Source organism: Paenibacillus sp. J2L1-98, from assembly GCF_056269405.1.
The window spans coordinates 1-115,343 of the sequence record NZ_JBWDNW010000016.1 but is presented as its reverse complement, the minus strand read 5'-3'; the positions used below and the strand labels follow the sequence as shown (position 1 = coordinate 115,343).

The following is a 115,343-nucleotide window of genomic DNA, read 5'->3' as shown; positions in this document are numbered from 1 at the left end:
AGAACCTACACAATATCCTGCGTCAAATACCATAAGAAAGTCCCGGTTGCCGTCCCCCTTCGTATACTTGGCGAGGATTGAACCGCAATTGCTAGAAAGCTTGGAAAGAGAGCGCCAAACCCCAAACCAATCACGCAGCCTGCCCCTAGAAATAGAGCTGGTGTATGAGCCAGTCTTAATCCAATCGTTCCAGCTGTAAAAAGAAATAAACCCGGGTAAACGAGGATGTGTTCGCCTAATTTATCAAATATCCTGCCTGTCATTGGCCGGGATAAAATAATCATCGCTGCAAATCAATTGCAATTGCTCCTGTTGCCGTTGCCGCAATGCCGTATCCGATCCCATGCACAAACCGCAGCGCAAGTAAAAGATATAAATTAGTAACGCCCATGTATAAAGAGGTGCACACCAAAAATAAAACGAGAGAAAGAATTAAAACCTTTTTCCTATTGAATTCATCCAACCACTTACCGGCTATAGGACGAAAGATAACTGCTGAAATAACTAAAATAGTCATCACCAGCCCGACATCTTGATTTCCGCCGTGTAATTCACCTTTAACAAATAAAGGAAGAGTAACGGCCAAAATGTAAAAAGTCATAAATATAAAAAAATTGCTTAAACAAACGGCAACAAAATCTCGTGTCCATAATTTTTGATCGGTTTCCAACACGGCTCCCCCTCAAACTTTTGTAATCGATTACATTTTTCCGGAAAAATGTACGCCACATGACTCCCTAATGACAAGCTGATCATTAAGAATGATATGATCACTTTCGAGCGGTTCGCCTTTAAGTATGCTTAGCAGCGTTCCTTTATTGTGATTACAAAAAACTATGCACCCTAGCGCATAGCCCGTCCAAATGATTTTCACAGAAAAAAACGTCAGCAATCAATCTGACTTGCTAACGTTTTGTCTCTTCTTTTTCAATTTGCTCTCTGCTTTCTCTATATTCTCAGCAACTCTAAATTTAACGATTTCGCTTATTAATTCGTAAGGCAGCGGCTTTTCTAAAGGAAATTGTATAGACCCTTTTGCCCCTTTATACGTTGATAATTCATGTTTAAATGCTTGTATTCCGCTTGGTGCCGGATAGAAGCCTATATGATTTTTGTAAGCTGCAAAATGAACCAAATTTCCAAACAGCGCAAAAGTCGGCATTTGATAGCTTATCTTTTCCGCTGCCTCTGGTGCCGCTTCTTGTATAACTTTTCTTACATTTTCAAGTATTTCCTGAACTTCGGGAGGAAAATTTGAAATATACTCATCAATCGTCTCATACGTGATTTTGTTTCCGTCCATGATTTCTCCTTTCATATGTTCTAAAGAGTCATAGCATGCCCATGCCTTGCCAAAAACTCTTCCTTGTCTTTATAATCCGGCATAATGCTTCCTACACGTCTCCAAAAAGAACGATCATGGTTCATATGAGTGAGATGACATAGTTCATGAATGATGACATAATCAATAATTTCAATCGGCGCCATGGCTAAACGATAATTAAAGGTTAGTTTTTTATCCGAGCTGCAGCTTCCCCACTTGGTTTTAGACTCTACGATCTCAATCGTTTTGGGTTTTACTTTCAGCTGAGTTTGATAGATTTTGATTCGTTCCCCTACAATCTTCTTGCAGCTTGAGAAATAGAACTTTTTAAGACTATTTTTCAGTTCTTCTTCATTTAAGTCTTTCGTCTCGATTAACTCATGGAGAAAATAATATTTTCCAAGATGAAGGAACTTTCCTTCATCTTGATACTCTCTTATCTTAGGGGTTTCTCGCGCTTCCGCAATCGTCTGTAATTTTTCCAAAATCATTTTCCCATGATGTTTCACGGCGTTCATAACCATCTCATTACTTGTATCATTAGGAGCTTTAACGGTTATAAGCCCCATAGAGTCGATCTGAATCGAAATCTTTTTTCTAATGCCATATAGAACATTAACTTCTATCGTATTATTTTCAAATTCAATTTTCATAATCATCATCGTTCCTATAAGGTTATTTCTATATCCTTTAAAAGCAGGGGATCGAGCCGCAGTTAAAGATTACTCCATGCTTCTCTCCTCTCTTTCCCCTATTGTATCAAATCATTATTCCGTTAAAAAGCAATAGGAAATGAAACAGAAATGAGTTTATTCTAATCTGCCTTAATTTTTCTAATTGGTATTACATGTGCTAATTGTGTACCATACGTACATAACCTTTTTTTCTGCTCCTCTAAAGCGGCTTGGATAACCGCTCTAGAGGAGCCTTTCTCCTAGGTATGAGGACAAACGACTGATATATTGCGGTCCCTTTACCTGAGCGTTTGTATTGATCGATTTGTTAAATCATATTAAAAATAAAGGCGCACGGGAAAAGTTTCCCTCCGCCTTCTTTGTTATTATTCATGTCGAATTATGTTTTTAGGCAGGCGGCACAGATAGCGCAATCATTGTGACAGAGAACATTCATCTATATTCACGCTTCTTTCCTACCACCATAATTCCTTCAGTAAAGATTTAACTACTGAAGTCGATATCTCAGGATTCAAGCTGGTGGAAGCCGGGGCGATGCTCGATCTGACGGACTTGATCGAGAACTTAGGAGAATATCAAATGTGAACTATTAAATGATGGTTCATAAGCAATGCTTGGCTATCCGACAATCCGTACGGTAAAAGACTTTGAGAATGCAATGCAATTAAGGCATACCTTGAGAAGCATCCTACAGACGAGAATGGCAACCCAAACATCGGCCTGACTCGTCGGAGAAATCAAGTACAATATGACCGAATATAGATCAATGGGTGATTATCCGCAATTGTTCACCTTTGTTGATGTATTATTTAATACCACCTATATAACTGACTTCCCAAATAAGTGCCGACCATCGCATCAAGCTGACTCGTATATTTACCAATTTGGTCCGCATATCCTAATATCTTGAGATCTGTCGCTGTGGACATTTCTGTATCGCCGTTTTCATACCGGTGTATATTGAAAAAATCCGGAATTACCCCTGCTTGCTTTACTGAGACAAGCATCTCCTTCATCCACCCGTTATACTGGGTATCATCCTCCAGACCGACAGCGCCGATTGAAATCGTCGGATCCACAGCCTTCATAGCCCTGTAAAAGTCTGCGAACTTTAATCCATAATCGGCTCCGGTAGTATGGCCGTGTTCCCAGAAGCCAAATATTTCGTTGCCGATTTCCCAATTTTTGATGTTCATCTTTTTGGTAATATTCATATACTTGACTCAGTCAACAGCCTTCTGAACAGCCTCTTCATGGGTATGCTGCTTACCATCCCAATAGCCGCCGAAGTTTACAATCGGCTGAAGAGTCGCACCAACAGCATTAGCAAATTTTATAGCTCCCTCATTGCTTACCGTCCACGATAAATCTGATGAACTGGGCGTACCCATGGTATCCCAGGCCGCTGCATCGGCATAGGATCCACCAGGATAACGAATCACACTATGCCCTGAGGCGGCCACCAGACTGTTTACGGTTGAATCCTCTCCATTAAGACTTCCTTCCCACACCGCCATATTCGTACCGTAAATATCTTCCGGTATGGTATGGATATTAGACGATGCATTAACTTTTATCACATTGTCTGCTTCCTTGGCATGTACACTAGGCAATACTGAAATAAAAAGTAAAGATACTGCCAAAAATGACTTTAACAGCATATTTTTCTTAGTGAATACAGATTCCAAATTTGTTCACCCCATAAATAGATAATGTAATCAAGATCCTCTTACGAACAAAGTGGCTCAGATGTCAACTCCGAGGTGCCTTACAATAATTGCTGACTTGCCGTGACTTATTCATCCCCTTTCATCTTGTTAACTAAGATTCTCTACAGGTGTTGAAACACTTTCATTTATGATTGAACGCGCTCCCTGTACTTATATATTAGTTTTTTTGATTTTAAAAGCACTAACATAATCCACCTTTAATTGTTTACATTTTATGTTCAACAATTAATATGTAAATAAACGGACGAAAGCTTTAACGGCTAGTTAAACCAAATAATCAATCAATGAAGGAACAATTGGGTAACTGAATTTACTGATAATATTGAATCATTACATAAGCTCAAAAACACTCTCCCAATCCTGTCCCCATGATTTCTGAAGCAAAGGAAGCTCTCAAGAACATCCGATTCTTCTCCTAATAGTAAACACCCCATCGCTTGGAGAAACTTCTCCTCTACTCCTTATGCTCTTTACCCGTTTCAAGTCTAGCATTGATCACAACAAGCCTTGCTTTTGTATTAATGCAGTGTCATAACTGGAAAAAGATTCGAAACAAGAAAAAAAGCAGTCCATCCTCAACCGAGGGCGGGCTGCTTTTGCTCTTTTAGCTTCACCATCCGTTTTACATTTACAACGAATGCGGAACCACTTGTAGGCTAAGTTTACTAGCGTTTCTTGTACCACCCGTTCGTCTGAGAGGTTGTAGGGGATTAGCAAAAACAGCAGCCGAAAGAGCAGTTCGGGCTCATTCGCAGATCTGCCATAATATTTACAGTAAGATTGCTCTACCAACTCATTAATAAATCCGAAATCTACGGCCACATGAATCTTGCGCAGCAGATGGTCTTCCGGCATATAACTCCGCATGAAATGATGCGGTTAATGTCTGGCTGGATTCAACAACAATACTCAACTCACTTTTCCTTTTTCCCAAAGTATACAACAAACCCAGTACCGACGCGGTACTGGGACGTTTTTTCACAGATAATGTATTCGTTTTGCAGGGCTCTCCAAAAGGGGCCATCCTCTTTAGGTGCTGGCTATAATCAGTTGTTCTACCGCTTATCTCAACACTCCTTGATGCTTTTCATGGAGAACGCTGGTCTGGTCCCCCGTTATGGAAAGCTTGATGGAAGGCGCAAGTTTACCCCCGAAATGTTCGATCTGGTACTCCGGCGATTGTTCACCGATCTCTTGAATGCTCTTTCCTGCCACCTTCGTGTAATCGATGTAGCTAAGGACGGTGCCATTGGGCATTACCATCCAGGAGTAAGCCTGATAAGGCTCTTCTTTCGGGTTCCCGATCACCAGCCCGCTTCCGTTGAGCGGTTTGTACGATTTGGACAAGGTTTTTGATACAAATCCATAAAGCCCTTCCGGAGCGCTCAGCCCCGGAGCGAATTTGTTGCTGTGGGTTTTAACGAACAGATAATATTGATTTCCTTTGACCATCACGCCGGGACGTTCCAATTCATCATTGACGCAATTCGCTTCCAGCACGGGAGGCAGTGCTTTAAACTCGGTCAAGCTACCGCTGATCGCTTTAGCGATGCCGATGCTTGCGTTATACGATTTCGACTCCGCCGGCGCAGCATGCTCCTGCTGGGATTGGCCCGACCCGATGAACTCGGGAAGGCAGCTCCGTTCGGCCAGCGCCCCAGCGGTGTTTGCGCTGAATAAAATATACTCCTCATTTGTTTTTGGATCCTGGAAATAGTAAGGATCACGGAATGCGTAAGAGGTTTCTCCTTGCTCAGCCTGTTCTTCATTTTGATAATATTTTCCGTCTGCTTCGAGTATAACTTTGTGTTCGGACCAGTTGTCGAACGTAACGGAATTGTTTGTTGTTTTAATATCGGCGATAGCCGTAACCAAACGTTGACTATACGAGAGAACCTGCTCGTTTTTAGTCCCTGTGGCCGTATAAAAAATATGAAGCTTGCCGTCCTTGTCGACGATGGAAGAACCTGCCCATTGTCTGGAACCAAGGGCTTTGCTATCTGTAAATAATAATCCGCCGAGCTCCCAACTCTTTCCGTCCTTGGAGTAGAAGTAACGTATTTGCGCCGAGTCATGGCGTTTTCCGGGAATCGTATCTTTGGAAACCGTGAGTGCAAAAATAATTTTATACCCGTTTACCGATGCCGGGATTCCGTTTTTATTCTGAAGCGGCCATGTGTCCCAGAGAATATAGTCGGAAGAGATTTCCTGAAGTTCATCCGGGTTAATGACAGGAGCTGTGCTGCTCTCCGTCAATTGAATTTGGCTGGCCTGCTCACGTGTCCAATCAGTCGTTGACCACTGGGGCGCCGCGCCGGAAACGATTGCCGGCATTAATAAAATGGACAATCCAAGGACAGTTGCTGAGAGTTTGTTTAAAACTTTTTTCTTCTGCATATTCTTCATGAATACACGCCCTTTTCTATTAATTGAATAATGATCGGTATGTAGAATGTTGATTTATTCCTGTATCTTTTTCCCTTATATTAGGAGCCTCCCTTCTTTTGACAGGAATAAAAAAAGACCTAAAATGCTGAAGAGGTAGTACCAAAGGGGCACTCACTCTTCATGCATTTTAGGTCTTGCCTGCAAACCAGTAACAATCCCAACTTATTCGATTTTCAAATCTATCTTAATTATTCAGACTCGATATAGCAATAGGAATATTTACCTAAAATCAAAAAAAGAGGCATCTTCAATGGCTACAAATTGTCTGAGGTTATCCTTAAGCAACTCTTGACGTCGATATGAAGATACACGACGATTAGCCTTTAGAAACAACTCCATCTGATTTTTTGCCGCAAGCTCTAACTCACTAGTCTTTCCTCTGTGATACTCGCACAAAAAATATAGGCCGACAACGATATAAACCACTGGAATCTTAAAATTTTATGTTTACCAAAGGAACGAATTATATAGCTTGAATCCGTCTACCGGGAAGCAACAGTGGAAATATAATCAACCGTTGGAACGGAAAGGAGCGGCGCTTTTCAGTAAAAGCATCCTAATCCTCCCGCTCTAACCATACCACGCTCTCCACATGAACCGTCCAAGGGAACATATCCACAGGCACGACCTCAACCGTCCGATACCCGCCGTCCTCCAGCACTCTTAAATCCCGGGCCAGTGTAGACGGGTTGCAGCTCACATAAACGACTCGTTCCGGCTGCATAGCCAGAATCGTCTCAAGCAGCGCAGGATCGCAGCCTTTGCGGGGCGGATCGACGACGATGACATCCGCCGTTATCCCTTCCTCGCGCCAGCGCGGGATCACAACCTCCGCAGGTCCCGCCTCGAATGACGCGTTCGTGATGCCATTCAGCTCGGCATTGCGGGCCGCATCCTCAATGGCTTCCGGTACGATCTCCACGCCATAGACGCGGCCGGCTTGTCTTGCGAGGAACAGCGATATCGTCCCGATACCGCAATAAGCGTCAATAACGGTCTCCGATCCCGTCAATCCCGCATACTCCACTGCTTTGCGGTAAAGCTCCACCGTTTGCATCGGGTTCACCTGATAGAATGATCTCGCCGAAATCGCGAAGCGGATGCCGTCAAGCTCATCATAAATGACCTCGCTGCCCCAGAGAACACGAGTCTCATCGCCAAAAATGACGTTTGTATTGCGCTCGTTCACGTTCTGAACGATGCTCTTCACGCCAGGCAGCTCCTCACGGATACGCGCTACCCAGCGATCCGCCTCCGGCAGCTTCTTGCCGTTCGTTACGAGCACGACCATGATCTCGCCGGTCACCACGCCAGTCCGCGCCATCACATGGCGCAGCACGCCGCGGCCCGTTTCTTCCTCATAAGGCGAAGCGCCGAGCTCGCGTCCGATTCGCTTCACGACGCGAATCACTTCGTCATTATGCTCATGCTCAATCAGACAATCATCCATATCGATGATCCGATGGCTGCCGCGCGCGTAGAAGCCTGCGATCAATTGTCCATCACTAGAATCGCTGCCAATCGGTACCGAAGCTTTATTGCGGTAACGCCAAGGCTTGTCCATGCCAACCGTCTTGTGGACAACAATCCCCGCAGACGCATTCTCTCCATCTTCACGGCTGCCTTCCCCCGCAACCTGCAGCTTCCCAATCCGCGTCAGGTTATCCACAACATGCTGCCGCTTCCACTCCAGCTGCGCGGCATAATCGAAGTGCTGCAGTTGGCAGCCTCCGCACTCCTTATAGATATCGCAAGGAGGCTCGAGGCGGGACGGGCTCTGAAGCACCAGCTCTTCAAGCCGGGCATATCCATACTGCTTCTTCACTTTCATGACCTTCGCCCGCACACGTTCACCCGGAAGAGCTCCCTGAATAAAAAGGGTAAAACCGTCAGCGCGGCCTACCCCTTCTCCGTCATGCGTCAAGCCGATAATATCGACGGTGACTTCTTCATTTTTCTGAAAAGGCGCATCCACTGGAACCGCCGCTGCACCCGTACGGGCTGTACCGCGCGATCTTCCCTTGCCGCCTCTGCTTTTCCCTTTATGCATAAATTCTCTCCGCTCTATCTTCAATGCGATTCCTTATACGCTGCTAACTATTATTCCCATAAACCTGCAATCATCCGCGTTTAGCGGTACGTCGATTCGCCCGTTTCATCCGCAAAAATACGCAGATGCGACGGCAGCACTGAAAAGGTGCATGGCAGCACGCCGCCATATTCGCCGTCGAGGTTAATTTGCACGTAATCCGGCGTTGTCACCTTTAATTCGTTCGTCCGGAAGTGAATGACATGCGGATCGTTCAAATGTTCGCCGCGCAGTGCGAGCGTCACCAGCTTAATAAACTCCGGCAGGTTGCATTTGCGAATGAGCAGAACATCAAGCAAACCGTCATCCAGCTTGGAGTCTGGCGCCAAACGCTCGAAGCCCCCGACCGAGTTGCTGTTGCAGATGAGGAACATCATGAACTCGTCATGAAACTCGCCTACGCCGGCCGCTTGAAAAGTCAGCTCGGTCGGGCGAAGCCGGGTCATTTTCTCCATGCCCTTCATATAATAAGCGAGCTGCCCGATCATCGTCTTCAGCTTGCTTGGCACATCATAGGTCAGCTCCGTCAAGGAACCTCCACCGGCTATGTTAATAAAATAACGTTCATTCGCCTTCCCGACGTCAATCGGCCGGGTATATTGTTGAACAATAAGATCGACCGCATACTCCCAATGCTTCGGAATACCCATCGCCCTTGCAAAATCATTGGTTGTTCCCACCGGCAAAATGCCCAGCGGAGGCCGATTAGGCTTGCTCGTCAAGCCATTAATGACCTCGTAAAGCGTCCCGTCGCCGCCCGCCGCAATGATCAGATCATACCCTCGGTCCGCCGCTTCCGCTGCAGCAAGAGTAGCGTCTCCTTCACCGATCGTCGCGTGACAGCTTGTTTCAATGCCGCCCTGTTCCAGCCGCTGGAGAATATCAGGCAGACGTTTCTTCATTTCTTCTCTTCCCGATGTCGGATTATAAATTAGTCTCGCCCGTTTGATTGCCATCTTGGTTCACCCCTAACAATCCACTCAACCTGTCTTATAGGTACTAAACGATAACTTCTATTTCTCGTTCAAACGCTGCAGGCCATCATGCATCTGACGCTCCAGCCAGCGTTCAATCGCCAAATGCGGCAGCATCGCCCTGCCGTTATACCGGTACTCAAGTCCGGTAAGGCGCGTCGGAATAACATAATTCGTGAAATAACCCTGGCTCAGGAACAGCGGTACGACGATTACCGCTTCCTCCGGATTCGCCGCCTGCATCGCTGCAAGCTTCGACGCCGCTTGATCGGGCAGCAGCATCGCGTACTCTGCTCGCTTGAAGCCGCCAAGCGCGCGAAGCCGCTCGCCAAGTTTCAGCAGCCCTTCCTGCCAGCGTTCATGGAATACCTTTTCCTTGCTTCCGTGACCGATCAGCAGCAAGGCTTCCTTGCCTGGCTCTGAGGACAATTCCGCGATGTTAAGAGCGAGCAGTTCTGCGATTTCCGGATCATCGTCAATCGGCTGTCCATAATGAACCTTTGCGGCAACGCGAAACGTTCCAAGATCGCCTTCCAGATCCGTAACCCACGGAAGGCCGAACGCTTGCCCGATTTCATCCACATGCGTGCTGCCTGAGGATATGAACAGCGGCACCACGTACATGTCCGTTACTCCCTGCCGCTCAAGCTCATCGATTCCATCCTGAATAAGCCGTCCCTCGATAATTTCAAGAAAGGACGACACAATGGGAACGCCAGACAAGCGCGGCGAACCCGCTGCGGCCGATATGGCGTCGTCAACAAGCTTTACCCACGCGTCTTCTCTGGAGCCGTGACTAATGACGAGAATGCCTCGCTTCATCGAAGGAACCCTACCTTCCGAGACGTTCTAATGCCATTTTATAACCGTCATTGCCGTAATTCAAACAGCGCTTCACCCTCGATATAGTTGCCGTGCTGGCGCCAGTCTCAGCCTCGATTGCATTGTATGTGCTGCCCTTGCCGAGCATACGCGCTACCTCAAGCCTTTGCGATAACGATTGAATTTCATTTACCGTGCACAAATCATCAAAGAACACATAACATTCCTCAACCGATTTTAATGTAAGAACCGCTTCGAATAATTGATCTATTGCTTTATCGTTAAGCTTTTTGAGTTGCATACGCATTCACTCCTATTAAAACTAATGTAGCTATTGTATCTTTTTTACCCGTTTTTTTCAAACATTACCGTGTTCACGCTTTACAGAACAGAAGAGGCGGGAAGCCGAATTTTGAAGCAAGGATACATACAAGCACAGGGCATTTATCTAGAAAAAATTCCGCACACGGGGCATTCGTCCAATCCGTATGTTCGCCTACACCATAAACTGTTATAAAAGAAGGGTTGTGATCCGTGTGAATTACCGCAATAACCCCGGTACCGGCAACCAGCATAACGATTGGCACGGCGGCCACCGCGAAGCGCAAGGCCAGCCAAGCAAATCGTTTGGTGCGAAATCAGGCGGCTTCAGCTTCGGTGGAGACCTGCCAACGATGCCGCCGGAAACATCGACGCCGCTAACGCAGGATATCCTGCCCGCAGTCGTCTTACCGGAGTCAACAGCTCAGTTAGTCGAAACGACCGCCCCAGCAAAAGCAGGCGGCTTCTCTCTTGCCAACCTAGGCGATATCAAAGGCTTTGTCGACCGTATTGGCGGCATCGACGGCATCCTTACAACGGTTCAGAAGGTGCAGAAGGTGGTATCAAGCGTCTCCCAAATGGCGCCTCTTGTTAAAGTGCTTATGGGCTCTTTCAAAAAGTCATCCTCCGATTCGGATGATGATGATGACGACGGCGAATGGAAACCAAAGCGCCGCAAGCGCCGCAAGCCCAGCGCCGGTTCAGGAAGCGGCGCTGGCCGCCGCCGCAGGCCAAAGCGCCGCAAATAGCTTCCTCTTAGCCGAGGGGCTGTCTCAAAGGGTCTAAAAAACCTGAGAGACAGCCATTTTTTGTTTTTTTAGATTTGTGCAAGCGGGTGTTTGCAGCCGATTCGATGTTGTAAAAAGTGACTTAGTTTCATCTCACAAATCTAAATAGCGCCCGGGGCAGGAGTACGGCGGATTAGCTCTATTTTGCGAACGTAATCAGTCATTTTTAAGAGGCTGCTCTCCCAATACGCTGTATAATTAGTCAAAATCAAACTAATTGGCCGCTATCGGATAACTTACTTCGATTAGTTTCAGAAAACCGAATTAAACTGCCGAACGATGAACGATGCTTTGGCCCCAAAGTGAAAAGAGCCCCTGCAGCCATTTGGCTTCCGAGACCTCTCTGTTTTCGTATGCACAGCTATGAACGGTTTGTGCATAAATCGATTTGTTATGGTGTTAATTATATTTATGCACAATTTCACACAAGAGATAATAGTTTTATCCTGCTGTGGATAAAGCCATTATCCGATATATCCACAAAAGTCCTCTCAACTGTGCAAGGAAAATCAAAATTCCTGTGCACAAGCGCAACCTTCGACATGCTTCGTCAACATCTTCAAAGCGCCCCGTGCACAGTTGTTAATCCAATGTGTATATCCCGCTCTATTGATAAACAAAATACGGTTTCGTTTATCTTCAAATTCATACACAGCTGTTACTAATTATGTGTATATGCGCAAATTTCGACGGCATTCGATAATAGTTATCCACAGCACTAATGCTTGAGGACCGCGGGCAGCTTCGTAAACAGCACAAAAAATAGTGAGAAAAATCTCATTCCCCATGAACTTGGGTTCATGGCGAGTGAGGTTTTCCTCACTATCTCATTGAAAAGCTGCACGATCTCATTTGCCTGATAACGTCACTATTCCTTATAGGAAAAAGAAGTGAATAACCCAGTAGAAGAACATGGCCATAAGTATGGTGATCGGAATCGTGATGATCCAAGAAATTACGATACGTCCTGCGACGCCCCATTTGACGGCGGAGAAGCGCTTTGCGCTGCCGACACCGAGGATCGACGAAGTAATGACATGCGTCGTGCTTACTGGCAAGTGGATCATTGTAGCTGTCAAAATAACGGCAGCGGAACCGATATCCGCAGCGAAACCGTTGATCGGCTCGATTTTGAAAATCTTCGTACCCATCGTCTTAATAATTTTCCATCCGCCGACCGAAGTGCCGAGCGCCATTGCTGTCGCTGCGGAAAGCTTAACCCAGAGCGGAACGTCCATCGTATCTTGAAGATCTGCAGCAACGAGCGCAAATACAATAATGCCCATTGCCTTCTGCGCATCATTCGTACCGTGCGAGAACGATTGGAATGCAGCTGTCAGTATTTGACCGAAACGAAACCCTTTGTTCACCTGATGCGGACTTGACTTCGCAAAAATCAATTTTAATATCCACATGATAATAAAACCGACAGAGAAAGCGAGCAGCGGTGATATGACCAGCGCCTTAACGATTTTAATTAATCCATCGTTGTTAATCGCAGACAGGCCTGCTCCGCCGATGACCGCGCCGGCCAGCGAGCCGATCAAAGCATGAGATGATGAGGACGGAATACCGAACCACCATGTAATCAGGTTCCAAGCGATAGCCGACAGCAAAGCAGCAATTACGATCGGTACGCCGTGCTCTAATTCAGCCGGATTCGCGACGCCTTTACCGATTGTCGCCGCAACGCCGGTAAACGTAATCGCGCCGATGAAGTTCATTAACGCCGCCATAACGATAGCAACCCGGGGCTTTAATGCACGCGTTGATACGGCAGTTGCAATCGCATTAGCCGTATCGTGAAATCCATTTATAAAATCAAACGAAAGCGCCAGAAACACAACAATCCACAGAACGATTAATTCCATTAGTAAGGCTCCTACTCTCCAGGTTAGCTGTTACGCATAATGATCGATTCCAGCGTATTGGCAACATCCTCGCAGAAGTCGGTCGTTTGCTCCAGCATCTCATAAATCTCCTTGCGTTTCATCAGCTCAATCGGATCGGTAACGTTAGTGAACAAGCTCTTGATGCATACCCGAAGCAGATCATCCGCTTGGTTCTCTAATTCGTTAAGTGCAATGTTCGGCTCACGAATCGCAAGCAATTTACGTTCTGTCAATAAGTAGATAGCCTTCTTGATCTGATGCGATGAACGAACAAGAATATCGCCGAACAGCGTTATGTACTCGTCCTTTTCACGAATGTTGTACATTTCAAAACGGGACGCGCATGCTTCAATGCCGTCAAGCACATCATCAAGCGAAGTCGTCAGGGCCATAATATCTTCGCGCTCGATCGGAGTTATGAACGTTTTGTTCAATTCCTTCAGAATCGTATGCACATGTTTGTCGCATTTGCTTTCGTATTCCTTCATGGTTTTGGCGAAAGCTGATACATCCGATAGATCTGATAAGCCTTTGGCAAAATACTCGACAGCCACGACAATGCCGTCAGCCATTTCCTCGAACGTCTTAAAGAAAATATCCTTTTTCTTGAACATCGTAATCCCCTTTACCTGACTTGATGTTTAGGCGAACAGCTATAAGCCCACAATATCTTAACATAGTTTACATGTGAATTGTTAAGAGAATGTAAAGGTTTTATGAAAACTTTAAATTTTTCAAAATAAATATAGAAAAGGGCGCAATCCCGTAACAGGATTGCGCCCTTTTCTATCCTTGGAAGCTCATCCGTTAACGCCTGTTAACAGTGTTTCCAATGTTCTATGATTGTACCCACGTAACATGCTCTTCAAATGTCGGCTTGTTCGGCACGATGTGAAAGAAGGTTTTGCCAGGTACAAATGGAAGCTCCGCCCCGTTCTTTACGATCCGAATCATGCCATCGGGAGCCCGTACCCATTCCGCTTCAATCGCTATGCCCTTCTGGAACAGGATCGCCCTGCCTCCTTTGTTCAAATCGACGGAAAGACGCCCTTCCTTATCCATCGTCGTGTGATCCGCTCCGAGCACTACCAGGTTCGTCCCCGACAGCTGCTCATTGTTGTTCAGGTCGATATGCGGCTTATCGCCGATCGAACGCTTGTACAAGCCGGTCGCTGCATCGTATACGTAACCCACACTATAATTTTTGAGCAAAAATGATATCGTAATGTCGGTAGCCGGCACGCCTGACTCCGTAGAGCCCGCTTCCGCGAACGTATATGGAGGAACCTGCTTATCCAAGCTGTACTTCTTCTTCTCGGCACCCGTCCGCAGCTTCTCCAAACTCGAATACAGGTTATGCGGCGCCTTCCGCTCCTTGCTCCTCCAGAAATAGCTGCCCGCATTTGAGATTTCATCCAAATAAGGCTTGCCTTGATGCTGCAAAATATCATAGCCGTCGTTGCTGGCGCCCGCGTGAGCGAGCACCGCCCCGTAGCTGTCTCCAATATCAATAAGATAAGGCCTGATGCTGCGTATCGGTCCGATTGATTCTTCTAATGCATCCGTGCTCTGAAATACCGCAACTAAACGTGTAATGCCTCCTTCGGCGAGCACTTCCCATATGACGTCGGCGTTCGTCAGCCCAGACTGTGGACGAGCCGCTGCAAAGTTATTGATCATGACGACGACCGGACGTGCCGTTGCCGCCTTTTCCAGCTTCAAGCCGGTTAGCGGCGCAGTGTAAGGAAGCGGCGTCGGCTCGGCTGTCGGTTCCGCCTGACTGGTCGGTTCAATCGTTTCCCCCGTTTCCAGAGGCGCTTCATTGCCCCCGTTCCCCCCGCTGCATGCCGTTACCATGAGGATGAGTGACAATAGCAGCGCAGCTGCCGAAATTTGCATTCGTTTAATCATGAGCAACCCTGCCTTTCCCCGATATGTATAGATGTATTCGTTTTCACTTAACTTCCATTTAAACACAATTCCTGACGGTTGTCTCGATTAAAAGTTGTTTCTAATATAAGCGGCCCATCAATAAACGGATTATCTCAGATGCCAAATGGCTGTTGGGCTCTTTTCACTACCAGACCTAAGTTTGACCTAAGCAGCGTTAACCGCCCGACAGTTTAATTCGATTTTCTGAAACTAATTGAAGTAAGTTATCCGAGAGAGGAGGTTTAGTTTGATTTTGCCTAATTAAACAGCGTATTGGGAGAGCGGCTTCTAAACATGACCGATTACGTTTGCAAAATAGAGCTATTCCGTCGTTCTCGCATCACCAGCGTGGTTTAATGCTGTGAAATCGAACTAATAAACAAAGCAGCAATCGATCGAAATCAAAAAAAGGCGGTTCAGGACTAACCCCCTGCACCGCCATTTCGCTTAAATACTCCAGTGATGCCATTCCTCATTCTGCTTATCCAGGCCACTGAGCCAATCCGAGGTTACGCGAATGGCTTCTTCCTGATGACTGCGTGATGAATACGTATGATTCGCTTGAAAAATAATTTCCTTATCGCACAAGCCCTCGCTGCGGGTCCAGAACACCTTCTGGTACAGGAAGCTGTAGTCAACGGGGATAAGCTCATCGCTCGTGCCGTGAACAATAAGCACCTCTCCGCCAAATTTCGTTGCCGCTTGAAACGGCTGATGCTGGAGCAGAGATTCGAAGAACACGGGCTGCAGCGAATAGCCCTGGTAATCGGAGCTGCCTGCCGTCACGGCGTTGTCATAGCTGCTGCGTCCTACGATGCGCACAATGTCGTTAAACGGATAGGCAACCGGCGACCATAACACGAGCCGCTTCGCCCGCTTGTCCTTAACGGCTGTCATAATCGCAACCGCTCCGCCGAGGCTGTGGCCAAGCAATACGATCCGGCGGGGATCAACGCATTCCATGCCCGCCAAATAATCGATCGCGCTTCTAGTCTGATTCACCATCGAATCGAAGCCAAGCGCGCCATAGTCGCCGCCGCTCTCGCCGCAGCCGCCGTAATCAAACCGCAGAACGTAGGAGCCTTGCGCTGCAAGCGCGCGGGCCGTCTTCACGAACAACCGGTCAACCCCAATACGGGAGCCAATAAACCCATGGCATATAATAATCGCTTGCCTTTTCTCTGAATCGGTCTTACTTCCGTCTGTGGGGTAATGCAGCGTTGCCGCAAGCTCAAGCCCGTCGTGTCGCAGCGTCAAGTGCTTTTCCATCCCGATAACCTCCTGATTGCTTATATATAATAATTCCTACCTGTATACTTTGAATTAATATTAAAATCATAATAGCATCACTGCTATTCGCCTGTCAATCACCTAAAACGAAAGGTTATTGCTATCTGCCGGCTTATGATCAATATTTTGGCGATCAAACGGGACATACTATGCACGGGATAGATTATTTTTGTTATGCCTCACAAAACTTTAAAGCCCATGCTTCTCAATACTTATTAGGAGGTGCTTACCCTGCCTTTATGGATTGAATGGTTGAAGGAGCACTGGCTATCCTTCCTGATCGTTGCCGGTGCCGTTATTGCGGTTATTTACGTCATAGCCGACCGTAAATTGCTTTTCTATAAAGAATGACGACCGAGCGCCGCAGAGGCTTATTCCTCATGCATAAGCGGAACCCGAATCGTCACGATCGTACCGGCTCCACGCTCGCTGTCAATGGCAAGCTGACCGCCGTGGAGCTCTATGATTTCCTTGCAAATGGCTAAACCGAGCCCAGAACCGCCTTGGCCTGTACTCGCTTTATAAAACTTCTCCGTCACATGCGGCAAATCCTCGGCTTCGATCCCGCAGCCGGTATCCGCTACAGTGAGCTTCGCGCTGTCCTGCTCGGTTGCAGTTGCGACCCGGATCGTTCCGCCAGCCGGGGTAAACTTAAGCGCATTATCGATTAAATTGATGATCACCTGCTTCAGCCGGTTCGCATCCCCCCGCACGACAATCGGGCCATCACTATAAGAAGCCAGTATGCGCACGCGCATATGCTCCTCACGCACCGCCAGCTGATTCACCGTCTCCTTTACCGGCCCGTTGAAATCAAGCACCTCGCTGTGCAGCTCCATCGTTCGCGCGGACAGCTTCGAGAAGTCGAGCAAATCCTCGACAAGCCCCGATAACCGCTCCGTCTCTTTGCTAATAATCGATAGGCCCAGCTTAACCTCTTCGTCATCCTCGGTAGGCTTGCTTTCCTTCAGCGTCTCGCTCCAGCCCTTTATTGACGTTAAAGGGGTACGCAGCTCATGCGAAATAGAAGAGATGAAATCATCCTTCAGCTTCTCCCGCTTGCTCAGCTCCATAACCATCGCATTAAACGTATCCGCCAGTTGGCCGATTTCATCATCATTCCGGTGAATCGCGCGGCGCGTCCAATCGCCGTCAGCCATGTACCGCGCAGCCCGGGTAAGCTCACGGATCGGCTTCACGATACGCTGCGCGAGAAATAAGCTTAAGCCAAGAAACAGCAGCACCACTCCGACACCGACCGCAGCAGCCATACGGATAAGCAAACTGACCATCGCATCCACCTGTTGCAGGGAAGCCGAATAGCGGAGCATAGATACTACGCGCGTTTCATTCCAGAGCGGAATCGTTACCGACATGACGCGCTCGCCATAATACGGGTCGACGCCTCTCCAGCTTCCGGTCGTACCTGCGATTGCCTCCTTCACGTCAGCTGTCGTGTAACGGATGTCCGGCGCAAAGCCGTCCGAGTCGATCCGAATTTGGCCGGTGCTGTCAAGCAGCTGCAGCCTTATTCCGCTCTCCACCATATATTGCAGCATATAATCGCCTTGATCCTGCACCGTTAGCGAGGAAAGAGAACGGCTGTGCAGTGAAAGCGCCGACTCCGCTCTTTGCTTAACCGAGCTTTGGGCGCTTCCGTAATAATAGTTCCACATCAAAGCGGCAAACACGCCTCCGAGCACGCTGACGACAAGCACTATGAGCAGCAAATAGCTCCACACCATTCTCGTTTGCACGCTTTTCATTCGCCGCCGCCCCGCTTCCAGCGGTAGCCATAGCCCCATACCGTTTCAATAAAGGCGGGATCCGACGGGTTTATCTCGATTTTTTGGCGGATTCTCCGAATGTTCACATCAACCACTTTAAGATCGCCGACGTAGTACCGTCCCCAAACCTCTGTCAGAATATGATCGCGGCTGACGCTCTCGCCTACGCGTTCCATGAGCAAACGGACGAGCGTCCATTCCGTAGGCGTCAAAATAATTTCCTTATCCTGCTTCCACAGCTTGCGCTCGGAAACAGAAATTCGAAACGGCTTTACGAACAGCTCCTGATAAAAGCCTAAATAAGGTCCCGGCGCCTGCCCGGCTTGTATGGACTTCTGCGCTGCAAAAGGCGCTGCTTCGGGTCCGGCCGCCGGCCTCTCTTCACGGGCTGCCGCTCCTTCATTTGCCGCAATCCCTTCAGCAATCGCGCTAATCTTCTGCTCCTGTGAAGCAGGCTCCGGATTCATACGCCGATAAAGCGATTTAATGCGTGCGATGAGTTCGCCCGGGCTGAACGGTTTTTGCACATAATCGTCAGCTCCAAGCTCCAATCCGTGTATTTTATCCTCCTCCTGCGACTTCGCCGTGAGCATAATAATGCCCATGCGCGGATAGCGGGCGCGCAGCTGCTCGCATACCTCGAACCCGCTGATCGTAGGAAGCATCACGTCCAAGAGCGCGATATCGATCGGCCCTTCCGTCTCGGCGAGAGCTAGAGCCGCTTCACCCGCTTCTGCTTCAAAGACTTCCATACCGTTACGCTTCAGGTTAATGCGGACGAAGCCGCGGATGGACTCCTCATCCTCCAACAATAATATTCGCATAGTTTAGAGCACCCGCTTTTCTCTCTTAATCGTTACGAATCGTTAGCGAAGAAGCGAACTCTGCTTCCGCCTCCTGCATCTTACTGAATGCGCGCCGGTCCGCCCCGGTCCATCCGGAAGGCGCTTCTGTAACGAACGAAACCGCAAATACATTGCCGCTGTCCATCAGCAGCTCCCGGTATGGCTTCGATTGCTCCTTCCAAGCAGCTTCGACGCTTTCCCACTGCTTCAGCGGCACTGCGTATAATGTGGCCAGCTTGGCTTTGACATTCGTATGCTCATTCCAATAATCGACCGCTACGAAGGCATATTGCTCCTCTGGGCTGTGAAGCGTATAACGGCCCATCCATTGCTTGGGAATCCGAAGCTGCGTGCCGTACCGGTAATCGGTGAATTCCTCCGTTATTTTCACAAAATCCTCATTGCCGTCCCACTGCATCCATTCGTTCAGCCATTTGGAATTCGCATAAGCGATGTCCGCATAGCCCGGCGCCTCTTTCGTCCATTGCAGCTCCAAAATGCCGTCCCCATTAATATCCCTGCTCATCGTAGGCGTACCGCTCAAGCCTTCCTGCCCGTTGGAGGAGTCCGGGTAAACGAGCCGCAGCTTGTTTCTCTCCCATACGTACATGGCGGAATAGGTGCTATGAGCTCCGGTCGACGCCTCCAAAATAATGCCTCTATGACGCGGCGAAATTCGCCCTATTAATAAGCGGTCATAATTATTAACCTCATTATACAGTTTCTCCGTAATAAGCTTGTGCAAGCGACCGTTTTCCCAATTGTAAATCGTTAAATGAAATTCCGGCAATGCCATTTCCTGATTGGTCCCAAGCTCCGAGATGATCGCAAGCTCAAGCCGCCCATCCTCGTTAATATCTCCCGTATCCCCATACGAATAGGGCAAGGACTCCTTTGGCTTCAGTGTAAGCTTGCCCGTCTCACTGCGCACCGGCTTGGAATTAAACGAGTAAATCTCCAGCATATTAGGACTGTCGAAAGCGCCGATCCACCCGATTATAATTTCCATCAGGCCATCCTTATCGAGATCCTTTACTTTCAGCCAATCGATCATTCTTGCCAGCGGCTGCTGTACAAGCACCCATGGCTTCCATGAGGCTGACGTATATTTAAACACCATAAGTTCTGGTGAACTATATTCATTGTAATAAGAAACGACAGCCTCTTCCGTGCCGTCTCCGTCCACATCGATAAGGCGGATCGCCTCCATATGCTCCTCTCTATGCGGGAGCGTCAGCTTGCTGTAAACAGGCAGGGTGCTTTCGATCGCTTGCACAATGGCCTGCTTTTCCGGCGCAATGGCCGGTTTCTGCAGCAGATCCGCAGGCGCAGCTGTATAACGGCAGCCTGTTGCCAAGAATAGGAGCGAGAAAACGCTGCTGAGCAGCATTCCCCATCGCATGTTTTTCCCGCGCCTGCGCTTGGCATCTGTATAACTTGCGTCATCCAACTTTCCAGCCTCCTCGTGCATGAACCCTTGTTAAGCTACTTGATCGGCAGTGACTAATGTATAGCCCATTTGCTCCAGTTCATCAATAACCTCCGGTAAAGCCTTTACCGTGTTCTTGATATGCTTGCCGCCAAAAGAATGCATTAATATTATACCACCGGGCTTCGCCTCGTTTTTTATCATTTTGCAGATGTTGTCTGCCGAGGTTCCTGCCCAGTCCCGCGTGTCGATGGTCCAACCGATTAATTCGCGATTATTATCTTTCAACAAGGTCTTGAGTATGTCCGATACTGCGCCATAAGGAGCGCGGAACATAACCGGCGTAAAACCGACCGCTTTCTTGATCGCAGCATCCGCTGTGTTCACTTCCTCGATCATTTGTTTCTTATTCAGCTCAGATAAGTCTTTATGGTTGTATGTATGATTGCCGATCGCATGCCCTTCGTCCACGATGCGCTGGAGCACCTCGGGGTTTTTACTTACTTGCTGTCCAACTACAAAAAAGGTAGCTTTTACTTCTTTTTCCTTCAGGATATCCAAAATCGCGGTCGTGTAACGGTTATCCGGGCCGTCGTCGAACGTGAGCGCGATCAGCTTATCCCCTTTCCCTTTAACCGGCTTCGCTTCTGTAACGGACTGATCAGGCTTGTTCAAGCGATCATTGTCCGGCTCATTCGGCTTATCCGGCTTGCCCGGTTTGCCGCTGCTTGTATCTGGTGTACCGGCTGATGCTGCGCCCGGCGTCTGCTCCAAGCCCCCATTCGAATCCCCCTCCAAATGGCCGTTGATAACTCCGCTTCCAGCCCCCGCAGCATTGCCGGCGATAACAACATCGCCTTCGTTCTCCATCCCGCCTGCTGTCTGCGGTCCCTTCTCGCCATTTCCCCCGTTCATTACCGGCTTGCTGCTGCCGGCTGTCATAAGCGATGACAAGCCTAACGGTTTACTAACCGCACAACCGCCAAGCCATACCATTACTGCTGCCAGCATGAACAGCGCAATCACCCTGCGTCGACGCTTTTTTCCTCTCTCCATCCCGCTCACCTTCTATTCCTCCCTGATAGCTTCATCTTAATGGAATAGTCGTTTTAGAGAGTTACAAATTAGTAACACCGTTCGAGCGCAGTTGACACCCTTGTCGAAACCGCAGCAGCATCATCTGGCACTGTACTCATTTGGAACCGATAAGAAACAAAAACCCCCTCTGATCCGTTATAATCGGTTCAGGGGGGCGTATTTTTTACAAACCAAATTCCCATTCAAAAAAGTCCCGGCGTCATAACCTGACAGACTGCGATGCTCGTTCATTTGGGCGTTGGCTTATTAAGCCGGCATAACATAACAGTCCTCCTGCTCCGCACACTGCGATGACGATGCCGAGCGGCACCGCCGATCCTGTGCCTCCAATACCGGCAAGCGGTGAAACGATGGAGCCAAGGAGCATGGAGCCAAGCCCAAGCCAAGCCGCCGCGCTCCCGGCTGCTTCCGGGTGGCTTTGCAGAGCAAGGGATGAACTGGTCGTCCCGACAAATCCCATGCTGGCAACGATCAGAAATAGCGGAAGCAGCACCCATCCGAGTGAACCATTCAGTAAAAGAACGCCAAGCAGGTACATCCCGTTGACCGAGTTAAGAATAAGACCGAAAATAGTATCCTCTTTGCTCCGAACCGCCTCACAAGCCGTGAAGCAATCTGAGTAGAGATCAAAAAGCCCGATCCGTTAAGTGCAAACAGCAGGCTGAACTGCTGAGGCGTCGCTCCGTATATATCCTGAATTAAAAACGGGGAACCGGCTATATAAGCGAACAATCCAGCCGATGTGAAGGATTGTGCACCAACGTAGCCAAGGAATAAGCGATCTTTCAAAATATGGAGCATTGCCGAAACGGAATCTCTTAAGCCGCCGGTGATCCGCTTATCAGCCTGCAAGCTCTCCGGAATACCGATGTAGATAGCGGACACCATCACCGTTCCGATGATCGCCAATACGATAAATAAGCCGTGCCAGGACATGGTTTGCAGCAAAATGCCTCCGAGCACCGGCGCAACGATTGGCCCGAGGCCTCCGACCATTGTCAACAAGCCAAAGAACGTGGTAAGCTCGACGCCGGAGAAATGATCCCTGGCGATGGCTCTGGAAATGACCATTCCGGAGGCCGCAGCAACCCCCTGCAGTAACCGGCTGGTCAATAGCAGCCAGACGGAGTCGCTTGCCGCTACCAGCAGCGAGGCGGCGACGAATGCTGACATCCCGATCAGCATCGGCAGCCGGCGCCCTTTCGCGTCGCTGATCGGACCCGCGACAAGCTGTCCGAACGCGAGGCCTAAAAGGAAAAAAGTCAAACTCAGCTGCGTCATCGAAGCGCTCGTTTGCAGCTCGCCTGCCATTGCAGGAAGGGCAGATAAATACATGTCGATCGCAAAAGGCGCTAATGTAGACAAAGATCCTAAAATAATAATCATGGACAATCGTTGATTACGGCTCAATTTCTACCTCTTCTGAGACTTTATTTTCTGTGGACATTTATCACTTGCCGTAAGTCAGCGCAAGCTTCGCGAACATATCCTCAAGCGTAAACCGGGCATCTACGTAATGATAGACGCGGATCATTCTTTCCTTCTGATCATGTACATAATACATATCCTCTGTAATGCGCGGAGCAGGTACTATATCATAGCCGTATTCATGCTCATCCAGCAGCAAGCTGATTGCCGGTGAATCGCCAAGCGACCACATTTCTCCTTTTGGCCAAGGGGAATTTTGAAAAGCTTCGGCAGCCCAGTTATTGAAATCAATCAGCTGCTGATACAGATAGTTTCCGATTTCGCCGTACGGCTTCACTTTGTACGCCAATTCCGCAATGCTCACCCGCATCGTCGTATACACGGTGTGCGGAACTTGCCAGAGCTCGACTTTTGAATCAAAAACCACATTAGCGGCATCGATGTCATTAAGCAGGTTATACTCCCAACCGCCTTCAGGATAGTGTCCTCCCCCGATCCAAATAACGGTCAGCTTATCCGCAATGCTTGGCTCCATCAGAAGGGCGGAAGCCATATCGGTCAGCGGTCCTAAGAACACGACATAAAGCGGTAAAGGATCTTCCTTAAGCGCCTCGAGCACGATAGCTTCAGCCCCCTCCGAAATCTGAGGTTCTGTCTCGTTCTCCAACGCTTTGGCTGCCCCTTTATAAACCGGTACTTGTCCTTGAAGGTCCATGATCGATAAAACCTTCTGGATTTCATCGTAGCTCTGCTGCATCGTATCCTTCCGATTCATCATGGAAGCTGTTTTTTCGAATTGGGCCGCAATAATCCCTTTTATTTTGAAACGCGGCGTAAGCAGCGCATGCACGATGGCAAATTGGTCATCGGCCTCGTTTTTGGCATCGGTATTGATGATTAGCCTAATTTTTTTGGATTCCGGAATATCAAATGGCAACTTCATCGATTCGTTCCTCTTTTCTTATTGTTGTGGCTTCATGTGTATATTCATACTCAAACCGGTAATCGCCTGATCCCGCCTCGAGCCTTACTCCCTCAACGCATTGCCCGGCGTGCGAAATACCGCCCGCATATTCCAGTAGCACCCCATTCTCTTTCACCGTTTCGAGCGTTGCTCCCGGCAGTACGATTTCAGCCGTCGTATTGGCCGGAATTGTCACGCGGATAGCCATTCGCCCGTTCTCCACCTTCTCCCAACGGGAGCGGACTGTGCCGTACATCGTCATTAAGCTGCCTTCCGCCCAGGAAAGCCCTTCGCCAGGCTGCGGCCGAATGATGATTCTTTTGTAGCCCGCACCCGTCTCGTCCGTGTCGATGCCAGCGACGCTGCGGTAAAGCCAATCGCCGATCGCGCCGTACGCATAATGGTTGAAGGAGTTCATGTCGTCGCTCCAGAAGGAGCCGTCTTCTTTAATGCCGTCCCAATGCTCCCATATCGTCGTCGCCCCTTTGGACACCTGATACAGCCAGGACGGGTAATCCTGCTGGAATAACAGCTTGTAAGCCACCTCGCTGCTGCCGAAGCCGCTGAGCACATGGTTCAAATACGGCGTGCCGACGAAGCCGGTCGTAAGGTGATACTTGTTTTCCTTCAGCAGATCCAGCAGCTTTTGAACGGCTCGCTCCTGCGCTCTTCCATCAAGCAGTCCGAACATCAGTCCTAACAGCTGCCCGGTTTGGGTCGGAACGGTTAATCTGCCGGAAGGCGTGACAAACTCCTCGTTGAACGCTTTGCGAATGCCCGCATACAGTTCGGCATAATGGGCTGCATCCTCATTCCGCTGAAGGACGGCAGCCGTTTTTTGCATAATGGAAACGGAATACGCATAAAAAGCGGTGGCGACATAATCGGTATCCGTCGCTCCCAAATAGCTGTTCTCTTTGGCGTCGAGTGCAAGCCAGTCGCCGAAATGGAAGCCCGTATTCCAAAGGTATTCATTATCGCCCTGCCTGCGGATATAAGCAACCCATGCCTTCATGCTTTCATACTGCGATTCAAGTATGCGGGTATCTCCATAGCACACATAGATCGTCCAAGGACAGATGACGGCAGCGTCGCCCCATGCGGCAGATGAGAAAGGAGGCGGGAAATTCGGATCCGGCTTCCCTTTACTGAGCATATCCGGAACGACAAACGGAACGCCGCCCTCGGCATTCTGGTCAACCTTCAAATCGCCGAGCCACTTCGTAAAGAATGGCGCCACATTCGCCAAATACGCGGCCGTCCGTACGAAAACCTGCGCGTCCCCCGTCCAGCCCAGCCGTTCGTCACGCTGCGGACAGTCTGTCGGCACATCCAGGAAATTGCCCTTCATCCCCCACAAAATATTGTGCTGCAGTTGGTTGACCATCGGATCGGAGCAGGAAAAATCGCCGGTCATCTCCATGTCGGAATGGAGGACGACGCCCGTGAAATCCTCAAGTTTGACCGGTTCCTCAAACCCTGTTAACCGAATATACCGGAAGCCCTGAAATGTGAAATGCGGCTCGAAGGTTTCCGCTCCGCCGCCCTTCAGCACGTAACGGATCGTTTGCTTCGCCTTCCGAATATTGCCCGGGTAAAAGTTCCCTTCCCGGTCCAAAATCTCGGCATGATGGATTTCAACCTCCCTGCCGGCTTCCCCGCGCACCGTGAAACGAACCCAGCCCACCATGTTCTGCCCCATGTCGATGACCGTATCGCCGCCCGGCGTACGAATCAGCTCTATCGGCTTCAGTTCCTCCATCTTGCGAACGGGCACATTTTCCTGTGCTATTATGATTTCTTTGGTGTGCGTGATCGTCTCGACAGGCTGCCAATAGCGATCGTTATAGCCTGCAAGGCTCCAACCCTTTTGTTCCAAGCGGGCGTCGTAGCTCTCGCCATGATAAATCTCGGACATGAGGATCGGGCCGCCTGCCGCTTTCCAGCTGTCATCCGATTTCACGACTAATTCCCGTCCGTCCTCCATCACGATATGAAGCTGCAAGAGCAGCGCTGTGCGGTCGCCATAAAGCGCCTTATCGCCGGTCCACCCCAAATACCCCTTATACCAGCCGTTTCCGAGCAGCGCCCCAAGCGCATTTTCTCCCTGATGCAGCATCACTGTGACATCGTAAGCTTGGTACTGCAGGCGATGATCATAGCTGGTCCAGCCTGGAGCAAAGTAATCGCTGCCTACCCGGCTGCCGTTCAACTCCAGCTCGTACACGCCTAGAGCAGTTGCAAAAATACTTGCAGAGCGGACAGCGCCGTCAACGCGGAACGGCCTGCGCAGCATCGGAACCTGCTCCGAATCCTCTGCGAACAGGGCCGCAGGCGCGCTGATCCATTCGGCCTGCCACTCCGAGGCAGCAAGAAGCCCCATTTCCCAATAAGCGGGAGCAGACCATCCGGTGTCTTCTCCATGTATATTCCACGCCCGAACGCGGTAGTAGTAGCGCCTTTTCGAAGCCATTTCCAGCCCCGCCAGCTCTACATGAGTCGAGCGGTCCGATTCCAGGCGTCCCGAATCCCATAAGAGCTCGTCAAACCGGTCATCCGCCGCTACCACCAGCCGGTAAGCGGCTTGCTGAGATCCTCTTGCATCCGATTGCAGCTTCCAGCTTATGCGCGGCTGACGCGTGTTCAGCCCAATCGGGTTTTGCTTGTATTCGCAGCGCAGATCAGTGATCGTAAACATATTCGTTCCTGCCCCCTTAACGATGAAATAAAATTGCAAATCCCTCCTCCCATGGATGGAAGGAGGGATTGTGTTATCCGTTTGCTTTATTTGCTGTTAGCCGCTTTCCACGCATCCAGCTGTTTTTGCTTCTCAGCAATAATTTTATCCAATCCAGCCGCTTTCAGTTTCTCATTGAATTCGCCGATCAAAGCTGGATCAAGCGATCCGGACTCAAGACCGATCTTATATTGATTCACCACGTTTGTTGCCGCAGCCACTTCCGTTTTGACCGGAGTAGCGTCAAAGGAGAAACCAAGTGCCGGAGAAACTTTAGCCGATTCGTTGAAGGCTTTCATTTGCTCCCAAATGTCCGTTTCCGTGCCTTGCCAAACATGCGTCAGGAAGTTGTTGCCGACTTCCCACTGATTGTTCACATAGCCCGATTCAGTGACTCCGTCTGGAAGCTTGATCGTGCCGTCGTCATTTTTAACGTAATGCTTTCCTTCAATGCCGATGGCGAACAAGTTCATAACATCCGCATCCGTGTAGAGGAGGTTCATAAGCTGCATCGCACGCTCAGGATTTTGGCTGTTCAAAGGAATCGACATCATAAAGCCGTTAGCGCCGTTCGATTGGATTACCGGCTCGGTTAGACGTACGCCGACCATTTCGTATCCTGTGGCTTTAGATTCCTGCTTCTCGTAGCTCGGCTTCATGTTGTTCATATAGCCCAGCGCTTTGCCTGCTTTCACCAAGCTTGTACCCATCTCTTGGGTCGTCGCGACGTCTTGCATGATATAGCCTGCTTCGTACCATTTTCTTGCCAGCCCAACCGTATTTTTATAAAGCTCGGTTTCATAGATGTTCTTTACTTTCATATCGTTGTCGTCCAGTATCAATACCCCAAGCGCATCGCCGAGCGGATCGATTTGCGGCGTGTACATCTCATAAGAAACGGTTCCCGTCTGGGTGCTTTGTACCAAAGGAGAGATACCCGGTTCTTTGTCTTTGATTGTTTTGAACACCGATTCCAGGTCCGCAAACGTTTTGACCTTGGACAGATCGATTCCGTGCTTATCCACTAGATCTTTGCGGAGTACCATACCGTAGTCCGCTCCGACATCCCGGATGCTCGGTACGCCGTAATTTTTGCCGTCGATTTTTGTGCCGTTATATATTTCAGGAGCCATCGTATTTTTAATTTCAGGACCGTATTTCTCAAGCAGCTCATCCAGAGGCAATAATTGTCCTTTCGCTACTTGTGAGCTGTAATTGAAGAAAGAGGACGTTACCAGAAGATCAAGCGGCTCGTTGCCGGCAAGCAGCAAATTCACCTGTTGGTTCCACGCCGCGATGTCGATCGGCATCAGCTTCACGGTCGCATTGATTTTTGCCTTCGTAATCTTATTGATTTCTTCCTGCACGGCAGCTACATCCGTCATGTTGCCGATATTGATAAATGCCATCGTTAGCTCGACCGCTTCGCTGTTGCCGCCTGCGTTCTTGCTGCCGGATTCGTTCTTGACATTTCCGGTATTATTCGAGTTGCCGCAAGCTGCAAGCAGCAAGGTTAAAACCAGCATGACAGACAGAACAAGCGTGTATTTCTTCTTTCTCATAAACAATTTCCCCCTGTATTCTCGAATGTTATATACCAATCGGACCCGCGGAATCCGTGTTTGGTTATCCTTTGACTGCTCCGATTGTGAGCCCTTTGACGAAATACTTCTGGAAGAAAGGATAGACGCAAAGGATAGGCAGTATGCCTACAACAGCCATGGCCATCCGTACGGAATTCATCGGCAGACTAGCAGCCGCTGTGCTGTTGTTGCCGCCAATATTCGTTTGCTGCAGGAACTGAATATTGCTCAACATGCGGTTCAGCAAATTTTGAATACTGAATAACTCGGGTTCGGTAACATAAATCAAGCCGTTGAACCAATCGTTCCAGTAGCCTATCGTCAGCATCAAGCCGATCGTTGCTAATATCGGCAAGGAGAGCGGCAGGACGATCCGGTAAAAGATTTTAAACTCCGTCGCGCCGTCCATATAAGCGGATTCAATAATCGGCACCGGAATCGAGGTGCTGAAAAACGAACGGATGAGAAGAATGAAGAAGCCGTTCGTTAGAAGCCCCGGTATTATGAGCGCCATCAGCGTATTCTTCATTTCGAACACTTCGGTAAATACGAGATACGTAGGCACCAAGCCTCCGTTAAACAGAAGCGTGAAAAATACCAGGAAGGAGAATAGGCCGCGGTAGGGCATGTCGCCGCGGGAAAGCGGATAAGCGAGCAGGGCTGAAATAAGCAAGCCTGCGAAAGTGCCGACAATCGTGATCAGCACCGTTATACCGTAAGCTCTAGCCAAGGAAGAAGACTGGTTCCACAAGTAAGTGTAGGCTTTAAAGCTCCATTCCTTCGGAAACAAGCTGTACCCGTCCCTTACGATCGACTGCTCTTGCGTTAGCGATGAAATAATGAGCAGCAGGAACGGAAACAAGCATGCTGCCGCGAGCAGAATTAAGATCAGATGGACGAAAAACTGGTTCATATGATTCGTTTTCATGGTGTTATCAATCTCCTTCCGCCCTAAAATAGCGCTTGATCACGATTTTTACGACTTACGATGTAGTTCGCCACTAATACAAGGACAAAACCGACGATAGATTGGTACAAGCCGGCTGCCGATGACATTCCGATATCACCCAAGGTCATCAGCCCGCGATACACGTAAGTATCGATAACATCCGTCGTTGGCTGCAGCGGCCCGGAATTTAGCGGAACTTGATAAAATAAGCCGAAGTCGGAATAGAAGATGCGGCCGATCGCAAGCAGCGTCATAATGACGATAGTCGGCATAATTAGCGGAACGGTAATACTCCGGATTTGCTGCCATTTGTTCGCGCCGTCAATCGTAGCAGCCTCGTAATATTCATTATCGATGCCAATGATCGAAGCCAGATAAATGATACACAGATAACCGACATTTTTCCAAATGTTAACGAGCGTTAAAATGTACGGCCAGAACTTGGATTCCGCATACCAGGATATCGGATCGATGCCGAGGAGCGGCAGAATCTGCTTGTTTATGAATCCGCTCTCAACATTCATCATCGACAGTCCGAGATAGCCGACGACGACCATTGAAATTAAGTATGGAAGCAAAATGACGCTTTGATAAAACCGGGATGCCAGTTTCTTCTTCACTTCGTTCAGCAGGATCGCTACCCCGATAGCCATCACGGTGTTAATGATAATAAAGGATCCGTTGTACAATATCGTATTTCTTGTAATAATCCATGCGTCTGCCGTTTTGAATAAGTATTCAAAGTTTTTAAAGCCGATCCAGTCGCTTCCCAGTATGCCTTTAGCGTAGTTAATATCCTTAAACGCTATAATCACACCGAACATTGGCAAATAATTATTGATGATCAGATAGATCATGCCCGGAATAATCATCAGAAAAAGCGCCCGGTAACGTTTTAAGTTTTTCCATAAAAGGCTTTGTTTTTTCACATGATTAGCTTGTCCAGCAATTGCAGCTTGTGTTGCCCGCGCAGCTTCCATGGCCTTCCCTCATTTCCTTGTTGTGATCGCTCTTCTTATTTACATTGTAGAAGATGGGGGGCGTACGGAATAACCTCAAAACGGACTTTACACTTTCGTTTTTTCGACTTTATATGCGCAGACGGCTGTCGCCGTCCTCTGGAGGCAAAAGCTCGTTTCGCGGTTAAGCCAGATATAAGGGTGAAACATATAATTCTTATATTTTAAAAGGAAAACCGGTCCGCTTTACGCGGATCCGGCCTCAGGTTTGCTATTTGGATTGAGCAAGCTTTCGATAATCGCCCGGGTTCATCCCCGTCATTTTTTTGAAGAGGGTCGAGAAATAGGACAGGTTGGAATAGCCGGATTGCACCGCAATATCGCTGACCGAGTACTCGGAGCGGGTCAATAATTGTTTAGCAAATTCGATGCGCTGAAGCTGCACATAGTCGGAGATTGACATCCCTGCCTCTTTCTTAAATACGCGGTTTAAGTAATCGGGATTTAAGTAAACAAAGTTTGCCACTTCCTCGCGCGTCAAGCTTTGCTCTCCGATATGCTCATTAATAAACCGTTTGACCTTTTCGACAAGCGACAAATTTTCCTGAAGGGCGTGAATGCGATTCATAGCCACCTCAACTAAATAAAGAATCCATTCCTTCATAGACGATAGAGAACGAAGCACAGCTTCCGGCTTGTCCGTCAGCAAGTTGCTTGCGAATACCTCATTCGCCTGAAGTCCCTTCACCTGTAGGACAAAAAACATCATTTGCAAAAAGTTTTGGTAAAAAAGCTGAAGCGACTGAGCGTCGACGCCGTTCTTCGCTTCCTTTAATTCGTCTAAATAACGCGCCACATCGCTGGCCAGCTTTTCCTTGGCGCCTTGCTTCATCCACTCTGCCCATTCGTTCATCGACGGAGGTTTTACCGTCTGCTCATTCTTCCGGTAATCGCGGAGCAGCAGCGTTTGATTAGCATGTGTCACATTGTCCTGGTCCATCCGCGTCAACTGGTGATACTGATCCACCATTTTATACGCATGAACCGGTTGGCCGATATAGGCACTGAGCTCGCAGTTGAAGTATTGGCTGCAGCTGCGCACATAAGCCTCGCAATCGGCAAGCATGGCGATATCCTGTGATTCTGACTCTGCGGGAAGCAGCACGAGCAAGCCGCCGCTCTGAATGGATATGACCGCCGAATCGGAATGAAATTTCAGTACCTGCTCCTCCGCGGCATTGCGCAGCGCATACTCCATAATTTGCTCATCCCGTTGATTCAACGATTTATACCATTTTTGAACGCGGAACAAGATCGGCAGAAACTTGGTGGAGCCGAGATAAGGGAGCTTATACTTCGCCGCATACTCCGAGGTACTCTCCGGAGAGGACACGATGCTTTGACGGAGGAGCTCCTGCCAGAAGCGTTCTTTCAACATCGGTTTTTGCGATTCCCATAATTGAACGTAATGCTTATAGTTGGATTCAAACGCCGATAGCTCCAAATCCTTATTGATTTTGACCAGCACTTTATCGATTACCTGCTCCAATTCCTCATAATCCGCCGGCTTCAGCAAATACTCAAAGCTGCCCAGCTGGATCGCTTTCTTGGCATATGAAAAGTCGGAGTGCGAGGTCAAAAAAATCGTTTCCGTCTTCGGATAATATTCTCGTACCCAGGCTAGTAAATCGAGGCCCGAGCCTTTGGGCATTTCAATATCGCAAAGCATCAGCTGCACCGGCTCCGTTTGAAAGATATGTTGTGCCTGCTTTAACCCGCGGGCAGTGTGGACGGCATGAATATTCAGCTTGTCCCACCTGACGCCTGCCTCCAGCCCGCGAATCGCATGCACTTCGTCATCAACGATTAGTACGGTATACATAGGGAAACACTCCTTTCTAACGAATCGATAACGGCAGAGTGATCCTCACCACCGCTCCCTTTCCTGCTTCGTTTGCGAAAGTAATTTTCGCTTCCGACTGGTAAAGCAATCGAAGCCGCCGCTTTATATTCCAAATGCCGACATGCTCCCCTTCTTCGCTGATCCGCTCTTCTCCGGCATGCAGGCTTCTAAGAACTTCTTCCGGAAATCCCGATCCGCTGTCTCTAATCGTAATGCCTATCGCGCGGCCTTTGTCTGCCTCTACAAGCTCGGCTAAAATGCAAATCTCAATTTCACGATCGACATCGACGGCATGCTTGATCGTATTTTCAACGATTGTCTGGATGACGAGAGGCGGAACCTCAACCTCCTTAACCTCGTCTTTCATATCGATCCGGTAGGTCAATATATCGGGGAAACGAAGCTGCTGAATACGCAAATAATTAGCGGTATGAAGCAGTTCATCCTTTAGCGGCACCAGATAGTTGTTCGTCCGGAACATATACCGGAAGTAAACAACCAGACATTTGGACATTTCCTGAATCAGCTTAAAGTCCTTTACGGTTGCTAAATTATAAATGATGTTAAGCGAATTCAAAAAGAAATGCGGGTTGATCTGCAGCTGAAGCAGCTGCAGCTCCGATTTCTGATGGTTCAGCTTTTCTTCGTACACATTGATTTTTAAATGATGAATTTCAGATATCATCCGGTTAAACGTCTCATTCACGATCTCAAACTCGGTTGACGTGTTCGGCTGATTAAGCCTGGTGTTCCAATTCCCATCCCTTGTTTTCCGCATCGCAACGACTAGCCGCTTCATCGGCAGGAGGAAAACTCTCCGCATTAAAAATAAAAATAGAAACAGAAAAACAATAGCCCCAGCCGAAATGAAAGATGACACCCGCTGTATAAAAGGCAGCTTTTGTTGAATAGCATCATCGGGAATGAGCGCAATCAGCTTGAAATCTCCTTTATCCGAAGACTCGCCCATCATGAGGTAATTGCGTTTAATGCCAGTTATAATATAAGGCTCGGAAGAGACCTCAAGCTTAATGCCTTCCCGCTCGATCATCTCGCGCTGGCTTATCGGCTTCAGCTCATCGGTCGTTAGCAGTGCTGCGCCAGACTGTCCGAGATCGATCAAATTAAGTGGAACCATCAGCTTCTCGCTGTTAACCCAGGCCCCTGCATAGACCTCGCCGCTTCGAATCAAGCGCAGTAAACCATAATTGTCATTGCCCTGCAGAACATGCCAATCCGGACCGGCGAACGCTTCGGGCTGCCCATGCAGCATGCGCAGCAGCTCCTGCCTTATCGTATCCCGCTCCTCAAAGGAGGAGCCGAACTGCTGGGTCATAATTAATTCGTCGTTCGTGATGGAATAGGCGAAAAACAGATCGACCGATCTATACCCGCTAATATCCGCTGCTATCGTATTGAACAACCGCAATTTGCTCAGCGTATAGGCCGACCTATTGTCTTCGGCCGGCTTCTGGAAGCCGATCAGATCCGTATCTTTTTCCGTAAAGTCGAATAAATGCTTATCCACTTCGTTCAAATTGCGGTCGATTTCGTTCATGTAAAGACTCAATAAGTTTTTGTTGGACTGCGCAACCTGGTTCCTTACAACTTCAACCGAATATATATTATTGACAATTAAGACCGTAACGAGCGGCACAATAATAAAGAGGACGCCGGCAAACATTTTAAACCGCAGGGAGTTGAAATAAGCTTGCATGTTTCGCTCGTCTCCTTCATGCTAATTCACACATTATCCTTACTATTGCCATTACCTTCATTATACTTGTAAAAAGAATGGGCCGCTTTTGTTCTCACGACCTTCGTTTTCGTTATTTTGACTAATTAAGGCGCTTAAGGAATAGGGAATGACGTGCTGTGGTGAAAAAAAACGCCCGCTTCCGCTACCGCAGAAGCGGTAATGGAAGCGGGCAGCTTTCGGTTTTCAAACTGACTGACTAGCGGCTTCTGCTTAAAACGAGCTTATACGAGCGCTTTAGCCGCAATATCCGTTCGGTTTTGTTTTCCTTCAAAATCAATGACGCTTACCGCTTCGTATGCGCGTGCGCGAGCTTCTGCGATGTCGCGGCCGCGGCCGACGATACCAAGCACACGTCCGCCGTTCGTTACGAATTGTCCGTCCTTCTCAGCTGTGCCTGCATGGAACACAAGCGCGCCTTGCGCTTCTGCTTCAGCAAGTCCAGTAATGACGCGGCCCTTCGGATATGACGCCGGATAGCCTTCCGATGCGACAACGACGCATACCGCAGCTTCTTCGCTCCACTGAATGTCCAGCTGATCCAGGTTGCCGCTCAGCGATGCGAGTACGATGTCGACCAGATCTGTTTGCAAACGCGGCAATACGACCTGTGTTTCCGGATCTCCCATGCGCGCATTAAACTCAATCGTCTTCGGACCGTCTTTTGTAATCATAAGGCCCGCAAACAGAACGCCGCGGAACGGGCGGCCTTCACTGACCATTGCTTTTGCGGTAGGAATAATGATGTTCTGGATCGATTCATCAATGATAGCTTGATCGATATGCGGTAGCGGTGTGTATGTGCCCATACCGCCCGTATTAGGGCCCTTGTCGCCGTCGAAGATCGGCTTATGATCCTGTGCGGGAACCATCGCGCGAACGGTCTCGCCGTCAACAAATGCGAGAATCGACATTTCTTGTCCGACTAAGCATTCCTCGATTACGATTTGGCTGCCCGCTTGGCCGAACACTTTATCAACCATCATTTCGCGCAGTGCCTGCTCCGCTTCTTCAAGCGTCGCCGCAACCGTAACCCCTTTGCCTGCCGCCAAGCCGTCAGCCTTAATAACGATAGGCGCGGATTGCTCGCGCAGGTACGCGGAAGCCGCTTCATAATCGGTGAACGTTTCGTATTTCGCGGTCGGAATATCGTATTTCTTCAGCAAATTTTTCATGAAAATTTTGCTGCCCTCGATTTCCGCCGCGTTTTTGCGGGGACCGTACGCCTGGATGCCAGCTGCTTCGAACGCATCTACGATACCATCCGCCAGCGGATCATCCGGACCTACGAAAACGAGATCGATCGATGCTTCCTTTGCAAAACGGATCAGCTCATCGAACTCACTTACCGCAATCGGCACGCATTCAGCAAGCTGCGCAATTCCGGCATTGCCTGGCGCGCAAAAAATTTCTTTAACCTTCTCGCTTTTCTTAAGCGCCCAGACGATTGCATGCTCGCGTCCGCCGCCGCCTACTACCAAAATACGCATAACATTAACCCCCTAAATGACTATATGAAACCGGTGCAGCCGCAATCTCCGCCTTGTCCGTTAAATTGCGGCTGCCCATATTCTAGTGCTTAAAGTGACGTACGCTAGTGAACACCATAGCGATGTTGTTCGCGTTCGCAGCAGCGATCGACTCTTCGTCCTTGATCGAGCCGCCTGGTTGGATGATCGCAGTAATGCCTGCTTTTGCCGCAAGCTCTACCGTGTCGCCCATCGGGAAAAACGCGTCGGATGCAAGCGCCGCGCCTTTAGCCGCTTCGCCCGCTTGCTCAATCGCAATGCGAGCCGCGCCTACGCGGTTCATTTGACCTGCGCCAACGCCGATCGTCATATCGTCCTTCGCAAGCAGAATCGCGTTGGATTTAACGTGCTTAACAACCTTCCAGCCGAATAGAAGCTGCTTAAGCTCTTCCGCTGTCGGTTTACGATCAGTAACAAACTGCAGATCCGCTTCCGTTACACTGTGAACGTCGCTCTCCTGTACAAGCATGCCGCCGTCAACCGACGTTACAAGCCATTCCGGCTTGCGCTCGCCAGCTGCGGACAGCTCGCCCAACTTCAGCAAACGAATGTTTTTCTTCTTAGTCAGAATCTCAAGCGCCTCTGGCGTGAAGTCAGGGGCAATGATGATTTCGAGGAAAATGCCGCCAAGCAGCTCAGCTGTATCTGCGCCAATCGTACGGTTAGCCGCGACGATACCGCCGAAGATCGAAGTCGGATCTGCCGCGTATGCTTTTTGGTAAGCCTCGTGAATCGTTGTGCCGATACCTACGCCGCATGGGTTCATATGTTTAACGGCAACGACAGCCGGCTCGTCGAACTCTTTCAAAATCGCGAGCGATGCGTTAGCGTCGCTAATATTGTTGTAAGAAAGTTCCTTGCCGTGCAGCTGTTCAGCCGTAGTAACGCTGCCTGCCCCTGCAAGCGGCTTGCTGTAGAAAGCTGCTTTTTGGTGCGGGTTCTCGCCGTAACGGAGATCCTGTACTTTCTCGTAAGTGACCGTGTAAGTTTCAGGAAGCGGTTCGCCCATTTGTTTGGAGAGATAATCCGAGATCAGGGAATCGTAAGCCGCAGTATGACGGAATACTTTTGCAGCCAGACGTTTACGCGTTTCAAGCGTCGTGTCGCCCTGTGCCTTCACTTCTTCAAGAATGGTGCCATAGTCGCCGGCATCAACAACAACCGTTACGAATGCGTGGTTTTTGGCAGCCGAACGAAGCATTGTCGGACCGCCGATATCGATGTTTTCGATTGCATCTTCGTACGATACATCCGGCTTCGCGATCGTTTCTTTGAACGGATAAAGGTTAACGATAACGAGGTCAATATAGTCCAGACCAAGCTCCTTCATTGCCTTCTGATGCTCTTCATCGTCACGTACCGCTAGCAATCCGCTATGTACGGCCGGGTGAAGCGTCTTAACGCGTCCATCCAAAATTTCCGGAAAGCCCGTTACGTCGGAAATACCGATAACCGGTACGCCTTCCTTTTGCAATAGACTGAACGTACCGCCCGTCGAAATGATTTGCACACCTTGGTTTGCTAATTCTCTGGAAAACTCCACGATTCCCGATTTATCGGAAACACTAATTAACGCTCTGCGAATAGCCACGCAAATACCTCCTCATCTATTTGACCAAACTTTTACTTATTCCATCAGAGAACCTTCCATCCATCGCGCCGACTAAAGAGCCCATTTCCGCCGTTTCCGCTGACAATAGGTCTAATTTCTAGACCTATTGAACTCAAACCAGCCGATATGTTTGGAATAGAGCTACTTTCTAGCTCTATTCCCTCAACAAACACCCGAATGAGCCCATTTCCGCCGTTTCCACTGACAATAGGTCTAATTTCTAGATCTATTGAACTCAAACCAGCCGATATGTTTGGAATAGAGCTACTTTCTAGCTCTATTCACTCAACAAACACCCGAATGAGCCCATTTCCACCGTTTCCGCTGACAATAGGTCTAATTTCTAGACCTATCGAACTCAAACCAGCCGAAATGTGTGGAATAGCGCTACTTTCTAGCTCTATTCACTCAGCAAACACCTGTATGAGCCCATTTCCGCCGTTTCCGCTGACATTAAGTCTAATTTCTAGACCTATCGAACTCAAACCAGCCGAAATGTGTGGAATAGAGCTACTTTCTAGCTCTATTCACTCAGCAAACACCTGTATGAGCCCATTTCCGCCGTTTCCGCTGACATTAAGTCTAATTTCTAGACCTATCGAACTCGAACCAGCCGAAATGTGTGGAATAGAGCTACTTTCTAGCTCTATTCACTCAGCAAACACCTGAATGCGCATCCTGATGCACGGGGGACGGGGCAGCTGACTAGCGGCTTATTGTCACATGACGTTCATTCAGCGAGACGCGGCCCTGCGCGATTTGCTGGATGACGGCCGGCAGCAGCGCCTGCTCGGTTGCGTGAATACGCACTGCGAGCGAGTCTTCTGTATCCTCGTCCGCCACTTCAACGGCGCGCTGCGCGATGATCGGCCCGCTATCCATACCGCCGTCCACATAATGCACCGTGACGCCAGTCAGCTTAACGCCGTAAGCCAGCGCTTGGCCGATGCCGTTCACGCCGGGAAATGCCGGCAGCAGCGACGGATGAATATTGATCATTCTGCCGTAGAACGGCTCAACGAGCACCGACGTAATAATGCGCATATAGCCTGCAAGCACGATCAGCTCTACGCCCCGGCGCTGCAGCTCGTCAATAATTTCCGTCTCGTAAGCTTCACGGGACGGATACTCCTTCGGCGTGAACAGGAACGTATCCACGCCAGCCTTCCGGGCGCGCTCCACAACCGGAGCGGCAGGCTTGTCACAAACAAGAAGCTCGATGGTTACATCGAGCTTCCCCTCCTGCACCGCATCCACAATCGCTTGGAAGTTCGTACCTTGTCCCGAAGCGAAAACAGCGATGCGAAGTGCTCCCATTATACGTCCGCTCCCGTAAATGTCACGATGCGGCTTCCTTCCGTAACCGTTCCGATACGGTAAGCCTGCTCACCAAGCTCTGCTGCAACGCGAAGCGCCTCATTTGCTTGATCAGCCGGAACAACAACAACTAGTCCAATGCCCATATTGAATGTCGTGAACATGTCACGATTCGTAATGCCACCTTTATTTTGCATCAGATCGAAGATCGGCAAAATCGGCCAAGAGCCGTATTCCACGTCAACGTTCACGCCGTCAGGAAGAACCCGGGGAATGTTTTCGATAAAGCCGCCGCCCGTAATGTGCGCCATGCCTTTCACATCCACTTGTTCGATCAGCTTAAGTGCCGATTTCACATAGATGCGCGTTGGTTCGATCAATACGTCGCCAAGCTTCGCGCCGCCAAGCTCTTCAAGCTCTTGATCAAGCGAGTAGCCGGCTTCCTCCAGCAGCAAGCGGCGAACGAGCGAGAAGCCGTTGCTGTGAATACCGCTCGAAGCAAAGCCAATTACAGCGTCGCCAGCTGCGATAGTGGATCCGTCGATCATTTTCTTCTTATCCACAATACCAACCGTAAAGCCGGCGATATCATATTCTCCGCCTTGATACATGCCCGGCATTTCAGCTGTCTCACCGCCGATTAAGGAACAGCCTGCTTGCACGCAGCCTTCCGCAATGCCTTTGACGATGGCTTCGATTTTCTCAGGCACAACTTTGTCGCATGCCAAGTAATCGAGGAAGAACAGTGGCTCCGCGCCTTGCACGATGATATCGTTCACGCACATTGCAACGGCGTCAATGCCGATCGTGTCATGCTTGTCCATTGCAAAAGCAAGCTTCAGCTTTGTTCCGACGCCGTCCGTTCCAGACACGAGCACAGGCTCATCGTACTTGTCCTTGTTTAGGCTGAACAGTCCGCCAAAGCCGCCAAGCTCTGCCAGCACCTCTGGACGGTAAGTCCGCTTTACGTGCTTCTTCATCCGTTCAACCGCTTCGTTGCCTGCCGCAATATCGACGCCGGCTTTTTTGTACGCTTCTGACACTCTCGGTCAACTCCTTAACTAATTTAGAGCAGCAATCGCTCCATAAGGTTAATCATTTATGCTGTTAACAGCTGCAGCTCTTATCCGATTCTTCATTAACCGGCGTAGGGTAATCGTTATCGAAGCAAGCTAGACACATGCCGCGATTATACGCTCCGTCATTGCCGCCAACCGAATCAACAAAACCTTCGTCACTTAAAAAAGATAAAGAATCCGCATTAATTTGCTTCCGAATTTCTTCGACTGTACGGTATGAAGCGATAAGCTCCTTACGGTCCGGCGTATCTATGCCGTAGTAACAAGGATTTTTGAATGGCGGTGATGTAATCCGTACATGCACCTCTGTCGCTCCTGCTTCGCGAAGCAGGTTAACGATACGAAGCGATGTTGTACCGCGCACGATCGAATCGTCAATCATGACGACGCGTTTGCCTTCTACTACTTTACGGACAGCGGACAGCTTCATTTTGACGCCCTTCTCGCGAAGCTCTTGAGAAGGCTGGATGAACGTCCGGCCGGTGTACTTGTTCTTGATCAAGCCGAGCTCGTAAGGGATTCCCGTTTGCTCCGCATAACCAATCGCTGCCGAAATACTCGAATCGGGAACGCCCGTTACGATATCCGCATCAACGAACGATTCCGTCGCAAGCTGGCGTCCCATCCGTTTGCGCGCCGAGTGAATGTTAATGCCATTAATGTCACTGTCCGGGCGGGCAAAATAAATGTACTCCATCGCGCAGGTCGCGCGGCGGTCAACCTTCGCGTATCGATCCTCGCGCATGCCGTCAGCATCGAAAATAAGCAATTCGCCCGGCTGAACATCACGCTCATACACAGCGCCAATCGTCTCGAATGCGCAGGATTCCGACGAGAACACATACCCGTCACCAATGCGGCCCATAACTAGCGGGCGCAAGCCATGCGGATCAGACGCAACGAGCAGCTTGTCATTCGTCATAATAAGGAATGCAAAGCCGCCGATAATGCGCTGCAAAGCTTCCTTCGCAGCCGTCTCGAAATCCTTCGGCGAGCGTGCGATGAGATGCGCGATTACTTCCGTGTCGCTGGACGTCTGGAAGATCGAGCCTGACATCTCCAGCTCATGGCGAATTTCCGGAGCGTTCACGATATTGCCGTTCGTAGCAACCGCAAGGTCGCCGTCACGGTAGCGGAAAATGAGCGGCTGCGCGTTGGCGAGCTTGCTCTCCCCAGATGTCGAGTAGCGAACGTGGCCGATTGAACGGTCGCCGGCCAGCATATCGAGCTTGTCCTTATCGAATACTTCCTTCACGAGACCCATGCCGCGGTGATACGCGAACTTGTTGCCGTTCTTCGTATCAACCGTGCAGATTCCCGAGCTTTCTTCACCGCGGTGCTGAAGCGCATGAAGACCATAATAGGAAAGGTTGGACGCTTCGGGGAGATTGAATACCCCGAACACGCCGCATTCCTCACGCAATTTATCAAATATATCGTCACGGCCAATGCCTTCGTTATAGTGATCTCCCGTCCATAGCAAAGGCTCCTGTCTTATTTCATCAGACATGGAATCGCATCCTTCCAGACCTTCTCCAGTTGTTGTACCGGCGCTTGAATGCCGGCTTTTCCATTTACGCTTATGGTCAGGCTGCTGCCTTTAACATTACCGATTTGAGCATGAACAACGCCTTGCTCTGTAAGCCATGCTTGCAATGCCGCCGCTTGCTCCGGTTTAGCCGACAGCAAGATACGGGATTGCGATTCGCTGAACAAGAGATGATCAGCGCGCAGATCAGAAGTTAAAGCGACTTCTGCGCCGAGACGTCCGCTGATGCAGGATTCTGCAACAGCAACCGCGATACCGCCCTCGGACAAGTCATGCGCCGATGCTACGAGACCTTTTTGAATAGCGCCAAGCACTGCATCAAGAACCTTCTTCTCTGTAGCCAGATCAATCTCAGGAGGACGGCCCGCAGCAGCACCCTGCAATACGTATTGCAGCTCGCTTCCGCCAAGCTCCGCTTTCGTCTCCCCAACGAGAATAATAACATCGCCTTCTGCTTTGAAGCCTTGTGTTGTAATGTGATCGATGTCGTGTACGAGACCAACCATACCGATTACCGGCGTCGGGTAAATAGCGCCCTTCGCATTCTCGTTGTACAAGCTCACGTTACCGCCGATAACCGGGGTATTCAAAATCACGCAAGCCTCGGACATGCCGTCCGCCGACTTCTCAAGCTGCCAGAATACTTCCGGTTTCTCCGGATTACCAAAGTTCAGATTATCCGTTACGGCAAGCGGCTCTGCGCCCGAGCAAACGATGTTACGCGCTGCTTCCGCAACCGCAATTCGTCCGCCTACTTCAGGATCAAGATATACGTAACGGCCGTTGCAGTCCGTCGTCATCGCAAGCGCCTTGCGCGTGCCGCGAATCGTTACGACTGCCGCATCGGAGCCAGGTTGAACGGCTGTCGATGTACGGACCATGTAGTCATACTGATTGTAAACCCACTCTTTGCTGGCAACCGTCGGGGAGGCCAAAACCTTCTCCAGCGCGCCAGTCAGATCGGTCACTTCGTCGTAAGCCGCTGTGTCTACTGCAGCATTTTCGCTGAAGTAAGCCGGCTCTTGCGAAGGCTTGTCGTAAACAGGACACTCGTCAACGAGCGCTTTAACCGGCATATCGGCAACCTCTTGCCCTTGGTGGAACAAGCGAAGACGTCCGTCATCCGTTACTTTACCTACTTTGGCGCAAATAATGCCCCAACGGTCGAAAATTTCTTTCGCCTGCGCTTCATGCTGCGGCTCTACGACGAAGAGCATACGCTCTTGCGACTCGGAAAGCATCATTTCATAAGGCGTCATACCTGTTTCGCGCTGCGGCACCTCGTCGAGGTAAAGCTCCAGGCCGTTACCCGCTTTGGAAGCCATCTCTGCGCTGGAGCAAGTAAGACCCGCCGCCCCCATATCTTGAATACCAAGCACGATGCCGGAATCGATAAGCTCAAGTGTCGCTTCCATAACAAGCTTCTCCATGAACGGATCGCCGACCTGTACCGCCGTACGCTTCTCTTCGGATTCCTCGGAAAGCTCAACGGAAGCGAATGTAGCGCCGTGAATACCGTCGCGGCCGGTTGCAGGACCTACGTAAAATACCGGGTTGCCTACACCCTTCGCAACACCGCGCTGAATTTTATCATGATCGATTAGACCGACACACATCGCGTTAACGAGCGGGTTGCCCTCGTAGCTCTCGTCGAACATAACTTCACCCGCTACCGTCGGAATTCCGATACAGTTACCGTAGCCGGCAATACCGCTTACGACATGCTCGAATAAATATTTAACGCGTTCATTCTCAAGACGGCCGAAGCGCAAGCTGTTCAGCAAAGCGATAGGACGGGCGCCCATGGAGAAAATGTCACGAATGATGCCGCCCACGCCGGTTGCAGCGCCTTGGAAAGGCTCAACCGCAGATGGATGGTTATGCGATTCGATTTTGAATACAACCGCTTGGTTGTCGCCGATATCGACGATACCCGCGCCTTCGCCCGGTCCCATCAGAACGCGAGGTCCTGTAATCGGGAATTTCTTGAGGATAGGCTTGGAGTTCTTGTAAGAGCAATGCTCTGACCACATGACGCTAAATACGCCGATCTCCGTGTAGTTAGGCTGACGGCCCAGGAAGCCGCAAATCAGCTCATACTCATAATCGGATACGCCAAACTGGCTGTAAATCTTTTGCTCGGCAATTTGCTCTGCCGTCGGTTCCTTAGCCGTTAACTGCTGCGCCATGTTGTTCCCTCCATGCATTCAAAATCGATGTAAACATACGTTTGCCGTCTTCCGAGCCGAGCAATTGGTCGATCGCACGCTCCGGATGCGGCATCATTCCTACTACGTTGCCTGCTTTGTTGCTAATGCCCGCGATGTTCTCTACGGAACCGTTCGGATTCGTGTCGCCCGCATAGCGGAAAACGATTTGATTGTTTGCTTTTAGCTCAGCAAGCGTTGCGTCGTCGCAATAATAGTTGCCTTCGCCGTGAGCGATTGGTATATTGATCATTTCGCCTTGCGAATATTGGTTTGTAAATGCTGTGCTGCTGTTCACAACTTCAAGCTGCTCTTGCTGGCACACGAACTTCAGTCCGTTGTTGCGGATCAATGCGCCAGGCAGAAGGCCCGCTTCCGTCAAAATTTGGAACCCGTTGCAAATGCCCAAAATATACTTGCCTGCTTCAGCCGCTTTTTGCACTTCGCTCATAACGGCTGCGAATTGCGCGATCGCGCCGCAGCGCAGGTAGTCGCCATAGGAGAAGCCTCCCGGAACTAGAATTGCGTCATATGCGGACAAGTCCGTAGCTGTATGCCATACATAGTCAACCGACTGGCCGATCGTGTCTTCGACAGCTTTGTAGCAATCGATATCACAGTTGGAGCCAGGAAATACGAGAACCGCAAACTTCATCGTCTTATCCCTCCAGCTCAAAACGGTAATCTTCTACAACCGTGTTCGCGAACAGCTTCTCGCACATTGCTTTAATGCGTACTTCCGCTTCCGCGCGGTCAGTCGTATCAAGCTCAACTTCCAAATATTTACCAATACGTACTTTTTCGACCTCGGAGAAGCCGAGTGTGTGAAGCGCGCCTTGTACAGCGGTTCCTTGTGGATCCAAAACGTTTTGCTTGATGGTGACGTAGACGGTTGCCTTCATAATAGCCTCCTGAAAATGTGAGTTTTTCTCGCAACAGATTATTTTAAATGTGGCAACCGCTCGGGCGCGGGGGTTATTGCCTTCGTCGCTTTCGAAGCCAGGAAATTTCGATTACACGCTTTGCGGTAATTTCCTGGTCTTCAAGAAGCGATCGCTGTCGCTCTGCGGCAACAACTCCCCGCTCTCCGAGCTTCACACATTTCCATATAAAACCGCTGCGAGTTTGTCGGTGAAGCAATGGGTGGCGGCCGCGTTGCTGCTTGCCACCTGGTACTTTAATGATTGGCTTGTGCTTACGCTGTCAGCCTGTTTGTTAATGCTTCCCTGCGCTTTCACGCTCAGGTCGCGATTTATGGGGTGCAGCAGCGCTCTCGCTGACTGCCTGCCTGCGAGTCATGCGCCGGGCGGCCCCTATGTCAGCGTCATCGCTTGCGCTCGACGTTGTTGTAAACATATCAGATAACTCAACCACTAAAGCCAATTTGCTGCCAATAAAGGTGAATGTGGAGTTAATAGCTTCATTTCGGCGTCCTAGCTCGATTTGGTGCCACTTAATACCCGCATTTACCGCTTTGTCGATCAGCAATAAGCTACCAGCATCCTGCTCCTAAAGCTCTGCGCCAGTCAGACGGCGGTAAATGTCGCGGTAGCGGGCCGTCGTTTCGGCTACTACCGATTCAGGCAACGGCGCCGGCTTGCTGTCGCGGTCCCAGTCGGAGCCGAGCAAGTACGTGCGCACCGGTTCTTTGTCCATACTGTCGATCTCAATATCTAGCGCGTAATTGCCTTCGGCCCAGAAACGGGAAGAGTCCGGCGTGAAGATTTCGTCAATCAGGATAACTTTGCCGTCGATGAGTCCGAATTCGAATTTACAATCGGCAAGGATAATTCCGTGCTCTGCGCAATAGCCGTGAGCGAATTCATACAGCTTGATGCTGCGGTCGCGCAGCTCTTCAGCGAGCTCGGCGCCAACCATTTCAGCCATTTTCTCGAACGGGATGTCCTCGTCGTGGCCTACATCGTTTTTCGCTGCCGGCGTGAAGATTGGCGCAGGAAAACGTTCGTTTTTGCGCAAGCCAGCCGGAAGCTCGATGCCGTTGATCGCAGACGTTTGCTGATATTGTCTCCAACCGCCGCCCGTGATATAGCCTCGAACGACACATTCGATATCGATACGTTCCGCTTTGCGCGTAACCATAATACGATTTTTCAGCAGCTCCGGTTCCGTTATGAGATCGCCAAGCTTCTCCACATCGGTATGAACGACGTGATTAACCTGAATATCGGCCGTTTGCTCGAACCAGTAAGCGGACAGTCGGTTCAAAACGTTGCCTTTGTCGGGAACGGCCGGGTCAAGCACGTAATCGAACGCGGATATGCGGTCGGTTACGACGATCAGGAAGTGCTCACCCAGATCGTAAAGCTCACGAACCTTGCCTTTGTAAATAAGCGGAGCTTTTATATAATCGACAGCCGTCGAAAGTGCTTGCGTTTGTGCAGTCATCAGGCCAGCCTCCCCTTAGATCAATCCCAAACGTGTGAAAATCGTATCGACATGCTTCAAATGCCATGCCGGATTGAAAGCATCATCGATTTCTTCGGCAGTCAGCACGCTCGTAATTTCCTCAGTCTCGCCGATGATATCGCGGAATTGGCGCTGTGTTTCCCAAGCCTGCATCGCGCGCGGCTGCACCGTGTCATATGCTTTCTCACGGCTAAAGCCCTTGTCGATCAGCTTCGTCAAAACGCGTCCCGAGAACGGCACGCCGTATGTCGCTTGCATGTTGCGCTTCATGTTTTCCGGGAACACAGTCAGGTTGTTGATGATATTGCCCAAACGGTTCAGCATGTAGTTAAGCAGCATCGTTGCATCCGGCAAAATAATACGTTCAACGGACGAGTGGCTAATATCGCGTTCATGCCAGAGCGTTACATTCTCGTAAGCTGTTACCATATGTCCGCGAATAACGCGGGCCAAGCCGGAAATGTTCTCGCAGCCGATCGGGTTGCGCTTATGCGGCATTGCGGATGAACCTTTTTGACCTTTCGCGAACGGCTCTTCGACTTCACGGAATTCACTCTTCTGCAAAGCGCGGATTTCAGTTGCGAATTTGTCGAGCGACGAAGCGACAAGCGCCAGTGTCGCCATATATTCAGCATGACGGTCGCGCTGAAGCGTTTGTGTCGAGATTGGAGCGGCGGAAATGCCGAGCTTCTTACAAACGAACTCTTCAACAAACGGATCGATGTCTGCGAAGGTGCCTACGGCGCCGGACATTTTACCGAACTGCACGCCTTGAGCCGCATGATGGAAACGCTCCAGGTTACGCTTCATTTCCTCGTACCAAAGCGCCATTTTCAGACCGAAAGTCGTTGGCTGCGCGTGTACGCCGTGCGTACGGCCCATCATTGGCGTATCTTTGTACTGCAGCGCTTTGTCTTTCAAAATTTCGATAAAACGCTCGATGTCTTTAACGAGAATTTCGTTCGCTTGAAGCAGCAGGTAGCCGATCGCTGTATCTACAACGTCAGTGGAAGTCAGGCCGTAATGCACCCATTTGCCCTCCGGGCCTGCTTTCTCCGATACAGCGCGCGTGAACGCAATTACGTCATGGCGGGTATCCAGCTCGATTTCGTAAATGCGGTCAATGTCGAAGTCAGCGGAAGCGCGAAGCGCCACTACGTCTTCCTTCGGAATAACACCCAGCTCGGACCAAGCCTCGCATGCGCAAAGCTCAACCTCCAGCCATGCTCTAAATTTATTTTCCTCTGTCCAAATCTCTCTCATTTCCGGTCTGCTGTAACGCTCTAACATTAATCATTCACACCTTCCAAATAGTTGTTTCATCAATCCAGCTAAGCGCAGCGTCCGTATTCTCTGCCAGAACGTTGACATGTCCCATCTTCCGCTTCACGACCGCTTCCTTCTTCCCGTACAAATGCACCTTCGGCGACACCTTCAGACGCTCAGCCGATTCATCAAGGCGCCCCATCAGCGCAAGGAGCGGTTCGACATGCTCGCCGAGCACATTGACCATTACGACCGGACTCATCAGCGTCGTATCGCCAAGCGGCAGATTGCATACAGCTCGTACATGCTGCTCGAACTGCGACGTCCGGCAAGCCTCCATCGTGTAGTGTCCGCTGTTGTGCGGACGCGGCGCAAGCTCATTCACGAACAGCTCGCCGTCCGCGGTAACAAACAGCTCCACTGCGATCAGGCCGACTACGCCAAGTCCCTCAGCAATCCGCATCGCCAGCCGTTCCGCTTCACGCTGCAGGTCCGTGCTGATTCTTGCGGGAACGATAGACAAATGCAATATATTATCGACGTGTATATTTTCCGCAACAGGGAAGGCTTTTATTTCACCCTGCGGATTTCTCGCCGCTATAACCGATAATTCCTTGTCGAAGCGGATAAACTGCTCGAGCACAAGCTGGACTTTCGCGCGCGAAAGCGTTTCGTACGCTTCCTCGATCTCATCTGCGCTGCGAATGACCCACTGCCCCTTGCCGTCATAGCCGCCCATAGCCGTCTTCAGCACGCACGGCATTCCGAAGGCTGCGGCTGCCTCACGAAGCTCGTCCACACTGCAAATCTCGCGATATGGAGCAACCCGCACCCCGGCCGCTTCGATCGCGCGCTTCTCGCGAAGGCGATGCTGCGTCGTATACAGCAGCTCGCTGCCTTGCGGCACATACGATTCAGCCATTAGCATCGCTGCTACGTCTGCGTCTACGTTCTCGAATTCGTAAGTAATGACATCCGAACGCTTAGCAAGCTCACGGGCCGCCTCACGATTGTCGTAGGCCGCAACGATTTGCTCCGCAACCTGTCCTGCCGGCGAATCCGGCGTAGGGTCAAGCGCGATGAAGCGGTAGCCCATCGCACTGCCCGCATTCGCCATCATACGGCCAAGCTGACCGCCGCCAAGGATGCCGATCGTGCTGCCCGGGAGCAGCGACTTCGCCTGCTGCTTGTCCGAATCAATGCTCATAGCGTTTCACTGCTTTCCAGCACTTCCTGTTTGATGCGCTCGCGGCGCGCTTCCACGCGTGCTTGCACCTCCGGATCGAATGCTCCGAGCATTTGCGCTGCAAGCAGTCCCGCATTCGTTCCGCCCGCACTGCCGATCGCAACCGTAGCTACCGGAATACCGCCCGGCATTTGAACGATGGAGAGCAGCGAATCGAGCCCGCTCAAATTCGATGATTTCACGGGAACGCCAATAACCGGCAGAATCGTCTTCGCAGCGACCATGCCGGGCAAATGTGCAGCTCCGCCAGCCCCGGCGATAATCACCTTAAGCCCGCGCTCTACTGCAGTTTCCGCGTATTCAAACATTAAATCCGGCGTCCGATGCGCCGAAACGACTTTTTTCTCATAAGGAATTTGCAATTCCTCCAGAACGTCGCAGGCTAGTTTCATTGTGTCCCAATCCGATTTGCTGCCCATGATGACGCCCACCTTCGCAGACATGCGATCAAACCCACTTTCATATATAAGATGATAAACCATTTAAACCAGCTAAATGACTTAAAGCAACAAAATAGAAAAAGCCCGCCAGCAACCTTAGTAAGGAGGATGCCGCAGGACCGGAGCGGAAGCGTAAGGAACTGACCTGCATTGTTGCGAATCCGAGGTCAATTAAGCTTCACTTCGATGAAACCTGCAAGCCGCTTTGCAATGCCGGAGAGACGAGCAGTAGGCTGCCCCGTAAGAGAGGCAACCTATGTCCAAATGAAAGGGCATCTATATGCTGCAAACTTGCTGTATGGCGATCCGAACCTTGCAATCGTCAGCCGATTTATGAGGCTCGGTTTCGCTTGTCGTTTCATCTTGCTCGTAGTCCGAAAATTAAGGTTTCCGGGTAGAAACATTCGGGCCTTATCCCAAATATATACGAGATGACTTTATAATGAAATTAGTAAGAAAATAATCATTCCGTCTCAAACCTATTCTAGTTTATCTAATCCCCAAACTACTGTCAATGAAATACGAACATTAAAAGAGAATGTTTTATAAAGGTTCGTTTTTTTAAATAAAACAACCGGAAATTCAGTACTGTATACCCAAAATAAGGTGATTCGCCTGCTGCCATTCTGCTTTCAAACCGTATTTTTAATGCGTGCCGCTATTCATACATGCTGCGAACCCGTTATTTTCACTCCTATTCCCGTATTATTCCCATTACTCGGCATTACTTCCCCTTCCAGCTGCATTTTTTTCTGCCAAGCATGCGGACGGCTTCAACTGAAGTTTGCCGGCTTGTGAGAACGGCTCTGCATCATAAGCCGTTCCTTATCATTTTACTGACTAGGAACGGATCCTTTTGAATATGGTTATATTGGAGAGTTATTGGCATACGCGGCGAAAAGGCGGCGAAGCCGTGCAGGCAACAGGTTTGGATTCGAAAAGGAGGTTCGGCAAGGGTGCAAATTCATGTCGTGCAAAAGGGCGATTCGCTGTATAAACTTGCTCAAAAATACGGCGTCTTCATAAATGATATCGCCGATGCGAACGAAATGGACGATGAGAATGTGCTCGTCATTGGTCAAGCGATTATCATTCCGCATGAAGTGAGCAGCCATAAGGTGCGTGCAGGCGAAACGCTGTGGCTGATCGCCCAGCGATACGGCATTACACTTCAGGAGCTGATTGCGGCGAACAAGGTCGCCAATCCCGCACTCCTTCATCCCGGACAGACGATCGTAATCCCGCAGGCTGCGCGGCCAACGATCGAGGTCAATGCATACACGGAGAAATTCGGGCCCGCCGGCATTAAAATCGTCGGTGAAACCGGCCAATACTTAACGTATTTAAGCCCTTTCAGCTACCGCGTACAGGCGGACGGCACCTTTACCGACTTAGATGATTCAGCCCTTATCCATAAAGCCTACGAGAAGCACGCGGCACCGATGATGGTCATTTCGAATTTCGAAAATGGCAATTTCAACCCGGAGATCGCGCATGCCATAGTGGCTAATCCCGCAATTCAACAGCAGCTTATCGCAAACATCCTCGCGACGATGAAACAAAAAGGCTACCTGGCGCTCAATGTTGATTTCGAATACGTGCCTCCCGCCGACCGCGAGCTGTATAACGCATTCTTGCAAAATCTCGTGGACAGCCTGCATCCGCAAAACTATCTCGTATCCTCCTGCCTCGCCCCAAAGCTGAGCGCCGATCAGAAAGGTACGCTATACGAAGCGCATGATTATGCGGCACATGGCCGAATCGTTGATTTTGTCGTGTTGATGACCTACGAATGGGGCTGGGCCGGCGGATCTCCCATGGCCGTTGCCCCGCTGAATGAAGTTGTTAAGGTGGTGAGCTATGCCCTTAGCGTCATGCCGCCGCAAAAAATCATAATGGGCATGCCGTTATACGGCTATGATTGGACGCTTCCATACGTGCACGGGGCGAAGTGGGCGCCAACCGTCAGTTCGAAAGCAGCGGTGAACCTTGCGAACCAATACGGCGCAAACATCAAATACGATGCCGAAAGCCAATCGCCCTTTTTCAACTATTATGATAAGGAAGGCCGCGAGCATATCGTCTGGTTCGAGGACGTCCGGAGCGTACAGGCCAAGTTCAACATCGTAAAAACATTCAATTTGCGCGGCGTCAGCTGCTGGGTGCTCGGGGTTCCGTTCCCGCAAAACTGGTATGCGCTAAATGCAAACTTCACGATAAAAAAGCTTGTTTAAATTTCTCTATTAACGAGGCTGTAAACAAGTATAGGAATCATTCAATAAACAGGGATTCTGGTTATCACGGATAATCGGCATCCCTGTTTTTCTGTTTTTTTCTTATTGCAAACGTGTCTGTATCGCAATCCAAACGATCATCAAAAAAATGCAAACAGCATAAAAGGATTTTCGGGAAATATGTCGAAATAAATCATTATCATCGTGAGCCTGGGAAAAATGACCTACTCGGGCCGGTGTAGTGGCATCCCCCGCAAATCATTGTCTGTGGGATACGGAGGACGGAGCTATTCTAGTCGAATGAGATACTTAGCATTACCCACAGACATGCTCAGAGTACATACATGGGAATAGGGGCTGGTCATTCATGAAATACACCGGTAGAATAGGACTGCCAATACTGGCATTCATCAGTTGGATGTTCTTAATCTTCTATTCAAATCTGGCATATGGGAACATAGACAACATCTATATTGCATGTGCAATACTTTACATTACATTTGGTTGGTTTTTAGGAAAAAACTATGATATTGCGAAGTTCTATTCAGAGAAAGATTTTCTCACCCAGAGCTATACCCGGAGATATGCCTTGAATACATTACCTAAGCTTTTAGCAAAAATAGATCAGAAAAAAAAGCAATTAAGTTTATTTGTCGTGGACGTAGACCGCTTTAAGCAGATCAATGACAAATATGGGCATGATATGGGGGATACCGTTTTAAAAAGCATCGCTGCGCTGCTTAAGGGCTGTACGAAAAAACCGGTTTTTGTTACGCGATGGGGCGGAGATGAATTTCTTATTGTTGCCCCTTATACAAATAAAATCGATTCTTATATGATTCAAAGTAAAATTGAAAAACAATTACAGGAATTGTCGATGAAATTAAATTTAGAGCTTTCTCTATCGATAGGAATTTCTATTTATCCGAGCGATGCGCTGAAGATCGATGAATTGATAACGATAGCGGACCAAAATATGTATGTCATTAAACATGAAAAGTCATATCAACAAAAATCGGAATTAGTAACTACCGCTCCTAACCGATAACGGTTATAGCGAGTAAAGGGTGCCCCTGAAGTCATAACAACTTGCGGGGCACCCCTTTTTTTTGTTTACTACACCAGCCATACCGTCTTCGCAGTAGCTGGAATACGCTGCGGCTCCGGCGCTGTCATGTCTGGATACCCGATATAAATAAAGCCAACGATCTGCTGCTCTCCGCTAAGCCCGAAATTTTCTTTCATAAGCGGATGATACATCGGATCACCGGATCGCCAAATCGCGCCAAGTCCGCTCGCATGCGCCGCGAGCAGCAGATTTTGCACCGCTGCTTGAGCGGCTGCAAGTTCTTCTGCGAGCACCGCGCGCGGATCATCCGACGGCGAACAAACGGCGGCAATGACGACCGGTGCCCGGTACGCTTTCATACGCTCCTTTGCCAGACGCTCTTCAAGCGGCTGGCCGCTCAGCTCAGGAACAGCTGCTGCGGCTACGCGCGCGTAGCCTTCGCCAAGCCTTGCTCTTCCTTCACCCGTCATGACGATAAACGACCAAGGCTGCGTATTATGATGACTAGGCGCCCAAGCCGCCGCGTCCAGCAGCCTTTCAATTAGAGCGCGGTCTACCGGCTCCTTCTTCACTCTCCCTATCGTTCTCCGTGTGCGAATCGCTTCTTCAACGTTCATTTTCCGCATCTCCCCGATTAAAGAACTTTATTCCCATCTCATCATTCGAACAAATGCAGGTACTCGCCGTACCCTTCCCGCTCCAGATCAGCCTTGCCGACAAACCGCAGCGATGCGGAATTAATGCAGTACCGGAGTCCGCCCGGCTTCGGCCCGTCATCGAACACATGGCCGAGATGGGAATCGCCTTCTTTGCTGCGAACCTCGACTCTTACCATATAATGCGAAGTGTCCGTATGCTCTGAAACGGCCGATGCCTGCAGCGGCTTCGTGAAGCTCGGCCAGCCGCAGCCCGCATCGTATTTATCGCGGGAGCTGAACAACGGCTCTCCCGAAACGATGTCCACGTAAATGCCGTCCTCGGTGTGATCCCAGTATTCACCAGTGAACGGGCGCTCCGTCCCGTTGTTTTGCGTCACTTCGTACTGGACCTTGGTCAGCCGCTGCTTGAGCTCGTCCTTATCCTTCTTAACCGTCCAGTTCTGCGCTATAAACGCGTCGCGGCCCGAGCCTTTGCGGTACATTTTGTAACGATAAGGATTTGTTTTGTGGTACCCCTGATGATAGTCCTCTGCCGGATAAAAGGTTTGCGCAGGCTCAATTTCCGTCACGATCGGGCGGTCGAATCGGCCGCTCGCCTCAAGCTCCCGCTTCGAAGCCTCGGCCAGCTCACGCTGCTTCTCATCATAATAGTAGATGCCGGTCCTGTACGATTCGCCACGGTCATGAAACTGGCCGCCAGCATCGGTAGGATCGATTTGCCTCCAGAAAATATCCAGCAGCTTCTCGTAAGGGAAAATTTGCGGATCATACGTAATTTGTACAGCCTCCGCATGACCTGTTGTCTCTGAGCAAACCTCCTGATAGGTTGGGTTTACCGTGTGTCCGCCCGTGTAGCCGGATACGACCGAGATAATGCCGGGCATTTCTTCGAACGGTGAGACCATACACCAGAAGCACCCTCCTGCGAACATGGCTTTAGACTCTATTCGGCTCGCGCCGTTATTGGTGATTGGTTGATCCATACCGATCCCCTCCTAATTGGTCGATTCATAACTAACCTCTCTATTATACATGACGACGGCCGCCAACCACAAAAAAAAGGAGGACCTCCGCCCGTAAGCGGCATGTCCTCCAAACGATTGTTATTCAAAATCCGAGCCTGGAAAAAATACGAATAATATCGGTAATGAGCTTGCTCCCGGCGATGAATATTTGATCGTAACTTCCGGCGGCGGCTGTAATCCGGCAGCCCCCTCCGGTTTCTTCTGCGTATAAATCAGCGCCCCTTCGCCGAGGTTCAAATGTCCCCCTGTCGGCACTGCGACAACCTTCCCGTTAACAGAAACCGCGCCTTGGAATATGCCCGCGCGCGGGTTCAAAATAATCCGGGTTCCGTATGCGACATCCTTGAGCCGAATCGTCGTAACAGCGCCGTATTCGCCTCCGTTGTAAGTCAATCCGCCGGTCAGCGCATCCTCGCCTACCATGCTGGTTCCGCGGCTGCCGATACGGAGCTTGCCCTTCTTAAGGCCAACCTTTTCGTTTACATCTAAATACTGATCCGTATCAAAGAATAAGCCGCGATTTCCGACCTTCTCCAGCTCCTCCAGCTTAAATACGGAGCTGAGCGCATCGGTCGTCTCTCTCAGCGCCATCGTCGAGAAAGTTAACGGGCCGTCCATATCTACGTCCATCAAGCCGGAAAAGCCTTCATCCGGGTTCATGATGATTTTCTCCAGCTCGGGCAGCAGCACTGCTGATATGCCCGGTTCCAAGATCAGCTCGCGCGGTGCGCTCCCCGTTAAGTATCTTGTCACCGCAGCAGAACCGAACTGCATCGCGTTTACGCTCGGACCCGCCAAGCCCCGATTGCCAAGCGTCAGCTTTACAGCTTCGCTATTCGTGTTCGTCACGACAACAGCCAGCTTCATCCTCTCTTGCGTGCCGTTCCGGTGATGAAGGAATAACCGGCTAGGGCCGTCCAGCACATCCTCATATAGTAAGCCCTCGCCGAAGTACCGCTCCGGCGCATTGGACATGTACAAGGTTGTGTAGCCCTTTGACTCAAAAGTAGGAAGCTCTTCAAAGGTATTCATCAGCTTCGCGTCAACCGCGAATTTGTCGCCCGGATTACCGTAGCGCATGTAGTATTCATAAGGCGTATACATCACTTCGTCGGTAACGGTAATCGCCTGCTCTTTTTTCTCGCTCCATGTACCGTCATTGTCGTAAACGGACTGCGTAACCGTGTAAATGCCCGGTTCAAAATACGCGCTCTTGCGTCCTGTCCATTCCGTCTTGATGATCTTGCCGTCCGGATCGTAGCTAAGATCCTCAAATTCCACCGGCTCGCCAAGCTTCACCTGGGGCGGCGCTTTAAAATCCGCTACCGGAGCAACGTTTGGATCCGGCTGAATCGTTATGCTAATTTGCTTAAGCTGCGCATTGAACACATAGCCCGCGTTCCAGAGCTGCTTTACCGCGGATAAAGGCACATGCATCGTACCGCTAATTCGCATCGCTGCTGCAGGCATAAGAATGTAACTGCCGTTGCGCTTAGCGCCGCGCATATTGATGTTAAGCGTCACTTTATTAAAATATGTATCGATATGAGTGCCCTTATTGTCATTATATACGCTTGCACCCACTGAGCTCGCAATCGTACGAACCGGAATCATCGTGACTCCTTTTACAATCGGCAGCGGCGCCGTCATTTTCTGTACCTTGCCATTGAGCGTCATTTGCTTCGAACCGTGAACAAATGTCAGATTTACAGGCTGACGCTCCGCTGCATATACCTCTTCCTTCGACCCAAATCCTGTGCCTACAAGCGAAACCAGCAAGCTCGCTGCGATGACTTGCCTGACCGTCCGCTTGATCCATTTCTCTCTATTCATCCTGTTCTCCTTCCAATTTTGCAGCATAGTCCGCCGCATTCCGTAGGGTTAGACGCAGCTAAGGGAATAAATGTTCCGCTGAAGTTTAAAATTTACAAGAAATTCCCACATGGCACAGACATCTATTCCTCTCTTTGTTACAATAAGATGACATACGCAACTATTTAGCGTCGGTTGATGTCTAAAGTTATGAACCCTAATGCTTGCAGTTCGTTCATCCGATCTTTCATGCAAGTGACCAACAAGAGAGGTGAATGAATAGAATGAACGATTTGATTTTGGAACAACGCACTGCAAGCCAATACGACAAGAAGACACGCAAAAAGAAAGGAAACCGGACCTTCCTCCTTTTCGTCTTCGTATGGCTCATGATCATATGCTCCGGCATAATAGGGGCCAAATGGTATACGGACCGGATCCAGCAGACGCTGTCCGCTGATCTGGAGCGTCAAACCGCCGGCCAAATTTCGGCGATGCAGAAAGACTACGAGGCTCGCATGCTTGAGCTGCAGACGAGCTACACTTCCGATCTTGCCGAGCTGAAGGCCAAGGTCGATGCGTTGAATGAGCTGCTTACGTTCACGAAGGATAACGCTGATTCCAAAACCGACAACAGTAATAAGCTGTACACGCAATTGAACGAAGTGAAGAAGCAGCTGAACGAGCTGCAGAAGAACCTGGATGTGCTCAAATGAACATCACCGTCAAAGCGTTAAACCGTACAGCACTGCTTGCCATCGCGCCTTTTCTCGGCATTATGATTTGGCTGCTGATATCCGATATCGTCATTCAATTATCTGCAGAAGCGTTTCCGCTGCCTGTAACCGAGCAGGCAAGACTCCCTCAAGCCGATATTGCGCCTGCCGCAACAGGCCTTGATCACGCCCGGGAAACCGCGTCGCAAACCCGCGAATCGATTCAAAAGCAATTGAAGCTGTATAAGCAAACAAATGCCGAAATGGCGAAAATTTCATCAATCGCCGCGTCGCAAGCGGTGAGGCCTCTGATCATATATGACCGCAATATAACCAGCAAGCTAGGCAATGCCGCGGCTGCATTCGAATCGGACAAGCTGAGAGCTCAGCTGTTTTACATCAAAGCGGAAAACTTCTCGGCGTATGCGCTCAAAGTGAAGCTGAAGAGCAGTGACGCGATGACGATGTCGCTTGGCGGGGATGAGCTCGGCAAGGCGGAGACAACGCTAGCCGCCGTGAATCGTCACCACGCTGTCGCAGGCATTAATGCAGGAGGCTTTGCCGATGGCCGCGGCAAGCGTTACCCGCTGAGCACGACCATCGTTGACGGCAGCTATGCTACAAGCTTTGAGCCGCCTCATGCGGATCTGTTTTTTGTCGGCCTCAACGAACAGAATAAGCTGATCGGCGGGAAATTCGCGAGCCGGCAGCAGCTCGATGCCCAAAATCCGAAGTTTGGCGCATCCTTCGTGCCCGTCTTGATGCGCGGCGGAGCTTTGCAGCCCATTCCGGTCAAATGGCAAACCAGCCCGAAACGCGCTCCCCGCACCATTATCGCCAACTATAAGGATGACCAGCTGCTGTTTCTCGTGGCCGACGGGTACAACGAATCCGGAAGCTCCGGCGCTACGCTGGGCGAAATGCAGCTCTTGCTTCAGCGCTATGGCGCCGTTGACGGCTACAACCTGGATGGCGGCGGCTCTTCCTCGCTCATTTTTAACGGCCGCGTCATTAATAAGCCTTCTGACGGACAGCTTCGCAAGCTGCCGACGCACTTTCTGTTTTTCAAATAATTAGGCTTGCATAGCGCGATAACGATGATTTCTGAATATACTAATAATGGACTCCTTGAATCAGACTCCTACTAACGCTTTTTGGAAAGGAGCAGCTCGGATGGGCATCGGATCGAAGTGGTATCGCAAGTCATTATTGACGATTACAGGAATTCCGCTAGTAGAGAAGCTCTCAACGACCTTTGGCAAAAGACTCGCCAGCAGGTTTATTGCAGGGGAAACGCTGGAGGAGGCTTTGGCGGAAATCAAGGTGCTCGGCAAGCTCGGCATTATGGCTACGCTCGATCATCTTGGCGAGGGCATTCGGGATATAAGCGAGGCTGCCGCATACAAAGAGCAGTACTTAAAGCTTATCGAAGGCATTGCCGCCAGTAAAGCAAGCTCTAACGTATCGCTAAAGCCGACCCAAATGGGACTCGCTCTGGACCAAGAGGCGTGCTATGCCAATATTCGCGATGTGGTTAAGCATGCCAGACGCCACCGGAACTTCGTTCGGATCGACATGGAGAATACGCCTTACACGCAGGCGACGCTCGATATCGTAAAACGGCTCCATGCCGAAGGATTAACGAATGTCGGGACCGTGCTGCAGGCTTACTTATTCCGGACAGAGCAGGACGTTAAGGATTTGCTGCAAGCGCGCATAAGCCTTCGCCTCGTAAAGGGAGCTTATAAAGAATCGGACGAGGTCGCATATCAGAAGCCGGAAGAGGTCATAACCAGCTTCAAAAGCATGATCAAGCTTCATTTGGACAAAGGCGTATATACGGCGATCGCCTCGCATGACGATGCGATCATCAGCTGGGTGAAGGCTTATGCGCGTACGCATCGGATTTCTAAAAACGCTTTCGAATTTCAGATGCTTTACGGTCTTCGGATGAATGAGCAGGTCCGGCTAGCCAAGGAGGGCTACCGCATCCGCTGCTACGTCCCTTACGGCGTCATGTGGTATCCCTATTTCACCCGCCGGCTTGCAGAGAAGCCTGCAAACCTGATGCTGGTGCTCAAACACATGTCCGGTCTCAAGCGCTGAAGCCGCTCCTGCGGCGGCTCGGCGCTTTTTTTCATACATGTCATCAGCCGGGCACATGTCCTCTGCTTACATGACTAACCGGCAAGCAAATTGACAATAACCGTCGTTCCTTGATCAGTCTTGCTGTGAATTTCAATCGTTCCCTTGTGAACGTCTGCAATCCACTTGCATAAAGACAAACCCAATCCGCTTCCGCCTTGGCTCCTTGTCCGCGAATCATCTGCCCGATAGAAACGCTGAAATATAAAGGGCAAATGCTCCTCGGGAATTCCGATCCCGTAATCCGTCACTTCAATCTGGATAAATTCATCTTTACGGCATGCCTTAATTTCGACTGTTCCGCCTTCTGGCGAGTATTTAATGGCATTTTCAATTAAATTAATAAATAATCTTCGCAGCAGATCTTCATCCCCGTTTAGCGTAAATGAATCCGGGATAAGCACGTGCAGCTCGATTTGTTTTTTTACTGTCAATGACCATAAATGATTGGTTACATATTGAAATAGAAGCGTGCCGTCAATCTTTCTCAGCTTGATCTGGTTTGGATTTGACGTTTTTGATAAATATAAAAATTTCCCTACCATATCAGACAAATAGATGACCTCTTCCAGAGCGGAATGAAGCACAGCCTTATATTCCTTCACTGATCGATCCCGGTTTAAAGCGACGTCCATTTCTCCGCGGATAATCGTTAAAGAAGTGCGTAGCTCATGTGAAACATCCGAGGAGAATTGCTGGATTTGGGCGAAAGAGATTTCTAATCTGTCAATCATACCATTAAGAGTTTTAGATAAAATCTGCAATTCATCTTCCGGACCTTCAATTGGCAACCGCTCATGCAGATTTGTTGCCGTAATTTTATTGGTAGTAGTGATTATTTTCTGTATCGGCCGCAGCGTTTTTTTCGAAATCAGCCATCCCATCACGATTGAAATACCTACGAATCCGACATTGCAGATGAAAATAATGTTCCGCAGCTGATCGATAGCAAAATGCCTTATCCCGTCGTAGGTAGCAACCGTAATTTTGTATGTCAATTTATTCGTTGATAGCAGCGGGAGGGACATCGCACGAAGCGGCATTCCATTCAGCTCGGGATCCCAGCAGAAAATATTTTCGTCAATCTTCTCCAAAGTTCCTGAGACATTGATGTGTTGACCGTGCAGATTTTGTGAGGCTGCGATGACTTTTCCCTGATCGTTTTCAATATGCCAGTATATCTCTTCTTTATTAATTGCTGCTGAAACAGGCAATCCATTCATATATTCTTCGATTTCAGAAGACGAATATCCATTCTCAATATAATAGGCAATCCTGCCGCCCTCTCTGGCCAACTTCGAATCCACTTCTTTGGTCAACGAATTGGAAAATGAAAGATATAATAATACGCTAAATAGAGATAAAATCGAGATAAAGACAACGGAATGCCAGGTTGCAACCTTCCGGCTCATACTCTTGGGAAACATCATTGCTTTATTCTTCTCCTTTAATGACATAACCAACGCTATAAACCGTTTGGATCAGCTTCACATCAAACTCCTTGTCAATTTTATTTCTCAAATGATTAATATAAACATCAACCACATTCGTCCCTGTATTGTAAGCATCCATCCATACATGTTCTAGAATTAACGTTCGGGACAAAATCCTGCCTACATTTCTCATCATAAATTCCAGAATCGTATATTCCTTATTTGTCGTAAAAATATGGCGTCCGCCCCGGATCACTTCCCGCGTGGAAGGATTAAGCGTCAGGTCCGCTACTTGTAAACATGGGGATGCATTCTCTTGATTTCGCCGCAGCAGACAGCGGATACGGGCAAGCAGCTCCGAAAAAGCAAACGGCTTTGTCATAAAATCGTCCGCTCCTGTATCGAGTCCCTCCACCTTATCCTCTACGGAATCTTTCGCGCTCAAAATAAGAACAGGCGTTTTTGATCCGTTCGCCCGCAGCTCCCTAATGAGCCGAATCCCATTTTTCTTTGGAATCATAATATCCACAATCAATAGATCATAATCTTCCACGTAAGTCAGCTCCGAAGCCGTCTCTCCATCGTTCGCCACGTCCACGACATAATTATGCTCTTTCAACCCTTGCGATATAAAGCGCGCTACTTTTTCTTCATCCTCAACCAATAAAATTCGCATCTGTTTAACCCCCGCAAATAAGCCCCTGCATCTCGTTGATAATCATTATCAGTTATATTGTGTATCTTAGACTAATCCTCGCACCTCGTCAATCAGAGAATTAATTACCATGGTAAATAACATGACACAAGCCGCCTCTTAGAGGCGGCTTGTGTCGGCAGCTGCTATTATTGTTTTTTATATTCGGCCGTATATTTAAACTCTTGCTTTGGCCACCATTCATCCACATTGTGATAACCGAAATTTTCCGTATCCAGCTCCACCCAGAAGGTGAAATCATACGTTCCTTCGCTCGGCATTTTTACGTTTAAGCCGTAGTGCGGGCCGTCTGCAGCCGTCATCGGATAAAGACGTCCTTCGATTTTGTCGCCGGTTTCCTGATTCACTGCTTCATAAGTGAGCTTCAAGCCCGGAATCCAGTCCCCGGGAGCGAATCCCCATTTATTATCTTCAATCGCGTGAAAATCTCCTTCAAGATGGACATCCGCATCTTTGTTTCCAGGCATGCCATGATACATCGAAGGGTGAACATCTTTGGCCATAGGAATATATACGAAAGCAAATTCCGTTCCAAATTTGTTTTCCTTACCGATCGGCACGTCCGCAGGACCAGCCGCAGCGTCAACCGGCTGCACTTCCGCATTAGCGGTTTCCGTTGCTGCCGCTTCTTCCGCCGGATGGTCGGAATGATCCTCCGCTTTCGAACCGCAGCCGGCAAGCAGCAGCAATCCTAAAAACAATACGAGAGTTGATAACAAATATTTTTTATGAAGCATGTGTAGTTCCTCCTATAAATTTTTTACGTAAGCTGATAGTTAACCCTATAAATAGAACGATCAATAAACCCGCTTGAGCCGTCACTACTTCGATCGTCGGATAGATGCCCAGCAGACTCAAATCAGGCATTCCGACAATTTCCGTTGCGTCTAATGTTCCTGCGAATTGCAATTCGCGAATTCCATACCCCAGAAAACGGAAAGCCATAATATTCAGCAGAATGCTTGTAGCCAAAAAGTAAGGTTTCATTGGGATTTTTACCGCATAGCGGTTGATCAGATAGTACACTAACCCTAGTAAAGCCACTCCCAGCGCGAGTCCGCCTATAACGGCCGTTAGATGTGAACTGCCCATTGCAAATATCGCCTGATAAAAGAGAATGGTCTCGAAGCCTTCGCGATACACGGCAAAAAAAGCTGTCAGTCCAAGAGTGAATACACTTCCCGTTGTGATCGAGGCTTTCATTCTGCCCTCAACAAATTTTTTCCACCGCGAGCCTTTCGCTTTATTCACGAGCCAGAAGCTGATCCAAATCAGAATCGCCACGGCTACCAGCATCGTAGTCCCTTCCAGCGTTTCCCGGCTTGCTCCGCTAATCTTAAAGACGGTTTGCAGTAGAATGGCTGTAATGACGCTGGCCGCAACCGCTGCGCCCGCTCCCCAATAAATGCCCTTCAGTTTGTCCCTATGATCGGATTTGATCAGGAATGACGTTAGAGCTCCGATAACGAGAATCGCTTCAAAGCCTTCCCGCAAAATAATCGTCAAGGAATCCAAAAAGGATGCGAATGGATGAGCCGGTGCTGTGAGCATTTGTTTAACGGTCTGCAAATCGGTTTTGAGAGAATCAATCTCGCTTTGCACCGCTTCAGCACCCGGTTTTGAAGAACTGTAATCTCTTAATTTCGCAAACTTTTGTTCCATTTGAATAAGCAATTTCTGATCTTTGGCAGCGATACCGGATTCGAGCGGACCGAACAAAGCATAAGCGTTCATTGCCTCTGCCAAAGCTTCTTCCACATTGCCGCCCTGCTGCTGCTTCTGAACGTAACTGTCCAATGACTTATTGATCTCTTGAATGACCGTTTCCGTATCGTCATTGCTTTGCGATAGGCCCACCACTTTCAAAAGCTTGGTAGACAGTTCCGCAGATAAAGCAACAATTTGATCCGGTTCCTCTCGGTCATTAATTTGCCGGGTGAGAACATCAAGACCCTCCTGCACGTTCTTCACGGCTTCCTTATCGATTTCCGATAACGCGTCGCTAATCGATTTGAATTCGGCTTTCGCTCTTCCCACATATATTTTCGCTTCCTTATATTCACCCCAATTAACGACTTCCCTCTCCTTATTAACCCCTAATGTATACTCCACAGGGATCGTGTTAATAAAGCGGGCGGTCTGGACAACCTTTTCATTAAGTCCATCGTTCTCATAAGCGAATACTTCCTGTGAAAAAACGGTAATGAGCAAAGTTAAGACAAAAAGAATGCTAACGGATGTTTGTCTTACAGATAGCTTCATACTGCTGTTTCACCCCCTAACCTCTTAATTGATAATAATTATCTTTTTCATTCATTCACTTTAACAAGACAATCTAAAGTATTAATTAAAAAAAAATTAAGAAGTTTTAATGATTGATTTCAGATTGGCGGAATAAAGCGATCATTAACATTTTTTAATTTTGTTTTAAATAGTTTTTAAATATTTTCTTATAATATAGCCTTATTACCGAGTTGTTGATAATGAATATCATTATTATATATTTCCGGTTTCATCTATTTATTTTGGGGGAGATTTTTTATGATGCAAAATGCAGCTGTTAAAACGATGCTCGACTCACCAACCGGGAAAAAGCTTGGACATTGGGGAGGTCTATCCATCGTTGTTTTAATTCGCGTTCTTTTCGGAACGGGTTGGCTACTGGCGGGAATGACGAAGATTTTAGGGGAAGCCGGCTCTTCCGGACATTCATGGTTTACCCAGCCTGGCGTGTTTATTACCGATTATTTGATAAAGGCATTGGATAAACCGAATGTCGCACACTTTTATAAAGATTTTATTGAAGGCACGGCATTGCATCATATCACATTTTTTAATTATACGATTCCGCTCGTTCAGGTCACTGTCGGCGTGTTTCTCATCTTAGGCTTGTTTATACTGCCTTCCATTTGTATTTGTCTCTTTATGCATATTAACTTTCTGCTTTCAGGCAATATCAATTTAATTAGTCTCACGCTTTATACAAGCGCATTTGCCTTGTTATTAAACGGAAGACGTATGTATGCGTTAAGCTTGGATCGTCTTTTTAAATTAGAGAAATTATTTACACGCAGGAGCAGCAGTTCCAAAAACGCCAGTATCATTGATAAAAATGAAGCTTTACCGCAGGAAAGTCTCGAGAAGCTGCTGCAAGAGAGCGCAGAGCAAATCGCCAGCTCAGTTGAAAAAGCGCACGCCTCTCAAAACGAGCGCATCGAGCAATTCATTTCTTATCTTCAAGAAACCTACTTTAATGAAAATGGTTATGTTGAACAAGAACATAAAACCACGCCGGCTATACGAAAAGTTAAATAAGCTCCCTAGCACGCTATAGGAAGCTTCAGTCCAATGTCTCCCGTTAGTTAGCGGAATTAAATTTTAATGTTATTGCCGCTTCCAGCATTTTTAAGTCGCGCTCGTTGTCCAAATAAAGCTGCTCCGCTTCATGCTGCGAGATCGCTTCAAAGCGAAAGCGGTCGCCTGGCTTCAGCTGGGCAAACACCGGGATATCTACCGAAGCGACCTGGGCGATCCGGGGATATCCTCCCGTCGTCTGCCTATCGGCCAGCAGCACGATCGGATCGCCGCCCGGAGGCACTTGGACAGTTCCATTTACGACTGCCTCCGACAGCAGCTCAAGAGGCGAAGCAATTATCAGCTTCTGCGAGCCTTCGAGCCGGTAGCCCATCCGATCGGACTGTAGGGCTATTTGAAAAGTTTGGCTGAACAGCCTCTCCTGACTCTCCGCTGTAAACCGCTCATAATGAGTGCCAGGCATTGCGCGAATAATCGGGTCCGCCAAATTGCCCGCTATGGCAAAGTGACTCGCATGCCAGCCCGGAACTGCAAAGCTGCCATTCATGTCTTTACCCAGGAAATGCTTTATGCGCTCTGACAGCCGTCCGGGAGTACGTGCAGCCAGCACATCTCCCGACCTTAGCGCTCTTCCCTTGAAGCCTCCAATAGCACCCCGCAAATAAGTGCTTTTGCTTCCCATAACCTCCGGCACATCAAATCCGCCCGCTACAGCTAAATAAGATCGGCAGCCGGACTGGCAAGCTCCGAACTTGACGGAAACGCCTGCGCGAACCAGCACCGGCCTCCATAAAGGGAGGCGCTCCCCGTTTGCCGTTACGGACATATCCGCGCCGCATATGGAGAGCAGCGTATCCGTTTCGATAAGCAGCTCTGTTCCGGTAAGCGTCATTTCCAGCACTGCTTCATGATCTCCGTTGCCGACTAACAGGTTGGCTGCGCGTGCCGCTCCTGTGTCCATTGCACCGCTTGCCACAACTCCGTATTTTTGAAACCGATACCTGCCGAGGTCTTGAATGGTAGCCATCAAGCCTGGACGAACGACGTATATACTCATAGCACACCCTCTACATAAAGCTCATATTGCTTGCTCGATATCGGCTTAAACCGCACCGAATCGCCCGGTTGCAGTAAGCTTGGAACATCATCTTGAGGCCGGAACAGCGCAACCGGAGTTCTGCCGATCAGCTGCCAGCCGCCCGGCGTTGCAACCGAATAGACACCCGTCTGTCCGCCGGCAATGCCGACGCTTCCTTGCGGAATGCTCGTTCTCGGCGTTTGATGCCTTGGCGCGGCAATCCTTCCGGACATGCCGCCCAAATAAGGAAAGCCCGGTGCAAAACCGAGCATATAAACCAGATAAGAGCCTCCGGCATGAATGGCGATAACCTCTTCTTCCGTAAGTCCGTTAAGTGCGGCTACAAAGCCAAGATCCGGACCATGCTCTCCGCCATAGCAAACAGGGATTTCTATCGTTTTTCCTTCCTTATCCGAATCGCTCTGCTGCTCTGTTATGGCTAGGAACGGCTGCAGACGCGAGCAGACCGTTTCAAAAATCGATGTGTGCTGAAGCTCTGTGGAAATACGGCTTCTCTTGACTAGCAGCGGGTCATAATGGATAGCCAGCGCCGCAAAGGATGGAACGCATTCAATGAACCCGGCAAATGGCCGCTCCTCTATATAACGGCTGAGGTTCATTACAATTCGGTTCGTTTCTGCGTCGATGACGCTGCCCAAACGAATGATGACGGCACAATCGCCGAGAGCTTGAAGCTCATGCTGAATGCCCGAACCGGTTATCTCCTTCTCCATCCTCATCCCCCCGCCTTCCTAACGGCAATGCCTTCTGCCTCTAACGCTGCGCGCAGCTGCATAACATGCGAGGCAGCGCCTGGCGTGTCCCCGTGCACGCATACCGTTTCCGCTTTTAAAATATATCCGCTCTGCTGCCGTGTACGAACCTCGCCGCGCTTGATCATTTGGACCGCTTGCTCTGCGGCAAGAGCAGGGTCGGCAATGACGGCTCCTTCCGTCCCGCGCGGCGTAAGCGACCCATCCACTTCATAGGACCGGTCTGCGAACACTTCATTGACCGTATGCAGCCCGATCGCATCTCCCGCCCGGATGAGCTCGCTGCCCGCTAGACCGAACAGCAGCAGACTCGGTTCTACCTTATAGACCGCTTCCGCTATCGCGTCAGCCAGCGGCCTGCTCTTCGCAGCCATATTATACAGTGCGCCATGCGGCTTCACATGCGCGACGCTGCCTCCTTCGGATTTAGCGAAAGCATATACGGCCCCAAGCTGATAAACGGTCAGCTCATACGCCTCCTCCGGTGTAATCGCCATCTCCCGCCTGCCAAAGCCGATCAAATCAGGCAGCCCGGGATGCGCGCCAATCGCGACTCCGTGGGCAAGCGCCAGCTTGACCGTGCGGCGAATCGTCGCAGCATCTCCAGCATGAAAGCCGCACGCAATATTCGCTGACGTAATATATTTCATCAACTCGCTGTCAGGGCCCGTCCGGTAGACGCCGAAGCCCTCTCCCATATCGCAATTCAAATCTACGTGATGCATATTGCTCCCCTTCCCGCCTGCCGAAGTCCATTTCCAAAATTATAACAAATTAAAGCTGAAAATGATCTAGCCGGTGAAAAGCATGAGAATTTGCAAAAAAAAGAAGCGGCGCCGGCCCAGCGCTGCTTCTTCCGTTATTTGATAAAAAAGGTATGACCTATTCCCCGCCCATAAATACGTAACGGCCAATGATCAGCACCGCTAAAATCCACATGAGCCAGTGTATCTTATACTTGCCTTTGCCGGTCGCGTTAGCAACCGTTGCAAGCAGCACGAACGATACGATACCGAAAGAGATACCGTTCGCGATGTTGTACGTAAGCGGCATTAAAGCCAGCGTCAGGAAAGAAGGAATCGCGTAAACCATATCCGAAAAATCGATATCTTTTACCGATTGCATCATCAATACGCCTACGATAATAAGTGCGGCAGCCGTTGCCGCACCCGGAACGAGCGCAACGACCGGCGATAAGAAGATAGCGAGCAGGAAGCATATGCCTGTCGTTACGGCCGTTAGTCCCGTACGTCCGCCCTGCGCAATGCCTGCGGAGCTCTCTACGAATGCCGTGACCGTGCTCGTGCCGAGCACCGCGCCGCCGCTGACGCCGATGGCATCCACAAACATCGCCTTACCTACCCGTTTTTTACCCGCCTCCGCATCCTTCATGTAACCGGCGCGGTTTGCCGTACCGACCAGCGTACCGAACGTATCGAACATCTCGACGAATGTGAACGTTAGAATGACGGTAACAAGTCCGACCTCGAACACGCCTGCAAAGTCAAAATGCCAGAAGTTCATTTTCGAGAAATCAGGCACCCAGGTTTGGCCAGTAAATGCGGCCTTCACGTCAACATGACCGATCAGAACCGCAATAATCGTCGTGCCAAGAATACCGAACAAAATCGCGCCCGGTACACGGAGCACCATCAGCACGCCGATGAGAAGCAAAGCAATAATCGTAAGCACGACTGTTTCATTGTGGAAGCTCCCCAGCTGAATAACGGTTTCGGGACCGCTAACCGGTGTAAATTGTCCCGCCTTTATATCCGTGAAGCTCGATACGGCGATCGTCATGATGCCGCTGTTCTTCAAGCCGATAATCGTAATAAACAAGCCGATACCGACTGTAATCGCATGCTTCAGGCTGTCAGGAACAGCGGTTATGAGCATTTGGCGAATTTGCGTCAGCGTCAAAATGATAAAGATAATACCTGAAATAAAGACAGCTGTCAGTCCCATTGCAGGTGAGATCGGCGTATCCGTTGACGCCGATGCGATAATGACCGATGCAAAGTACGCGTTTAGCCCCATTCCCGGAGCAAGCGCGACAGGAAAGTTTACGAACAAGCCCATCGCGATTGTGAAAATGCCGGCGGCAAGCGCCGTAGCCAAAAACACTGCCGTCCAGTCCAGCCCTGCTGGCGTGAGTATGATTGGATTGACGGCCAATATGTATGCCATCGTCATGAAAGTCGTCAGCCCTGCCATAATCTCTGTTCTGACATTTGTTCCGTGTTCCTTTAAGCGAAAGAAACGTTCCATTTTGATTACTAACCTCCCAAAAATGTGGTGGAACAAACAAAGAAGCCTAGAAAAAATGCAATAAAACACATTTCTCCTAGGCTCTGCAAAAAGGGGAAAAGTATACCCGCCGGACCGCTGCGGGCTTTTCCGCCATTTTCGTAGCCTGATCATTTACGGTGACCGAGTAGAGACTCTCAAGCCGATTCTTGAGATTATACGAAAAGATATGCTGTTGTTGTTTTCCGTATACAATTTTAATGAGAATATATCCACTTTGTCAACAGCATTCACGAACGTTAATGACAACAAATACCTTGATTATTCGTCTCTCGCATTATTTTTTCAAAAATATTACACCTTCTTGATGAGTGACCGATACATGAGGAATAGGAAGTAAGGCGCTCCGATCAGCATGATGATAAGGCCTGAAGGTATTTCCTTTGGCGCCATCACCGTTCTTCCGAGCGTATCGGCGATAACCAGCAATAACCCGCCGAGCAGTCCCGACAATACAATCGAGCGTCTCGTATGATGCCCGATCATCATCCGCACCGCATGCGGCGCCATTAGGCCGAGGAATCCAATCGTTCCTACGCTCGCAACTGCACCGGCTGCAAGCAGCACGCCGATGATCATCGCCCAAAGCCGCGTTCCCCGAACCGGCAGGCCGAAGCCCGTTGAGCTTTCGTCGCCGAAAGCGAGCAGATCAAATTTTCTGCCCAAGTAATACGCAACCGGCACAAGGATAAGAAGAAAAATAAAAATGCTGTTAAACTGGTTCCAGCCTCGTCCGTAGGTCGTGCCGGTTATCCAGACGAAGGCAGTGCTGCTCCAAAGACTCGCCTTAACGATCAATGCTTGTATCCCCGCCGAGCCGATCGCCGACACCGCGATTCCGAGTAAAATAAGAACCGATGGGTTCAGTGATTTGCGCCAAGCCAGGAAAAATACAAAAGCGGCAGCTATAATACCGCCCGCAACAGCAGCAATCGGAAGAACAAAAATCGGCAGGGTCGGCCATAGAACCAGCACGACTAACGCGCCAAAGCCCGCGCCCGAGGTAACCCCAATGATAGAGGCGTCCGCAAGCGGATTCCGGACAGCGCTTTGGATGAGAACACCGCTGATAGCCAGCGCAATTCCGCCTCCTGCAGCGACGAGCGTACGGGGCAGACGCAAATTCAGCAGAACGGAGTAAGATGAATCTCCTGCTCCCACGAGACTGCTAAGCAAATCAGCGATTGGAATTTTCGTCCCGCCAAGCGACAGGCTGATAATGATGATGACGGCTAACAGCACCGTCATAAAAACAGCGGTCGGAACGAAGCGCATGCGAAGCACGACGCCCCCAACGTTCATCGAGGACTGCCCCGTACCGGAACCGGAGATATGCTTCATTTTGCTAATCACCAGCCATATGAGCCAAGGCGCGCCAATGATCGCCATCACTGCGCCTACCGGCATTTCACCCAAGCTGCTGCGAACCATGCGTGCAAGCAGATCCGCTGCCGTAATAAGCAGCGCTCCCCAAAGCGCGCTAGCAGGAATGAGCAAGCGATGCTTGCGAATACCGGTAAGCCGAACGAGATGCGGAGCTACCAGCCCGACGAAGCCGATCGGTCCAACCACGCTGACCACTATGGCGGCCATGAAGACCGAAAGCGCCAGTCCCGCAGCGCGGGTTAGGCCAACGCGCTGCCCTAACGAGCGCGCGGTCGATTCATCAAGCTCAAGCGCATCGAATTGCCGACCTCCGAATATAGCCACGGCGAGCAGGGCGACGACAAAAGGCCATGCATATTCCACACCGCTCCAATCGAGCTGAATCAAGGTGCCTGAGCCCCATAAAAACAGCGACTGCGTTTCCGTTTCTTTAAAAATATGAATCGCCGACGTAAACGCTCCAAGCACCATCGAGACGATCATACCGGCTAAGGCCAGCCGAACCGGCGTTGCCGCCTTGCCGCCGCCGAGGAAATACGCGGCAAGCGCCGCGAGGAACCCCCCTGCTGCCGCTAATAAAAAAGGAAATTGATCCTGCAGCGCAGGAAATGCAACCATGCCAAGCACGACCATAAAGTAAGCGCCGGCATTAATGCCGAGCGTATCGGATGCAGCGAGCGGATTTCTCGTTATCGTCTGCAGTAACGCGCCAGCCGCCGCAAGCGCGGCCCCGGCAATAATGCCGATAATCGTCCGCGGCATCCGGATATCCCATAGCAGATTATGATCCATCACGTCCTGCCGATGCCATAACCCTTCAAATACGGCGGCTGCCGGAATTTGAGCTTCCCCGAAGCATAGGCTCAGTACGGACAGAACGAAAAGGGCGGCAAGGCCGCCCCCGAATATACCGATCATTCGCCAAATCATTCCCAACGAGGCTTCGTTTTTGCTGCTCTCCATTATGCCGCTCATTTCGTTAACGCGTTCACGACTTGGTCCACGATCACTTTAGAAGAGAGCGGGCCGCCGAACACCCATGTTGTGCCGTCTAATCCGAATGTGCGTTTTTCCTTCACAAAGTTAAGGCCGTTCCATACGGAATTATCCTTTAAGTTGTTCGAGAAAATATCGTCATTGCTTTGAACGATATAAATCAGATTCGTATCCTGTACCGCCGGCAATGCTTCAACCGTCGAGGTTGTAAAGCCGTAAAGCTCGAAGTTCTCCGATTTCCAATCATTTTTGAGGCCGATGCGGTCCAGCGTTTGCACCGCCAAGGAGTTGTTTGTGAACAAGCGCATTGTCGCTGCGTTCTGGTAGCTGAATGCTTGCGTCAGCACGTAGTTCAAGCCTTCCTTGCCGGCTGCAGCCAGCTTCGCTTTCGCATCCGTATAATGCTGATCCAAATCGGCGAGTACTTTATCCGCTTCCGCCGTCTTGCCGACCGCAGCGGCGATCGATTTGAACATGTCTTCCATTTGGCTGTATTGCTCGCCTTGGCCTTCAAGCGGGTAAAGATTAAATATCAGCGTCGGCGCAATGCCCTTCAGCTGTTCGTATATAGCTTCGTGGTTATCCGTATTCGCGATAATCAAATCCGGCTTAAGCGCTGCGATCGTCTCCAGGTTCGGTTCATGACGGAAACCGACGTCAGTAACGCCTGCATCCAAAGGAGCCTCAGAAGTAACCCACAGCTTGTAGTTCTCATTGTCGGCATTACCGATAGGCTGCATGCCTAACGCAATAATATCTTCTGTAAAAGTCCATTCCAATACAACGACCTTCTGGGCCGGCTTATCAAGCTTTACTTCGCCTTTAGCATCCTTCACGACGATCGGGCCGCTTGCCGCTTCGCTGCTTGCGTTTGTCTCGGCCGCATTGCCGCTTTTCCCGCTGCCCACTGCCGTATTATTCGCTTTGCTTGCACCGCAGCCAGCCGCGACCAGCATGATGGCGATGACCATAATCAGACTCATTAAACGTTTATTCATTTCCTCTTACCCCCTATTTTTTTCAAACCCTAACTCACTTTGATTATGTATGATATTCGCTCTCATTTATTTGATAATGATTATCATACTCAACAACAATAGTAATCTTATAATCGTTTTTCCATAATGTCAACATAAAAATGAATATAAATTTTAGGCCGAAGACCGCAGCTATGTTTACAGGAATCGAATATAGCTAGAAAGTAGATCTATTTCTTTCCTTTTCCCTGGTTTTGAGGAAATAGCTCTACTTTATAGACCTCACTCTGCAGCTTCTCTCTTGTAACGCCTAACAAGCCCTCTGTATCCATCCCGCAGATCTAATAGACCTATTTAATCCCACTAATTAAAATGGCACTAAATAGATCTAAAAAATAGATCTACGTTTCCCAATAAACGCCTGCGTGGCGTAAACAGCCATCAAGACAAGCTTGAAATCGTTATCTGCTGCCATATGGGCAGACTGCTTTCGTTAATTTTTGAAAAAGTTAGGCAAATATGCTTTGTTCGCCTCAAGCATCTCCTCAAGCAGCAGCTTCGCGGCAGCAACGCCCGGAACGAGCGGATGATGCACCAGCGCTTGCAGCGCGATGCCTCTGTCTCCGCTAATGGCGGCCTGGATCGTCAGCGATTCGTACGTTTTCACGGCATGCAGAAGTCCTTTAATTTGCTCGGGAACACGCTGCAGCGGAATCGGAATCGGGCCCTGCGCCGTAACGACACAGTTGACCTCAATGCTTGCATCCTCCGGCAGGAAACCGATAATGCCTCCGTTTCTCACGTTCAACGTCTGAATATCCCGCTTATCCGTGTACAGAGCATGCATCAAATTAACAGCTGCCTCGGAATAATAGGCACCGCCGCGCTTCTCCAGCTGCTTAGGCTTCTCTCTTAGATGAACATCCTTGTACAGCTCGAACAATTCCTCCTCCACCCGGCTCACGATATCCGCACGCGTACCGTTTTTACCGAGCGACTCCTTCATATCCGCAAGCATCGCATCCGGCATATAGAAGTATCGAAGATAATAAGTAGGCAGTGCGCCTAACGAGCTAAGAAAATCCGCGTCCCAATCCAAAGCCGCTACGTTCGAAGCTGAATAATCGCGGCCGCCGGCGATCATCTCCTGCAGCTTATCCTCGCCATTCACGTAGGCGGCCGTAATCCAGTGCAAATGGTTGATGCCCACGAACTCAGGCAATACTTCACGTTCGCTGACACCGTATTCCTTGGCAAGAAATTTTTGAAAGTTAATGGGAGAATTACAGAGACCGACCGTCTTCACGCGGCTGTGCTTCTGTACGGCTTCCGTCACAATTCCTGCCGGATTCGTAAAATTAAGCATCCACGCATCCGGCGCCAGCTCTTCAATATCTCTGCAAATGTCAAGAATAACAGGCACCGTTCGCAGTGCCTTGAACATGCCGCCCGGACCCGTCGTCTCCTGTCCGATTACGCCGTGAGAAATCGGGATATGCTCATCGCGGCGCCTTGCTTCGAGCAGACCAACCCGCATTTGCGTCGTTATGAAGTCGGCTCCGGCAATCGCTTCGCGGCGGTCTAACGTCATCTTCACTTCTATGGGCAATCCGGCCTTCTGGACCATCCGCCTCGCAAGCTCGCCGACGATAGCCAGCTTATGGCGGCCCTCCTCGATATCAACGAGCCAAAGCTCGCGGATCGGCATCTCGTCGTATTTTTTGATGAAGCCTTCTACGATCTCGGGCGTGTACGAGGAACCGCCGCCGATAACGGCGACCTTTAATGGGTTTTGGGGCATCATGGGTTGGTGGGCCTCCTTCAAAGTATTCGAGTCTATGAAAAGGTTCAACGCCGACATCAGCGTTTGATTGCTGCCCTGGTATTGAAATAGCGATAGCAACTTTCTCTATTCATCCGGAATTACGCGAAAGGTTATTTTCCTCAATGCAGCGTCCACGTTTGCGTTAATCGCAAAGCCGCTGCTATCCATCGCGCTCATGACCGCTCCGACGACCGGGTCAACCGTTAGCTTTACGGTTTTCGCATAGGGTGCGACCGCTGCGAGCTCCTCCTGAATCGCGTCTACCATATGCGGCGTGCTACCGCGGGACAGCACGCTGCCAGCCAGCACAACGTCAAAATGTTCTTGCTCCATGCCAAGACGCTTGATGAGCGCATTTGCCGCATTCGCGTGCTCTCTGCCAGCCTCCTGCAAAATACGAATCGCCACCGCATCGCCCTGCCCTGCAGCCTCGAACATCACCTTAGCAAGAGCATGGCCTGGCCGTTTGCCGTTATAGAGCGCATCGTCGTACATATCTTGTATCGTATGATAACCAAGCCGCTGCGGCACCAGCTCGCTCAGCAGGGTCGCTTGCTCCCTGCCCTCTGAGGCGCGAATGGCCGTGCGGAAGGCGTGAATGGCCAGATCGGTGCCAGAGCCTTGCCCGTCTCCGAATAAATAGCCAAAGCCTCCATACTGAAGCTCATCTCCATGCGGGCTGCGGGCCGCCGCGTTAAAACCGGTGCCGCTAATGATTACCGCCCCGTACGGCCGGTTTGTTCCGGCACGCATGCCGATCATCGTATCGCACGCGATCGCATGTTTTTTGAAGTCAAGCGAGGCCATCATCGGACGCAAAATCGCATAGTCAGGCTCGCGGTCCGCTCCAGCGAGTCCGAAATAAGCGAACGTCACCTGCTCCTTCGTCACACCCGCTTCGTGCAGCGCTTGCTGACAAGCATCAGCAATACTGCCCCTCGCTGACTCAAACGCTGTCTGGTGATTCCCATTTCCTCCGAGCCCTCTGCCAAGCACATGACCAGTCTCATCTACGAGCAGGGCATGCGTCTTGCTGCCTCCTGCATCTACCCCGAGAAAAATCATAGAGGTCACGCTCCTCATTTTTATTTTCTTATCCTTCAAGAGCAAATGGCTGGAGCCTTCCTTGCGGCTAGGCTCGTTTCACGGCGTAATAGAAGCATGGAATAAGATTCGGATTTATACTTACTTATATTGTGAAATAAAAAACACCGCTCTTCTAATGAAAAAGAACGATGTTCGCATTAATCAGGCAGCAGCCGCTCCCCTTCTGAATATTAGTTTATTTCAGGAGCCTTATGCTAATGCAGCCTTTGAAATTCGGACTGCGAGATCATAATCGCAAAAGCCGGCGGAAGTCGATCCGGCCTTTGCTGATTGGAGAGCATTGTCACATTGAATTTAAAGCGATCGCCGAGGTTTGCGAATGCTGCTATCACAAACTACAGCAGAAGAAGACATATTGACAACATCTGTCAGCACGCGATAAAATATAACCATCGGTTAGTAACCATTGGTTATATTTTAATATAAGGAGGGTTCCCTATCGCTACGAAAAAAGAAATGCGTTCTGAGGAAACGAAACGCTCGATTGTCGCTGCAGCCGAGAAGCTGTTCGGCGACCGCGGCTACGAGTCGGTAACGATTAGAGAAATCGCAAGCGAAGCCGGCTGCTCCCATACGACGATCTATATTTATTTTCAAGATAAGGAAGCCTTGCTTCACGCCCTGTCCACGCAGCCCTTGCAGCAGCTTAAAGCTGAGCTCGACACGATAGCCGATGATGCATTTTTGTCCTCGGACGAGAGGCTTCAACGGTTGAACGAACGGTTTATCCGGTTCTGCTTGAACAACAGGAGCATGTATGCCATTTTTTTCGAGGTGAAATCCGTTCGCGTTGATGAGTTGAATCCTGATCTCGAGATCAACCGCTTACGCAATCAGATGTTCAACATTATTGTGCAGCTGTTGAAAACCAATCTTAATTTACCTGAAGGCGAGCAGCTCCTAAGTTTCTCTCGCATTTATTTCTATATGCTGCGCGGGATTGTCGGCACGTATACCCATTCGGAAGAGACCGTCGATTCGATTATGACCCGCCTCTCCTCCACCTTCGACGATGCTTTTGAGGCGTTGATGTTCGGATTCGGCAAGCAGCTTAGCGAAAGAAGGGTTGAGAATTGACATTCTTATTATTCCTCTTTTTGTTTACCGTCGTATGCGGCTGGCTTGATTCGCGAATAAACACGAAGGAGGCCAAATAGATGATAGCCGGACATTTTGGACTTGCGGCTGCTGTCAAAGCGATGGAACCAAAGGTTCCCTTATGGGCAATAATGGTCAGTACGCAGCTTTTGGATATCGTGTTCATTCCCCTTCTGCTCACAGGCATTGAAACCATAGAACCGAATGAGGAAGCCGGTTATGGCAAAGCTGTCATTCATGCCGACTACACGCATTCCCTCGTTGGAGCACTTCTTATAGCAGCTTTCGCCAGCATCATCGCATGGCGCGTTTGGAACAGACGCAGCGCGATCGTTATTGGCTCGGTAACCTTCAGCCACTGGCTGCTTGATTTGCTTGTGCATCGGAGCGATCTGCCTATTTTGCCCGGGAATAGCGGAGAGTGGCCTCTGCTCGGTCTCCGGCTTTGGGAACATCCGGCCGCTAGCGGCGCCGTTGAGATATCGATTGTTCTTCTTGGTGCTGTGATGTATTTCAGATCGGTCGTCGCAAGATCCGGCGGGCAGACGGTGCATGGGGCTGCGGCTTTAAACCATGCAGGTGCAAGTTTGAAGCGTGCATATTGGACCGGTTCATTGATGGCTGCCCTGCTGGTATTATCATTCGTTACCGATTTTTTTGGATAATGATGAATGCACAACAACAAATAAACCGCCTGGAGCTTGTCCGGGCGGTTTATTTCTAGTTCATGCTAATTTAGATAGGTACGACTATTCCCACTCGATGGTTGCAGGCGGTTTCGATGTAACGTCATAGACGATACGGTTAACGTTGTCTACTTCGTTGACGATGCGCACGGAGATTTTCTCAAGCACATCCCAAGGGATACGCGCCCAGTCCGCTGTCATGCCGTCGATTGAAGTTACAGCGCGGATGCCGACAGTGTACGAATACGTACGGGCATCGCCCATAACGCCTACGCTCTTCATATTCGGTAGCGCAGTGAAGTATTGCCAAATTTCGCGGTCAAGACCGGCTTTTGCAATTTCATCACGAAGGATCGCATCAGATTCGCGGACGATATGGAGCTTGTCCTCCGTTACTTCGCCAAGGACACGGATCGCAAGACCCGGACCCGGGAATGGCTGACGCCATACGATTGCTTCCGGAAGGCCGCATTCTTCGCCGACTTTCCGTACCTCATCCTTGAACAACGCCTTAAGAGGCTCAACGAGCTTGAACTTAATGTCTTCAGGCAAGCCGCCAACGTTATGGTGAGATTTGATCGTTTGTGCCGTAGCTGTACCGCTCTCAACGATATCCGTATAAAGGGTGCCTTGAGCCAAAAATTCAAAGTCATCCAATTTATCCGATTCTTCTTGGAACGAGTATATAAATTCGTTACCGATAATTTTACGTTTTTGCTCAGGATCCTCTACGCCTCTCAGCTTGCTGAGGAAACGCTCTTGCGCATCGATTTTTAGAACCTTCATATCGAATTTGCCGACGAATGTTTCCATAACGCCTTCAGCTTCGCCTTTGCGCAGCATGCCGTGGTCGATAAACATACAAGTAAGCTGATCGCCGATCGCTTTGTGAAGCAGAATCGCCACAACGGAAGAGTCTACGCCGCCGGAAAGCGCGCACAGCACCTTTTTGTCGCCGACTTGGTTACGGATGTCGCGAATCGTATCTTCAATGAACGATTCCATCGTCCAAGTTCCGTCGCAATCGCAAATGTTGTAAAGGAAGTTGCGGATCATCTCGTTACCGAATTCGGAATGGCGAACCTCCGGGTGGAACTGAACCGCATAAAATTGGCGCTCCGGATGGCTCATTGCCGCAACTGGAGCATGCTCCGTGCTAGCGTCAACCTGGAAGCCCGCAGGCAGCTCAACAACGTGGTCGCCATGGCTCATCCAAACCGATTGAACCTTGTCCAGACCAAAGCCGATTTGAGAGCCTTCCACAAATTCAACCTCTGCTTTGCCGTACTCGCGTTTGCCCGCGCGCTCAACCTTGCCTTCGAGCTGGTGCGACATCAGCTGCATGCCGTAGCAAATACCGAAGATAGGTATGTTCAAATCATAAATAGCCGGGTCTACCATTGGTGAGTTTTCTTCATAAACGCTAGCCGGTCCTCCCGAGAATACGATACCCTTCGGCTGTAATTCGCGGATCCGTTCTACCGACGTGTTGTAAGGCAGCAGCTCGCTGTATACGCCCAAATCACGAATACGGCGTGCAATTAGTTGATTGTATTGTCCTCCAAAATCGAGAACAACGATGATTTCATTTTGCTTAGTCATTACCGAGCCTCCCTCAAATTATGTAGTAATTATATATAAGGCGGTTTGAGCGAGTCAAGGCGAATCAGCGTGACAATTCGTAGGAGAAGGTGCAAAGGTCAATTCGAGAGCCGGTAAACCTGCACAAACAGAGGTTTATGTTAAACGCCGGCGCATACCGAATAGACGAAAATAACGAGACGCTTCACGCGATTGAAGCTCGCGGAAAGCGTCTCGGGAGATGTGACAGACTGATGGAATAATACTCTGACCGGCAGACGCTATTTTACAAGAAAAACATCATATCCGGTACCCGTTTGAAGGGCAAGCTTCATAGCGGCTCCTTTACAGGAAAGCTCAATCCAAACCGGCGCCCGTTTACAGGAAAAACTCCATCTAATTTGCTCACAAACAAGTTCGCGCATGATTTATCAGGAATTACTCCCTCTAATTCAACGCATCATCACGTAAAAGGGCTGCTTTCTCCAAATAACATGGAGAAATTCCCGCTAAATGAGACTGTTGAGCGTATAGAGGTAATATTAGCAGGAGCTATTCCTGTTAATCATGCAGCTCGTTTGTATAATTTGGTTGCTGCACGATGTCGGCTCACATAATACATGCAAATTTCTTGGTTCATCCTCCATTGCTATGCGGACAGCGGATGCTCGACGATTGCCCATAGACTGTGGCTAATTGGGAGCTTTGACAGCAGAAGGCCGCTTCGTTTTGTGAGCCGGCTGCTTATCCAGCACACGCAGGACGGTTCGCAGCGCGGCTGGCGTCGGCGCGCCCCGCCATGGTCCCGGAGCACCGAACTGCGCTTCCTCAATCCAGATGGTAAGCTGGCGGAGCGCATCCTGCTGCTCGGCCGCAAGCAACGGTTCGGCGGCAAGCGCGTATTCACGCGCTGTCTGCCCCTGCGCATACTCGCCGAAACGGCGATGCAGCAGCGGCTCAAGCGCCTTGGTGACAGCCATAAAGCTGCTGCGCAGCCGCCCTTCTTCGCCGCGCGGCGCGGTGGTCTGACCGCGGCCGCGCGCTTTGGCGTAGCGCGCGCGGGCATTTGTATCCGTCACAGGCTCATGTGACGGATAGGGCGCGGCTGCGCTAGCATGAGCCGCGCCATATCGGCGCAGCGCCAGCGCAAGGCGGAGCCGCTGACGCTGCGCCGCAGCAATGGCCGCGGCTGCAAGCGCTAGCGCGGCCGCGCCTGCGGCTGCTGCAGCGGCCGGCGATGCCGCCGCTGCGCCTTTGGCGGCGCTCTGCGCCGCATGCGCGAGGGCGTCTGCCCCTCGCGCCACTTCAGAGGCGGCTTGCTCTGCCGCCGCCTCGATCGAAGCGGCGAGGCCTGCAAAGCCCGCCTCGCTAAACCCAAAGGCTTCGCTGCCTACTCCGCTCGCCGAAGCTGCTCCCATTACGGGAGCAGCGAACGCGCCGTCCGCAGTGCCGGCGGACGCGACATTCACGACGCCGCTAAATCCCGGCGTCGGATCGAAGGGCACCCAGCCTGCGCCTGGGAAATAAACCTCAACCCAGGCATGTGCATCGGAGCCTCTAACCTCATAGTCCACCATTTCCAAGCTGTCCGCGCTTAGCGCATCACTCTCTCCAGTTTTCACCGCGCTTAGCGCACCACTGCTCGAGTTCGCCCCATCAGCGCTTCCCGCGCTTAGCGCATCGCTCTCTACAGTATTCACTGCGCCCAGCGCACCACTACCGCCTGAATTTCCAGTTCCTAACGTACCTCCGCTCGTGCTCGCACCCACCGGAGTGCCGGTTGTGAAGCCCTTCACCCATCTGGCCGGGATGCCCTGCGTGCGGAGCAGAACGACCATCGCTGTTGAGAAATGCACGCAGTAGCCTTGGCGCTGCTCGAAGAGAAAATGATCGACGAAGTCGCTGCCTTCCGGCGGCGGCGCACTGCCTTCAAGCGTGTAGGCATAGCTCGTTTTCAAAAAATCCTCAATCGCTTTAACTTGATCATAACGGCTCGTTACGCCGCCGCCCGCCACCTCTGCAGCTAATGCCGTTACTCGGCCGGGCAGCGACTGCGGCAGCTGCAAATAAACCTCAAGCTCCGCTTCCGTTAAACCAGAAGCGGCAGAAGCCTCTGCTTCGGATGCAACCGATCCCTCGCCAGATGCCAGCCCGCCTTTCGAATCGCTGCTCAAAGCGCGCAATTGATTCTCATCCGTTACTGCAAGCACACTTTCCACCGTGTAGCGCTCCACCTTCGCCGTATCCGATTGAGGGTACAAGGAGCTCTGCTCCGCATTGTATACGTAGCTTCCCAGCGTACGGCGGGGATCAGCCGCAACAAGCTCCGTCACGTGACCGAACAAGCCGGATGTAAAGAGCGGCATCCCCGCTGTCGGCTTGGACCATACGACCTTTTGCTGGATGACCGGCCCAAGCTGCTTGTTCCCTGCCGCCATGGCAGCTTCAGTCGATGCCGCTGCATCTGAGCCGCGCACCGGCTGCAGCACCGAGCTGCTGCCTTGATCACTCCAGCCGCGTCCATCATACAGACGCTTGGATTCACCGCGCCAATAGGCTTTTACGGGGGAGCTCCCCGTAAATATGATGCTGTTATCTTTCCGTACCGGCGCACCCAGCTCGCTATCGTCAAAGCCATAGCCTGTGAACGCGCCGCCTAATTGATCGAAGACGGTTTGTCCCATTACGGTGACCGAACCTTGCTGATGACCAAGTGAATTGACGGCTTTCTCAATCCGATCGTTTAAGGATGCTGTCCAGCCCGCGGGCGGCATCGAAGTCTCACGCCCGCCTGCAAACAGCAAGCCGCAGCCGATGATCATCAGCACGACAAAAGCCGAGCCCGCCAGCCAGCGCATATCGAGCCCCTTCAGCTTGCCGGCACCTGTATCAATGATCCGCCCGACACGCGGAACGGAGACAACCGCACCAAGCAGCAGCCCTTCTGCAACCGTCCGCAGCATGCCGTCCATCACATCCATGCCGAGCCATACATGCAGCGTAATTAAATAAACGATGGTTATACATGCGATGCCAAGCGCAGTCTGACGCAGCCATAACAACGCCTGCAGAGCGGGAGCAAGCATCGCCCAGCCGATAAACAGCAGCAGCGTCCGAAGCTCTCCCGACATGGCCCACAGGCCGTTTTCCGCTATCAGCGCAATTTGCTCTTTCAACATAGCCGGAAGTCCGAGAAGCCATTGCAGACTGCTTTGATTAGCGCCTTTATAAAGCCACATGATACTTAATACGCACAATAAAACGTTCATAAACAGTGTAACGGCAAGCGGCAAACGGAACAGACCCGCCAGCATAACGAAGCCAATGACAAGAAGCAGCGGCTCCGGGTTATAAATAACCGACCATTCGCCGGCATTGACCCAAGGCAGCAGCCATTCCGCAAGTAAGCCAAACAGCAGCAAGCTCGTGATCAACCGGTAGCCAAAAGATTCCTCGATAGCTGCGCCTGGCGTAATCTTACCGCCCTCCTGCAGCCCTTTTCCCGTTCTCCCTGCAACGTCGCTTTTATGCAAGCTCATGCGCAGCGCCTCCTTCCTCTGCATAAGGAAGAGTGTCCATCCTGGAAGGAACATGAAGCCACGTCACTTTAACGCCGCCGCTCTCCAGCCACTTCTGCTGCTCGCGCATAGCGAAGGACGGTACGCTGCTGCGTGTAACGATGAATAGCTCCAGCCTGCAGCCTTGCTCTGCGGCATATCCGGCCAGCTCGCCCCAGCTTCGTCCGCCTCTCCAATCGGCGGTGAACGCGAGTATCGTGCAGCCGCGGGTAATCGAATTCACTCCTTTTGCAAGGCTGCCGGCAAGCGAGCCTTTTCCATCCGCACGGAGCAATGCCATGGCATGCAGCATGCCGGATATGCCCGTATACTTATCTCCGTCAAAAGGGGATTGTATAGCCGCCTGATCCTGCCCAAGCAGCAGCGTAACGGCACCGCCGTACGAAACAGCCTGCGTAACCGCAAGCGCCGCCCAGCCGACGCAAGCATCGAACAGCCGATCATCCCTCTCATATGCGGAAGCCAGCGTATCGACGGCTATGACCGTTTTTACGGGCTGCTCCAATGTATGGACCCTCGTCTGCAGGCTGCGACCTTTGGCCGCGCTGCGCCAGTCCAGGTGACGCAGCGAATCTCCCTCTCGGTAAGGACGGCTGTCCGGTCCAATTCCCGCCGCTCTCACCGCTGCTTCGATTTCCGCACGCCCCGCTTCTCCGCGGTGATCCGGAGCTTCGCCCGCCGGCAGTGCAGGCGCTGCTTGAGCAGCAGCCCCTCCTGCGCGTTCTGATTGATAGGGGATGTCCGCCTGCGGAAGTCCCGGCAGCACGACAAACTCCGCCTTGCTCTCGATTCGCTTTTGAATGGCCGTTAAGCCAAGCCAGTCTCCTACCGTAACGGATACATGCCCGAAGGGATGTCTTCCGCGCCGTAATTTGTGCAGTGTATAGCGGAAGGTCATCTCTTTGCCAAGCAAAGGGGTGAACACCGTACGAACGCTTATTCCGCGATTTGCCGCCGAGCTTTCATTTACCGTCTCGTCGTGCACAGCTAACCAGACAAAAGGGACGGGCCAGGAGCGTCTGAGCGTTAAGCATACGGCATGCTGTCCACCCTCACGCGTCACTTCCCCGGACAGCACCCGCACGGCGCTTAAGCCGGACGCAGCCATTATAGGCGCTATACCGCTAACGGCAATAATCATAGTAAGTACCGCCATCATAAACGACTCTACCGCGCCGCCCCGCAGCAGCACGGCAGCCAAGCAGCCTGCCCAGCCCGCCGCGATGACAGCCCATGCGAGCCATCTCGTACGGTACGCTCCGGCAAGAGCCTCATTCTCCGAGTCCGCTTGCCCTGCTTTTTTCACGTGCTTTTCAGCTGCCTGTTGCCCGCCAGTATGCAGATCGCTTGTCCGCTGCTCTCTGCTTCGCGCCTCCTGCGAAGATATCCTTTCGTTCTCATCGGACTCCGGTATTCCGGCTTGCAATATTCCATCCTGAAAAGGTGCTTTCATCGGCGTTTCCCGCTTCCCGCCGCTGCCGGCACCCGGCATTCTCGAATCGTCCGCCTAATGACAGCAGCCGCATCGGCGCCTGACGCGACCGCATTAAAACGAAGCGACAGACGATGCGGCAGCACAGCGTCAGCTGTCGCCAGCAAATCATCAGGAACCGCATAGCCCCGGCCTTCCATGTAAGCATTGGCCTGCGATGCCCGCAGCCAATCGCGCAGCGCGCGCGGACTTAACCCAAGCATGACCTCTGGCGCACGGCGGGTCTCGTCGGCCACCTGCACCATATACTCTAACAGCGTAGGATGCATATGCGTTTGGCGCGCCTCCGCCTGCATCTGCAGCCATTCCTCCACAGCTATGACGGGCCGCAGCCGCTCCGGCTCGATCCGATTACCGCCCGCATATTGCTCAAGCATCCGTTTCTCTTCCGCCAGGCCCGGATAACCGATCGTCAGCCGCATCATAAAACGATCCAGCTGCGCTTCCGGCAGCGTGTTCGTTCCTTCAAAGCTGAGCGGGTTCTGCGTCGCGATCAGCATGAACGGAACCGGCAGCTTGCGGGTCTTACCCTCTACCGTGACACGCCTCTCCTCCATCGCTTCGAGAAGCGCAGACTGCGTGCGCGGCGAAGTCCTGTTAATCTCATCGGCCAGCACCACGTTGCCCATAATCGGACCAGGCCGGTAGACGAGCTCGCTCGTACGGGAATCTAGTACGACACCGCCTACGATATCTGCAGGCAGCATGTCGGACGTAAACTGAATTCTTTTAAAATCTCCGCCGACCGCTCTCGCGAACGCCTGCGCGAGCAGCGTCTTGCCAACGCCGGGCACATCCTCTAACAGCACATGTCCGCCCGCCAGCAGCGCAATTAACGTATTTCGAATAACCTGCTGCTTGCCTAGCAGCACGCTCTCTACCTTTACTAGCAACCGGTGCAGCAGCACCTGCGGCGCTTCCGGCCAATGGCTATCCCGCTCCTCTTTCGCTTCCTCTGAAAATTGGGGAGAAATCATCGTATAAATCGCCTCCTGAAAAATAAATCTATCTATTTTTCAGTGTCCCCAGCTTCCTCTCTCTTTAGACCTGATAGAACCCTTTCCGTTACTCCGTTACCCAAATTTCACGCTGTTGATCGTTATAGACATAGCTTGTAATTTCGATTCCGAATTTTTTCAGCGTCGCACGAACCGGAGCAACGGCCGGCTCTGCCTTCCCGTCAACTGCTTTGCCGGCCGGACTTGGCCCCGGCAGCACCCCGTCTCCGCTCGCATAGACTTTACTCGCGCCATCGTCCAGCTCAGATTCCGGCTTGCCCTCTACCCACTCGGTCAGCTTCAGCAGCGGCACCTCAATGGTGCCCTTGCTTAAACGATATTCGCCAGCTCCAAACACCAGGCTTTCCTGTCCACGGTGCACAATAAGGTCAGGCATGTCTTTTTTCGCTTGTGCGGGCTGAATGGGCTGAACGGGCTGAATGCTTCGGCCCAGCTTTTCCGAGAATTGGACCAGCTTTATCTTCTCCGGCCGCGATACCTGTGCCCTGCTCCACTTCAGCTTTTTAGCGACCTTGAAATGAATAGGCTCTACCTGATCTGTTATGGGAGCAAAAGCGTAGCCTTTGCTCTTATAATATTTAATGATTGCCGGCAGAGCCTTAACCGATTCTGCATGCCCTGCGCTGTCATGAAGCAGCACAATCAGCTTGTCCGCAAGCTTAGAGCCTTTAACCGATGTCAAAATCTCAGAGGCTGGCACGCCTACCCGCTTCGAGTCCCCGCTGTCCACATTCCAGTCATACACCTGATAACCTGCTGCGGCCATCGCATCAAAGTAGCCCTGGTCAAAGTTGCTGTAAGTGCCGCCAGGTGCCCGGAACAGCGTCGTTCTAACGCCGGTCGTGCGAAAAATGGCATCGTCGGTTTTCATCACCTGCGCAGAAAAATCGGAAAAGCTGCCGTATAAAATCTCATATTTATGATTAAACGTATGATTGCCGATCGAATGGCCTTCCGCAACGATTCGCTTGGCAATTTCCGGCTTCTTCAGCACATGCTCCCCGAGCACAAAAAATGTCGCCAAGATGCCTTCCTGCTTTAATATATTAAGCACCTGCTCCGTATTTTCGCTTGGACCGTCATCGAACGTTAAATACAACAGCTTCTGATTCGTCTCCGGCGGTGCTGCGGAAGCCTTCACAGGCTTGTCCAGCTTCAGCCGCTTCCCTTGTTCATAGGATGCCTGCTCAGCCAGTAACGGCTTGGCTTCATAATGAGCAGCGGATGCCGCTGCCCCGCTCGCCTGCACGACCTCAAGCTCTCCCATTGCTCCGCCTTCGTACATAGCAAAACCGCCAAGCTCAAACAAGCCAAACCATACAACCATTGCACAAATCGCCGCCTGCAACAATCGCCGCATCTACTCCGCCACCCTTCTCTACCTTTGAATAGAAACTCTCGTTTATTCTGATAGATTATATGAGCGTCTTTCTAGTAAATAACCCGGATATTCTTTCGTGAATCAAAAAAAGCCAATCACAGCTGCTGCTTATCATGATTGACTTCAGTCTTATTTGTTTTGTCCTCGGATCAATTCTACTTAACTATATTCAAGGTCTCAAACCAATTCCCTGCCGTAAATTCCGTAATGCAGTTATGCAAAATAAAAAATAAAGCGCCCCAGCCGAGACGGCGGGGCGCTTCTATTCTGCCGGCGCTTAAAATGCAGCTACGATCGCGCCTTTATACGTATCCTCTATAAATTTCTTTACTTCCGGCGAACGAAGCGCCGCCGCAAGCTTTTGCATCGCTTCGGAGTCTTTGTTGTCCGGACGAGCCACAAGAATGTTCACATACGGCGAGTCGCTGCCTTCGATAAACAGCGCGTCTTTCGTTGGTACAAGATCGGCTTCAAGCGCATAATTCGTATTGATAAGCGCAAGATCTACCTCGCCCAAGACGCGCGGCAGCGTCGCCGCTTCCACTTCCCTGATATCGAGCTTTTTCGGGTTTTCGGTAATATCTGCAACTGTGCCGTTAACGCCTACGCCGTCCTTCAGCGTCAGCAGGCCGTTCTCTGCCATAAGCGCCAGCGCGCGTCCGCCGTTTGACGGATCGTTCGGAATGACGACTTTCGCGCCTTCCTTCAGCTCTTCGATCTTTGTGATTTTTTTCGAGTAAGCGCCGAACGGCTCGATGTGAATACCTGCCACGCTTACGAGATCATAGCCCTTATCCTTGTTGAATTGCTCTAGATAAGGCATATGCTGAAAGAAATTGGCATCGATCTGTTTTTCATACAGCTGTGTGTTTGGTTGCACATAGTCGTTGAACTCGATGATTTCCAGGTTCACGCCCTGCTCCTTCAGCATCGGCTTAACGACTTCCAACAGCTTCGCATGCGGCACCGGAGATGCTCCTACCTTGAGCGTAACCTCCCCTGATGATTCAGTTCCTGCTTCTGCGCCGTTCGTGTTGCCCTCGGCATTTTTATCTTGTCCGCAAGCGGCTAACGCGAACATCAGCATCATAGCTACGATAATATAGCTTGTCTTTTTCATGTTTATTCCTCCATCGATATCATTTTATCTAAGTTATCAAAGCTGTTCTTCCTCTAAGTACTTACTTTCTGCTGTAACGGCGTACTAACGAATCGCCGATCGTTTGCAGCACCTGAACGAGCACGATGAGCAGGGCTACTGTTACGAGCATAACGTCGGTTTGGAAACGCTGATAGCCATAGCGCAGCGCCAGGTCACCAAGCCCTCCGCCGCCGATAACGCCTGACATAGCCGTATAGGAGACGAGCGTAACCGCCGTTATCGTCACTGCGGCCAGCAGGCTTGGGCTCGATTCCCGAAGCAGTACGCGCCGCACGATATCCCATTTCGAAGCACCCATCGCTTGAGCCGCTTCAATAACGCCGCGGTCCACCTCGCGCAGCGACGTTTCCACCAGCCTTGCGAAGAAGGGCGTCGCCGCAACGACGAGCGGCGGAATCGAGCCTTCCACGCCAAGCGTCGTTCCCGTAATCAGCTTGGTGAGCGGCATGATCATAATCATGAGAATGACGAACGGGACCGAGCGCAGCACGTTAACGATTAAAGACAGCAAGCCGTAAACAACCGGCTGATGCAGCAGCTGCCTGCGGGAAGTTAGAAACAGAATAATGCCGATAATCAATCCGAAAATAATCGTAAACACCAGCGAAGCCGCCATCATATAGAGCGTATCCTTGGTCGCATCCCATATTTCCGGCAAGCGTACGTTTTCGAAGCTCATCATAATGCTTCCACCTCCAGCCCGTCCTTACGAAGTACGGCAATGACCCGCTCGATCTCCGCTTCGCTGCCGATCAGCTCCACGATAAGCTGGCCGTAAGGCGTCTGCTTCATTCGCGATACAGTACCTTGCAAAATCGCAAACTGCACCGACGTTGGCTTGACCGCGTTATAAAGAATCGGCTCATACGTCAAATCGCCGATATAGGACATGCGCAATAGACGCCCTGCGCGCTCGCGCAGCAGCTGACCGATCCCGCCGCTGTCCGCCACTTGATCGACAAAGTCGCGGGTTACGGGATGCTCGGGCTTCAGAAAGACATGAAGCACGTCGCCCATCTCGACGATTTCGCCCTGATCCACGACGGCCACGCGGTCGCAAATCGAACGAATGACGTTCATTTCATGCGTAATGAGCAATATCGTAATGCCGAGCTTCTCATTAATATCAAGCAATAACGATAATATCGAATTCGTCGTTTGCGGGTCCAGCGCCGATGTCGCCTCATCGCACAGCAGCACGTCCGGATTGTTGGCTAGCGCCCTGGCAATGCCGACTCGCTGCTTTTGACCGCCGGATAGCTGTGCCGGATATTTATCCGCATGCTCCTCGAGTTGAACGAGCTTCAGAAGCTCATCCACACGCTTATTCAATTCAGTCTTTGAAAGCTTCGCCAGCACAAGCGGAAAAGCGATATTATCCCTGACCGTAGACATCGACAGTAAGTTGAAATGCTGAAAAATCATCCCGATACGCCGCCGCTGCGTCTGCAGCTGTCTCTCGGACAGACCGGTCAGCTCTACACCGCCTACGGTTACCTTACCCGACGTCGGCTTCTCAAGCAAATTGACGCAGCGCAGCAGAGTGCTTTTTCCCGCACCGGAATGACCGATGATGCCGAATATTTCACCCTTCTGAACCGTCAAACTAACGTCCCGGACCGCTTCGACCGAAACCGCCCCTACCCGGTAAGATTTTCTGATGTTATTTAACCTGATCAGTTGTATAACCCCCTATCGGACAAGCAAAACCATATTGTATAAATGTGTCAGCATCCCGTCAATGGTTAAATATTACCATATTTTAAAAAGCCGTCATTTTTATACGTATGGAGGATCATAAGCGAGCTTCCCCCTATTGTTTCCTTGCACCATATTTTTACTCTGTTAAGGATCGTGCAAACGACAAAGAGGCATATCCGGCCAGGCAGCAGGATACGCCCCTATTCATCTTCACCATTAACTTATCGTCAGACAAACCCGGTCATCCTGAAGATAACTTCAAGAGCAATCTTACTTTTAGATTCGCTTTTTTAACGAGCAGCTGCGGGCTGCAATTGCTGCACCGCTTCAAGCACCTGCTGCGTATGCCCCTTCACCCTCACCTTGCGCCACTCCTGCACCAGCTTGCCTTCGGCATCAATCAGAAACGTCGACCGGACAAGCCCCATATACTCTCTGCCGTACAGCTTCTTTAACTGCCACACCCCATACAGCTCGCACACCGCGTGCTCCGTATCGGCTAATAATAGAAAGGGCAGCTCCTTCTTCTCAATAAAACGCTGATGCGACTTTACCGTATCGGTGCTGATACCGAGAATAACCGTATTGTGCTTCAGCATTTCCGCATTCGCATCGCGAAAGTCACACGATTCCTGCGTGCAGGCCGTCGTCATATCCTTCGGATAAAAATAAAGAACGACATTTCGCCCGCGGTAACCGCTGAGTGAAACATTTTCTCCGTTTGACGCCGGCAATACGAAATCCGGCGCCAACTCTCCAACTTGAAGCTGCGTCATCTAACTTCCTCCATAAACAGTTCATAATCGCGGCTCACATCATATTCCCAAAGCGGGTATGCTATGAGCCCGCTCCACGGTAACGCTTTACCCCGGTATTCCAAAGCCACAGCCCCAACGAGAAAACGATTATGCCCATAACCGGCGTCAGAAGCGCCAGCTGAGACAGGTCATCTGTCTTCTTTTCGAGGAAATAAGAGGCTGGAATGACGCCAACGAAAGCGAACGGCAGCAGCCATGTCAGCACGAACCGAATCATCTTGTTATAAATGTTAACCGGATAGCGCCCGTAGTTTTGAATATTATACATGAGCGGGGCGATGCCGGTCGGCGCGTCGGAATAAAAGGAAATAGCGCTAATCGCCGTATACAAACCCGCGTAAATCAGCACCGCGCCCAGTACGAGCAGCAGAAGCATAAGTACGTCAAGCACCTGAAGCGGCAAATCGAGCTGCGTCCAGCAGAGCGCCATAATGATCGCGCCGACGAAAGAGCCGATTAGTGACGGCGGGTCTACATTTTCGAGCAGCACCTGATACAAGCTGTGAGCCGGCCGTGTAAGCACGCGGTCCATTTCGCCTTTTACAATGTAACGCTCGCTGAAATTCCAAATGCTGAAGAACGTGCTGAACACGCCATATGGAATCATGAAGAAGCCATAAACGAACACAACCTCGGCCTCCGACCAGCCGCCAAGCGACGGCGTATGCTGGAACACGATTAATATGAAGATTAGGTTCATCCCTTGGAACAATAAATCCGACAGCACTTCGACCCAGAAGTCGGCCCGGTAGGTCAGCCTGGTTTTCGCGTAGTTTTTAATGTATTCCCAGAACAATGATGCATATCTCATTTTTATTAACCCCCCTGCACGAACAGCCGCTTACGGGCGGCACGCCATGTGAGCCAGATCGGCACCAGCAGCCCCGCGAACCATAACACCTGAATGCCGAACACATGCAGCACTTCGCTGCCCGGCGTCCGCCCCGTGAATACGGAGCTTGGCAAATAAGTGATCGCTTGGAACGGCAGCCAGTGCATAATTGCGGACAGCCAACCCGGGAAAAAGGCGATCGGCACAACCACGCCTGAGAACAAGTCGACCATTACCCGCTTCATTCGCATCATGCCTTCGTTGTTTTCGACAAAAAAAGCGAACAAGCCGGTCAAAATATTAATTTGCGAATTGATTAGGAAACTAAAGAACAGCATGACTAAATAAACAAGCCAAGTCATCGGATCAGTCGGAAGTGTAACCGGGAAAATGAGACAAACGATAATCATCCCCGGAACCATGAACAGCAGCATCCGGAAAAGACCTTCGCCGAAGCCCTGCATCATTTTTACGAATAAATAGGAATAGGGCCTAATCAGCTGAACGGATACGCTGCCGTCCCGGATTTCATTCGCGATCTCCCGGTCGAGGTTATTAAAATAAAAGGCGCGCGCCATCCACGATACCGCAACATATGTCGTCATCTGGGTTACGGTAAAGCCCGCGAGCGTCTCCTTGTCTCCGTAAATCGCCTGCCACAGAAAGTAATATGCGCCAATGTTAATGGCGTAAATAATAATACCGCTGTAATAGTTAACGCGGTAGGCAAGCATCATAATAAACCGGATTCGAATAAAATCGATGTACGCGCTCATCATGGCTTAGCCGTCTCCTTCGCGGCAACCGCAGAGCCTGATGAATAGATGCTGCGAACGATATCGTCCGTGTTCGTTTCAATAATTTTGATATCGCGTATTTCCACGCCGCCTACCACGCAAGCCAGCGCATCCGAGACATTAACCGCATGCGGCAGCCACATTTTTGCGGTCACTTCATTTTCCATCGTCCATGTTACAGCAAGCGTCTCGGTAAGCTGCTGCAGCTTTGCAAGCGCCGTGTGTCCCGCGAATTGGAACTGTATCTCCCGCCCTTTGCTCCACCTGTTTTTCAGCTCGTCGAGACCTCCATCATAAATGATGCGTCCGTCATCGAGCATAATGACGCGCGAGCAAAGCGCTTCGATATCTTGAAGATCATGCGTTGTCAGCAAAATCGTCGTTCCCTGCTCCTTGTTCATTTGCATAAGAAAGTCGCGGATTTCTGTCTTCACGACGATGTCGAGTCCGATTGTCGGTTCATCCAGAAAGAGGATCGACGGGTTATGGAGCAGCGAAGCAACGAGCTCACAGCGCATCCGCTGCCCGAGGCTCAGCTTGCGGACAGGCCGGTTGAGCAAATCGCCTAGCTGAAGCCGTTCGACTAGATCGTTCAGCCGTTTGCGGAAATCAGCCTCCGATACGCGGTATACCTTACGCAGCAGCTGGAACGATTCGATAACGCCGATATCCCACCATAGCTGGGAGCGCTGTCCGAATACAACTCCTATGCCGTTTACGAATTTCTCGCGATCCTTAAAAGGCACATACCCGTTCACCTTAAGCTCGCCTGACGTAGGTACCAAAATACCCGTCAGCATTTTAATCGTTGTCGACTTGCCGGCCCCGTTCTCTCCGATATAGCCGCATATTTCTCCCTCCGGAATTTGAAAGGAAATATCTTTGACCGCCGTAACCTCATTGTACTCGCGTTTAAACAAGTCCTTGAGGGCGCCGGATAAACCTTCACGGTTTTTCTGAACGCTGAATTGCTTGCGTAAATCTTTCACATCAATAGCTGGCATCTGGTTTTTATAGCTCCTCTCACTTCGACATTTCCTAGGAAATAGCGATCTTTTTTCGCTTAAAACGATAAAACTTGCTTCTGCATGTCGTTCAGCTTTATAATTTTATGATATGTAATCATACATTAGTTCACGCCTAGCGTAAACGGCTGGCTCTGCCGATGGCACCGCGGCTTTCGTTTGCTGATGAAATATAAGCTATGATAAAGCACTTCCTTATGCGTTCTTATATTTCTAGCATAAACAGCTCCGCTGACTTTTTTTCGGGAAGCGGACCATTCTCTATGCCATCGTTGCTCATGCTTACATTTGTAATGTATCCTCTCTGGTACAAAAAGATCAGGCATCATCTGAAAGGAGCACGTCTAACGAAATGCGTAAACAAACGAATAAGAAAAAAAGATGGAAATGGTTATTTATCAGCCTCTCTGTAATTGTTGGCGCAACAGCAGCATTTGTCATTTTCTGGAGCGTTGGAATTTATAATGCACTGGATAACTTCAGCGACACGGGAGATTCTAAGACGCCAACTGAGGGCGCGGAAGCATCGCCTGTTCCTATACCGGAATGGGAAGGTACGGAACGCGTTAATATTTTGCTGCTTGGCGGCGATGCCCGTGGTGTAGATGAGGGTCAGGTCGCCCGTTCAGACTCCATATTGGTCGCTTCCTTCGATCCCGTTACAAAAAAAGCGCATCTGTTCTCCGTTCTGCGGGATACGTACGTTAATATAGAAGGACATGGCAGAGGCCGTATTAATACGGCGCTTACGCTGGGTGACTTTCCGCTTGCGATGAAAACAGTCGGCGATCTTCTCGGACTCGACATCCAATATTATGTATATACCGATTTCGAAGGCTTTAAAGCGATGATCGATACCATTGGCGGCATTTATTTCGATGTCGAGAAAGATATGGATTATGTAGATAACGCAGACGATAACCGCTATGATATCCATCTCAAAAAAGGCTATCAGCTGCTCGACGGCAACAAGGCGCTGCAGTACGTCCGCTTCCGCCATGATGCCATGAGCGATTTCACGCGTACCGAACGTCAGAGAAACTTCCTGCAGGCGGTGTCGAAAGAGCTGCAATCAACTTGGAACATTATCCGCATGAAGAAAATTCTCGACAGCGTCGAGCCTTATGTGAAAATGAATATAAGCGTTACTGATATGCTGAAGCTCGGACAGCTTGGCGTCAAAAGCCATGTAGCCAGCACGACGCAAATACCGCCGATGGATCTCATCGCGGAAGACCGTGTCGGCGGCGCATCCGTCATTGGAATAAGCGACGAGGACGAGCTGCGCTCCTACGTGCAAATGACGCTGCAGCAGGATGATACTGTGCCTGAGCCTACAGAAACGGCTGTACCGGAAGACGGCGCGACAAATAACGGCGAAACGGGCAGTTCAACTGCCGGCAATAATCAGCAGTAACTTATAAATACACGCAACGGCGCTTTGATGTTGCGTGTATTTTGCTGCTAACTTACTACTACCATTACTGTTGGAGGCCTCATTCCATGACGATACAACGACCAAATTCCGAACAGCTTTATACAGAAGCGCTGCAGCATATTGTCGGGGGCGTTAACAGTCCCTCCCGTTCCTACAAAGCGGTTGGCGGCGGTGCTCCGGTGTTCATGAAACGCGGCGAAGGCGCTTATTTCTGGGATGTCGACGATAACCGTTACATCGACTATTTAGCCGCTTACGGCCCGATTATAACCGGACATGCCCACCCGCATATTACGGAAGCCATCGTACGCGCCGCGCAAAACGGCACGCTGTACGGCACGCCTACGGAGCTTGAAATTACGCTCGCCCGTATGCTGAAAGAAGCCATTCCGTCGCTCGATAAGGTTAGGTTCGTCAACTCCGGCACAGAGGCAGTTATGACGACCATCCGTGTTGCGCGCGCCTATACGAAGAAAACCAAAATCATCAAATTCGCGGGCTGCTATCACGGCCATTCCGATCTTGTGCTCGTCGCGGCCGGCTCCGGTCCATCCACGCTTGGCATTCCAGATAGCGCCGGCGTACCGTCAAGCATCGCGAGCGAGGTCATTACGGTTCCGTTTAATGATCTGCCAGCGCTGAAGGCTGCCTTGGAGCGCTGGGGTGACGAGACAGCCGCTGTCATGGTAGAGCCGATAGTCGGCAACTTCGGCATGGTGATGCCGCACGAGGGCTTCCTTGAAGGGCTTTGCAAGCTCACTCGCGATGCAGGCGCACTCGTTATTTATGACGAGGTGATCAGTGCCTTCCGCTTCCACTACGGCGCGGCTCAGACGTATGCCGCTTTCCCTGATCATCAAGCGATCGAGCCGGATCTGACCGCGCTTGGCAAAATCATCGGCGGCGGACTTCCCATCGGCGCTTACGGCGGGCGCCGGCAAATTATGGAGCAGGTCGCACCGCTCGGCCCCGCGTATCAAGCGGGTACGATGGCTGGCAACCCTGCCTCCATCTCGGCAGGCATCGCCTGCTTGGAGCTGCTGCAGGAGCCGGGTATTTACGACAGAATGAACGCGCTCGCTGCCAAGCTGGCGGCAGGCTTACATGCTGCCGCGAAGCAAAACGGCATTCCGCTTACGATCAATCAAATCCGCGGCTCGTTCTCGGCACATTTCTGCGACCACAAAGTGACGAACTATGATGAAGCGCAGGACACGGACGGCGAGCTGTTCGGCAGATTTTTTAAAGCTATGCTGGATCAGGGCATCAACCTTGCGCCATCCAAATACGAAGCCTGGTTCTTTACAACCGCGCATACCGAAGCTGACATTGACGAAACGATTGATGCCGTTAATCATGCTTTTGCCAATTTATAATTAATGGTCTAAACCTTACCTGTCGTATCCACTCCAATCTCCTGATTGGGGTGCGGGTATAGCAGATATTTTCGCGCTGACACGAGGGCTATAGTGTAAATTAGCAGTAACTTTTCACATTTATGACTCGGATGACAATCTATCTTGTACATTTGCAATATGGTACTTAGTTCCGGCGACCATTCAGCGCATTATAGTCCGCTACCTTGCAAAAGTGCAGGATAGATCCACGCATGGCAGAGAAAGCGTCTCCTGTACTGCAAATATACAATATAGCCTCAGAGAACGTGAAATAGCGGTCTTTCGCTAGATTACCTGGCAAGAAGGGTGTCCCAGCAGCTGTAACGCTGCCGGAACACCCTTCTTTTTTCCTCCCGTAAACATCGGATTTATCCGTTTATACGATTCAACAGCAGCAAACGATCATCCGTCTCCGACGGAATGCCCCTACCATCGGTATTGTTCGTGATAACGTAGATGCGGCCGTCCTTTATTTTCACGTCACGCAGTCTGCCTTCGCCTTCGAATATGACTGCCATTTCCTTCGTTGCCGGATCATAACGGTAAAGAGCGCCACCCATCAAAGTCGCAATCAGCAGACGGTTACGCTCATCGAACGCCGTACCAGAGGGCGCAATCGCTTTTTCCCCTGTGTTGTAAATCGGCGAAACCATGCCTTCCTTCCGGGCATCTCCATAAATGACCGGCCAGCCATAATTTCTTCCCGCCTCTATGATGTTGATTTCATCATGCCCGCCGGGGTCTCCTGAGGGACCATGCTCCGTATTGAACATCACGCCCTTATCATTCCATGCAAGCCCTTGCGGGTTGCGATGCCCGTAAGAATACACGTAAGATGCAGGGAACGGATTATCAACCGGCACCTTGCCGTCAAGCGTCATCCTTAATATTTTACCTGCTAAGCTATTAACATCCTGCGCCAGCTCCCGCTGCTGAGCGTCTCCTGTCGTCACATAAAGCAGCTTGTCCGGCCCTATTGCCATCCGTCCGCCATCATGGTTGGCGGCTCCCGGTATGCCTTCGAGCAGCGCACGCACCTCGTCCCATTGCCCGCCATTTTGCTTAAGCAGAACGACTCTATTCAAAATACGGCCATTTTCCACATACGTATGATAGGCGTATGCTGTTTTAGACTGTGCAAAATCCGGCGCCAGCAGAAATCCGAGAAAACCGCCTTCTCCGTTGCCGTGTACTTCTTTATGCAAATGAACGGATTGACGCGTCAGCTCTCTGCCCTCAAGCTTCACAATGCTGCCCTCCCGCTCGCTGATGTAGACAATGTCGCCATCGAACGTTATGACCCAAGGAACCCGCAGTTTTTCCGCAAGCACATCATAGGCTGCTGCTGTATCATCCGGTTCCAACGTTTCTCCGCTCGTTTCCGTTTCTTCCTGCTTGCCGGTTGCCGTATCCGCCGGAGCATTTGCCGATGGGGGTGATGCGGACGGTTCGTTTGATTCACAAGCTGCCAGCATGCCTAAGCACACCGTAATCATGATTAGCGCGGCTATCCGTTTCTTAGCAGTCATCGTCCTTTGATTCCTCCTCCCTATATCAATCTCTTTTTTGTATTTTAAAAAAAGAGAAGGACAACGAGTCTGCAAATATTGCAGGACCGCTGTCCTAAGTGTTTATTCGGTTGCATCCGCATCGGCAAGCGCCTTGATAAGCTCATCCTGAATATGTCCGTTCGACGCTACAACATTGCGAACGCCCAAATCGTATGGCTTGCCCAGCGTATTGCTTACAACTCCGCCAGACTCCTGCACGAGCAGCGAGCCTGCAGCCAGATCCCAGCAGCTAAGTCCGATCTCCCAAAATCCGCTTAATCGTCCTGATGCGACATAAGCCATATGCAGCGCGGCAGAACCGGCGATACGAAGGTTTCGAACCTGCGGTGCAACCGCCTGTATGCCTTTCAGGTTGAGTGGAAGCGCGTAATGGTGATCGGCCGGCAGTCCGGTTGCAACCAGACTTCCGCGCAGCGTATCCTCCTTGGACACCTGCATCCTTTTCCCATGGACGTAAGCTCCTTTTCCTTTTTCCGCGACAAACATCTCATCCTTCATCGGATCATAAACGACGCCGACAATAACCTCGCCGTTATGCGCAAGCGCGATCGAGACGCAGAAATAAGGGAAGCCATGCACAAAGTTGGTCGTGCCGTCGATCGGATCGACAATCCATAAATATTCAGCGTCGCGAATATTCTCAAGCGCGCGCGTCGAAGCCTCCGGACCGGGCTCCACACCCTCCTCGCCCAAAAACGAATGATGGGGAAAATGGGTCATAACTAAATTTTTAATCAGGCGCTCCGAGCCTTTGTCTACTTCCGTTACAAGATCATGTGAGGAATACTTTATATCAAGGTTCGCATAGTTTCCAAGCTTCGTCTTAATCCATTCTCCTGCTTTCGAAGCGCAATTGATAGCGACAGCTGTAAAACTTTTCCCGCCTACAACGGAAGCGTTATTCTGGTCACTCACGGTCCATCACTCTTCCCTCTATGTAAATTCACAAACATTCTATCCATGCAGTGATCTATTACGTATGAAGCTCGTATCAAGTTTCGCATACGATTATTCTCACAGTATCAAAACGATCTCAAACCTTCAATAATTAATTGGCCGGCCAGCAAAATAAGCGTTACTCTAAGCAGCCATAACAAGCCCTTGCCGCTCATTTTCACCGCGATTGCCGCCCCCAGCTTTCCGCCGATCCACGCGCCAGGCACTAATGCAAGCACGAGCAGCCAATTCGTCTCTCCCAAATAGGCGTGCATGCCGCTTCCAAGTATGGATGACAAAAAAATGACGAACATCGATGTAGCCGTCGCCATATGCGGAGGAAAACGAAACAGCAGCACCATTAACGGCACGAACAACGATCCGCCTCCGATCCCGAACAAACCTGACATCAGACCAACGCCAAAACCGATGGCTAACGCCGGCATGATTCCATAGCTGTACGTATGAACCTCTCCCGTTGCATCCGTTATCGTACGGACGATCGGCCATTGTTTGGAAAACGGTTTCATATGGTCTCGAGCAATTAAGAGCGATGCCATCAGCAGCATAAAAACCCCAAACACGAGCTGGAATATGCCTGCCGGAAGCAAGCCCGTCAGCGCAGAGCCTAGCAGAGCAGCAGGACCGCTCGTTATAAAAAATAACCAACCGCTGCGGAAATCAACGATTTTTCGTTTAGCATAGCTCAGCGTTGAAGCGAGCGCCGTAACAACCAGAACCGTTAACGAAATGCCGACCGCCGTTGCATGTCCGATCATTCCGCCCGTCAGCACCGGACCGATCAGCATTAAAACTGGAACGATAATAATGCCGCCGCCCAGCCCGACGATGCTGCCGAACATGGCTGCTACGACGCCGAGCAGTACAAGAAGTATCCATTCCATGATAATATCACCTTTTTTTCAGAAACGTAATAATTGGCTTACTGAGGGGCTGTCGATACAATAACACCGTCAAGGACTGGCCTTGACGGTGCTTCCATACAACCGTTAATGCTGATTATGAGGGGCAATTTCTACGCGTCCGCCATCCAGCACCGTGACGCCTTCGCCGCATGCTTCCATCTGCTTCAAATCCTCGATGAGCTTGATCAAAGCTTCGTCCTTGCTCTTGGCTTCCAGCATGCAGTCCAAATACTCGGTGCTGCGGGCGGCATGGCGCAAAAAATGAACGAATGGCTCCGCCTCCACAAAGTTCGCATGGCTGCGCGGATCGGATATGCTTTTGGGACTGGATGCGTGGATTTTGGGAGGAAGCTGGCTCGCACTCGTGCAGCCCAGCCGCTCGCGTTCCTTCTGCCAGGTTAGCACAATTCGCGGCCACAAATTATTGTATAGCTCGTCCTCACCGATGTCTCCCGGATTAACGGCATGATGATGAATGTCGAGCACCATAGGTACTTCCGCCTGCTCCGCTGCCTCAAGCGTCTCCCTTGCATGGAACGTTTTATCGTCATTCTCGAGCGTAACCCGATGCTTAAAACGAGGCGACAAGGCGCTAAACTGACGAATGAACCGTTCCCCAGCTACAGCCTTGTCGCCATATGCTCCACCGATATGTATGTTGCACTTTGCCGTCTCGTCCAGCCCCATTGCCTCCAGCATGAGAATATGATTAAGCAAATCCAGCTCCGACTTCGCGAGCACTTCCGGCCTCGGCGTGCTGAACACGCAGAAATGATCCGGATGAAAGGACACTCGCATGCCATTTTGCCGGACAAATTCGCCAATCTCCCGAAAGGAGGGCGCTAGCGCCGGAAAAGGATTCCAATCAGCTAATTCCTGATGTGTAGCAAGCGGAATGAGCTTGGACGAGAATCGGTACATTTGAATGCCGTTAGCTTTGCAGAGCTTCAAAATCCGCAGTGTGTTCCGCAGGTTCTCCTCCGCAATTTTCTCCAGCTTCCGGATCGCCGCTTCGCGGTCGTCCAGCTTCGAGAAATTTGTGAACGTCATCGTTCTGGACGGAGATGCATTCTCAAGCTGCAAGCTCATCGCGACAAAGCCTAATCTAACGATCATCGATTAAGCCTTCTCTCCAAAAAACATTTCAAAGGCAAGCGCTGTTTGAATCCTTGCTTCTTCCTCGGTCAGCTTTCTCACGAGCTCCATCTCCACCTGTGTTACTTCCTCGCCTTGAAAGTTAATTTCCGCGATAGAAGCTAAGATGCGGACAATCGCAATCGCCTCATTGGCTGGCGTATAAGCAATAACCTTCTGGCCAGTCGGAAATACTCGAAAGCCGCTCTTAACCATTTTGCCCCGACCGTACTCCATCAATTCATACAGCTCTTGTTCGGACTTGAATTTGCAGACAGAATTAAACTCAGTTGCAAAACCCATATTGTTTCCCTCCTTTCAGTGAAATTTCTACCAGGCCTTCAAAGGTTTATACGAAACCTTACCTTTAAGGACTTAATACCAAACTTTTAAAGGCTTAATACCGAACCTTATACCGAACCTTCAAAAAGCTTTTCGAACCCACCCAAACCCTCCCTTCCAAGGGAGGGTCCCAAGGGTTGCACCCTCTGGACACCTGCAATTGGACTAACGCGGGAGGTGCAGAGACGCTAACAAGTTGCGTTTGCCAAGGATCGCTTTCGTCCCTGCGGGACACGCTTAACTTTTGGTGCAACTGATTACTTTATTAACCTAACAGAACTAACGACGGAGGTGCAGAGACGCTAACGAGTTGCGTTTGCCAAGGATCGCTTTCGTCCCTGCGGGACACGCTTAACTTTTGGTGCACCTGATTACTTTATTAACCTAACAGAACTAACGACGGAGGCGCAGAGACGCTTGCAAGTTGCGTTTGTGGTGGATCGCTTTCGTCCTGAGGGACTCGCTTAACTTCTCATACCCCTTGCTGATACAAACGCTATCGCTGTACCTGCGGGACATGTTAAGCCTGTCCTGTTATTGGAATCAGATTATTATTTAGTTTCATTTTGCGAGCTTACTTTTGGAACTGTTAGATATAAGTACTGTTTAGCTTCATTTTACGAAACTAAACAGCACCTTTTAATCTTGACTGCTCATATATGGGCATTTAGTTCGACGAGATACAACTAATCGCCCCTTGTGTTAGGATCGGCTTGATTTAGTTCGATCATTTGCATCTAAAGCGCGGTGAGAGCGTTCGATCGCATTCAAGCTCAATCTATCTTAAGAAGCCATACCGCATCACCCGCTATTATACCGAGTCGCCAGTGTAGTCTATACGTTGTTTTTCGGCGTGGCGCGATAGGGCCAGCGAGATTAAGGAATCTAACAATTCTTTATATGGAATGCCGGTTTCCTTCCACATTAGCGGGTACATGCTGAATGGCGTGAAGCCGGGCAAGGTGTTGACTTCGTTGATGAAAAGCTGGTTGTCGTCTTTACGAAGGAAGAAGTCTACGCGCGACAAACCGGAGCCGTCGATCGCCTGGAATGCGCGAACGGCCATTTCACGGACGGATTCTGTAATTTCTAGCGGCAAAATAGCCGGAATTTGCATCGTCGATTTCCCGTCGATATATTTGGCTTTGTAGTCGTAAAACTCGTTCGACGGTGCAATTTCACCGGGTACGGATGCTTTGGCATCATCGTTGCCCAGTACGCTTACTTCAATTTCACGAGCGTCCACGAACTCCTCCACAATTACCTTCCGGTCAAAACGGAATGCATAGTTAACGGCAGCAACCAGCTCTTCGCGGTTTTTAGCTTTGGAGACGCCGACGCTGGAGCCCAGATTGGCCGGCTTGATGAAGCACGGATAGCCGAGCGCGACTTCGCATTCCATGATGAAGAAGGAAGCGTCTCTTTCCCATTGCGTCCTGTTGAAGTAGCGGAATATGCATTGCGGCAAGCCCTCTTGGGCAAACACTTTTTTCATCATAATCTTGTCCATCCCGACAGCAGAAGCGAGAACGCCCGCTCCGACATAAGGGATATTAGCCATTTCGAATAGCCCTTGAATGGTGCCATCCTCGCCGAATGTGCCGTGCAATAACGGAAATACGACATCAATGCCTGGTTCGCCGCTGGCAGCGGCCTCTCCTGCGTTTAGGCCCGCAAACAATGGAGCGAGCGCGAAGCCCGTTTGCTTCGCCTCGCTCGCTGTAAAGCGGAGCTCATCCACGCTGCCGGGACGGGCTTGCAGAGCATCTCCCGTTTTCCATTCGCCTTGTTTCGTGATATAGAAAGGTTTGATTTCATATTTGTTATAATCGAATTCACCCATTACTGCGTAAGCCGTTTGCAGAGAGACCTCATGCTCTCCCGATTTCCCCCCGTATACTAAACCTACTCGAACCTTGCTCCCCATGGCATATCCTCCGGTACAATAATTTATAATAGATCAGCAATATGAAAAAAACGATACTTCGTTTGTTCCGTCCATGCATAGGAATCACGATAATCCCAATAACGATGCCTGCTGGAGACAGTGTTGGCATTCACTAGCGGCATTCCGAACGAGTCAAAGGCAGTTACGATTGTGCTGTGCTGAAAGCGTTGATCGCCATTCCAGTCATACGTAATGACATCGCCAAGCTGCAGCTCATCTGCGGATTGCACAACTTCCGCGCGCAAGCCCGTAGACTTGGAGCCGCTCAAATAATTGGTAAATGCATTGGATACCGCCCAACTGTAGCTCCACCATTCGCTGCCTTTATTTCGGCCTTTATACCACCAGCCCGTTTCCCTTTTACCAGTATAGTTCATCGGAGCATTGCCTGCAAAGATGCACTGAGACACGTAATGGGTACAATTCACCTCAAAAAGCTCGTATGACGGGTTCCCTTCGTTCCACCAGCGGTCCGCATACGCAGCAGCCAAATCTCTCCTGTAACGAATACCCGACGGCCGGTTTTTGAATTGCTGTAATAGGTCATAATTTAAGTATGGTGTTGACGGTGACGATAAATCGCCATATAGCTCCGAATGGTCATCGACGGTCATCCAGTTATCTGTAGCTGTGCCAAATCGCGGCCTGCGCTCCGCTATGATCGGTTCAACCCGCAGGACATCCCAGGCACCGCCTGACAACCCAAGCCAGAGACGCTCGAATTCGGATCTTTCCTCCATGTAAAAACGCCCAGACTGCTCCATCCTTCTTTTGATGTGGAGCCGAATGAGCACAGAAACTTCACTGGACGATTCATTAACGCGCATGAGTTCTGCTTTCGTCTCGCTGCCTGCCGGCAGGGCGCCTCTTAGCAAATCGCGTTCGCGCAGACGTTCAAGCCTGCAACGGAGACGGTCGCAGTGCTCATGGTCGGTCACGTAATCGGTCAGCACGGTCGCATGCTGATTCGCTTCGGCTTGATTGTACAGGCTCACATAGCGATGAACGGCAGATTTCCAGCCCTGCAGATTCCCTTGCTGCCTATGCTGATCGTAATCGGATGAACGCAAAAGCGAATTAAGCTTTGAAGTTTGTTGTCTGACGGACTTTGCTTCTTGATTAGCCCTTTCCTGATTCTGAAGCGCATGATTAGCCGTTTCAGCATGTCGCTCCGGTTGCGGCCCGGATGGCGACAGCTGTTTTGGGACAGCATGTGCCACAACTTTTTGCTGCGGCTTGCGCTGAGATGCTATCGGCTTGGACGGTGCTTGATTATGCTTTTGGCCCTGAATGCCCTGTCCCCGGTTACCCGTTCGCGGCATAGCAATCCCTCCTTGACCATGTTGTGAATGCAAAAAACGTTTCGCGCAGAAATATAAGCCGATGATCAGATTTATCCTTATTCATCCTTATATTTCAGGCGCAAACACTGTAAACAGCCTTAGGCTGCATGAGATCACCAGCAAGCTCTCTTGCCTTAAGCTTAACGCTGATTAACTGCTTCATTATATGAAGCCGTCATTCGTTTCATGTAACATTCGTTCAGTTCGATTTTCATGCCGTTTACAGGCGCGATAAGACATAATTGGACTTTACGGAAGGACTATTTTAACGATATACTATAGATATAGCGATTTTGAAATCGTGTTTCACAGAATGAAACATGAATTCCATTCAAAGAGGAGAATGACGATGTCTACACAAAATCATTATTCGGTTCGCACAACGCTGGACGCTGGTGGCAAATCTTACGCTTACTACCGCCTGGGCGGACTTGAAGAGCAAGGACTAGGCGACATTTCCAAGCTGCCTTTTTCCATCAAAGTATTGCTTGAGGCTGCTGTTCGTCAATTTGACGGCCGCGCCATTACACCTGAGCATGTAAAGCAGCTTGCTACATGGGCTGACGGACGCGAAGATAAAGAAATTCCTTTCATCCCTGCCCGTATCGTATTGCAGGATTTCACAGGCGTACCGGTTGTCGTAGACTTGGCGGCTATGCGTGATACTGTGAAAAAAGCAGGCGGAGACCCGAAAAAAATCAACCCGCTCGTACCGGTTGACCTTGTAATTGACCACTCCGTAATGGTTGACGCATTTGGCACGCCTGAAGCGCTTGAATATAACACGAAGGTTGAATTTGAGCGTAACGAAGAGCGTTACCGTTTCCTTCGCTGGGCACAAACAGCATTCGATAACTTCCGCGCGGTTCCGCCGGGCACAGGTATCGTTCACCAAGTTAACTTGGAGTATTTGGCATCCGTTGCCGCTACTAAAACAATCAATGGCGAAACTGTCGTATACCCTGATTCCCTCGTTGGTACGGATTCCCATACAACGATGATCAACGGTCTTGGCGTTGTAGGCTGGGGCGTTGGCGGTATCGAGGCTGAGGCTGGTATGCTGGGCCAACCGCTTTACTTCGTTATGCCTGAAGTAATCGGCTTCAAATTGACTGGCAAGCTGGCAGAAGGCTCCACGGCGACTGACCTTGCGCTTACTGTTACACAAATTTTGCGTAAAAAAGGCGTTGTTGGTAAGTTTGTCGAGTTCTTCGGCCCTGGCTTGTCTAACATCAGTCTTGCTGACCGCGCAACGGTTGCCAACATGGCTCCGGAATACGGCGCTACAATCGGCTTCTTCCCTGTCGATAACGAAACGCTCAGCTATCTTCGCCAAACAGGCCGCTCGGAAGATCTCATCGAGCTTGTTGACTCTTACTATAAAGCTCAAGACATGTTCCGTACGGATGAGACTCCAGATCCTGTGTTCTCTGACATCGTTGAGCTCGATCTTTCGACGATCGTTCCTTCACTTGCAGGACCGAAGCGTCCTCAAGACCGCGTTGAGCTGACTGCAATGAAAGAATCCTTCAACAGCATCATCCGCACGCCAATCGAAAAAGGCGGATACGGTCTGACTGATGAGAAAATCGATCAATTCGTTACGGTTAACCACAATGACGGCCAAGTGAGCAAAATGGGCACTGGCGCAGTCGTTATTGCCGCGATTACAAGCTGCACGAACACTTCTAACCCAAGCGTAATGGTCGGCGCCGGCCTTGTCGCTAAGAAAGCAGTAGCACTTGGACTTAAGAAGCCAGCTTATGTAAAAAGCTCCCTGACGCCGGGCTCGCTCGTCGTTACAGAATATTTGACTAAAGCAAACCTGCTCGAGCCGCTTGAAGCACTCGGCTTCCACGTTGCCGGCTATGGCTGCGCGACATGTATCGGTAACTCCGGCCCGCTTCCGGACGAAGTAAGCAAAGCAATTGCCGACAACGATATGACGGTATCCGCTGTTCTCTCCGGTAACCGTAACTTTGAAGGCCGCGTTCACGCGCAGGTAAAAGCGAACTACTTGGCTTCTCCGCCGCTGGTTATCGCATATGCGCTTGCCGGTACGACAAACATCGATTTGACTACCGAGCCAATCGGCTATACCGAAGACAACAAGCCGGTATACCTGAAAGATATTTGGCCAACTTCGCAAGAAGTTAACGATGCTATGTCCGCGGCTCTTACACCGCAAATGTTCCGCGACAAATACGAGAACGTATTTACACAAAATGAGCGTTGGAACGCTATTTCGGTACCTAAAGGCGAAAGCTACGAGTGGGATGCAAAATCGACTTACATCCAAAACCCGCCGTTCTTCGAAAACCTTGGTTCCGATCTATCGGATATCGAAGATATTCATTCGGCAAGCGTGCTTGCGCTTATGGGCGATTCCGTAACGACTGACCATATTTCGCCTGCCGGTAACATTACTGTTAACAGCCCGGGCGGCCAATACTTGATCGAAAACGGCGTTAAACGCGAAGATTTCAACTCCTACGGCTCCCGTCGCGGTAACCATGAAGTCATGATGCGCGGAACGTTCGCTAACATTCGTATTCGTAACCAAGTGGCTCCAGGCACAGAAGGCGGCGTAACGACTTACCTGCCTACTGATGAAGTAATGTCGATCTACGACGCATCGATGAAATATCAAAAAGACGGCAAAAACCTTGTTGTTCTTGCCGGTAAAGAATACGGTACAGGAAGCTCCCGTGACTGGGCGGCAAAAGGAACTTACCTGCTCGGCGTTAAAGCCGTTATCGCTGAAAGCTTCGAGCGTATTCACCGCTCCAATCTGGTTGGTATGGGCGTATTGCCGCTCCAATTCCCAGAAGGCCAAGGCTGGAAGACGCTTAACATTACTGGCCGCGAGACGTTCGATATCGCTGGCTTGAACAACGATGTTACGCCAGGCTCGCAAGTTACTGTTACAGCTACTCGCGAAGACGGCACGTCGTTCGATTTCCCGGCAATCGTGCGCCTTGACTCGATGGTTGACGTTGATTACTACCGCAATGGCGGTATCCTGCAAACGGTACTTCGTCAAATGATCGCGAACATGAACTAAGCAGCATACATGCTGCGCAACCAAGCGTAACCGGCTTTTGCAGCCTAAAGACGGCAAGAGCTCGTTTCGCGGTGAAATAGAAGCATTGTATAAGTTTCAAAAAAAGAGCTTTGCCGTCCTTTCGGCAAAGCTCTTTTTTTTCAGCTGCAGAACGCGGCAAGCCCTTGCGTCGAGAAAGTACCATCCGGATAAGTTGAAATTAAATTTGGCAGTACGCTGAGTCGTATAAGGATAGACGTACCGTCTCAATGAAAACGAGCTCCTATCATGCGGCTAAACAATATAGCTAATTCTGATTGGGATAACACGCGATGACATAGCCAGCATGCATGAAGCTCTTTCAATCATTCCTACAGCTTAAATAGCTATAAAAAAACAGCAGGTTTGAGGTCCGCCTCAGCCTGCTGTTTCTTCACTGCTATAAAATCATCATTCCCATCCGCTTGGCGGATTCGATCATGACGGGTGCGTATTCCTTCATCGTCTGCAGCGTGAGCCTGCTTGCTGGACCTGATACAGATAATGCGGCCGTCAGCTGCCCTTTCCGGTTAAAGATAGGCGCGGACAATGCCGCTGCTCCCGGCTCGCGCTCCTCGAAGCTGGTGGCGTATCCCTGCAGGCAAATCTCTTCAAGCTGCTGCTTGTATTGATCCAGATCAATCGAGTATAACCAAGCCGGATCTCCAAAAATACTTTCCTGCGTGATCGGATCGGAATAGGCAATGAGCACCTTGCTCGACGCGCCTGCATAAAGCGGCAGCCTTACGCCGACAGGCGCTACCCGCCGCACGGGCTGGTTGCTCTGCACCGCTTGCATGCGGATCCTCTCGGAGCCGTCCCTTACATATATGCTAACTGTCTCTCCCAGCTTATCGCGAAGCCGCTCCATTTCCGGCAGCCATATCGTTGCTTGATCGTCTGACCGCGATAGATTGGCGGACAGCTCCCACATTTTCAAACCCAAATGATAACGGTCAGTCGAACGATCCCGCTCGATGAAGCCCTTCTCCTCTAGTGTAGCGAGCATCCGGTGAACCGTGCTTTTGTGCAGGCCGACATGTTCGGCAATTTCCGTCATTGCCCAGTCCGTTTTCGAAGTAAAGCACAGCAATATATCAAGCGCTCGATCCACTGCCCGAACCGTCGATTTCCCATCTTCCATGCAGCCGCACCTCTCTTTCTAAAAGTTTCATCCAATGAAACCGATTCTCATTCAGTATAACTCATCGCTTCCATTATCGTAAAGAAAAGATCTTTACGTTACAGCAATATTACAAATGAATAACATTACCTCGACATCAATTGACAGGCCTTTAGGACCGGACTACGATAAAAGGACTAGAAATGATAAGCGCTTTCAGCCTTGGGATGAATTAGTCCGACAGCCGGTTGCTTGCAGAGGGAGGAATACGACATGAGCACAACTATAATGACACCACTGCCACTAGAAGGCGGATTTCCGCAAAGCCTTCAGCCCTTCCCTTTGGGAGATTCCGACAGCCTTTTCCTGCTTCGCAAATCAAGAAGCCGCGGCAAGCACCTGCTGGTTGCTTCCATCGCTTCCCTGGCTGCTATGTGCCTGCTTGCAGTCATTATTTTTCATGGATATGTCGCTTGGATGCTTGCTTTTCCTTTTGTCGCTCCCCTTTCCTCTAATCCTCAAGCGGCTATCGGCCTGGATTATGAGGATGTCGTATTCCCCAGCAAGAGCGGAGAGACAACGGTCAGCGGCTGGTTCATTCCAGCAGAAACCGATGCGGGCGGAGCCGCAGCCTCGGCGCGGACTGTCGTATTCAGCCATGGCTATGGCGCTAATCGCGAAGAATCATGGGTGCCGATGTATGAGCTCTCCAAGCTGCTGCACGGCTTAAACTATAATATTTTGTTGTTTGACTACGGCTACGCCTCGAAGGAGTACAAAGCTCCGGCCACCGGCGGCCTTGAGGAATCGCAGCAGCTGCTCGCAGCTGTAGATTATGCCAAATCCCGCGGCGCCGGGGAAATCGTCGTCTGGGGCTTCTCAATGGGTGCGGGAACCGCCCTGCAAGCAGCGCTTCAGACCGATGAGATAGATGCGATGATACTCGACAGCTTATTTATACCGAGCCCTGAGGCGTTATTTGATAATCTGAATCAGTTTGTTTCCTTGCCGCGTTTCTCGCTGCCGCTCATTGAATCGATGATTCCGCTTTGGACCGGTACAAGCTTTGGCTCTATTCCGGCAAGCGAGGTAATCTCGAACGTCTATGATATACCGCTTTTCATTATTCATGGTACGAACGATGTTAAAGCTTCATACAAAACGGCCGAAGCTATTGCTGAGGAGCAGGGCAATATGCTTTCCCGCTCATGGATCGTGCAGGACGGCAAGCACGAGCTGCTGTTTCAAGTTCATCCGAGTGAATATATCCAAAGAGCCGCCTTATTTCTAAGCCAAGTCGATCAGCAGCTCCAGTCAGAAAGAATATAGTCAGGAAGCACGACATAAGCCCAAATAGCAACGAATACATCTAACATAGATGCACATGTTGCGACATAGGAGGCGATGGTCGTGCTTTTTGTTTATGGAACGCTCATGCCCATACGAGTAATGGAATTAATCCGGCATTGGAAGCTGCAGGAGAAGGAGCATGCCACCGTTATTGTCCAAGCGGCTCCGGAGCTGGAACGCCAGTATGTGCAGCTTCTTAAATCTTGGGAGCCGATCTTCTCTCAAACCGCGCTTTATACGAACCAATGGCTGGACGAATGGCTGCCCTTCCCGTCTCGTCTGCCGTCACATGTGGAGCAATCCGTTGAAGCACTCGTGGATGCTGCGCTTGAACAATCGCTTACGTACGTAGATCAACTGAGGCAAATAACAGAGCGAACGGCAGCCGTATCTTCATCCATATCCAAAACCGTCATTTCGCATTCCATCCGCGAATCCAACTATTATATCGGCTTAATGAGCGCTTATCGCCAAGCTGCGAACAGTCCTGGCAACCGCGAGCAGCGCCCCCCTCTCCAGCAAGTACCGGTCGGCGGACATACGCTGCCTCCCCTGCCTTATGCTTATGATGCTCTTGAGCCCTATATCGATGAGCATACGATGCGGATTCATCATGATATGCATCACCAATCCTACGTCGACGGCTTAAATATAGCTGAGCTTCAGCTGCAGACAGCACGCGAAACCGGCAATTTCGAGCTCGTAAAGCATTGGGAACGCGAGCTCGCTTTCAACGGTGCCGGCCACTATTTGCACACGCTGTTTTGGAACGTGATGTCGCCCTACGGCGGCGGCGAGGCGACGGGGGCGCTCAGCAACCAGATCCTAAACGATTTCGGCAGCCTTGCTGCCTTCATGAAGCAGTTCAGCGAGGCCGCAGCGAAGATCGAGGGCAGCGGCTGGGCTATTCTGGTATGGAGTCCGCGCAGCAGACGGCTCGAAATTTTAACCGCAGAGAAGCATCAAAATTTATCGCAATGGGATGTCGTTCCGCTGCTTGCGTTAGACGTATGGGAACATGCTTATTATTTGAGGCATCAGAACAGACGCCCCGAGTACGTGCAGGAGTGGTGGAACGTGGTCAATTGGCCTTATGTGAATGAACGGTTTGAGGAAGCTCGAAAGCTCGTGTGGGTGCCGTTCTGAGAAAAGTTTGGTGATCGCGAACCATCAATTAAAAAAAAGTCCGTCAGGAGCAATTCTCCCGTCGGACTTTCTAATATAGGCCAGCTTATTGCTTCAGCAATGCAAGGAACTCCGAACGCAGCGCCGAGCTGCTGCGGAACTCGCCGCGCACAGCGGACGTAACCGTCTTGCTGCCAGGCTTCTTCACGCCGCGCGCGCACATGCACAGATGCTCGCCCTCTACGACGACCATGACGCCATGCGGCGCAAGCTCCTGATCGAGAATGTCGGCGATTTGCGACGTTATGCGCTCTTGGACCTGCAGCCTGCGTGTAACCGCCTCAACGAGACGCGCAAGCTTGCTGAGCCCCGCTATCTTGCCGCTAGGGATATAACCGATATGCGCTTTCCCGAAGAACGGCGCCATATGATGCTCGCACTGGCTGTAATATACAATATCTCTGACGATGACAAGCTCCTCGTGCTGCTCATCGAAAGTCACGCCAAGCACCTCGCGCGGATCAACCTCGTAGCCGGCAAAAATTTCCTCATACATCCGGGTTACGCGGGCAGGCGTTTCCAGCAAACCTTCACGCTCTACATTTTCGCCGATCAGCTTCAAAATTTCTTTTATATGGTGTTCAATCTGCTCCCGGTTGCTCTCTACACTCGAATTGACGTAATCTTTCCTTCCCGCCATTTCTTAATTCTCCTTCCGGCCCCCCTCACGTTTTATCTCCGAGGCATTTTTTGATTTCGCATCATGTGCTGCGCTTTTTGCATTTGCTGCTTATTCAAGTTGTAGCCCATTTGCTTAGCCATCTTTTGAATCATTTCAGGATCGTTTTGCATCTTCTCAAGCTGCTTCCGCAGATAGAATACGCCAATAAAGAAGCCCCCTACAGCTCCCGCTAATAAAGTAACGATTGGCACTACAATGTTAACCCAAGACATACCTGTCACCTGACCCTTTCTAAATCTCCAGCTGTGTATAATGTTCCCATGATAGCATGTTCACCCTGTGTTCGCAATGAACAGCTTAGCGCTTAGCGCAACCTTTATAAGGCAGCCTGTAAGCTTGTATTACGCTTTCTTCTCCAGCTCAAGCAGCGCGATCTTAATCGGCAGTCCTCCGCCATAACCGACCATTTGACCACTAGCCCCGATCACGCGGTGACAAGGCACAATGATCGATACGGGATTGCGATTGTTTGCGCCGCCAACGGCTCGCATCGCGCCCGGCTGGCCGAGCATCACCGCAATGTCTTTATAGGTGCGCGTCTCGCCATACGGAATTTGCTGCAGGGCTGCCCATACTTTCTGCTGAAACGGCGTGCCAAACAGCTGAACCGGAAGCTCGAACTGCCGCAATTCTCCTGCAAAATAAAGCTGCAGCTGCCTGTCCGCTTCCTTCAGCTGCGGATGGGCTGACGCTTCAATGCGCCTGATGTCCGCAGCCTGCGGTCCAATTTGGCGCAGCGCCCACTGCCGGAGTCCTTCCCCTGAATCTTCAAAGGGAGCGAAATCCAAATGACAAATATGTTCGTCCGCTGCCGTGAGCGTCATCGTCCCGATAGGCGAGCCGATCTCAGCCGCATAAAGCTGTTCAATCACTTGTACCAACACCTGCTTCCGGCTGCTGCTGCGTATTCTTGGCAAGCGAATTTATTTGATCGATCGCAGTCGTTATAGCCTGCAGCGCTTCCTCATCGCTCTCTTTATGCGAAGCTGCAAGCAGCGCCGCCTCCGCCTGCTCGCCGCCGATTCGCGCGAGCGCCCAAGCTGCCGTGCCCCGCAGAACCGGCCTCGTATCCTGCTCAAGAACGCGAATCAGATCCGGTACCGCGCTCGCCTCTTTAAAGTTGCCGAGCGCGATGACGGCGTTGCGCTGGATCGGCTTCTTGCCGCGCCATGCGGAGGAGGTGCTTCCATATCTCGCTTGAAACTCTTTGTTTCCTATTGTAAGCAATGGAACCAGCAGCGGCTTTACGAGCTCCGGATCGGGCTGCAGCTCCGGCTGATGCGTCCAGTTTTTGCCGCGGTTAACCGGACAGACGGTCTGACATGTATCGCAGCCATATAGCCGATTTCCGATTTTGCGCATAAACTCATCCGATAGCATTCCCTTTGTCTGTGTTACATAGGAGATGCAGCGGCTGGAATTCAATTGGCCTGGCCCAACTAACGCGTCCGTCGGACAAGCGTCAATACATTTTGTGCATGAGCCGCAGCTTTCCGTGACCGGTTCATCCGGCTCAAACGGCACATTCGTGATCATCTCTCCGAGGTACATCCATGAACCGAGCTCAGGGGAGAGAATGGAGCAGTTTTTCGCGCTCCAGCCAATGCCTGCACGCTCCGCGACGGCACGGTCCGACAAGGCGCCGGTATCGACCATGCTCTCTACGCGCAAATCCGGCACGCGCTCCCTCAGCCATGCTTCCAGCTTCGCAAGCCGGTCACGCAGCACCTTATGGTAATCGTCTCCCCAAGCTGAGCGCGACATAATGCCCCGCCTCGCTCCAGGCTCCGATTTAGGAGGATCCTTCAGCTTCGACGGATAAGCAATTGCGATCGCGATGATCGACTGCGGATTATCGAATAGAAGCGCCGGATTCGTCCGTTTCTCGATATCCGGCTCCTCAAAGCCGGATTCCCTGCCAAGCTCGCGGTGCCTAAGCAAGATATCCTTTAATGATACGAACGGATCTGCGGATGCGATCCCGATTTTGTCGATGCCTAGGCTTGGCGCGGCCCTCAGCATCTCTTCCTTCAGCTTTGCCCACTTGTTTGTCATCATCTATAACCGTTTAACAGCTTCACGAGCGAGCTCGTCACAGCGATTGTTCCATTCGTTATCGCTGTGGCCTTTTACCTTCACGTATTCGACTTTATGCTTTTTCATAAGCTCCCACAGCGCTTTCCACAGCTCTTGGTTCTCAACAGGCTCCTTCTTGCTGTTTTTCCAGCCATTGCGAAGCCAACCGTGAATCCAGCCCTTCTGGAAGCAATTCACAACATATGCTGAATCACTATAAACCTTGACCTGACAAGGCTCCTTCAGCAGCTTCAAGCCCTCGATCACCGCCTGAATTTCCATGCGGTTATTCGTCGTATGTTTCTCGCCGCCGGAAATCTCCTTCTGATGAACGCCAAAAAACAGCACCGCGCCCCAGCCGCCCGGACCCGGGTTGCCGGAGCAGGCCCCGTCCGTATAGATCATAACGTCCTTCATTGTAGCCCCTCCTTAAAGGTTTCCGGATTTTGTGGACTGCAACCTGCTGCTCTCCTGATGCGGACAGCGATTAAAGCGATTTTATCTGTTTGTACGGCCACAATATATAATCGGCTCTGCCCCGGATCAGCTCTTCCGGCACAGCATGAAACGATCTGCTGTCCAGGCTGGCTCTAGCGTGGCGATTATCTCCCATGACAAAGTAATGGCCTTCACGGATTATCTCTGGCCCGTAGCTCATATCTTCTATTAAAGTGTCCGTGTAAGGCTCGTCCGCCAGCTTGCCGTTACGGTACAACCGCTTGTTGTGAATCTCAATGCGGTCGCCGGGAACGCCGACTACCCTTTTCACGAGATACTTCTCTTCTTTTGCGCCCGTATTCGGTTCCTTCAAAATAACGACATCCCCGGTCTTTGGCTTGCCGACCAAATAAACGAATTTATTAACAAAGAGCCACTCATGCGCCGTTAACGTCGGCTCCATCGAATGCCCCTCGACTTTGGATAAGTTAAATACAAAAAAGTGCAGAAGCATGACAACCGCAAAAGCAATAACCAATGTTTTTGTCCAATCTAACAGCTCCGCCAGCCATGTGGAATGGTCGCTCGCAGCAGCTTCGGCAGACAGGCTTTCCTTGCCCGCAATTCCTGCCTTATTTTCGTCCAGCTCATGTTCCCGGCTCAGCAGACTCATTGCTCCACCTCATCGTTTCGTCTCAGCCAATCCTCATAATAATGCGTCACAATCTGATCCTCAAAAGGAGACCGCGCTTGATCGATTCGGCCAAGAAGCGCTTCGAGCCCCTCCTGCACCTTGTCATCGACCATTTTCGGATAGTGATAGGCTGCTTTATGCATTTCGTATTCATCTTGATCAACTACGAACCTTCCGCCGTCTACCGTGCGGATAACATCCAAATCATAATCGATATAGGTCAGTACATTCCCTTGCAAATACGGCGGTGAGGCAATATTGCAATAATAACGAATGCCTCCTTCCTCAAGCAAAGCGACGACATTAAACCATTGCCCTGGTATAAAAAAGGAGACTGCCGGCACGCGGCTCACCCATATCTTACCGTCAGATTCTTGAATTGGCGTTTGGCGGTTAATGAGTACGATCATGGACTCCTCTTTATGCCCGCCAGCAAGCCGTTCATCCGGAACGAGCCAATTCTGCTGCCATGTACGGTGAAGGTGACCGTTATGTTTGAAGCTTTTGATGACACAGTGCCGGTATGGTTCCATCCCGTTCTCCTCATAAAAGTGTATAGTAATAAGAAAAGCATATCTCACCGCCAAAAGCAATGGCGATGCAGATATGCCCTGCGTACAAACTAACATGCAGTAAAGTTCGCGTTAACCCGCTACAATGCTCAGTTTCTGAAACGATCTGATAAAATCGTTGGCTACGTACCCCATCGACTCATACAAAGGTAAGACTGGCTCATTGTGCTCGTCCGCGGTAATTAGTATCTTTGTAACATGGCGCTGTTCGAAACGCTGGCGCAATGCCTGGATGAGCGCTTTGCCGATTCCTTTCCGCTGGTGGAGAGGAGAGACGGCAATTCGATAATAATAACCTTTGTTATTATCAATCGTACCGATAATCATGCCCACAATTTCGGAATTTTCGACAGCGACTAGAACTAAATCGCTATCCCATGACAACTGGCGGGCAAAAGCTTCCATCGTTTGTTCGTAGCACTCTTCTGTAAGAACATCTTCGAGAAGTGCTGTAATTGGTCGGTAATCGGACAACTGGAAGGAACGAACATTCATATAAATTACACCTTCTATACCATGTCATAGTACTGCATTTAGTTTATATTACGACAAAATTTAACGAAATCCTGCTTCTATCTTTAATATTCCTTAAAAAAATTAAACAAATCATCGATTATCTCTTGAAAACGCTTCATTTTAAGCGCTTACATGATTTTGATCTGTTTTTATGTAAACTGGCTCAGGTTCTCTTTACCTAATTTGCATAATTTTGATAGGACAGTGATAACCTATTGCAGGTTATGTTTGACATCCCTGCCCTTCCGACTTTTGAAACAATAATGTTGATTTATTCGATCGGATAAGGGATAATGGATTTGGATAACTACATATCATTTAGGAGGCTGTAAAAAAATGGCACATCAACTACCTGCTTTGCCGTACGCGCACAACGCACTTGAGCCGCATATCGATGCGACTACTATGGAAATTCACCACGGCCGTCACCATAACGCATACGTGACTAACCTTAATGCAGCTTTGGAGTCCGCTCCAGAATTGCAAAGCAAATCGATCGAGGAATTAATCTCCGATCTTGCTAGCGTTCCTGAAGCTATCCGTACTGCTGTTCGCAACAACGGCGGCGGACATGCTAACCACAGCTTGTTCTGGGAAACGATCGCTCCAAACGCTGGCGGAGCACCTTCTGGCGCTCTTGCAGCAGCGATCGAAAGCGAGCTTGGCGGCTTTGAAGCTTTCAAAGCGGACTTCGCTAAAGCAGCAGCAACTCGTTTCGGCAGCGGCTGGGCATTCCTTGCGGTTGCAAACGGCAAATTGAAAGTATACAGCCTTCCTAACCAAGACAGCCCGATCATGGAAGGCGAAACGCCGATCCTTGGCCTTGATGTATGGGAGCACGCTTACTACCTGAACTACCAAAACAAACGCCCTGACTACATCGCGGCGTTCTGGAACGTAGTTAACTGGGATGAAGTTAGCAAACGTTACGAAGCAGCTGCAAAATAATATTTTTTTCCAAAACGGCGCTTTCCTCACCTATGAGGAGGCGCCGTTTTTTGCGTTTCGTCACCTTCTAAGTCTTGGACAGTCATGCTGATGACCTTTCATCCAAAACTTGCGAACACCGGATGGGCATTTGCCGCATACGATAAATAAGGATAAATGCCTAATTTGTTTCGTGAAGGAGACTGAATGCTTGCATGGACTATACTTACGCTAACGAGCAACAATTTCTCGCGGATCCGCAGCAGCCAGCTCGAGCCGGCAGCGATTGCGGCTGCGGGGGACCGCGTATGATCATGCCAGGTGGACCTGGAGGGCCGGGCGGACCGGGCGGCTTATTCCCGCCTGGACCCGGGCCGTTCCCTCCTGGACCCGGACCGTTCCCTCCTGGACCCGGACCGTTCCCTCCTGGACCCGGACCGTTCCCTCCTGGACCCGGACCGTTCCCTCCTGGACCCGGACCGTTCCCTCCTGGACCCGGACCGTTC

98 protein-coding genes, 2 pseudogenes and 2 riboswitches (1 of these 102 running past the window's edge) are annotated in these 115,343 nt (G+C 50.4%); of the genes and pseudogenes, 16 read left to right on the top strand and 84 right to left on the bottom strand.

Annotated elements, in window-relative coordinates; genetic code table 11:
• From AC0YNZ_RS22995 to AC0YNZ_RS22945, 11 genes and pseudogenes are all read right to left on the bottom strand, one after another.
• Positions 1-673: pseudogene (locus tag AC0YNZ_RS22995) on the bottom strand (MFS transporter) (it extends 159 nt beyond the left edge of the window).
• A gap of 219 nt (positions 674-892) precedes the next feature.
• Positions 893-1,303 (bottom strand): iron chaperone, encoded by a 411-nt coding sequence (locus AC0YNZ_RS22990; protein WP_475828827.1) that lies wholly within the window; start codon positions 1,301-1,303, stop codon positions 893-895.
• 20 nt (positions 1,304-1,323) lie between these two features.
• The gene (locus tag AC0YNZ_RS22985; RefSeq protein WP_475828826.1) at positions 1,324-1,977 is read right to left on the bottom strand and encodes a M48 family metallopeptidase; all 654 of its coding nucleotides are present in this window, start codon (positions 1,975-1,977) and stop codon (positions 1,324-1,326) included.
• An 851-nt stretch (positions 1,978-2,828) separates the two neighbouring features.
• Positions 2,829-3,233 (bottom strand): hypothetical protein, encoded by a 405-nt coding sequence (locus AC0YNZ_RS22980; RefSeq protein WP_475828825.1) that lies wholly within the window; start codon positions 3,231-3,233, stop codon positions 2,829-2,831.
• A 9-nt stretch (positions 3,234-3,242) separates the two neighbouring features.
• Positions 3,243-3,707, bottom strand: coding sequence for a hypothetical protein (locus AC0YNZ_RS22975; protein WP_475828824.1), 465 nt, complete (start codon positions 3,705-3,707; stop codon positions 3,243-3,245).
• A gap of 684 nt (positions 3,708-4,391) precedes the next feature.
• Positions 4,392-4,656 (bottom strand): annotated as a pseudogene (locus tag AC0YNZ_RS22970) (transposase); the annotation flags it as partial.
• 155 nt (positions 4,657-4,811) lie between these two features.
• On the bottom strand, positions 4,812-6,155 hold the full coding sequence (locus AC0YNZ_RS22965; RefSeq protein WP_475828823.1) for a glycoside hydrolase family 68 protein: 1,344 nt from the start codon (positions 6,153-6,155) through the stop codon (positions 4,812-4,814).
• A 598-nt stretch (positions 6,156-6,753) separates the two neighbouring features.
• On the bottom strand, positions 6,754-8,247 hold the full coding sequence (gene rlmD / locus AC0YNZ_RS22960; RefSeq protein WP_475828822.1) for a 23S rRNA (uracil(1939)-C(5))-methyltransferase RlmD: 1,494 nt from the start codon (positions 8,245-8,247) through the stop codon (positions 6,754-6,756).
• Positions 8,248-8,327: 80 nt separating this feature from the next.
• A complete protein-coding gene (locus AC0YNZ_RS22955) occupies positions 8,328-9,242 on the bottom strand; it encodes a diacylglycerol kinase (RefSeq protein ID WP_475828821.1) in 915 nt (304 codons plus the stop codon).
• Between the two features lie 57 nt (positions 9,243-9,299).
• Positions 9,300-10,082 carry a sirohydrochlorin chelatase gene (locus tag AC0YNZ_RS22950; protein WP_475828820.1) on the bottom strand — a complete coding sequence of 261 codons (783 nt, stop codon included), beginning with the start codon at positions 10,080-10,082 and terminating at the stop codon, positions 9,300-9,302.
• Between the two features lie 10 nt (positions 10,083-10,092).
• Positions 10,093-10,383: a YerC/YecD family TrpR-related protein gene (locus AC0YNZ_RS22945; RefSeq protein WP_054026535.1), complete on the bottom strand. Its 291-nt coding sequence runs from the start codon at positions 10,381-10,383 to the stop codon at positions 10,093-10,095.
• A 235-nt stretch (positions 10,384-10,618) separates the two neighbouring features.
• Here AC0YNZ_RS22945 and AC0YNZ_RS22940 point away from each other — a divergent pair, with 235 nt between their 5' ends.
• Positions 10,619-11,152, top strand: a complete 534-nt coding sequence (locus AC0YNZ_RS22940; protein WP_475828819.1) for a tyrosine protein kinase — start codon at positions 10,619-10,621, stop codon at positions 11,150-11,152.
• A 914-nt stretch (positions 11,153-12,066) separates the two neighbouring features.
• On the opposite strand, the gene AC0YNZ_RS22935 is transcribed toward AC0YNZ_RS22940, so the two are convergent.
• The 30 genes from AC0YNZ_RS22935 to purE all read right to left on the bottom strand — a co-directional run bounded on the left by AC0YNZ_RS22935 (position 12,067) and on the right by purE (position 48,418).
• Complete coding sequence (locus AC0YNZ_RS22935; RefSeq protein WP_475828818.1) at positions 12,067-13,062, bottom strand: inorganic phosphate transporter; 996 nt, start codon at positions 13,060-13,062, stop codon at positions 12,067-12,069.
• Between the two features lie 23 nt (positions 13,063-13,085).
• Entirely contained in the window at positions 13,086-13,697 is a 612-nt protein-coding gene (locus tag AC0YNZ_RS22930; protein WP_475828817.1) for a DUF47 domain-containing protein, read from the bottom strand.
• Positions 13,698-13,920: 223 nt separating this feature from the next.
• On the bottom strand, positions 13,921-14,994 hold the full coding sequence (locus AC0YNZ_RS22925) for a DUF3048 domain-containing protein (protein ID WP_475828816.1): 1,074 nt from the start codon (positions 14,992-14,994) through the stop codon (positions 13,921-13,923).
• 468 nt (positions 14,995-15,462) lie between these two features.
• A complete protein-coding gene (locus AC0YNZ_RS22920; protein WP_475828815.1) occupies positions 15,463-16,284 on the bottom strand; it encodes an alpha/beta hydrolase in 822 nt (273 codons plus the stop codon).
• A 392-nt stretch (positions 16,285-16,676) separates the two neighbouring features.
• Positions 16,677-18,071, bottom strand: coding sequence for a sensor histidine kinase (locus AC0YNZ_RS22915; RefSeq protein ID WP_475828814.1), 1,395 nt, complete (start codon positions 18,069-18,071; stop codon positions 16,677-16,679).
• Positions 18,068-18,916, bottom strand: a complete 849-nt coding sequence (locus tag AC0YNZ_RS22910) for a response regulator transcription factor (protein ID WP_475828813.1) — start codon at positions 18,914-18,916, stop codon at positions 18,068-18,070. Before AC0YNZ_RS22910 ends, AC0YNZ_RS22915 begins: the two co-directional genes overlap by 4 nt.
• A gap of 25 nt (positions 18,917-18,941) precedes the next feature.
• On the bottom strand, positions 18,942-20,387 hold the full coding sequence (locus AC0YNZ_RS22905; protein WP_475828812.1) for an FG-GAP repeat domain-containing protein: 1,446 nt from the start codon (positions 20,385-20,387) through the stop codon (positions 18,942-18,944).
• A gap of 30 nt (positions 20,388-20,417) precedes the next feature.
• Entirely contained in the window at positions 20,418-21,422 is a 1,005-nt protein-coding gene (locus tag AC0YNZ_RS22900; protein WP_475828811.1) for a polysaccharide deacetylase family protein, read from the bottom strand.
• 241 nt (positions 21,423-21,663) lie between these two features.
• Entirely contained in the window at positions 21,664-21,957 is a 294-nt protein-coding gene (locus tag AC0YNZ_RS22895; protein ID WP_475828810.1) for a hypothetical protein, read from the bottom strand.
• Between the two features lie 17 nt (positions 21,958-21,974).
• On the bottom strand, positions 21,975-22,874 hold the full coding sequence (locus tag AC0YNZ_RS22890; RefSeq protein ID WP_475828809.1) for a multidrug effflux MFS transporter: 900 nt from the start codon (positions 22,872-22,874) through the stop codon (positions 21,975-21,977).
• Positions 22,875-22,914: 40 nt separating this feature from the next.
• Complete coding sequence (locus AC0YNZ_RS22885) at positions 22,915-23,835, bottom strand: nucleoside hydrolase (RefSeq protein ID WP_475828808.1); 921 nt, start codon at positions 23,833-23,835, stop codon at positions 22,915-22,917.
• A complete protein-coding gene (locus AC0YNZ_RS22880; protein WP_475828845.1) occupies positions 23,819-26,554 on the bottom strand; it encodes a family 78 glycoside hydrolase catalytic domain in 2,736 nt (911 codons plus the stop codon). Before AC0YNZ_RS22880 ends, AC0YNZ_RS22885 begins: the two co-directional genes overlap by 17 nt.
• Before the next feature lie 86 nt (positions 26,555-26,640).
• Positions 26,641-28,155, bottom strand: coding sequence for an ABC transporter substrate-binding protein (locus AC0YNZ_RS22875; protein WP_475828807.1), 1,515 nt, complete (start codon positions 28,153-28,155; stop codon positions 26,641-26,643).
• 64 nt (positions 28,156-28,219) lie between these two features.
• Positions 28,220-29,104: a carbohydrate ABC transporter permease gene (locus AC0YNZ_RS22870; protein ID WP_475828806.1), complete on the bottom strand. Its 885-nt coding sequence runs from the start codon at positions 29,102-29,104 to the stop codon at positions 28,220-28,222.
• A gap of 23 nt (positions 29,105-29,127) precedes the next feature.
• A complete protein-coding gene (locus AC0YNZ_RS22865) occupies positions 29,128-29,997 on the bottom strand; it encodes an ABC transporter permease (protein WP_475828844.1) in 870 nt (289 codons plus the stop codon).
• A gap of 358 nt (positions 29,998-30,355) precedes the next feature.
• A complete protein-coding gene (locus AC0YNZ_RS22860; protein WP_475828805.1) occupies positions 30,356-31,966 on the bottom strand; it encodes a response regulator in 1,611 nt (536 codons plus the stop codon).
• 16 nt (positions 31,967-31,982) lie between these two features.
• Positions 31,983-33,704, bottom strand: coding sequence for a sensor histidine kinase (locus AC0YNZ_RS22855; protein ID WP_475828804.1), 1,722 nt, complete (start codon positions 33,702-33,704; stop codon positions 31,983-31,985).
• A gap of 263 nt (positions 33,705-33,967) precedes the next feature.
• Positions 33,968-35,233 carry a phosphoribosylamine--glycine ligase gene (gene purD / locus AC0YNZ_RS22850; RefSeq protein WP_475828803.1) on the bottom strand — a complete coding sequence of 422 codons (1,266 nt, stop codon included), beginning with the start codon at positions 35,231-35,233 and terminating at the stop codon, positions 33,968-33,970.
• Between the two features lie 82 nt (positions 35,234-35,315).
• Positions 35,316-36,863 (bottom strand): bifunctional phosphoribosylaminoimidazolecarboxamide formyltransferase/IMP cyclohydrolase, encoded by a 1,548-nt coding sequence (gene purH, locus AC0YNZ_RS22845; RefSeq protein WP_475828802.1) that lies wholly within the window; start codon positions 36,861-36,863, stop codon positions 35,316-35,318.
• Between the two features lie 726 nt (positions 36,864-37,589).
• Positions 37,590-38,201, bottom strand: coding sequence for a phosphoribosylglycinamide formyltransferase (gene purN / locus AC0YNZ_RS22840; protein ID WP_475828801.1), 612 nt, complete (start codon positions 38,199-38,201; stop codon positions 37,590-37,592).
• The gene (purM, locus tag AC0YNZ_RS22835) at positions 38,201-39,244 is read right to left on the bottom strand and encodes a phosphoribosylformylglycinamidine cyclo-ligase (RefSeq protein WP_475828800.1); all 1,044 of its coding nucleotides are present in this window, start codon (positions 39,242-39,244) and stop codon (positions 38,201-38,203) included. Before purM ends, purN begins: the two co-directional genes overlap by 1 nt.
• Before the next feature lie 64 nt (positions 39,245-39,308).
• The gene (gene purF, locus AC0YNZ_RS22830) at positions 39,309-40,790 is read right to left on the bottom strand and encodes an amidophosphoribosyltransferase (RefSeq protein ID WP_475828799.1); all 1,482 of its coding nucleotides are present in this window, start codon (positions 40,788-40,790) and stop codon (positions 39,309-39,311) included.
• Entirely contained in the window at positions 40,775-43,018 is a 2,244-nt protein-coding gene (gene purL, locus AC0YNZ_RS22825) for a phosphoribosylformylglycinamidine synthase subunit PurL (RefSeq protein ID WP_475828798.1), read from the bottom strand. Before purL ends, purF begins: the two co-directional genes overlap by 16 nt.
• Entirely contained in the window at positions 42,996-43,691 is a 696-nt protein-coding gene (purQ, locus tag AC0YNZ_RS22820; RefSeq protein WP_110771372.1) for a phosphoribosylformylglycinamidine synthase subunit PurQ, read from the bottom strand. The genes purL and purQ overlap by 23 nt, the downstream gene beginning before the upstream one ends.
• A gap of 4 nt (positions 43,692-43,695) precedes the next feature.
• Positions 43,696-43,941, bottom strand: a complete 246-nt coding sequence (purS, locus tag AC0YNZ_RS22815; RefSeq protein WP_181426155.1) for a phosphoribosylformylglycinamidine synthase subunit PurS — start codon at positions 43,939-43,941, stop codon at positions 43,696-43,698.
• A gap of 310 nt (positions 43,942-44,251) precedes the next feature.
• A complete protein-coding gene (locus AC0YNZ_RS22810) occupies positions 44,252-44,524 on the bottom strand; it encodes a hypothetical protein (protein WP_475828797.1) in 273 nt (90 codons plus the stop codon).
• A 21-nt stretch (positions 44,525-44,545) separates the two neighbouring features.
• Complete coding sequence (locus AC0YNZ_RS22805) at positions 44,546-45,442, bottom strand: phosphoribosylaminoimidazolesuccinocarboxamide synthase (protein ID WP_475828796.1); 897 nt, start codon at positions 45,440-45,442, stop codon at positions 44,546-44,548.
• 15 nt (positions 45,443-45,457) lie between these two features.
• Positions 45,458-46,753, bottom strand: a complete 1,296-nt coding sequence (gene purB / locus AC0YNZ_RS22800; RefSeq protein WP_475828795.1) for an adenylosuccinate lyase — start codon at positions 46,751-46,753, stop codon at positions 45,458-45,460.
• A 7-nt stretch (positions 46,754-46,760) separates the two neighbouring features.
• Complete coding sequence (gene purK, locus AC0YNZ_RS22795; protein WP_475828794.1) at positions 46,761-47,936, bottom strand: 5-(carboxyamino)imidazole ribonucleotide synthase; 1,176 nt, start codon at positions 47,934-47,936, stop codon at positions 46,761-46,763.
• Positions 47,933-48,418, bottom strand: coding sequence for a 5-(carboxyamino)imidazole ribonucleotide mutase (gene purE / locus AC0YNZ_RS22790; protein WP_475828793.1), 486 nt, complete (start codon positions 48,416-48,418; stop codon positions 47,933-47,935). The genes purK and purE overlap by 4 nt, the downstream gene beginning before the upstream one ends.
• Positions 48,419-48,765: 347 nt before the next feature.
• A riboswitch (purine riboswitch) is annotated at positions 48,766-48,865 on the bottom strand.
• A gap of 506 nt (positions 48,866-49,371) precedes the next feature.
• On the opposite strand from purE, the gene AC0YNZ_RS22785 reads away from it, so the two are divergent.
• Positions 49,372-50,649 carry a glycoside hydrolase family 18 protein gene (locus AC0YNZ_RS22785; protein ID WP_475828792.1) on the top strand — a complete coding sequence of 426 codons (1,278 nt, stop codon included), beginning with the start codon at positions 49,372-49,374 and terminating at the stop codon, positions 50,647-50,649.
• A gap of 367 nt (positions 50,650-51,016) precedes the next feature.
• Positions 51,017-51,697, top strand: coding sequence for a GGDEF domain-containing protein (locus AC0YNZ_RS22780; RefSeq protein ID WP_475828791.1), 681 nt, complete (start codon positions 51,017-51,019; stop codon positions 51,695-51,697).
• Positions 51,698-51,765: 68 nt separating this feature from the next.
• Here AC0YNZ_RS22780 and AC0YNZ_RS22775 read toward each other — a convergent pair whose 3' ends face one another.
• The 3 genes from AC0YNZ_RS22775 to AC0YNZ_RS22765 form a co-directional block, all read right to left on the bottom strand.
• Positions 51,766-52,335 (bottom strand): nitroreductase family protein, encoded by a 570-nt coding sequence (locus AC0YNZ_RS22775; RefSeq protein ID WP_475828790.1) that lies wholly within the window; start codon positions 52,333-52,335, stop codon positions 51,766-51,768.
• A 41-nt stretch (positions 52,336-52,376) separates the two neighbouring features.
• On the bottom strand, positions 52,377-53,360 hold the full coding sequence (msrA, locus tag AC0YNZ_RS22770) for a peptide-methionine (S)-S-oxide reductase MsrA (RefSeq protein ID WP_475828789.1): 984 nt from the start codon (positions 53,358-53,360) through the stop codon (positions 52,377-52,379).
• A 120-nt stretch (positions 53,361-53,480) separates the two neighbouring features.
• Entirely contained in the window at positions 53,481-55,235 is a 1,755-nt protein-coding gene (locus tag AC0YNZ_RS22765) for a stalk domain-containing protein (protein ID WP_475828788.1), read from the bottom strand.
• A gap of 263 nt (positions 55,236-55,498) precedes the next feature.
• Here AC0YNZ_RS22765 and AC0YNZ_RS22760 point away from each other — a divergent pair, with 263 nt between their 5' ends.
• The 3 genes from AC0YNZ_RS22760 (at position 55,499) to AC0YNZ_RS22750 (ending at position 58,036) form a co-directional block, all read left to right on the top strand.
• Positions 55,499-55,930 (top strand): hypothetical protein, encoded by a 432-nt coding sequence (locus AC0YNZ_RS22760; RefSeq protein WP_475828787.1) that lies wholly within the window; start codon positions 55,499-55,501, stop codon positions 55,928-55,930.
• Positions 55,927-57,003: a phosphodiester glycosidase family protein gene (locus AC0YNZ_RS22755; RefSeq protein ID WP_475828786.1), complete on the top strand. Its 1,077-nt coding sequence runs from the start codon at positions 55,927-55,929 to the stop codon at positions 57,001-57,003. The genes AC0YNZ_RS22760 and AC0YNZ_RS22755 overlap by 4 nt, the downstream gene beginning before the upstream one ends.
• A gap of 100 nt (positions 57,004-57,103) precedes the next feature.
• Positions 57,104-58,036, top strand: coding sequence for a proline dehydrogenase family protein (locus tag AC0YNZ_RS22750; RefSeq protein ID WP_475828785.1), 933 nt, complete (start codon positions 57,104-57,106; stop codon positions 58,034-58,036).
• Between the two features lie 74 nt (positions 58,037-58,110).
• Here the strand turns inward: AC0YNZ_RS22750 and AC0YNZ_RS22745 are convergent, their stop codons facing one another.
• The 4 genes from AC0YNZ_RS22745 to AC0YNZ_RS22730 all read right to left on the bottom strand — a co-directional run bounded on the left by AC0YNZ_RS22745 (position 58,111) and on the right by AC0YNZ_RS22730 (position 62,485).
• Positions 58,111-59,505 carry a HAMP domain-containing sensor histidine kinase gene (locus tag AC0YNZ_RS22745; protein ID WP_475828784.1) on the bottom strand — a complete coding sequence of 465 codons (1,395 nt, stop codon included), beginning with the start codon at positions 59,503-59,505 and terminating at the stop codon, positions 58,111-58,113.
• Positions 59,506-59,509: 4 nt separating this feature from the next.
• On the bottom strand, positions 59,510-60,184 hold the full coding sequence (locus AC0YNZ_RS22740; RefSeq protein ID WP_475828783.1) for a response regulator transcription factor: 675 nt from the start codon (positions 60,182-60,184) through the stop codon (positions 59,510-59,512).
• Between the two features lie 167 nt (positions 60,185-60,351).
• Complete coding sequence (locus AC0YNZ_RS22735; RefSeq protein ID WP_475828782.1) at positions 60,352-60,960, bottom strand: iron transporter; 609 nt, start codon at positions 60,958-60,960, stop codon at positions 60,352-60,354.
• Entirely contained in the window at positions 60,950-62,485 is a 1,536-nt protein-coding gene (locus AC0YNZ_RS22730) for an FTR1 family iron permease (RefSeq protein ID WP_475828781.1), read from the bottom strand. The genes AC0YNZ_RS22735 and AC0YNZ_RS22730 overlap by 11 nt, the downstream gene beginning before the upstream one ends.
• 279 nt (positions 62,486-62,764) lie before the next feature.
• Between AC0YNZ_RS22730 and AC0YNZ_RS22725 the strand changes: the two genes are divergently transcribed.
• Positions 62,765-63,538, top strand: a complete 774-nt coding sequence (locus AC0YNZ_RS22725; protein WP_475828780.1) for a hypothetical protein — start codon at positions 62,765-62,767, stop codon at positions 63,536-63,538.
• Between the two features lie 43 nt (positions 63,539-63,581).
• Here AC0YNZ_RS22725 and AC0YNZ_RS22720 read toward each other — a convergent pair whose 3' ends face one another.
• From AC0YNZ_RS22720 to AC0YNZ_RS22685, 8 genes are all read right to left on the bottom strand, one after another.
• Positions 63,582-64,595, bottom strand: coding sequence for a 5-oxoprolinase subunit C family protein (locus AC0YNZ_RS22720; RefSeq protein ID WP_475828779.1), 1,014 nt, complete (start codon positions 64,593-64,595; stop codon positions 63,582-63,584).
• Positions 64,592-65,350, bottom strand: a complete 759-nt coding sequence (gene pxpB / locus AC0YNZ_RS22715; RefSeq protein ID WP_475828778.1) for a 5-oxoprolinase subunit PxpB — start codon at positions 65,348-65,350, stop codon at positions 64,592-64,594. Before pxpB ends, AC0YNZ_RS22720 begins: the two co-directional genes overlap by 4 nt.
• Positions 65,351-65,352: 2 nt before the next feature.
• Positions 65,353-66,114: a LamB/YcsF family protein gene (locus AC0YNZ_RS22710; RefSeq protein ID WP_475828777.1), complete on the bottom strand. Its 762-nt coding sequence runs from the start codon at positions 66,112-66,114 to the stop codon at positions 65,353-65,355.
• Between the two features lie 157 nt (positions 66,115-66,271).
• Positions 66,272-67,657 (bottom strand): NCS2 family permease, encoded by a 1,386-nt coding sequence (locus AC0YNZ_RS22705; RefSeq protein WP_475828776.1) that lies wholly within the window; start codon positions 67,655-67,657, stop codon positions 66,272-66,274.
• A gap of 121 nt (positions 67,658-67,778) precedes the next feature.
• Positions 67,779-67,879: riboswitch (purine riboswitch) on the bottom strand.
• A 111-nt stretch (positions 67,880-67,990) separates the two neighbouring features.
• On the bottom strand, positions 67,991-70,045 hold the full coding sequence (locus AC0YNZ_RS22700) for an iron ABC transporter permease (RefSeq protein WP_475828775.1): 2,055 nt from the start codon (positions 70,043-70,045) through the stop codon (positions 67,991-67,993).
• A gap of 8 nt (positions 70,046-70,053) precedes the next feature.
• Positions 70,054-71,076, bottom strand: a complete 1,023-nt coding sequence (locus tag AC0YNZ_RS22695; RefSeq protein ID WP_475828774.1) for an ABC transporter substrate-binding protein — start codon at positions 71,074-71,076, stop codon at positions 70,054-70,056.
• 472 nt (positions 71,077-71,548) lie between these two features.
• Positions 71,549-72,859, bottom strand: coding sequence for a 6-phospho-beta-glucosidase (locus tag AC0YNZ_RS22690; protein WP_475828773.1), 1,311 nt, complete (start codon positions 72,857-72,859; stop codon positions 71,549-71,551).
• 105 nt (positions 72,860-72,964) lie between these two features.
• Entirely contained in the window at positions 72,965-73,945 is a 981-nt protein-coding gene (locus AC0YNZ_RS22685) for an N-acetylglucosamine kinase (RefSeq protein ID WP_475828772.1), read from the bottom strand.
• Positions 73,946-74,443: 498 nt separating this feature from the next.
• On the opposite strand from AC0YNZ_RS22685, the gene AC0YNZ_RS22680 reads away from it, so the two are divergent.
• Positions 74,444-75,064 (top strand): TetR/AcrR family transcriptional regulator, encoded by a 621-nt coding sequence (locus tag AC0YNZ_RS22680; protein ID WP_475828771.1) that lies wholly within the window; start codon positions 74,444-74,446, stop codon positions 75,062-75,064.
• A gap of 80 nt (positions 75,065-75,144) precedes the next feature.
• On the top strand, positions 75,145-75,750 hold the full coding sequence (locus AC0YNZ_RS22675) for a permease (protein WP_475828770.1): 606 nt from the start codon (positions 75,145-75,147) through the stop codon (positions 75,748-75,750).
• An 84-nt stretch (positions 75,751-75,834) separates the two neighbouring features.
• On the opposite strand, the gene guaA is transcribed toward AC0YNZ_RS22675, so the two are convergent.
• From guaA to AC0YNZ_RS22615, 12 genes are all read right to left on the bottom strand, one after another.
• Positions 75,835-77,373 carry a glutamine-hydrolyzing GMP synthase gene (guaA, locus tag AC0YNZ_RS22670; protein WP_110771349.1) on the bottom strand — a complete coding sequence of 513 codons (1,539 nt, stop codon included), beginning with the start codon at positions 77,371-77,373 and terminating at the stop codon, positions 75,835-75,837.
• 671 nt (positions 77,374-78,044) lie between these two features.
• On the bottom strand, positions 78,045-80,891 hold the full coding sequence (locus AC0YNZ_RS22665; RefSeq protein ID WP_475828769.1) for a transglutaminase domain-containing protein: 2,847 nt from the start codon (positions 80,889-80,891) through the stop codon (positions 78,045-78,047).
• Positions 80,878-82,422: a DUF58 domain-containing protein gene (locus AC0YNZ_RS22660; RefSeq protein ID WP_475828768.1), complete on the bottom strand. Its 1,545-nt coding sequence runs from the start codon at positions 82,420-82,422 to the stop codon at positions 80,878-80,880. Before AC0YNZ_RS22660 ends, AC0YNZ_RS22665 begins: the two co-directional genes overlap by 14 nt.
• On the bottom strand, positions 82,380-83,399 hold the full coding sequence (locus AC0YNZ_RS22655; RefSeq protein WP_475828767.1) for an AAA family ATPase: 1,020 nt from the start codon (positions 83,397-83,399) through the stop codon (positions 82,380-82,382). Before AC0YNZ_RS22655 ends, AC0YNZ_RS22660 begins: the two co-directional genes overlap by 43 nt.
• 88 nt (positions 83,400-83,487) lie before the next feature.
• Positions 83,488-84,801 (bottom strand): polysaccharide deacetylase family protein, encoded by a 1,314-nt coding sequence (locus tag AC0YNZ_RS22650; RefSeq protein WP_475828766.1) that lies wholly within the window; start codon positions 84,799-84,801, stop codon positions 83,488-83,490.
• 298 nt (positions 84,802-85,099) lie between these two features.
• Positions 85,100-85,942, bottom strand: a complete 843-nt coding sequence (locus AC0YNZ_RS22645) for a MetQ/NlpA family ABC transporter substrate-binding protein (protein ID WP_475828765.1) — start codon at positions 85,940-85,942, stop codon at positions 85,100-85,102.
• Between the two features lie 61 nt (positions 85,943-86,003).
• Entirely contained in the window at positions 86,004-86,669 is a 666-nt protein-coding gene (locus tag AC0YNZ_RS22640; RefSeq protein ID WP_475828843.1) for a methionine ABC transporter permease, read from the bottom strand.
• Positions 86,663-87,664 carry a methionine ABC transporter ATP-binding protein gene (locus AC0YNZ_RS22635; protein ID WP_475828842.1) on the bottom strand — a complete coding sequence of 334 codons (1,002 nt, stop codon included), beginning with the start codon at positions 87,662-87,664 and terminating at the stop codon, positions 86,663-86,665. Before AC0YNZ_RS22635 ends, AC0YNZ_RS22640 begins: the two co-directional genes overlap by 7 nt.
• Positions 87,665-87,975: 311 nt before the next feature.
• On the bottom strand, positions 87,976-88,461 hold the full coding sequence (gene bcp / locus AC0YNZ_RS22630) for a thioredoxin-dependent thiol peroxidase (RefSeq protein ID WP_475828764.1): 486 nt from the start codon (positions 88,459-88,461) through the stop codon (positions 87,976-87,978).
• A gap of 61 nt (positions 88,462-88,522) precedes the next feature.
• Entirely contained in the window at positions 88,523-89,314 is a 792-nt protein-coding gene (locus tag AC0YNZ_RS22625; RefSeq protein ID WP_475828763.1) for an ABC transporter permease, read from the bottom strand.
• Between the two features lie 5 nt (positions 89,315-89,319).
• Positions 89,320-90,114: an ABC-2 family transporter protein gene (locus tag AC0YNZ_RS22620; RefSeq protein WP_110771341.1), complete on the bottom strand. Its 795-nt coding sequence runs from the start codon at positions 90,112-90,114 to the stop codon at positions 89,320-89,322.
• Positions 90,111-91,136 (bottom strand): ABC transporter ATP-binding protein, encoded by a 1,026-nt coding sequence (locus AC0YNZ_RS22615; RefSeq protein WP_475828762.1) that lies wholly within the window; start codon positions 91,134-91,136, stop codon positions 90,111-90,113. Before AC0YNZ_RS22615 ends, AC0YNZ_RS22620 begins: the two co-directional genes overlap by 4 nt.
• Positions 91,137-91,509: 373 nt before the next feature.
• On the opposite strand from AC0YNZ_RS22615, the gene AC0YNZ_RS22610 reads away from it, so the two are divergent.
• Together AC0YNZ_RS22610 and AC0YNZ_RS22605 are read left to right on the top strand one after the other, a co-directional pair.
• The gene (locus tag AC0YNZ_RS22610) at positions 91,510-92,574 is read left to right on the top strand and encodes an LCP family protein (protein ID WP_475828761.1); all 1,065 of its coding nucleotides are present in this window, start codon (positions 91,510-91,512) and stop codon (positions 92,572-92,574) included.
• A gap of 86 nt (positions 92,575-92,660) precedes the next feature.
• Entirely contained in the window at positions 92,661-93,971 is a 1,311-nt protein-coding gene (locus AC0YNZ_RS22605; RefSeq protein WP_475828760.1) for a glutamate-1-semialdehyde 2,1-aminomutase, read from the top strand.
• Positions 93,972-94,360: 389 nt separating this feature from the next.
• On the opposite strand, the gene AC0YNZ_RS22600 is transcribed toward AC0YNZ_RS22605, so the two are convergent.
• From AC0YNZ_RS22600 to AC0YNZ_RS22570, 7 genes are all read right to left on the bottom strand, one after another.
• The gene (locus AC0YNZ_RS22600) at positions 94,361-95,521 is read right to left on the bottom strand and encodes a PQQ-dependent sugar dehydrogenase (RefSeq protein WP_475828759.1); all 1,161 of its coding nucleotides are present in this window, start codon (positions 95,519-95,521) and stop codon (positions 94,361-94,363) included.
• Between the two features lie 102 nt (positions 95,522-95,623).
• On the bottom strand, positions 95,624-96,478 hold the full coding sequence (locus AC0YNZ_RS22595) for an inositol monophosphatase family protein (RefSeq protein ID WP_475828758.1): 855 nt from the start codon (positions 96,476-96,478) through the stop codon (positions 95,624-95,626).
• Positions 96,479-96,585: 107 nt separating this feature from the next.
• Entirely contained in the window at positions 96,586-97,404 is an 819-nt protein-coding gene (locus AC0YNZ_RS22590) for a sulfite exporter TauE/SafE family protein (RefSeq protein WP_475828757.1), read from the bottom strand.
• 105 nt (positions 97,405-97,509) lie between these two features.
• The gene (gene uvsE / locus AC0YNZ_RS22585; RefSeq protein ID WP_475828756.1) at positions 97,510-98,541 is read right to left on the bottom strand and encodes a UV DNA damage repair endonuclease UvsE; all 1,032 of its coding nucleotides are present in this window, start codon (positions 98,539-98,541) and stop codon (positions 97,510-97,512) included.
• Positions 98,542-98,544: 3 nt separating this feature from the next.
• Positions 98,545-98,862 carry a hypothetical protein gene (locus AC0YNZ_RS22580; protein ID WP_110771334.1) on the bottom strand — a complete coding sequence of 106 codons (318 nt, stop codon included), beginning with the start codon at positions 98,860-98,862 and terminating at the stop codon, positions 98,545-98,547.
• Between the two features lie 850 nt (positions 98,863-99,712).
• Positions 99,713-100,828: a D-alanine--D-alanine ligase gene (locus AC0YNZ_RS22575; protein ID WP_475828755.1), complete on the bottom strand. Its 1,116-nt coding sequence runs from the start codon at positions 100,826-100,828 to the stop codon at positions 99,713-99,715.
• A gap of 23 nt (positions 100,829-100,851) precedes the next feature.
• Positions 100,852-102,171 (bottom strand): amidase domain-containing protein, encoded by a 1,320-nt coding sequence (locus tag AC0YNZ_RS22570; RefSeq protein WP_475828754.1) that lies wholly within the window; start codon positions 102,169-102,171, stop codon positions 100,852-100,854.
• A gap of 370 nt (positions 102,172-102,541) precedes the next feature.
• On the opposite strand from AC0YNZ_RS22570, the gene acnA reads away from it, so the two are divergent.
• Positions 102,542-105,256 carry an aconitate hydratase AcnA gene (gene acnA, locus AC0YNZ_RS22565; protein WP_475828753.1) on the top strand — a complete coding sequence of 905 codons (2,715 nt, stop codon included), beginning with the start codon at positions 102,542-102,544 and terminating at the stop codon, positions 105,254-105,256.
• Positions 105,257-105,674: 418 nt separating this feature from the next.
• On the opposite strand, the gene AC0YNZ_RS22560 is transcribed toward acnA, so the two are convergent.
• Positions 105,675-106,418, bottom strand: a complete 744-nt coding sequence (locus tag AC0YNZ_RS22560) for an IclR family transcriptional regulator (protein ID WP_475828752.1) — start codon at positions 106,416-106,418, stop codon at positions 105,675-105,677.
• A 252-nt stretch (positions 106,419-106,670) separates the two neighbouring features.
• Here AC0YNZ_RS22560 and AC0YNZ_RS22555 point away from each other — a divergent pair, with 252 nt between their 5' ends.
• Positions 106,671-107,726, top strand: coding sequence for an alpha/beta hydrolase (locus AC0YNZ_RS22555; RefSeq protein ID WP_475828751.1), 1,056 nt, complete (start codon positions 106,671-106,673; stop codon positions 107,724-107,726).
• Between the two features lie 81 nt (positions 107,727-107,807).
• A complete protein-coding gene (locus AC0YNZ_RS22550) occupies positions 107,808-108,893 on the top strand; it encodes a Fe-Mn family superoxide dismutase (RefSeq protein ID WP_475828750.1) in 1,086 nt (361 codons plus the stop codon).
• A gap of 85 nt (positions 108,894-108,978) precedes the next feature.
• Here the strand turns inward: AC0YNZ_RS22550 and folE are convergent, their stop codons facing one another.
• The 8 genes from folE to AC0YNZ_RS22510 form a co-directional block, all read right to left on the bottom strand.
• Positions 108,979-109,572 (bottom strand): GTP cyclohydrolase I FolE, encoded by a 594-nt coding sequence (gene folE, locus AC0YNZ_RS22545; RefSeq protein ID WP_110771329.1) that lies wholly within the window; start codon positions 109,570-109,572, stop codon positions 108,979-108,981.
• A 32-nt stretch (positions 109,573-109,604) separates the two neighbouring features.
• Positions 109,605-109,826 (bottom strand): YneF family protein, encoded by a 222-nt coding sequence (locus AC0YNZ_RS22540; RefSeq protein ID WP_110771328.1) that lies wholly within the window; start codon positions 109,824-109,826, stop codon positions 109,605-109,607.
• Positions 109,827-109,955: 129 nt separating this feature from the next.
• Entirely contained in the window at positions 109,956-110,486 is a 531-nt protein-coding gene (locus tag AC0YNZ_RS22535) for a methylated-DNA--[protein]-cysteine S-methyltransferase (RefSeq protein WP_475828749.1), read from the bottom strand.
• Positions 110,479-111,672, bottom strand: a complete 1,194-nt coding sequence (queG, locus tag AC0YNZ_RS22530; RefSeq protein WP_475828748.1) for a tRNA epoxyqueuosine(34) reductase QueG — start codon at positions 111,670-111,672, stop codon at positions 110,479-110,481. Before queG ends, AC0YNZ_RS22535 begins: the two co-directional genes overlap by 8 nt.
• Positions 111,673-112,107 carry a ribonuclease HI gene (rnhA, locus tag AC0YNZ_RS22525; protein ID WP_475828747.1) on the bottom strand — a complete coding sequence of 145 codons (435 nt, stop codon included), beginning with the start codon at positions 112,105-112,107 and terminating at the stop codon, positions 111,673-111,675.
• Between the two features lie 70 nt (positions 112,108-112,177).
• Positions 112,178-112,801, bottom strand: coding sequence for a signal peptidase I (lepB, locus tag AC0YNZ_RS22520; protein ID WP_475828746.1), 624 nt, complete (start codon positions 112,799-112,801; stop codon positions 112,178-112,180).
• Positions 112,798-113,355, bottom strand: a complete 558-nt coding sequence (locus AC0YNZ_RS22515; RefSeq protein ID WP_475828745.1) for a DUF402 domain-containing protein — start codon at positions 113,353-113,355, stop codon at positions 112,798-112,800. Before AC0YNZ_RS22515 ends, lepB begins: the two co-directional genes overlap by 4 nt.
• A gap of 111 nt (positions 113,356-113,466) precedes the next feature.
• On the bottom strand, positions 113,467-113,889 hold the full coding sequence (locus AC0YNZ_RS22510; protein WP_110771325.1) for a GNAT family N-acetyltransferase: 423 nt from the start codon (positions 113,887-113,889) through the stop codon (positions 113,467-113,469).
• A 357-nt stretch (positions 113,890-114,246) separates the two neighbouring features.
• On the opposite strand from AC0YNZ_RS22510, the gene AC0YNZ_RS22505 reads away from it, so the two are divergent.
• Together AC0YNZ_RS22505 and AC0YNZ_RS22500 are read left to right on the top strand one after the other, a co-directional pair.
• The gene (locus tag AC0YNZ_RS22505) at positions 114,247-114,858 is read left to right on the top strand and encodes a superoxide dismutase (RefSeq protein ID WP_475828744.1); all 612 of its coding nucleotides are present in this window, start codon (positions 114,247-114,249) and stop codon (positions 114,856-114,858) included.
• 287 nt (positions 114,859-115,145) lie between these two features.
• The coding region (locus AC0YNZ_RS22500; protein WP_475828743.1) for a hypothetical protein at positions 115,146-115,343 on the top strand (198 nt) is incomplete at its 3' end.

Excerpts from the sequence above, each read along its gene's own strand:
- AC0YNZ_RS22990 (WP_475828827.1), bottom strand. The coding sequence starts at position 1,303 with ATGGACGGAAACAAAATCACGTATGAGACGATTGATGAGTATATTTCA.
- AC0YNZ_RS22985 (WP_475828826.1), bottom strand. The coding sequence starts at position 1,977 with ATGAAAATTGAATTTGAAAATAATACGATAGAAGTTAATGTTCTATAT.
- AC0YNZ_RS22980 (WP_475828825.1), bottom strand. The coding sequence starts at position 3,233 with ATGAATATTACCAAAAAGATGAACATCAAAAATTGGGAAATCGGCAAC.
- AC0YNZ_RS22965 (WP_475828823.1), bottom strand. The coding sequence starts at position 6,155 with ATGAAGAATATGCAGAAGAAAAAAGTTTTAAACAAACTCTCAGCAACT.
- rlmD (WP_475828822.1), bottom strand. The coding sequence starts at position 8,247 with ATGCATAAAGGGAAAAGCAGAGGCGGCAAGGGAAGATCGCGCGGTACA.
- AC0YNZ_RS22955 (WP_475828821.1), bottom strand. The coding sequence starts at position 9,242 with ATGGCAATCAAACGGGCGAGACTAATTTATAATCCGACATCGGGAAGA.
- AC0YNZ_RS22950 (WP_475828820.1), bottom strand. The coding sequence starts at position 10,082 with ATGAAGCGAGGCATTCTCGTCATTAGTCACGGCTCCAGAGAAGACGCG.
- AC0YNZ_RS22945 (WP_054026535.1), bottom strand. The coding sequence starts at position 10,383 with ATGCAACTCAAAAAGCTTAACGATAAAGCAATAGATCAATTATTCGAA.
- AC0YNZ_RS22935 (WP_475828818.1), bottom strand. The coding sequence starts at position 13,062 with ATGGAATTAATCGTTCTGTGGATTGTTGTGTTTCTGGCGCTTTCGTTT.
- AC0YNZ_RS22930 (WP_475828817.1), bottom strand. The coding sequence starts at position 13,697 with ATGTTCAAGAAAAAGGATATTTTCTTTAAGACGTTCGAGGAAATGGCT.
- AC0YNZ_RS22925 (WP_475828816.1), bottom strand. The coding sequence starts at position 14,994 with ATGATTAAACGAATGCAAATTTCGGCAGCTGCGCTGCTATTGTCACTC.
- AC0YNZ_RS22920 (WP_475828815.1), bottom strand. The coding sequence starts at position 16,284 with ATGGAAAAGCACTTGACGCTGCGACACGACGGGCTTGAGCTTGCGGCA.
- AC0YNZ_RS22915 (WP_475828814.1), bottom strand. The coding sequence starts at position 18,071 with ATGAAAAGCGTGCAAACGAGAATGGTGTGGAGCTATTTGCTGCTCATA.
- AC0YNZ_RS22910 (WP_475828813.1), bottom strand. The coding sequence starts at position 18,916 with ATGCGAATATTATTGTTGGAGGATGAGGAGTCCATCCGCGGCTTCGTC.
- AC0YNZ_RS22900 (WP_475828811.1), bottom strand. The coding sequence starts at position 21,422 with ATGGAGAGAGGAAAAAAGCGTCGACGCAGGGTGATTGCGCTGTTCATG.
- AC0YNZ_RS22885 (WP_475828808.1), bottom strand. The coding sequence starts at position 23,835 with ATGAAGTTGCCATTTGATATTCCGGAATCCAAAAAAATTAGGCTAATC.
- AC0YNZ_RS22880 (WP_475828845.1), bottom strand. The coding sequence starts at position 26,554 with ATGTTTACGATCACTGATCTGCGCTGCGAATACAAGCAAAACCCGATT.
- AC0YNZ_RS22875 (WP_475828807.1), bottom strand. The coding sequence starts at position 28,155 with ATGAGAAAGAAGAAATACACGCTTGTTCTGTCTGTCATGCTGGTTTTA.
- AC0YNZ_RS22870 (WP_475828806.1), bottom strand. The coding sequence starts at position 29,104 with ATGAAAACGAATCATATGAACCAGTTTTTCGTCCATCTGATCTTAATT.
- AC0YNZ_RS22865 (WP_475828844.1), bottom strand. The coding sequence starts at position 29,997 with ATGATTATTCCGGGCATGATCTATCTGATCATCAATAATTATTTGCCA.
- AC0YNZ_RS22860 (WP_475828805.1), bottom strand. The coding sequence starts at position 31,966 with ATGTATACCGTACTAATCGTTGATGACGAAGTGCATGCGATTCGCGGG.
- AC0YNZ_RS22855 (WP_475828804.1), bottom strand. The coding sequence starts at position 33,704 with ATGCAAGCTTATTTCAACTCCCTGCGGTTTAAAATGTTTGCCGGCGTC.
- purD (WP_475828803.1), bottom strand. The coding sequence starts at position 35,233 with ATGCGTATTTTGGTAGTAGGCGGCGGCGGACGCGAGCATGCAATCGTC.
- purN (WP_475828801.1), bottom strand. The coding sequence starts at position 38,201 with ATGGGAGCACTTCGCATCGCTGTTTTCGCTTCGGGACAAGGTACGAAC.
- purF (WP_475828799.1), bottom strand. The coding sequence starts at position 40,790 with ATGTCTGATGAAATAAGACAGGAGCCTTTGCTATGGACGGGAGATCAC.
- purL (WP_475828798.1), bottom strand. The coding sequence starts at position 43,018 with ATGGCGCAGCAGTTAACGGCTAAGGAACCGACGGCAGAGCAAATTGCC.
- purQ (WP_110771372.1), bottom strand. The coding sequence starts at position 43,691 with ATGAAGTTTGCGGTTCTCGTATTTCCTGGCTCCAACTGTGATATCGAT.
- AC0YNZ_RS22805 (WP_475828796.1), bottom strand. The coding sequence starts at position 45,442 with ATGACTGCACAAACGCAAGCACTTTCGACGGCTGTCGATTATATAAAA.
- purB (WP_475828795.1), bottom strand. The coding sequence starts at position 46,753 with ATGTTAGAGCGTTACAGCAGACCGGAAATGAGAGAGATTTGGACAGAG.
- purK (WP_475828794.1), bottom strand. The coding sequence starts at position 47,936 with ATGAGCATTGATTCGGACAAGCAGCAGGCGAAGTCGCTGCTCCCGGGC.
- purE (WP_475828793.1), bottom strand. The coding sequence starts at position 48,418 with ATGTCTGCGAAGGTGGGCGTCATCATGGGCAGCAAATCGGATTGGGAC.
- AC0YNZ_RS22780 (WP_475828791.1), top strand. The coding sequence starts at position 51,017 with ATGAAATACACCGGTAGAATAGGACTGCCAATACTGGCATTCATCAGT.
- AC0YNZ_RS22775 (WP_475828790.1), bottom strand. The coding sequence starts at position 52,335 with ATGAACGTTGAAGAAGCGATTCGCACACGGAGAACGATAGGGAGAGTG.
- msrA (WP_475828789.1), bottom strand. The coding sequence starts at position 53,360 with ATGGATCAACCAATCACCAATAACGGCGCGAGCCGAATAGAGTCTAAA.
- AC0YNZ_RS22765 (WP_475828788.1), bottom strand. The coding sequence starts at position 55,235 with ATGAATAGAGAGAAATGGATCAAGCGGACGGTCAGGCAAGTCATCGCA.
- AC0YNZ_RS22760 (WP_475828787.1), top strand. The coding sequence starts at position 55,499 with ATGAACGATTTGATTTTGGAACAACGCACTGCAAGCCAATACGACAAG.
- AC0YNZ_RS22755 (WP_475828786.1), top strand. The coding sequence starts at position 55,927 with ATGAACATCACCGTCAAAGCGTTAAACCGTACAGCACTGCTTGCCATC.
- AC0YNZ_RS22750 (WP_475828785.1), top strand. The coding sequence starts at position 57,104 with ATGGGCATCGGATCGAAGTGGTATCGCAAGTCATTATTGACGATTACA.
- AC0YNZ_RS22745 (WP_475828784.1), bottom strand. The coding sequence starts at position 59,505 with ATGATGTTTCCCAAGAGTATGAGCCGGAAGGTTGCAACCTGGCATTCC.
- AC0YNZ_RS22740 (WP_475828783.1), bottom strand. The coding sequence starts at position 60,184 with ATGCGAATTTTATTGGTTGAGGATGAAGAAAAAGTAGCGCGCTTTATA.
- AC0YNZ_RS22735 (WP_475828782.1), bottom strand. The coding sequence starts at position 60,960 with ATGCTTCATAAAAAATATTTGTTATCAACTCTCGTATTGTTTTTAGGA.
- AC0YNZ_RS22730 (WP_475828781.1), bottom strand. The coding sequence starts at position 62,485 with ATGAAGCTATCTGTAAGACAAACATCCGTTAGCATTCTTTTTGTCTTA.
- AC0YNZ_RS22725 (WP_475828780.1), top strand. The coding sequence starts at position 62,765 with ATGATGCAAAATGCAGCTGTTAAAACGATGCTCGACTCACCAACCGGG.
- AC0YNZ_RS22720 (WP_475828779.1), bottom strand. The coding sequence starts at position 64,595 with ATGAGTATATACGTCGTTCGTCCAGGCTTGATGGCTACCATTCAAGAC.
- pxpB (WP_475828778.1), bottom strand. The coding sequence starts at position 65,350 with ATGGAGAAGGAGATAACCGGTTCGGGCATTCAGCATGAGCTTCAAGCT.
- AC0YNZ_RS22710 (WP_475828777.1), bottom strand. The coding sequence starts at position 66,114 with ATGCATCACGTAGATTTGAATTGCGATATGGGAGAGGGCTTCGGCGTC.
- AC0YNZ_RS22705 (WP_475828776.1), bottom strand. The coding sequence starts at position 67,657 with ATGGAACGTTTCTTTCGCTTAAAGGAACACGGAACAAATGTCAGAACA.
- AC0YNZ_RS22700 (WP_475828775.1), bottom strand. The coding sequence starts at position 70,045 with ATGGAGAGCAGCAAAAACGAAGCCTCGTTGGGAATGATTTGGCGAATG.
- AC0YNZ_RS22695 (WP_475828774.1), bottom strand. The coding sequence starts at position 71,076 with ATGAATAAACGTTTAATGAGTCTGATTATGGTCATCGCCATCATGCTG.
- AC0YNZ_RS22690 (WP_475828773.1), bottom strand. The coding sequence starts at position 72,859 with ATGATGCCCCAAAACCCATTAAAGGTCGCCGTTATCGGCGGCGGTTCC.
- AC0YNZ_RS22685 (WP_475828772.1), bottom strand. The coding sequence starts at position 73,945 with ATGATTTTTCTCGGGGTAGATGCAGGAGGCAGCAAGACGCATGCCCTG.
- AC0YNZ_RS22680 (WP_475828771.1), top strand. The coding sequence starts at position 74,444 with ATGCGTTCTGAGGAAACGAAACGCTCGATTGTCGCTGCAGCCGAGAAG.
- AC0YNZ_RS22675 (WP_475828770.1), top strand. The coding sequence starts at position 75,145 with ATGATAGCCGGACATTTTGGACTTGCGGCTGCTGTCAAAGCGATGGAA.
- guaA (WP_110771349.1), bottom strand. The coding sequence starts at position 77,373 with ATGACTAAGCAAAATGAAATCATCGTTGTTCTCGATTTTGGAGGACAA.
- AC0YNZ_RS22665 (WP_475828769.1), bottom strand. The coding sequence starts at position 80,891 with ATGAGCTTGCATAAAAGCGACGTTGCAGGGAGAACGGGAAAAGGGCTG.
- AC0YNZ_RS22660 (WP_475828768.1), bottom strand. The coding sequence starts at position 82,422 with ATGCCGGGTGCCGGCAGCGGCGGGAAGCGGGAAACGCCGATGAAAGCA.
- AC0YNZ_RS22655 (WP_475828767.1), bottom strand. The coding sequence starts at position 83,399 with ATGATTTCTCCCCAATTTTCAGAGGAAGCGAAAGAGGAGCGGGATAGC.
- AC0YNZ_RS22650 (WP_475828766.1), bottom strand. The coding sequence starts at position 84,801 with ATGCGGCGATTGTTGCAGGCGGCGATTTGTGCAATGGTTGTATGGTTT.
- AC0YNZ_RS22645 (WP_475828765.1), bottom strand. The coding sequence starts at position 85,942 with ATGAAAAAGACAAGCTATATTATCGTAGCTATGATGCTGATGTTCGCG.
- bcp (WP_475828764.1), bottom strand. The coding sequence starts at position 88,461 with ATGACGCAGCTTCAAGTTGGAGAGTTGGCGCCGGATTTCGTATTGCCG.
- AC0YNZ_RS22625 (WP_475828763.1), bottom strand. The coding sequence starts at position 89,314 with ATGAGATATGCATCATTGTTCTGGGAATACATTAAAAACTACGCGAAA.
- AC0YNZ_RS22620 (WP_110771341.1), bottom strand. The coding sequence starts at position 90,114 with ATGATGAGCGCGTACATCGATTTTATTCGAATCCGGTTTATTATGATG.
- AC0YNZ_RS22615 (WP_475828762.1), bottom strand. The coding sequence starts at position 91,136 with ATGCCAGCTATTGATGTGAAAGATTTACGCAAGCAATTCAGCGTTCAG.
- AC0YNZ_RS22610 (WP_475828761.1), top strand. The coding sequence starts at position 91,510 with ATGCGTAAACAAACGAATAAGAAAAAAAGATGGAAATGGTTATTTATC.
- AC0YNZ_RS22605 (WP_475828760.1), top strand. The coding sequence starts at position 92,661 with ATGACGATACAACGACCAAATTCCGAACAGCTTTATACAGAAGCGCTG.
- AC0YNZ_RS22600 (WP_475828759.1), bottom strand. The coding sequence starts at position 95,521 with ATGACTGCTAAGAAACGGATAGCCGCGCTAATCATGATTACGGTGTGC.
- AC0YNZ_RS22590 (WP_475828757.1), bottom strand. The coding sequence starts at position 97,404 with ATGGAATGGATACTTCTTGTACTGCTCGGCGTCGTAGCAGCCATGTTC.
- uvsE (WP_475828756.1), bottom strand. The coding sequence starts at position 98,541 with ATGATCGTTAGATTAGGCTTTGTCGCGATGAGCTTGCAGCTTGAGAAT.
- AC0YNZ_RS22580 (WP_110771334.1), bottom strand. The coding sequence starts at position 98,862 with ATGGGTTTTGCAACTGAGTTTAATTCTGTCTGCAAATTCAAGTCCGAA.
- AC0YNZ_RS22575 (WP_475828755.1), bottom strand. The coding sequence starts at position 100,828 with ATGGGGAGCAAGGTTCGAGTAGGTTTAGTATACGGGGGGAAATCGGGA.
- AC0YNZ_RS22570 (WP_475828754.1), bottom strand. The coding sequence starts at position 102,171 with ATGCCGCGAACGGGTAACCGGGGACAGGGCATTCAGGGCCAAAAGCAT.
- acnA (WP_475828753.1), top strand. The coding sequence starts at position 102,542 with ATGTCTACACAAAATCATTATTCGGTTCGCACAACGCTGGACGCTGGT.
- AC0YNZ_RS22560 (WP_475828752.1), bottom strand. The coding sequence starts at position 106,418 with ATGGAAGATGGGAAATCGACGGTTCGGGCAGTGGATCGAGCGCTTGAT.
- AC0YNZ_RS22555 (WP_475828751.1), top strand. The coding sequence starts at position 106,671 with ATGAGCACAACTATAATGACACCACTGCCACTAGAAGGCGGATTTCCG.
- folE (WP_110771329.1), bottom strand. The coding sequence starts at position 109,572 with ATGGCGGGAAGGAAAGATTACGTCAATTCGAGTGTAGAGAGCAACCGG.
- AC0YNZ_RS22540 (WP_110771328.1), bottom strand. The coding sequence starts at position 109,826 with ATGTCTTGGGTTAACATTGTAGTGCCAATCGTTACTTTATTAGCGGGA.
- queG (WP_475828748.1), bottom strand. The coding sequence starts at position 111,672 with ATGATGACAAACAAGTGGGCAAAGCTGAAGGAAGAGATGCTGAGGGCC.
- rnhA (WP_475828747.1), bottom strand. The coding sequence starts at position 112,107 with ATGAAGGACGTTATGATCTATACGGACGGGGCCTGCTCCGGCAACCCG.
- lepB (WP_475828746.1), bottom strand. The coding sequence starts at position 112,801 with ATGAGTCTGCTGAGCCGGGAACATGAGCTGGACGAAAATAAGGCAGGA.
- AC0YNZ_RS22515 (WP_475828745.1), bottom strand. The coding sequence starts at position 113,355 with ATGGAACCATACCGGCACTGTGTCATCAAAAGCTTCAAACATAACGGT.
- AC0YNZ_RS22510 (WP_110771325.1), bottom strand. The coding sequence starts at position 113,889 with ATGAATGTTCGTTCCTTCCAGTTGTCCGATTACCGACCAATTACAGCA.
- AC0YNZ_RS22505 (WP_475828744.1), top strand. The coding sequence starts at position 114,247 with ATGGCACATCAACTACCTGCTTTGCCGTACGCGCACAACGCACTTGAG.